The following is a 108,847-nucleotide window of genomic DNA, read 5'->3' on the forward strand; positions in this document are numbered from 1 at the left end:
TGGCGCCAAGGAAGTCATGATGTTCTCCGACGCTGGCAAGGTCATTCGCTTTGCCGAGAGCGTCGTGCGTGAAATGGGTCGCAACGCCCGTGGTGTACGCGGCATGAAACTGGGCAAAGGCCAGCGGATCATCTCGATGCTGATCCCGGAGTCCGGCTCGCAGATCCTCACCGCCTCCGAGCGTGGCTTTGGTAAGCGCACCCCGCTGTCCAAGTTCCCGCGTCGCGGCCGTGGTGGCCAGGGTGTGATCGCCATGGGTACCAAAGGGCGCAACGGCTTGCTGATCGGCGCTATCCAGGTGCAGGAAGGCGAGGAGATCATGCTGATTTCCGACCAGGGCACGCTGGTTCGCACCCGGGTTGGCGAGGTGTCCAGCCTGAGCCGCAACACCCAGGGTGTTACGCTGATCAAGCTGGCGGCCGATGAGACACTGGTGGGCCTGGAGCGTATCCAGGAGCCATCCGAGGACGAGCTCGATGAAGTGATCGAGGCGGACGAGGAGAGTGTCGAAGCCGAAGCACCAGACGAAGCTGCAGGCGCCGAAGAGGCCCCGCAAGAGTAATCAAGCGTGAAACCCGAACGGGGCGACCAAGGTCGCCCCGTTTGACTGATAACAGCTGGCAAAGCCCGGCCTTGTGGGAGCGGGCATGCCCGCGAAGCAGACACTGCGGTAGATGGCACCGGCTTTGCCGGTGTTCGCGGGCTCGCCCGCTCCCACAGGGTCGTTGCTAACCCATGTGATAGTTTTTGTTCTATTTGGCAGAGCGAGAGTGGATGTGAGCAAACGAGCCTTTAACTTCTGCGCAGGCCCTGCCGCGCTTCCTGACGCTGTCCTGCAGCGCGCACAGGCCGAGATGCTGGACTGGCGTGGCAAGGGGTTGTCGGTGATGGAAATGAGCCATCGCAGCGACGATTACGTGGCCATCGCCGAAAAGGCCGAGCAGGACCTGCGTGACCTGCTGTCCGTCCCCTCCAACTACAAGGTGCTGTTCCTGCAAGGGGGCGCCAGCCAGCAGTTCGCTGAAATCCCGCTGAACCTGCTGCCGGAAAACGGCACGGCCGACTACGTCGAAACCGGTATCTGGTCGAAAAAGGCCATCGAGGAAGCGCGCCGTTTCGGCAACGTCAACGTCGCCGCCACTGCCAAGCCTTACGACTACCTGGCCATCCCCGGCCAGAACGAGTGGAACCTGACCAAAAACGCAGCCTACGTGCACTATGCGTCCAACGAGACCATTGGTGGCCTGCAGTTTGACTGGGTGCCGCAAACCGGTGACGTACCGCTGGTGGTCGATATGTCGTCCGACATCCTCTCGCGCCCGATCGATGTGTCGCAGTTCGGCCTGATCTACGCCGGCGCGCAGAAGAATATCGGCCCTAGCGGCCTGGTGGTGGTGATCGTGCGCGAAGACCTGCTGGGTCATGCCCGCAGCAGCTGCCCGACCATGCTCGACTACAAGGTTTCGGCTGACAACGGGTCGATGTACAACACCCCGGCCACCTACTCCTGGTACCTCTCGGGCCTGGTCTTCGAGTGGCTGAAAGAGCAGGGCGGTGTTGAGGCCATGGAGCAGCGCAACCGTGCCAAGAAAGACCGCCTTTACGGGTTCATCGACCGCAGCGAGTTCTATACCAACCCGATCAGCGTCAACGCCCGTTCGTGGATGAACGTGCCGTTCCGCCTGGCTGACGAGCGCCTGGACAAGGCCTTCCTCGCTGGCGCCGACGCGCGTGGCCTGCTCAACCTCAAGGGTCACCGTTCGGTTGGCGGCATGCGCGCCTCCATCTACAACGCCTTGGGCCTGGAAGCGGTAGAAGCGCTGGTAGGCTACATGGCTGAATTCGAGAAGGAGCATGGCTGACATGTCCGAACAGGAGCTCAAGGCGCTGCGCGTGCGCATCGACAGCCTCGACGAGAAAATCCTCGAGCTGATCAGTGACCGCGCCCGCTGCGCCGAAGAAGTAGCCCGGGTCAAGACGGCCTCGCTGAAAGAGGGCGAGAAGCCGGTGTTCTACCGTCCCGAGCGTGAAGCTGCGGTGCTCAAGCGCGTGATGGAACGCAACAAGGGGCCGCTGGGCAACGAAGAGATGGCGCGGCTGTTCCGCGAAATCATGTCGTCGTGCCTGGCCCTGGAAGAGCCGCTGAAAATCGCCTACCTCGGCCCTGAAGGCACCTTCACCCAGGCGGCGGCCATGAAGCACTTCGGCCACGCGGTGATCAGTCGGCCGATGGCGGCCATCGACGAAGTGTTCCGTGAAGTGGCGGCCGGTGCCGTCAACTTCGGTGTGGTGCCGGTGGAAAACTCCACTGAAGGTGCGGTCAGCCACACCCTGGACAGTTTCCTCGAGCATGACATGGTGATTTGCGGTGAAGTCGAGCTGCGTATCCACCACCACCTGCTGGTGGGCGAGAACACCAAGACCGACAGCATCACCCGCATCTACTCCCACGCCCAGTCGCTGGCCCAGTGCCGAAAGTGGCTGGACGCGCACTACCCGAACGTGGAGCGCGTGGCCGTATCGAGCAATGCTGAAGCGGCCAAGCGGGTCAAGGGTGAGTGGAATTCGGCGGCGATCGCCGGCGATATGGCGGCCAACCTGTACGGCCTGACCCGTCTGGCCGAGAAGATCGAAGACCGCCCGGACAACTCCACGCGCTTCCTGATGATCGGTAATCAGGAAGTACCGCCGACCGGCGACGACAAGACCTCGATCATCGTTTCGATGAGCAACAAGCCAGGTGCGTTGCATGAGTTGCTGGTGCCGTTCTATCAGAACGGCATCGACCTGACCCGCATCGAGACCCGCCCGTCGCGCAGCGGCAAGTGGACCTACGTGTTCTTCATCGACTTCGTCGGTCACCACCGCGACCCGCTGATCAAGGCGGTGCTCGAGCAGATCAGCCAGGAGGCTGTGGCGCTGAAGGTGCTGGGCTCTTATCCGAAGGCGGTGCTTTGATCTGAGGTTGTTGGGGCCGCTTCGCACCCCATCGCGACACAAGGCCGCTCCCACACAGGTGTAGCGCATTGTGGGAGCGGCCTTGTGTCGCGATGGGCTGCAAAGCAGCCCCAATGGCTCTTACCGGCTGTCCAGATTTCAGAACAGGGTTCGCACCAGTGGTAAATGCAGCAAAAACCAAACCCGCGCCAATCATCAACCGCCTGGTCGTGGTCGGTCTCGGCCTGATCGGCAGCTCGTTCGCCAAAGGCCTGCGTGAAAGCGGCCTGTGCCGCGAAGTGGTCGGTGTCGACCTGGATGCCCCCTCGCGCAAGCAGGCCGTGGCCCTGGGCGTGGTCGACCGCTGCGAAGAAGACCTCGCCGCCGCTTGCGTGGGCGCCGATGTCATTCAGCTGGCCGTACCGATCCTGGCCATGGAGAAAGTCCTGGCCCGCCTGGCCCAGCTCGACCTGGGTGATGCAATCATCACCGACGTCGGCAGCGCCAAGGGCAACGTTGTGCGGGAAGCGCGTGCCGTCTTCGGTGATCGCCTGCCGCGCTTCGTCCCGGGCCACCCCATTGCCGGTTCCGAGCAGAGCGGGGTAGAAGCCTCCAATGCCACCTTGTTCCGCCGGCACAAGGTCATCCTCACGCCGCTTGCCGAAACCGACCCCGCCGCGCTGGCCCTGGTTGACCGCCTGTGGCGTGCGCTGGATGCCGATGTGGAGCACATGTCGGTCGAGCGCCATGACGAAGTACTGGCCGCCACCAGCCATCTGCCACATCTGCTGGCCTTTGGCCTGGTCGACTCACTGGCCAAACGCAATGAAAACCTCGAGATCTTCCGGTACGCTGCGGGTGGATTCCGCGATTTCACAAGAATCGCCGGCAGCGATCCGACCATGTGGCATGACATCTTCCTCGCCAACCGCGACGCTGTCCTGCGCACGCTTGATACATATCGCAGCGATCTCGACGCCCTGCGCGACGCGATCGCTGAAGGGGATGGGCACCAACTGCTGGGTGTATTCACCCGCGCACGGGTTGCCCGCGAGCATTTCAGTAAAATCCTGGCCCGCCGGGCCTATGTGGACGCTATGAACGCCAACGATCTGATTTTCCAGGCCCAACCGGGTGGCCGCCTGAACGGGCGGATCCGTGTACCGGGCGACAAGTCGATTTCCCATCGCTCGATCATGCTCGGCTCGCTGGCCGAAGGTACTACCGAGGTCGAAGGCTTCCTCGAAGGCGAAGATGCGCTGGCGACCCTGCAGGCATTCCGTGACATGGGTGTGGTCATCGAAGGCCCCAACCACGGTCGTGTGACCATTCACGGCGTGGGCCTGCATGGCCTGAAGCCGCCACCAGGGCCGCTGTACGTAGGTAACTCCGGTACTTCGATGCGCCTGCTGTCGGGCCTGTTGGCCGGTCAGCCGTTCGATGTCACCATGACCGGCGACGCCTCGCTGTCCAAGCGCCCGATGAACCGTGTGGCCAACCCGCTGCGCGAAATGGGTGCTGTGGTCGAGACCGGCCCAGACGGCCGCCCGCCGCTGACCATCCGCGGTGGCCACAAGCTCAAAGGCTTGACCTACACGCTGCCGATGGCTAGCGCGCAGGTCAAATCCTGCCTGCTGCTGGCCGGCCTGTACGCCGAAGGCAAGACCACTGTCACCGAGCCTGCGCCTACCCGTGACCACACCGAGCGCATGCTGCGCGGTTTTGGCTATTCGGTCGACAGCAATGGCCCGGTGGCCTCGCTGCAGTCCGGTGGCAAGCTGACCGCTACCCGGATCGAAGTGCCGGCTGACATTTCCTCGGCCGCGTTCTTCCTGGTCGCAGCCTCTATCGCTGAAGGCTCCGAGCTGGTGCTGGAGCATGTCGGCATCAACCCGACCCGTACCGGCGTGATCGACATCCTGCGCCTGATGGGCGGCGACATCACCCTGGAAAACCAGCGTGAAGTGGGCGGCGAACCCGTGGCCGACCTGCGTGTGCGCGGTGCCAAGTTGAAGGGTATCGACATTCCTGAGGCATTGGTGCCGCTGGCCATCGACGAATTCCCGGTCTTGTTCGTGGCCGCTGCCTGCGCTGAAGGGCGTACCGTGCTGCGTGGCGCCGAAGAGCTGCGGGTGAAGGAGTCCGATCGCATCCAGGTGATGGCTGATGGCCTCACCACCTTGGGCATCAAGTGCGAGCCGACCCCGGACGGCATCATCATCGACGGCGGCCAGTTGGGCGGCGGCGAAGTGCATGGGCATGGTGACCACCGCATCGCCATGGCCTTCAGCGTGGCTTCGCTGCGCGCCAGTGCGCCAATTCGCATTCACGACTGCGCCAACGTCGCCACCTCGTTCCCCAACTTCCTGGCGCTGTGCGCCGAAGTGGGGATTCGCGTGGCAGAAGAGGGCAAGTCGTGAATTCAATGGCACCGGTTATCACCATCGACGGGCCAAGCGGCTCGGGCAAGGGCACAGTCGCCGGGCTGATTGCCCGCGAGCTGGGCTGGAAGCTGCTGGACTCCGGCGCGCTGTATCGCTTGCTGGCATTCAATGCCAGCAACCACGGCGTCGACCTGACCAACGAAGAGCTGCTGACCAAACTTGCCGCCCATCTGGATGTGCAGTTCATTGCTGCCGAGCCCGGTAAGCTGCAACAGATCATCCTTGAGGGTGAGGACGTCAGCAACGTCATCCGTACCGAAACCGTCGGTGCTGGTGCATCGATGGTGGCCTCGTTGCCGGCAGTGCGTGATGCGCTGCTGGTGCGTCAGCGTGAGTTCCGCGAAGTGCCGGGGTTGATTGCTGACGGTCGCGACATGGGTACCGTGGTGTTCCCGGATGCGCCCTTGAAGGTCTTCCTCACCGCCAGCGCGGAGGAGCGCGCACGTCGCCGCTACCTGCAGTTGAAGGGCAAGGGTGAAGATGTTAGTCTGTCGAGTCTGCTGGATGAGATTCGTGCGCGTGATGAGCGCGACACCCAACGTGCAGTGGCCCCGCTGAAGCCAGCGGCCGATGCCATTCAGTTGGACTCTACCGAGTTGTCCATCGAGCAGGTGTTGCAACGTATCAGAAGCGAGATCGCCCAGCGCGACCTTATCTGATAGCCAGGAAAGCAGGCAGGGGCACCAGTCAACGTCCTGCCGGCTTTCCTTTACTTAAAACGAACCCACATTGTCTGGAATGTGGTTATGGGCGTTTGTTTCGCCCGAATCTACAGGAATTAAAATGAGCGAAAGCTTTGCAGAACTCTTTGAAGAAAGCCTGAAAACCCTCAATCTTCAGCCGGGTGCGATCATCACCGGTATCGTTGTCGACATCGACGGCGACTGGGTTACCGTACACGCTGGCCTGAAGTCCGAGGGCGTCATCCCGCTCGAGCAGTTCTACAACGAAGCTGGCGAGCTGACCATCAAGGTCGGTGACGAAGTTCACGTTGCGCTGGACGCGGTCGAAGACGGCTTTGGCGAAACCAAGCTGTCCCGTGAAAAAGCCAAGCGCGCCGAGTGCTGGATTGTTCTGGAAGCAGCTTTCGCCGCCGAAGAAGTGGTCAAGGGCGTTATCAACGGTAAGGTTAAGGGCGGCTTCACTGTCGACGTTAACGGCATCCGTGCGTTCCTGCCGGGCTCCCTGGTTGATGTCCGCCCAGTGCGTGACACCACCCACCTGGAAGGCAAAGAGCTGGAATTCAAGGTCATCAAGCTGGACCAGAAGCGCAACAACGTTGTCGTTTCCCGTCGCAGCGTGCTGGAAGCCGAGAACAGCGCCGAGCGCGAAGCCCTGCTGGAAACCCTGCAGGAAGGCCAGCAAGTCAAAGGTATCGTCAAGAACCTCACCGACTACGGCGCATTCGTGGACCTGGGCGGTATCGACGGCCTGCTGCACATCACCGACATGGCCTGGAAGCGCATCAAGCACCCGTCGGAAATCGTTAACGTTGGCGACGAAGTCGACGTACGCGTTCTGAAGTTCGACCGTGAGCGCAACCGCGTTTCGCTGGGTCTGAAGCAGATGGGCGAAGATCCGTGGGTAGCTATCACTGCCCGTTACCCAGAAGGTACTCGCGTACAGGCTCGCGTTACCAACCTGACCGACTACGGCTGCTTCGCTGAGCTGGAAGAAGGCGTTGAAGGTCTGGTACACGTTTCCGAAATGGACTGGACCAACAAGAACATCCACCCGTCGAAAGTCGTTCAGGTTGGCGACGAAGTGGAAGTCATGGTTCTGGACATCGACGAAGAGCGTCGTCGTATCTCCCTGGGCATCAAGCAGTGCAAGTCCAACCCATGGGAAGACTTCTCCGGCCAGTTCAACAAGGGTGACAAGATCACCGGTACCATCAAGTCGATCACCGACTTCGGTATCTTCATTGGTCTGGACGGCGGCATCGACGGCCTGGTTCACCTGTCCGACATCTCCTGGAACGAAACCGGCGAAGAAGCCGTGCGTCGTTTCAAGAAGGGCGACGAGCTGGAAACTGTCATCCTGTCGGTTGACCCAGAGCGCGAGCGCATCTCCCTGGGCATCAAGCAGCTGGAAGACGATCCGTTCTCCAACTTCGTTGCTGTCAATGACAAGGGCGCTATCGTCAAGGGCATCGTGAAAGAAGTTGACGCCAAAGGCGCCATCGTCACCCTGGCCGACGACATCGAAGCCACTCTGAAAGCTTCCGAAATCAGCCGTGACCGCGTTGAAGACGCGCGTAACGTTCTGAAGGAAGGCGAAGAGATCGAAGCCAAGATCATCAGCGTTGACCGCAAGTCCCGCGTTATCAGCCTGTCGATCAAATCGAAAGACGACGCTGAAGAGCGCGAAGCTATCCAGAGCCTGAAAAACGCTCCGGAAGCTGCTGCCGACACCACCATGGCTGCGCTGCTGCGCGAAGCAATGGCCAAGCAGAACTGAGTTCTGTTTGATCGGTAAAAAGGGCGACCCTCGGGTCGCCCTTTTTTTATGCTCGGCAATCAGGCGGCGCGGCGGATGGCACCGGCTTCGCCGGTGTTCGCGGGTAAACCCGCTCCTACACCGATGGCGCTGGATCACACTCGCCTCAGGCCGACGCCCCCCCCCCCATTGTAGGAGCGGGCTTGCCCGCGAATCACGCGGCGCGGTGGATGGCACCGGCTTCGCCGGTGTTCGCGGGTAAACCCGCTCCTACGCCGATGGCGCTGGATCACACTCGCCTCAGGCCGACGCCCCCCCCCATTGTCGGAGCGGGCTTGCCCGCGAATCAGGCGGCGCGGTGGATGGCACCGGCTTCGCCGGTGTTCGCGGATAAACCCGCTCCTACACCGATGGCGCTGGATCACACTCGCCTCAGGCCGACGCCCCCCGTTGTAGGAGCGGGCTTGCCCGCGAATCAGGCAGCGCTGGCCTGCCTGAGTGGTAGACCATTCTTGAATTACTTCAATCTTGAATTTTTTTATTAAGTCAAGATCCACCCTGTTCAAATCCTTCCCAGCGTGCTACAAACTGGTTAAGCAATGATCTAGCTGCTTGATAACGAAGGGAAAAATATGACGAAGTCGGAGCTGATCGAACGTATTGTCACCCATCAGGGGCTGCTCTCCTCCAAGGATGTGGAGCTGGCCATCAAGACCATGCTTGAGCAGATGTCGCAATGCCTGGCTACCGGCGATCGCATCGAGATCCGCGGTTTTGGCAGCTTCTCGCTGCACTATCGCGCCCCCCGCGTGGGCCGTAACCCGAAGACCGGCCAGTCGGTCAGCCTCGAAGGCAAGTTCGTGCCGCACTTCAAGCCCGGCAAAGAGCTGCGTGATCGGGTCAATGAAGAAGACGAGGCTGAAGCCTGAACCACCAAGGAGAGAATTCTGATGCGTAACCTCAAGCGCGCCCTGGCGGCAGTGTTCGTGCTGCTGTTGGCGGCTGTGGTGCTGTTCTTCGTGCTGGAGAACCAGCAAGCCGTGTCATTGGTCCTGTTCGGTTGGGCTACGCCAGCCATGCCGGTTGCTGTTCTGGTATTGGCTGCCTTGGTCATTGGCCTGGCGGTCGGGCCGTTGCTGGGGGCTTACGGCGTGCAGCGCAGCAAGCGCAAGATCAGGGCTTCTGCCCGTCAGGCGGCACTGAACGGCAACTAAGGAAGTTTCCTACACCTACTAAAGAAAGGTTCACCTATGCATGCGTCGGCCGTCATGGAGTAATAGTCCACTTCATTTTCGGTCCAGGCGAGTGTGCGCAGCATGGAATATCCCAGCCTTTCCCATCACGGTGGTACCCGGGGTGTTACCGGGTCCTGTCACCAGCTGCACCTCGGCCCATCCACCAGTTTGCTGGTCGACTGCGGGCTGGAACAGGGAAGTGATGCGCCGCCCGGTGCAGCATCCGCCCCCCTCGGTTTTGATATCCAGGGTATTCAGGCCCTGGTCATCACCCATGTCCATCTCGACCATGTTGGGCGCATCCCTGCGCTGCTGGCAGCGGGTTACCGTGGCCCTATCCTGTGCAGCGAGCCCTCGGCCCGGTTGCTGCCGCTGGTACTGGAAGACGCCTACAAGCTGAGCATCAGCAGCGAGCCTGCGCAGGTGGCGCGCTATCTCGACTTCATCCGTGACCTTATCGTGCCGCTGCCCTTTGAGCAGTGGCACACGGTGGTTGAGTACGCTGGTCTTGCCTGCCGTATTCGCCTGCAGCGGGCAGGGCATTTGCTGGGTTCCGCTTATGTCGAGTGTGATATGCAGCATGAGCATACCAACACCCGGTATGTGTTTTCTGGTGACCTGGGCGCTTGTGGCAACCCGCTGCTGCGCCCGGTGCAACCTCCGGAGCGTGCCGATGTGCTGGTGCTGGAAAGCACCTACGGCGACCGCCTGCACCCACAGGCAGGCGACCGCCGTCAGCGGCTGGAAGACGCCATCGACCGAGCCCTCGCCGACAAGGGCACCCTCCTGATTCCCGCATTCAGTCTTGGTCGTACGCAGGAGCTGCTGTACGAGCTGGAAGACATTCTGCACCGCAAAGCCCTACTGAACACTTCCGGTCCGGCTCCGGACGGTGAGCCGATCGACTGGTCACAGTTGCCCATCATCCTCGATTCGCCCTTGGCTCAGCGCATCACCCGCGTGTACCGGGAGCTGCACGAATACTGGAATGCAGAAGCCAGGGCGCGTGTTGCAGCAGGGCGTGATCCACTCGGCTTCAGCCAACTGATCAGTGTGGACACCCATGCCCGCCACCAGCAGGTGGTGAACTACCTCAAGAGCACTGGGCGACCGGCGATCGTGATTGCCGGCAATGGCATGTGTTCGGGTGGGCGCATCGTCAATTACCTCAAGGCCATGCTGGGTGATCCGCGGCATGAGGTGATGTTTGTGGGGTATCAGGTTAAGGGGACGCCGGGGGCAGTGATACAGGCGAGTGAGGGGGCGGAGGGTTTTGTGCAGATTGATCTCGATGGGCATATGTACGAGGTGCGGGCGAAGGTCATGACATTGTCGGGCTATTCCGCCCATGCCGACCAACAGGGCCTGCTGCGCTTTGCGCTGGGTGAGTGTCATCAGGCTGGCAGGGTGGTGCTAGTGCACGGCGAACCGGCTGCCAAGCAAGCGCTTAAAGGAGCTCTGCGCCAGCGTGCTGAAAGGCTGGGGAGGGATCTGCAAATCTCTATTGCTTGAACCCTTGGTCTGACGGCGGCGGTTTCGGCGACGTAAGGTGGGAACTAATCGAGGTGCGGTTCATCTACTGCGGCTAACCCCAGGTTTTGGACAGGTTAAATGTTGGCATAATGCCGCTACAATGGGTGGGGCATGTGCCTAACCGGTCCAATGCAGTAGCTCGCGTAGTTTGGTATGCCAGAAACCGTGTACACGGTCAGACCCAAGGAAAAAGACAAGAAATGCGCAATGATTTTGGGCGCTCGAATCATGCTAGTGATGAAATTGACCTCATCGAGTTTATTGAAGGGGTGTGGCGACAGAAGCTCCTTGTTGCGGTGATTGTTCTTGTGGTCACTGGTTTGGCGGGTATCTATCTCTTTTTAACGAGACCAGTCTATGAAGCGCAGGTTGGAGTGATACCGCCGATGGAAAGTGACATAGCCGACTTGAATTACGGTCGGACGCGTGCGTCGGAGCTTGAGCCCTACTCAGCCAAACAAGTGTACGAGATTTTTTTGCGGGATTTGAGCGGCGAGGAGCTTCGGCGTTCATTTTTTGAGCATGTGGTACGGCCTACGCTGCCGTCCGAGGTCAGTTCCGCTCAGTTGCGGCAGATGTATCGGGATTTTGACGGCTCACTCAACATCCAGCAGAGCTCGGAGGGTGGGCAGCAGCGTGTGACTGTCGCGCTGAGGCACATCGACGTAACCGTTGCCGTAGACTGGGTTGGTCGATATGTCGCCATGGCTCGCGATGTTGCTCGCAAAGAAGTGGTGGAGAGTGCTTCCAAGGAGGCATTGGTCCGGGCAGATAACCTTCTAAGACAAATTCAGACGCTTCGAGACAATAGCGTTCAAATCCGCGAGGACAAACTTGTCCGGCTTCGCGAAGCGCTGCGCATTGCAGAAGCCGTGGGGCTTGAGAATCCGCCGCTTATAACCGGCGCTCTGTCGAGCGAGCTTGCTTCGCGCATGGATGGCGAGCTCACCTACATGCGGGGTACCAAAGCGCTGAGGGCTGAAATCGCTGGGCTGGAGGCAAGGACCACGGAGGATCCCTACATTGACAACCTGCGTAGCCTACAGGTCAGTCAGGCGTTCTATGCGGATGTGGGGGGGCGCAAGGCTGATATCATCGTTTGCAGAAATGATGGGGTGATAGATCAGTCTCTAGTCAAGCCTCGCAAGACTGTGGTGATGGCAACGGCGGTGGTTGGTGGGCTGGTTGTGGGCGTGATCGTTGCTATGTTCCGCTTTCTATTGGCGCGGAGCAGGCGAGGGGTTTGACGTCAGGCTTGCTGCAGGGATTGATTGCGGGCGCGATTTCCTGATTAATGTGGTGCGAGCGGCGAGTTGGTTCAGCTACTCCGAAATTTGCTTCAGGAGTGCGGTTATCCAGTCACATTTGCCGCGAGGGTGCGTGGTGCTTTGGGTAGCGCTCTAATGTCAAGTCGGACGGCGTGCCAGCATGCTTTCCACCCGATGAAGGCTGGCAAAGGTTTATCTTGTTCTGCGGTGTGAGTCGCCGCAGAAATTTCATTTGCATTTAAAGGATCCCCATGAAATTAACCAAAACGGCCATTCCGGAAGTGGTGATCGTAGAGCCTGCGGTGTTCAAGGACGATCGCGGGTGGTTCATGGAGAGTTTCAATGAACCTCGTTTTCATGCCGAGCTTGGTGCTTTGGGCTTGGAAGTGCCTCGGGCATTTGTGCAGGACAACCATTCTTGCTCCCGTAAGGGCGTGCTTCGCGGTTTGCACTTCCAGTCTGCGCCCTATGCGCAAGGTAAATTGGTCAGGGTGGTAAAAGGCGCTGCCTTTGACGTGGCCGTCGATATTCGCCCGGGCTCGCCGACGGTTGGCAAGTGGGTAGGGGTAGAGTTGACTGAGCAGAACAATCGAATGCTCTGGATCCCCGAGGGTTTTGCTCATGGTTTTGTGGCGTTAGAAGATGATACGCATTTCCTTTATAAAACCACGGATGTTTACAATAAAGCGTCAGAGGGCAGTATTCGCTGGGATGATCCGGATCTCGCAATTGAGTGGCCGCTGTCGGTTGGGCTGAACGTAAGTGAAAAAGATCAAGAGGCACAAACCTATGCCGCTTTGATGGCGCGTCATGTAACTCCGCTTTCCCGGCCTGTCGATGAACTTGTTCAGTTCGCGGTTAGGGGGGATGAGCGTGGGGCGCTAGTGGCATTGCAGGGTAACGATAATGTTCCGTTTCCAATCCAGCGCGTTTACTACTTAACCAATACCAGGCCTGGCGTTTCGCGGGGCTTTCACGCCCACAGAAAGCTCAATCAGATGGCGATCTGTGTTTCAGGGCGTTGTAAGATGGTAATGGATGACGGCCGCGCCCGAGTTGATTATTCGCTTGACTCTTTTAGTAAAGGTATTTTTATACCACCGATGGTATGGCATGAGATGCACGATTTCAGCGAAGATTGCGTATTGCTGGTCCTGGCTGATGCAAATTATGATGAAAGTGATTATGTGCGCGATTACACAGCGTTCAAAGAGATGACAGACCATGCCTAAAATACACCCGTTGGCGGATGTCTCGAGTGAGTTGATTGGTCAAGGAACCAAGGTCTGGCAGTTTGTGGTTGTCTTGCCGGGCGCTCAAATTGGGCGTGATTGTAATATCTGCGCCCATGCATTGATTGAGGGCGATGTCATTATCGGTGATCGAGTGACCGTCAAGTCCGGCGTTTACTTGTGGGACGGCACTCGCATTGCGGATGATGTGTTTATCGGCCCGAACGCGACCTTTACCAACGATCCGCTACCTAGATCTAAAGCTTATCCCAACGTGTTTCAGGGGATCACAATTTCAAAAGGCGCTAGTGTGGGTGCAAATGCCACCATTCTACCCGGCGTGCTCATAGGTGAGTATGCAATGGTGGGGGCTGGTGCGGTCGTTACGCGGGATGTTCCACCCTACGCTGTGGTTGTTGGAAATCCGGCTCGCGTTATCAGGATGATAGACAAACATGATTAAGTTTCTGGATCTAAAGGCTGTAAATGACCAGTACCGTGATGCCTTGGTTCAGGCATGTGCCGAGGTGGTGGATTCTGGTTGGTATATCATGGGTGAACAACTGCAAAAGTTCGAGCAGGCCTTTGCTGATTATTGCGGGGTTGCTCATTGTGTCGGTGTCGCCAATGGCCTCGATGCCCTCATCCTGACCTTACGGGCCTGGAAGTTGCTCGGACGTCTAACGGAGGGTGATGAGGTGCTGGTGCCGGCCAACACCTATATTGCAAGTATTCTGGCAATTACCGAAAACGGTTTGGTGCCTGTTCTCATCGAACCGCAGGCAGATAGTTATAATCTGGATGTGGCGAACCTTCGGGAGGCGGTAACGCAAAAAACCCGTGCAATTCTACCGGTGCATCTCTATGGCCGGATGGTGGATATGCGCTCGATCATGGCATTTGCCAAAGAGTTTAAACTGCTTGTCCTGGAGGATTCTGCGCAGTCTCATGGTGCCGTTCTTGAAGGGCGGCGCTCGGGTGCATGGGGTGATGCCTCGGGTTTTAGTTTCTATCCAGGCAAGAACCTGGGTGCGTTGGGCGATGCTGGGGCGATCACGACCAATGATGAAAAGTTGGCAGAAGTACTGCGGGCGTTAAGAAATTACGGATCTGAAGCAAAGTACAAGAATATGTTCCAGGGGGTAAATAGCCGTCTGGATGAAATGCAGGCGGCCCTGCTACGCGTGAAGCTGGCGTTCCTGGACCAGGAAACTGCTCGCCGGCAAATGGTCGCGCAACGTTATCTTCAGGGCATCACCAATCCGGATATCACTCTGCCGGATGCAGGGGCGCCCGGCCAGCATGTGTGGCATCTGTTCGTAGTGCGCACGGCTAATCGGCAAGCCTTTCAGGAGCACTTGACCGGGCTGGGTATCCAGACACTAATTCATTACCCGATTCCGCCACATCGCCAGAGGGCTTATCCCGAGCTCAACCACCTGTCATTGGAGTTTACCGAGCTTTTACATGAGCAGGTAATCAGCCTGCCCATGGGGCCGACGCTCACTGATGAAGAGGTCGAGGAAGTGATCAACGCTTGCAACCTTTACCGGGCCCCGGTGCCTCGCTGATGTCGCTCGTCAGGACCAGTGTACTCAATGGTATTGCCGTGTTGGTCAAGATGGTTACTTTGTTCGGTCTGAACAAGGTCTTGGCAGTGTATGTCGGCCCCGCTGGTTACGCAGCCATAGGCCAGCTTCAGAATGCGCTGACAATGATTACCACTTTGTCCAGTGGTGCTGTCAACACCGGCGTAACTAAGTATACGGCAGAGTACGCAGATGATATCGGTCGGCAACGCAAGGTCTGGCAATCTGCTAGCTCCTTAGCGTTGTTGGGATCTTTGATAGTGGCTGTCATGGTCGCGCTTTTTAGCGGCCAGTTGGCGGATTACTTCCTTCATGATCGTGACTTGCGCGGGGTTTTTTTGTGGGTGGCGGTTTCGCTCATTTTTTTTACATTTAATGCGCTATTTCTCGCGATTCTCAATGGGCGCAAGGAGATCGTCCGGTTTGTCGCGTCCAACATCGTAGGTAGCTTGGTTTCGTTGTTGATTACGGCTTCGCTCGCCTATCTATATGGCTTGTACGGCGCCTTGATTTCTATTGGCATCTGCCAGGCCGTAATCTTCTTCGCGACGTTGTTCGTGTGCCGCAAGGCGCAATGGCTGAGATGGGACTATCTGTTTGGTCGGTGGGATACCGTCGTGCTCCGTGACCTTGGCAAGTTCGCCGCCATGGCGGTGACCACCGCCGTTTGCCTGCCTGTTGCCCAGGTATTGATCAGGAATCATCTGATCTACGCATTCGGTATAGATGCAGCGGGTTATTGGGAGGCGATCTGGCGGCTCAGCAGCGCTTACCTGATGATGGCCACGATGACCTTGAGCGTCTATTACTTGCCGAGGTTGTCGGAGTTGAAAGGCGCGAAAGCAATTTTCAAGGAGATCAGGCATGGCTACCTGCTGATTTTGCCTTTGGCGATCATGTGCGCTGTGATGGTTTATGTATTGCGCGACTTCGTCATCCAGTTGCTGTTCACGCAGTCATTCTTGCCGATGCGGGATTTGTTTGCTTGGCAACTGGTCGGCGATGTTATCAAAATAGGTAGCTGGGTGTTGGCGTATGTCATGCTCGGGAAGGCGATGTATAAGCTCTATATTGTGAGTGAGATTTTCTTTGCGGCTTTATTCTATGCATTAACCCTTTGGTTTACAAAAGTTGCTGGTTTGGAAGGGGTTGTGAAGGCTTACGCCGTAAACTATCTAATTTACTGGGTCATCATGGCGGTGGGGATTTCGTTCGCGCTGATGCGGCCTTCGGAAAAGCGACAGATCGGGTCTGGTCATTGAAAAATGGAAGGTAAGGTGAAAATAGCGATTCCCATGCTGGCTTTTTCGTCAGCTGGTGGTATGAGGGTGCTTTCCCGGTTGGCAGACCAATTCATTGCTCAAGGCCACGAGGTTGTTTTTTTCTCTTCACACCTTATTAACGAACCTTACTACCCCACATGCGCAAAAATTGAAACATACCGCAATCCGTTTCCGTTCGTTCCGGGGCTGCGTGGTATCTTTAACGTGTTTGGCATGCTGTTGTTTGTACTGCGAAACCGCAAAAGATTCGATGTGTTTCTCGCTAACTTCTACCTGACCGCGTTCCCGGTCTGGTTTGGAGCGCTGGGTACGTCGAAGGCTTGGTATTACATTCAGGCCTATGAGCCGGAGTTTTATTCAGGCCGTTCCCCCGCCGCGCTGCTTTCACGTGGCCTAGCCGGGCTGTCTTACCTGTTACCCATCCGTAAAATTGTCAATGGGGACATTTATCGAAACTACAAATTGCTGAAGTGCGATGCAGTCGTAGAGCCGGGCATCGACCTGAACGTCTTTGTCCACCAGCCTGTGGCACAGGGTGAGCAGCAGATTGTAGTGGGTTGCATCGGTCGAACGCTGGCCTGGAAGGGGACGCGGGAAATTATTGAGGCCGTGGCGGAAGTAAGGGAGATGACCGGCCGAAATCTTGTACTCAATATTGCATTCCAGTTACCCGACGATACCGACCTTGCTCAGTATCCTTTCGCTAGGCTCTCACAGCCCCATGGTGACGAAGCGTTAGCGGCATTCTACAGGCAGGCCGAGGTATTCGTAGCAACAGGGCTGTTGCAGGACGGTGCTTTTCATTACCCCTGTCTGGAGGCCATGGCAAGTGGTTGCGTGGTGCTCTCCAACTATGGGCCTGCTACCGAAACGTCCGCACTTTGCCTCGAAAAGGTGAATAAGGATGTTATCGTCCAAGGGTTGCTACGCTATCTGCGCTTGAGCAGTTCCGAGCGACAGACGTTGGTTCGACATGCGTCGGTGGTCGTCGTTAATCATTCATGGCCAATTATCGCAGCGCGGATGCTGGCCTATTTCAAGGAGCGCGCCTGATATGTTCCAACCACAAGACATCGCCAACGTTGCAGCTGACTCGGCCGTATGCCGTGTAGGGGCGGTCGTCGTGCTCTATCAACCTGATCTGGGGCTGCTCAAGCGGCTGATTGCCTGTGTAGTGAATCAGGTAGAGAGGGTTTACGTGGTCGACAACACGCCTGGTGCATGTCAGGCCCAATATGGGCAACTGCTCGCGGGAGAATCCATTTTCTACCACTCCTTGTTGGATAACCTCGGCATAGCCACTGCACATAACTGTGGAATAAAACTCGCCAAGGCCCATGGGTTGACGCATGTCCTGCTGATGGACCAGGACAGCGAGCTTGAGCCTCGTACCGTCGAGAAGCTACTGGAAAACGAACGCATTCTTCTCGCAGAAGGTGTGAAGGTGGCCGCAATCGGACCGGTATTCGTGGATGAAAAAACCGGCGACGCTGCGCCTGCTATTGAGCGCTCGAACTTAGGCTCCAGAAGGGTGAAGATCGACCTCTCGGGCCGTTTGCCGGTCAGGTCCACCTACATCATCGCCTCGGGCTCGCTGGTTCGCATCACCGTACTGGACCACGTAGGAGGTATGCTTGACGACCTGTTCATCGATTGGGTGGATATAGAATGGGGCGAGCGTGCTTCACAGAGCGGTTATTACTGTTATTTGGTGCCTCAGGTCAAGATGAAGCACAGTATCGGCGATGAATTTGTCAGTATTTTCGGGCGACGCATTACTCTGCACTCAGATTTTCGAAATTACTTTATCGTGAGGAACGCTGCCTTCCTCGCAATGTGGAGTAATTTGTCGGCAGTTACGCGATTCCAGATGCTGAGAAAAATACCCTATTACATTGTCTGCTATTCGTGGTACTCCAAGCGGCGTGTCTATGCATTGCGGCTGCTGCTGACTGCCGTGAAAGATGGTTTTATTAAGAAGATGGGCAAAGGGTATTTCAAGTGATCATTTATGTCATTGCCTTTGCTGCAAGTGCCGTGATGGCAATGACGGACTTTTTTTCAAAGGGACGTTCGGTCAAGGCAATCCTGTTGCTGCTTTTGGCCGTGGTTTGCATTGCCTACGCATTATTGGCCGGTTTAAGGGGGGGTGGAGTTGACCCTGATTATGTCAATTATGTAAGTTGGCTGGCGCGGCTCGATCGACAACCGTCATTGGTATTTGGCGAGTTCAAGGATCCCGGCTTCCAGTTACTGTACTTGGCTGTCAGTGAATTGGGCTTAGGGCACGCTTTCTTTTTCGTGCTGGTTGCATTTATTTCACTGGCGTTCAAAGCCTATTACGCACGGCATGTCTTTGCCGGGCGTTTTGCCATGCTCGTCTTTTTCATGATTTTCGCACGTTTCTACATCGTTCACGATTTCATTCAGATTCGAGTGGGCCTGGCGATTGCAATAGCGTCGTGCGCGATGATCCTATGTTACGAGCAGCGACGTGTCGCCGCGATGATGTTGTATTTACTGGCGGCCAGCTTTCACGCAGCTGTACTTGCGATGTTTCCCTTGTTTCTTATATTTCTGATTAGGCAGTTTTCCATCCCTCGAATCCTTCAATTGGGTATTCTAGCGGGTGCGTTCCTGATGCTTTTGGTATTACCCCTCGCGGTCAGTCACTTAGCGGCATTCAGTCGAATTGCGCCGTATCTCTCAGGTGAGTATCACACCACAAAAATATCCTTGTTCTCCATCTATTTCATCGTGCGTTTTTGCTTCGCGATGTTCCTGATTGTGGTCGTGTACCCGTCACTTGAGGGGGGGCAACGCTTTCTATTGTTGATGTCGGTCATAGGGTTAGCCTACCAGATTGCGTTTTCCTGGAATGATGCGCTTGGACTGCGTTTTGCCGAAGTCTTCGGTTTTTTTGACATGGCAATGTTATGTTTGTTGATAAAGTACTTAGACTTCAATAGTCGGCTTTTATTCTTTCTGGGGTTAGTGATGCTCGGTGGTGTTTTCTATGCATCTTCGTTGAAATTGGTGAACCCTTATGTATTTTGAGGAAGGCTCAATGTCGCTGCGGTTGCCGCGTGTAGGTGTGGCCAAGGGGGCGGGTGGCGATGCCTAAGTGCTTGGTATTGCTAGCTGCTTATAATGGCGTGGCCTACCTCGGGGAGCAGATGCAGTCAATACTCGGGCAGACTGCTGTCGACGTAGACGTACTCGTTAGCGTTGACCGCTCGAATGATGGTACCGAGACTTGGGTTGAGGCGTTGACGCGTGCGGAACCGCGCGTGCGCATGCTCGATAGCGGAAGGCAATTTGGCGGTGCCGCGCGGAACTTCTTCAGGTTGCTGGATGAGGCCTGCTTTGACGGTTACGACTACGTTGCGTTCGCTGATCAAGACGATCTGTGGTACCCAGACAAGCTCCAACGAGCCTGTCAGGTACTCGAGACCCGCGGGGTGGACGGCTATTCATCCGACGTGTTGGCCTACTGGCCGGATGGCCGTGAGGCCTTGGTCAGGAAGTCACAACCGCAGGTAGCGCATGATCACCTGTTCGAAGCGGCCGGCCCCGGGTGTACCTATGTGATGACCCGGGCGTTGGCGGACGCGGTGAAAGATAGTGTCCAGGGGCACGGTGAGGCAATGTTGGATGTTGCTTTGCATGACTGGTATGTCTATGCCTTCGCGCGTGCTCAGGGCTTCAAATGGTTCATCGATGACCGGCCGTGCATGCGCTACCGCCAGCACGCCAATAACCAGGTTGGTGTAAACAGCGGTTTTGCTGCGTTCAAGGCCAGGGTCGCTAAGGTATTTAATGGGTGGTGGCTGGGGCAGTCCAAATTGATTGCGGGTCTGGTTGGGCTACAAAACGATCCTTTCTTCATTGCCTGGGCTGATTTGAGCCGGATTGGTCTGATACGCCTGGCGTTAGAGTGCCGCGCTTGCAGGCGACGACCACGCGACAAGTTCGTGTTTGCCGTGCTGTGTCTCGGTCTTGCGATTCGAGGTGGCAGACGATGACGCTGTGCGCTGCTCTACACCCGATGGGAGAGGAATAGTCATGCCGAGATCCTTGCGTGTTTTTGTTACCGGGGCATCGGGGTTCGTCGGTCGTCGACTGTGTCAGCAACTGGTGGTTGATGGGCATTCGGTCAAGGCCGCTATTCGCAAGCATCCTGCCGAGACTGTTGCGGGAGAGCTAATAGTGGTTGACCTGCTTGATAGCGAGTCGCTTGCCCGAGCCATGCAGGATGTCGATGCAGTCGTGCATCTCGCCGGTCGGGCTCATGTGCTCGACGACCGCGCTGCGGACCCCCTGACAGAATTTCGTCAGGCCAATGTTGACACTACGTTGGCCGTGGCGCGTGCGGCAATTACCGCCGGGGTCAAGCGCTTCGTGTTCATCAGTTCAATTGGTGTGAATGGCGCAGAAACCAGTGGTCAGCCGTTCAACGAGACAATGGTTCCGCGCCCCAATGCAGCTTATGCGCTCTCAAAGCTGGAAGCAGAACAAAAACTTGGCGAATTGTTTGCCTGTGTGACCTGTGAACTTGTGATAATTCGGCCACCGTTGGTCTACGATGCATGTGCGCCGGGGAACTTTGCACGCCTGTTGCGCTTGGTGGAGAAGGGTTTGCCGTTGCCTTTCGCTGGCGTTGGTAATCGACGCTGTATGGTCTCGTTATTTAATCTGGTAGATTTCATCACACTGGCGCTGATCCATGAGCGCGCCGCCGGCGAAGTGTTTGTTATTGCTGACGGCGAAAGCGTGTCCACTCAGCAGATTGTTGAGCTGCTTGCGTCTGGCATGGGCCACAGGGCACGGTTATTTTTTGTTCCATCGCCCCTCATGGGAGCGCTGCTACGACTACTTGGTCGTAGTTCTATGCATACGCAATTGTATGGCTCGCTTGAAGTTGATACGAGTAAGGCAAAGCGTTTGTTGGGTTGGGTGCCACGGCAGAGTGCTTCGCAGGGGCTGATCAATGCTGGTCAGCGCTTTAAAACGCGTTCGTCACAGAATGAATAATAAATGGTACACGGACTTCAAGAACAAATGAGTGAGATGTTTATAGCCCTGTTGACCCTGCTGGTTTCCTTCGCATTGACCGCAGTGGTGAGAAAACTGGCCATATCTAAAAGCGTCATGGATATCCCCAACGCTCGCAGTTCCCACAGTATTCCAACCCCTCGTGGGGGAGGCGTAGCTATAGTTGTGGCATTCCTGCTGGCAGCCATCGCTGCCTATGGATACGGGGTGGTGGAACCTTCAATTGCCTTGGGTATCGTTTTCGCAGGCTCAGTGATCGCGCTCATCGGCTTTTTTGATGACCTTGGCCACATTGCTGCGCGTTGGCGCTTGCTGGGGCACTTCTCTGCAGCAATCTGGCTTGTCTGGGCGATTGGGGGCTTGCCTCCGATAGCACTTTTCGGTCAAACCATATCGCTGGGGGTGGTTGGCAATGTGTTAGCTGTGGTTTACCTGGTTTGGATGCTCAACCTCTACAACTTCATGGATGGTATCGATGGACTTGCCAGTTTGGAGGCCATCACGGTGTGCTTGAGCGGCGCGCTTCTGGCATCTCTGGCGGGGGAGGGGCAAATCGTGTTGCTACCGCTGCTACTGGCAGCGGCCGCAGCAGGTTTCTTAGTCTGGAATTTCCCCCCCGCGCGGATATTCATGGGCGATGCTGGCAGTGGTTTTCTCGGCATCGTACTCGGCGGGTTGGCTTTGCAGGCAGCGCTGCATGAGCCCCAACTGTTCTGGTGCTGGCTCATTCTGCTTGGTGTGTTCATAGTCGATGCGACCTACACCCTCATGCGACGGCTGGTACGAGGCGACAAAGTGTATGAAGCCCATCGCAGCCATGGCTATCAGTTTGCTTCCCGCCACTACGGGCGGCATTTGCCAGTGACGCTTGGCGTAGTGGGCTTGAATCTGATCTGGCTGCTGCCAATTGCGCTGTGCGTTCTGTTGCTAGGCCTTGACGGCGTGCTGGGCCTGCTGATCGCTTATGCTCCTCTGTTGTGGCTGGCGGTACGATTCAGGGCCGGCTCACACGAATAGTAGCGCTGAAGTTGCAGATGTATGCTGCACTGAAAGGTGCCACGATTGACAGTCAACAGAGGTCTCATGGACAAGATTCGCGCAAGGTTGCTTGCACTGCCGCGTCGCCAAAAGCGTCTGATTCAAGTCATAGCTGATGTCTTCCTGGTTTGGATGGCGCTGTGGCTGGCGTTTCTGGTGCGCCTGGGTATCGACGACCTGGCAAACCCCATACTGGATCACACATGGCTCTTCATTTGTGCGCCAGTTGTGTCCATACCCATGTTCATCCGCTTCGGTCTCTATCGAGCCGTTATGCGTTATTTTGGAAACGATGCGCTCATCGCGATTGTCAAGGCGGTGACATTATCGGCGTTAATCACAGGTTTCATCATCTACTGGGCTGGCAATCACCAGAACGTGGTCCCAAGGTCGATCACCTTCAACTATTGGTGGCTGAGCCTGATACTCGTCGGAGGGCTGCGTCTTGCCATGCGCCAGTATTTCTTGGGCGACTGGTTTTCCACGGCGGCCCAACACGTACCTTTCGCCAATCGGGATGACGGGTTACCCAGGGTGGCCATTTATGGTGCAGGTGCTGCCGGCAACCAGTTGGTGACTGCGCTGCGGATGGGTAAGGTTATGCGGCCGGTCGCATTTATCGATGACGACGCCAGCATCACTGACCGGGTTATTGCCGGGTTGCAGGTATACAAGCCCGAGCAATTGCAGCAGATGGTTGATGCAACCGGCGCTCAAGAAATCCTCCTCGCGCTACCCTCGGTCAGCAGAAGTCGTCGACGCGAAATTCTCAGCGTGCTCGAAGGCTATCCGTTGCATGTCCGCAGCGTCCCAGGGTTCATGGACCTGGCCAGTGGCCGGGTCAAGGTGGATGACATACAGGAAGTGGACATTGCCGATTTGCTGGGGCGAGATACTGTACCTGCTCAGCACGACCTGTTGGAGCGGTGTATTGTCTCGCAGACTGTATTGGTAACCGGGGCCGGCGGTTCAATTGGCTCGGAACTGTGCCGACAGATTTTGGGGCAGGCGCCCAAGACGTTACTGTTATTCGACCACAGTGAGTTCAACCTATATTCCATTGCTGGTGAGCTTGAACAGCGAATCAACCGTGAGAGCTTGGGTGTACAGCTGATTCCCGTGCTGGGGTCTGTGCGCGATCAGGCCAAGCTGCTTGATATCATGAGTGCATGGCAGGTGGAGACCGTCTACCACGCCGCGGCCTATAAACATGTACCAATGGTTGAGCACAATATCGCCGAAGGCATTCTGAATAATGCTATCGGCACCTTGCACACCGCCCAGGCGGCACTGCAGGCAGGCGTTGCCAACTTTGTGCTTATTTCGACTGACAAGGCTGTACGCCCAACGAATGTCATGGGCAGCACCAAACGGCTGGCTGAGTTAGTACTGCAAGCTTTGAGCGCTGAGCTGGCGCCGGTGTTGATGGGGGACTCGGGGAATGTCTCGCGGGTTAACAAAACCCGTTTCACTATGGTGCGCTTTGGCAATGTGCTGGGTTCCTCAGGGTCGGTCATTCCGCTGTTCCACAAACAGATCAAGGCCGGTGGCCCGCTCACCGTAACCCATCCCAAGATCACCCGCTATTTCATGACCATTCCCGAAGCTGCGCAACTGGTGATACAGGCCGGTTCCATGGGGCAAGGCGGAGATGTTTTCGTGCTGGACATGGGGGAGCCTGTGAGGATCGTGGAGCTGGCTGAGAAAATGATCCACCTCTCGGGCTTCAGCATCCGCTCCGAGCATAATCCTCACGGGGATATTGCCATCGAGTTTACGGGCCTGCGCCCGGGAGAGAAACTCTACGAGGAGTTGCTGATTGGCGAAAACGTTCTGGCTACGCGCCACCCCATGATCATGAGTGCCAATGAGGATTATCTGACATGGGACATGCTTAAGCAGCGCCTCGAAGCACTGCTTGCCGCAATTGCGCGTGACGACTTCAAGACTGTCAGGCAACTGCTTAGGGACACTGTCAGCGGTTACACACCTAGCGGAGAAATTGTCGACTGGTTATATCAACGTCGGCGGCAAGAACCCTGACGGCTAGGGCAAGCATCTACGTGCTGCCCCTCAGGTGCGGTCATGAATGATTGAGTTCAACCTTTCAAGATTGAATGAATAATATGGGAAGAGCGAATTAATGACTATTTTAGTAACAGGCGGCGCAGGTTTCATCGGCGCCAACTTCGTCCTGGACTGGCTGGCCGGCTCTGACGAGCCCGTGGTCAACCTCGACAAACTCACCTACGCAGGCAACCTGCAAACCCTGAGCAGCCTGCAAGGCGACCAGCGCCACATCTTCGTGCACGGCGACATCGGCGACGCTGAGCTGGTCGCACGTCTGCTCAAGGAGCACCAACCACGCGCCATCGTCAACTTCGCCGCCGAGTCCCACGTCGATCGCTCGATCCACGGCCCGGAAGACTTCATCGAAACCAACATCGTCGGCACCTTCCGCCTGCTGGAAGCCGTACGCGCCTACTGGGGTGGCCTGGCTGAGCCGGCACGCCAGGCGTTCCGTTTCCTGCACGTATCCACCGACGAAGTGTACGGTTCGCTGGCCGCCGACGAGCCTGCGTTCACCGAAACCCACCAGTACCAGCCCAACAGCCCATACTCGGCCAGCAAGGCTGCCAGCGACCACCTGGTGCGCTCCTACCACCACACCTACGGGCTGCCGGTGCTGACCACCAACTGCTCGAACAACTACGGCCCTTACCACTTCCCGGAAAAGCTCATCCCGCTGATGATCGTCAACGCTCTGGCCGGCAAGCCGCTGCCGGTGTACGGCGATGGCCAGCAGATCCGCGACTGGCTGTATGTGAAAGATCACTGCAGCGCCATCCGGCGGGTGCTGGAAGCCGGCAAAACCGGTGAGGTTTACAACGTGGGCGGCTGGAACGAGAAGCCCAACCTGGAAATCGTCAACCGCGTGTGCGCGTTGCTGGACGAATTGCGTCCGCGTGACGATGGCAAACCCTACGCCGAGCAGATCACCTACGTCACTGACCGCCCCGGCCACGATCGCCGCTACGCGATTGACGCGCGTAAACTGGAGCGCGAGTTGGGCTGGAAGCCAGCCGAAACCTTTGAAACCGGCATTCGCAAGACCGTGGCCTGGTATCTCGACAACCAGGAATGGGTGCAGAACGTACAATCTGGCAGCTACCGCGATTGGGTAGAGAAGAACTACGCAGGGCGCTCGGCATGAGGGTTCTGCTACTGGGCAAAGATGGTCAGGTAGGCTGGGAGCTGCAGCGTAGCCTGGCGCCGCTTGGTCAGGTGCTGGCGCTGAGCTCGCGCAGCCAGGCCCATTGTGGTGACCTGACGAACCTTTCTGGTCTGGCCGAAACCGTGCGCAGCTTCGCCCCTGATGTAATCGTCAATGCTGCCGCCTACACCGCCGTGGACAAGGCTGAAAGCGAACGCGAACAAGCGTTCAAGGTGAACGCCGAAGCCGTTGGTGTGCTGGCTCGCGCTGCTGCCGAGTGCGGCGCGTTGCTGGTGCATTACTCCACCGACTACGTGTTCCCTGGTGGGGGTAACCGTCCGTGGCGGGAAGACGATGAGACCGGCCCGCTGAACACCTATGGCGAAAGCAAGCTGGCCGGTGAGCAAGCCATCCAGGCAGCCGGCTGCCAGTACCTGGTCTTCCGTACCTGCTGGGTCTATGCGGCACGTGGCAATAATTTCGCCAAGACCATGCTGCGGCTGGCTGCGGAGCGTGACAGCCTGGGGGTGATCGACGATCAGTACGGTGCGCCTACCGGTGCTGAGCTGATCGCCGACATCACCGCGCATGCTATTGCCGCCACCCGCGCCAACCCGGCCCTGGTTGGCTTGTACCACCTGGCGGCAGGCGGCGAAACCACTTGGTGCGGCTATGCACGTTATGTACTCGAGCAGGCCGCCGCCCAAGGTGTGCAGTTGAAAGCCCATGCCGAGCAGGTCAAGCCGTTGACCACCGATGCCTATCCGACCCCGGCCAAGCGGCCGGCCAACTCGCGTCTGGATACCCATAAACTGCAGGAAGCCTTTTCCCTTAACTTGCCAGACTGGCGTGTAGGGGTGGCTCGCATGCTCACGGAAATACACGAGAAATGACCATCATGAAGCGTAAAGGCATCATCCTGGCAGGCGGGTCGGGTACCCGACTGCACCCCGCGACACTGGCAATCTCCAAGCAGCTATTGCCGGTGTACGACAAACCGATGATCTACTACCCGCTGACCACGCTGATGCTGGCGGGCATCCAGGACATCCTGATCATTTCCACACCGCAAGACACCCCGCGCTTCGAGCAACTGCTGGGTGATGGTCATCAGTGGGGCATCAACCTCACCTACGCCGTGCAAGCCTCGCCAGACGGCCTGGCGCAGGCGTTTCTGATCGGTGAGAGCTTCATCGGCAATGATTTGTCCGCATTGGTGCTGGGCGACAATATCTATTACGGCCATGATTTCCAGGCGCTGCTGGGCAATGCCATGGAGCGTAGCGAAGGGGCGAGTGTATTCGCCTATCATGTTCAAGACCCCGAGCGTTATGGCGTTGTGGAGTTCGATGTACAGGGCAAAGCGATTAGCCTGGAAGAGAAACCGGCCAAGCCCAAGTCCAATTACGCGGTCACCGGGTTGTATTTCTACGACAAGGACGTGGTTGAGATTGCCAAGGGCATCAAGCCGTCGCCACGTGGTGAACTGGAAATTACCGACCTGAACCGCTTCTATCTGGAGCAGGGGCGTTTGTCGGTGGAGATCATGGGGCGTGGTTACGCCTGGCTGGACACCGGCACCCATGATTCGCTGCTGGAGGCCAGTGGCTATATCGCGACCATTGAACGCCGTCAGGGTTTGAAAGTAGCGTGCCCTGAGGAAGTGGCGTACCGCCAGGGCTGGGTTGACGCCCAGCAATTGGAAAAGCTGGCTGCACCGTTGGCCAAGAATGGTTATGGCCAGTATTTGCTGCGCTTGATTCAAGACAAGGTTTATTGAGGGAGCGACCTCGGGGGCGGAACCGCCCTGCTCGGGCGGTTCAACTCGCGAAAGGGGCGGGCCTGTTGGCCAATCTCCCTGGTCATTCGCGGTCGCGGCCACCACCGTATTCGCGGGTAAACCCGCTCCTACACAGATTGGTGGTGGGCACACGTTGGTGATTGGGCGCAGGCCGTCGTGTAGGAGCGGGTTCACCCGCGAAAGGGCCGGGCCTGCTGGCCAATTCCCCCCCGTCGTTCACCGTCGCCGCCGCTACCGTATTCGCGGGTAAACCCGCTCCTACACAGATTGGGGGTGGACACACATTGATGATTGGGCGCAGGCCGTCGTGTAGGAGCGGGTTCACCCGCGAAAGGGCCGGGCCTGCTGGCCAATCTCCACCCGCCATTCACCGTCGCCGCCGCCATCGTATTCGCGGGTAAACCCGCTCCTACACAGATTGGGGGTGAACACACATTGATGATTGGGCGCAGGCCGTCGTGTAGGAGCGGGTTTACCCGCGAAAGGGCCCCCTGCTGGCCAATTCCCATCAGCCGTTCACCGTCGCAGCCGCCACCGTATTCGCGGGTAAACCCGTTCCCACGCCGTGAACCATCCCTCACCCCAGGGTTTTCCCACCCCGGCAACCCGCGTATCATCCGCATACACAAATCTGAACATTCCCACGCGAGTCCCAGACCATGAGTCTTGCGCCCCGTGCGTGCATGGCAGTTTCAGGTACCCAGACAATCATCAGTGACATATAACGACTGGCCAGTTTCGTGGCCGGGCCAGGCATGCCGGCTGTCCGACGGATGGGACGGTGCCCGATGAGATTTGAAGGAATAGGTTTTGATCAAGCGTAGAAAGGTTGCAATCGTCGGTTGTGCGTACCGTTTTCCTGGCTCTTCCAATGCGGGCTTCTGGCAAAACCTGATGGAGGGCCGCGACCTGGTGACCCAGGTTGACCCGTCGCGTTGGAACAAACGCGAGTTCCTGCACCCGGACAAGGCCAGCCCTGCAACCAGCTACACCTTCGCCTCAGGCACCCTGGGTGATATCAGCGCTTTCGACGCTGGCTTCTTCAGCATCTCGCCGCGTGAAGCCGCGATGATGGACCCGCAGCAGCGCATGCTGCTGGAAATGTGCTGGGAAACCTTCGAGAACGCCGGGGTCAAGCCGTCCAGCCTGCGTGGCAGCAACTGTGGCGTGTACCTGGGCATCGCCGGTGTCGAGCAGTCCTACCGCCTGCTCGAGGACCTGTCGGCCATCGATGGCGCCACGGCGACCGGCAACACCATGAGTATCGCGGCCAACCGCCTGTCGTTCTTCTACGACCTGCGTGGCCCGAGCATGGCCATCGACACCGCCTGCTCGTCGTCGCTGGTGGCCTTCCACCAGGCGTGCCAGGCCATCCTCAGCGGTGATGTCGACCAAGCCGTGACGGGCGGTATCAGCCTGCACATGCACCCGTTCGGTTTCATGATCTTCGCCAAGGCGACCATGCTGTCGCGCACCGGGCGCTGCCAGTCGTTCGACGAAAACGGCGACGGTTACGCCCGCTCCGAAGGCGGCGGGTTGTTCCTGCTCAAGGACTATGACCAGGCAGTGGCCGACGGAAACACCATTTTGGCGGTGGTGGCGGCCAGTGCGGTGAACACCGACGGGCGCAAGTCCAGCCTGACCCTGCCCAATGCCGAGGCCCAGGCGGCGTTGCTCAAGCGCGCCTACACCCAGGCCGGCATCGCCCCCGAGCAGTTGGACTACCTGGAGGCCCACGGCACCGGTACCGCTGTGGGGGACCCAATCGAAACCCGCGCCATCGGCGAGGCGCTGGGCCAGGCGCGCGGCGCCGGTAACCCGCTGCCAATCGGCTCGGTGAAAAGCAACCTCGGGCACCTTGAAGCCGCCTCTGGCGTGGCTGGCCTGATGAAGGCACTGAACTGCCTGGCTGAGCGTACCGTGCCCGCTACCATTGGCGTGCAGGCGCTCAACCCGAACATCGCGTTCGCCGACCTCAACCTGCAGGTGGTCACCGAGCCCCTGCCGCTGAAAGCCGATGGCCAGTTGACCGTGGGGGTGAACTCGTTCGGCTTTGGCGGCGCCAACGCCCATGTCATCCTGCAAAGCCCCGAGCTACAGGCGCAGGTAACGCAAGCGGCCAGCGCCCGGCGCGTGCCGTTACTGCTCAGTGCCAAGAGCGAAGAAGGCCTGCGCGCAACCGCAGAGCGCTTTGCCGCCTACCTGGCCGGGCAGCCGCAGGCCGACTATTACGATGTGGCCTACCAGGCGATGTTCCGCCGGGATGCGCACAGCCATCGCCTGCTGCTGGTTTGCGACACTGCAGCCGAAGCTGCCCAGGCGCTGGACGACTATGCCCAGGACCCGACCCTCAGCGAACTGAGCGCAGTGCTGGAGGCCGGCCAGGCCCTGGACGGCGCCTCGGCACCGGTATTTGTCTATTCCGGCAACGGCTCGCAATGGCAGGGCATGGGCCGGGCGATGCTCGACCAGCCGCTGTTCGCCGCCGCCGTGGATGAAGTGGACGCGTTGTTCCAGCCCTTGGCGGGCTACTCGCTGCGCGCCGAGCTGCTGGGTGATAACGGCGAAGGCCGCTATGCACGTACCGAAATCGCCCAGCCTGCGCTGTTTGCCCTGCAAGTGGCGGTTACCAAAGTGCTGGCTGCCGAAGGCATCCACCCGGTGGCGGTGATTGGCCACAGTGTGGGTGAAGTGGCCGCGGCCTGGGCCAGCGGCGCGTTGAGCCTGGAGGACGCCACCCAGGTCATCTACCACCGCAGCCGCCTGCAGGGCCTGACCCGTGGTACCGGTAAGATGACGGCGGTCGGCCTCTCGGGTGAAGCCACGGCGCAGCTGATTGCCGAGCTGAAACTGGACGGCCGCCTGGTGGTGGCGGGCGAGAACAGCGCCCGCGGCGCCACTGTGGCCGGTGAGGTCGACGCCCTGGCACTGCTGGAGGCGGCCCTGGAAGAGCGCCAGGTATTCGCCCGTCGCCTGGACCTGGACTACGCCTTCCACTCGCCGGCCATGGACCCGATCAAGCAAGCGGTTATCGACGACCTCGCGCATATCCGCCCGCAGGCTACGAAGATTCCGTTCTACTCCACTGTTGTTGGTGGCCAGTTGAACGGCGAACGCCTGGACAGCCAGTACTGGTGGCAGAACATTCGCTTCCCGGTGCTGTTCCAGGGCGCGCTGGCTGCCTTGGTGCGCAATGGCCTTAACCTGTTCGTCGAAGTGGGCCCGCATGCGATTCTGCGCAGCTACGTCAGCGATGTGCTGGTCGAGTGCGAACAACCGGGGCAGGTGATTGGCACCCTCAAGCGCAACGACCACAGTCCGCTGCTGCTGGAACGTACCGTAGCTCGCCTGCAGATTGCCGCCGTGGAGCCAAAGTGGCAGGCACGCTTCCCGGTGACGGGGCGCCCGCTGCGCCTGCCTAACTACGCCTGGCAGCGCGATCACTTCAGCTTGCCGGTCACTGCCGAGGCCTATGGCCCGCTGCGCCACGAGCGCGTGCACCCGTTGCTGGGTTACCCGGTAACAGACCAGGCGCTGACCTGGGAAAACCGCCTGGATACCCAGCAGTACCCGACCCTGGCCGACCACAAGGTGGGTGAGTCGGTACTGTTCCCGGGTGCAGGCTTTACCGAGCTGGCCCTGGCGGTGGCGCAACTGCACCAGCCGGGCGAGTTCGTCGATATCGAAGAGCTGGAAATCCACAACCCTCTGCTGCTGAGCAGCGAGGTCAGCAAGAAAGTGCGCGTGCAGGTGGAAGAGGCCGATGGCACATTGCGCATCAGCTCGCGCACGTTGATGCAACGCGAAGACTGGGTACAGCACGTGGTCGCACGCTTGCCGGGCGAAGCGCGCGGTGTGCTGCTGGACACCCGGGCACCGGCGTTGCCAGCCCGCCCGGCAGACTTCACCGGCGAGCAGCACCTGGCAATGACCAGCGCGGTTGGCCTGAACTACGGCCCCGCTTACCAGACCGTGGCCGCAGCCTGGGTGGAAGGGGAGCGCGTGCTGGCTCAGTTGGTCGTGCCTGCTGCCATCGAACACGAACTGGCAAGCCTGCACCTGCACCCGGCGCTGCTGGATGGTGCCTTCCAGCTGATTACCGAGCTGCTGGCCAGCCGCCAGGGGCATGACGATGGCCTGGCGTTCATCCCCGTCAAGCTTGGGCGCATTGCCTTTACCAATGCTGGTGGTGTGCCGGTGCTGGCCGAGGTGCGCCAGCGCAAGCGCACCGCGCATTCGCTGCTGGTCGACTTCACCCTGTTCGATGCCAGCGGCGCTGCCGTGCTGGCAATCAAGGATGCGCGCATGCGTGCCGTGCGCCTGCAGTACGACCGCAGTGGCGACATCAAGCGTATGGGCCATGTGGGGCAGGCCGCGCCAGGCGCGGTTGTGCCTGTGCAGCGTAACGCCGTGGCCTGCTCGCCGCTGGCTGAGGCCTTGCAGTGCCTGGCCGACGAGCCGGCACAGGTGCGTTACCTGAATGAAGTGGAGCCACTGCTGGATGTGCTGTGCAGCAGCTTTGTCCTCGATGCGGTGGAACAGGCCGGCGGCCGCATCAGTGCCGAGCAGGTCGCGCAGTGGTCGCAGGGCCAGGGCGACTTCCTGGCGATGCTGTTGCGCCATGCCGAGCACGACGGCAGCCTGCAGCGTAGCGCGGACGGCAGCTGGCAATTGGTCGACCAGGGCGAGCGCCCGACCTCGCAGGCTATCTGGCAAGAGCTGTTCAGTAGCTACCCCGAGTACTTCCAGATTATCCATTCCGTGGGCCGTATCGGCCGTCATCTGTCGGCGTTGCTGGATGGCAGCCAGGCCTTCGACACCCTGCAACCGCGCGAAACCAGCGGTGCCAGCCTGGCGCGCCTGGTGCTGGGTGCGGCAGGGCAGCAGCACCTGCTCAGCGGCATTGGCCAGACCTTGGCCGCGCGCCTGGCGCAACTGCCGCCCGGCCAGCGCCTGCGGGTGCTGGAATTCGGCTTCGGTGGCGCTTCGTTTGCCGAGCTGTTGTACGCCGGTCTGGATTTCGATCGCCTCGATTATGCCTACTGCGTCGCCGAGCCCGAGCTTGAGCAGCGCCTGCGTGACGATTGCCCGGCGTTGGAGGTACTTGGCCTGGAGCAACTGGCCGAAGCCGGTACGTTCGACTGGGTGCTGGTGCCTACCGACTTCGGCCCCCTTGGTACGGTGGGTGACGCCCTGCGCCTGGCCAGTGGCCGGCTCAACCCGCACGGCCAGTTGGCGCTGCTTGGGCAGTACCCGGCGCGCTGGGCCGATTTCGTCTTCGGTGCCCAGCCAGATTGGTGGCTGGCCGGCCCGCAGCAGGCGTTGTCGCGCCAGCAAGGCCCGGCGTTCTGGAGCCATGAGCTGCAGCGACATGGCCTGACCGCGCTGCGCACGCTGGAGGCGTTGCCGGGTAACGCCTGTGGTAGCTACCTGTTGCTGGCGGACAAGCCCGCCGGTGCTGACACTGCTGCACCCGTGGCCGTGCAGCGCTGGGCCGTACTCGCCGAAGCCGGGCAGGGCGCAGCCCTGCGCCTGGCACAGCAACTGCGCGCCCAGGGCCAGCAGGTTGACCTGTTGCAGCCGGGTGACGCCCAGGCGCTGGCGGCCCAGCTTGGCGCCTTTGCCCAGCCCCCTGAGCATGTGCTGCACCTGGCTGGTTTCGACAGCGGCACAGGCCTCGATGGCCAGGCCGAGCGCTGCATGCAAGCGGCCGCGCTGGTGCAGGCCTGTGAGTCGCTGACGATCGCCCCGCAGTGCTGGCTGTTCAGCCGTGGCGCTGCCGAGCACCTGTACAGCGTCGACACCGCCGCTGAGGTTGCGGCCATCGGCGACGCCGCCTTGTGGGGCTTTGGCCGTACCCTGGCCAACGAATCCCCGCACTGTCGTATTCGCCTGCTCGATCTGGCCCACGCGGCAGCGGTCGAGCTGGCGGTACCTGCGTTGCTGCACGCCGACAGCGAAACCGAGCTGGCCCTGGACGCCGAAGGCCGTCGCTACGTGCCGCGCCTGCGCGTGCTGGCCGACCAGCCGCGCCGCGCAGTGGGCGATGCACAGTGGGTGTGCCTGGGCTTCGACCTGCCGGGCCAGCTGCGCAACCTGCGCTGGGAAGTGCGTGAGCCGCGTCAACCGGCGGCGGATGAGCTGGACATTCAGGTGCGTGCGACGGGCCTTAACTTCCGTGACGTGATGTTCGCCCTCGGCCTGCTGTCGGATGAAGCCATCGAAAACGGCTTCTCCGGCCCTACCCTGGGCTTCGAATTTGCCGGTGTGGTGCAGGGCAAAGGCGCCGAGGCAGTGGGCGACTTCGCCCCGGGTGACCGTGTGGTGGGCTTTGGCCCCTGCAGCTTCGCCAACCGCCTGGTCACCAACGCCAACGCCGTTGCACGCATCCCCGAAGGGATGTCGTTCGAAGCAGCGGCGACCATTCCGAGTACCTTCTTCACCGTGTACTACGCGCTGCATCACCTGGCGCGCCTGGAGCCGGGCGAGAAGGTGCTGATCCACGGCGCTGCCGGTGGCGTGGGCATCGCGGCCATCCAGATCGCCAAATGGCTGGGTGCAGAAATTCACGCCACCGCAGGCAGCGACGAGAAGCGCGACTTCCTGCGCCTGCTGGGCGTCAGCCACATCTACGACTCCCGTTCGCTGGCGTATGCCGACCAGGTGCTGGCAGCCACCGGTGGGCGTGGCGTGGACGTGGTGCTCAATTCGCTGGCCGGTGAGGCCATCAACCGCAACCTGCAGGTGCTGAAGCCGTTTGGTCGCTTCCTGGAGTTGGGCAAGCGCGACTTCTACCAGAACACCCGTATTGGCTTGCGCCCGTTCCGCAACAACATCAGCTATTTCGGTATCGACGCTGACCAACTGATGAGCGAGCGCCCCGCGCTCACCCGCCGCCTGTTCGCCGAAATGATGGAGCTGTTCGAGCAGGGCATCCTGCATCCGTTGCCGTTCCGCGAGTTCGACGCCAACCAGGTGGTCGAAGCCTACCGTTACATGCAGCAGGCGCGGCAGATTGGCAAGGTCGTGGTGACGTACGCCAACCCGATCCAGCAAACCGTCGACACCCGCGTGCAGCCGGTACGGGCACTGCAGCTTGCCGCCGATGCCAGCTACCTGGTCACCGGCGGCCTGGGTGGCTTTGGCTTGCGTACTGCGCAGTGGCTGATCGACAAAGGTGCCCGTCACCTGGTGTTGCTGGGCCGTCGTGGCCCGGCCAGTGAAGAGGCCCAGCCGCAGCTGGCGTTGTGGCACGCCCAAGGTATCGATGTGCAGGCCGTGGCGTGCGATATCACCGACCGTGAGCAACTGCGCGGGGTGTTTGATCGCATTGCCGCCAGCCCATGGCCACTGCGTGGCCTGGTGCACGCCGCGACGGTGATTGACGACAGCCTGATCCGCAACCTTGACGGCGACCAGTTGCGTCGCGTGCTGGAGCCCAAGGCCAAGGGCGCGCAGTACCTGCATGAGCTGGCCCAAGGCCTGGCGCTGGACTTCTTCGTGATGTTCTCCTCGGCCACCACCTTGTTCGGCAACCCCGGCCAGGCCAACTACGTGGCGGCCAACCACTGGCTCGAAGCCCTTGCGCGGCACCGTCGTGCTCAGGGCCAGGCAGCCACCGCCGTGCTGTGGGGCGCCATCGACGATGTCGGTTTCCTGGCGCGCAACAGCCAGATCAAGGACGCCCTGCAGAGCCGCATGGGGGGCTCGGCGCTGCGGGCTGAGGCAGCCTTGGCACAGCTCGAGGCCATGCTGTTGCAGGGTGATAACGGCCATGGCGTGCTGGAGCTGGACTTCAAGGCCCTGGCGCGCTTCCTGCCGAGCGCCACTACACCGCGCTTCAGCGAACTGGCCCGTGCCTATGGCGGCGACCATGAGGATGAAGGGGGCGGTGAGGACATCCAGCGCATGCTGGAGGAGCTTGACGATGGCGAACTGCTCGAACGCTTCGTAGACATGCTCAAGCACGAGGTGTGCGAGATTTTGCGCCTGCCGCCAGCACGTCTGGATGCCCAGCGCCCGCTGCAGGAAATGGGGCTCGATTCGTTGATGAGCGTTGAGTTGGTGGTGGCGCTGGAGGAGCGTTTCGGTATTCGCCTGCCGGTGATGGAACTGAGCGACAGTTCCAGCATCGACAAGCTTGCCGCACGCTTGCTGGAGCTGCTGCGCGGTGAAGCGAGCAGCGGGGAAGAGCAACTGGCGCAGAATGTGCTTGCCCGCCATGGCAGCGAGCACAGTGCCGAAGAGTTGGCGCAGTTGAACGCAGCCTTGGCCGACAGCAACGCGGCACCCAACCGATTGATTGATTAAGAGTGCCAGATGACAGCCAGAACCCCGACCGGCCTTGGTGGTGATGCCAAGCAACGCCTGATCCAGCAAGCCCTCGCCCGGCGCCGCCATGTGGCTGCCGAGGGCGAGCAGGGCGCCACCCTGGAGCAGGTACAGCAGGCTGCCCTGAAGGTGCCCGAAGCGCACTATCGCTTTGATCAGCACCCGGGGTACCAGCAACTGCGGGTAATCCAGCAAAGCGCCATGCAGCTTGGCGTGAGCAACCCGTTCTTCCGTATGCACCAGGGCACCGCCGGCGCCCAGACGCAGATTGGCGAGCGCGAGTTTCTCAACTTTGCCAGTTACAACTACCTGGGCTACTCCGGCCACCCAACCGTGGCCGAAGCGGCCAAGGCGGCGATCGACCGCTACGGCACCTCGGTGTCGGCCAGCCGCCCGGTTTCTGGCGACCGCCCGCTGCACCGCGAGCTCGAGCGCGAACTGGCCCGCCTGTACGAGGTGGACGATGCGGTGGTGATGGTCAGCGGCCACGCCACCAACGTCACCACCATCGGCTACCTGTTCGGGCCACGCGACCTGGTGGTGCATGACGAGCTGATTCACAACAGCGTGTTGCAGGGTATCCAGCTGTCGGGTGCCCGCCGTCTGAGCTTTGCCCATAACGACTGGCAGGCGCTGGACCGCTTGCTGGGCGAGCAACGCCAGCACTTCGAGCGGGTGCTGGTGGTGGTGGAAGGCATCTACAGCATGGACGGCGACTACCCCGAGCTACCCCGGTTCGTCGAGCTCAAGCATAAGCACAAGGTTTTCCTGATGGTGGATGAAGCCCATTCGCTGGGGGTGATGGGGGCGACGGGCAAAGGTATTCGTGAGCATTTTGGGTTGGCTGGCGATGACGTCGACATCTGGATGGGGACCTTGAGCAAGACCCTGGCCAGTTGCGGCGGGTACATTGCGGGCCGCACGGCACTGATCGAGCACCTGAAGTTTCTGGCGCCGGGCTTCTTGTACAGTGTTGGCATGCCGCCGGCGGTCACGGCCTCTGCGTTGGCAGCGTTGAAGCTGCTGGCTGCAGACAGCGAGCGGGTAGCGCAAGTGCAGGCGCGGGGGGAGCTGTTCCTGCGCCTGGCGCGTGAAGCAGGGTTGGACACGGCGACCAGTACCGGGTTGGCGGTGATCCCGGTGATTACCGGCAGTTCGTTCAAGGCCGGCCGTTTGTCCAGCGCCCTGTTCGAGCGTGGCATCAATGCCCAGCCGATTTTGTACCCGGCGGTGCCGGAGCATTCGGCGCGGGTGCGGTTTTTTGTGTCTTGCGAGCATACGGAAGAGCAGATCAGGCATACCGTTGCGGTGGTGGCGCAGGAGATGGCGCGGCTGGGGTGAGGGCCACGCTTACAGCCAGATGGCATCCCAGTGTGGGTATTCGCCGACATTGGGTGCCAGGCCGGCCCTGACCGGGTTGGCAATGATGTACCGAGCGGTGTTGAGCAGGTCATCATCCTTGCGCATGGCGCGATCGCGGTAGCCCGCCTGCCAGATGGGGGTGGCTGTTACACCAGCCTTGTGCAAGGCATGGCTGGACCTTGATTTGAAGCGGCGCATCAACGTGGCCAGCGTCACCTGTTTCAGTTCTATCAGCCAATGCACATGGTCGGGCATGACCACCCAGGCCAGCGTGGCGCAGCTGTTTTCCCGGTCTGCCTGGCGCAGGTGATTGACCACCAGCCTGGCCAGGTTGAAGTTGTGAAACAGGGGGCGGCGCTGGTGGGTGACTGTGGTCAGCATATACAGCCTGCCGGGGTGTGAAACCCGATGGCGGCGCAGATGGTGGGCGTGGGCGTAGTGCATGGGGTCATCCTTGAAGGCTTCGATAGTTCGAGCCAGCGTAGACGCCCTCCTGGCGCCAGCAGCGATTCAACCATTGCAGAATGTGCCCACCGACCAGGGGGGCGGTGATTGGCCAGGGATATTGGCCAGCAGGCCCGGCCCTTTCGCGGGTGAACCCGCTCCTACACGACGGCCTGCGTCCAGCCACCTGGCCGGGGACTGGGCGTGGGTCAGATATGCGGTGCCTCATACGCATTCAACTGTTCCACAAACCGCCAATGGCTCTTCTTGCCAAATCCCATCAACCGCTTCAACCGGATATCCCAACGCATGTGGTGGTTGGCAATCCATGGCAATGCAAACAGGTGCGCCCCGCGCCAGGGGATGAACGGGTTACGCCGCAGGCTGGCATAAATCTCGACGCGGTGGCTGGCCTGATGGCTTGCACAACGGGCATGGAAACCAGACGTGTCCGCCACCACCAGGGTGTTGGCTGGCACCGCAAAGCGACGGGGCGGCGGCAAGCCGAGGGCCGCCAGCTCGGGCTCGTCGATGCGGAACGAACCCTCACGGTGCATCTGCTCGCCGGAGCGCGCCGCCCCCAGGCTTTGACGGTACTCCCAGGCCAAACGCTCCGGCGTCAGGCGGTGCGACCCCGGCACATAACTGAACGGCCCTTGGTCATCCGCCACATCGTCCAGGAACAACCACGCCTTCGCCGTGGGGTGGAAGGTGTCGGCATGCAGGCGGGTCTGCGGGTCCTGGTCGGCATTGGCGGCGTCGATCACGATCGACTGCAACTGGTAGGTAATACCACCGGTATTGGACGACGCATAGGCAATCAGGTCGCGCACCCCACGGTCCGCCACAAACGCCGCACTGGCCGGGTTTTGCGCCAGCACGTCCTGGTCAAGGCTGACCCGGCGGGTAACCGCGCGGCCCTGGCGCATTTCCCAGCCGGTGCTGCGCAATGCACCCAGCTCGGCGCGCAAGGCCGCAAACTGCTCGGCAGGCAGGGCGTTTTCACGAATGAAAAAGCCGTTCTGCTCAAAATGCGCGCGCTCACCGGCATCCAGCCGCGAGGCCAGCGCATTGCGACGGTAACCAGCCATGGCCATCGCCAGCTGACGACGCTGCACATGCAGGCCCAAGGCATTGAGCCGGGCACTGCCCAGCACCGGGTTGTTCTCGAACGACTTGGCATGGGTAGCCAACTGCAGGCAATGCCAGGGGAGTGCCGCGTAACGGCCGATGTCCTTGATCGAAACAGGCATGATCTAGTCCTTTGATGGGGCCAATGGCCGGCCACAGCCGAGCATGGTCCGGGTATAGTTGAGCAACGGCGCCACTCGTCGATAGGCCACCGGCGCCGGGTGGGGCGCGCTGAGGCAGGCGAGGGCGTGCCAGGCATCGCAGGGCAGGTCTTGCTGGACGTCGGCATAGCGCGCATAGCGCAACAAGGCGCCGGCTACCAACTGGTCCAGGGTTAAACGCCGGGTGCGGCGGGGCAAGGGCTGATGGTCCTCGGTCAGGCCCCAGCCGGCATAGAACGGCGTGCCATAGGTGACCACCGGCAGCCCGCGCAGCAAGGCCTCGAAACCGGCGGTGGAACTGAGCGTATGCAGCGCATCGACCTGGCCATACAGGCTGGCGATGTCCACACCCGCCAGTACCTGATCGGCCAGCCCCACCAGCTGTGCCGGGGCGATGTGCCCGCGGCGCTTGCCGGCTTCCACGTCGGGGTGCGGCTTGTACAGAATCCAGGCATCCGGCAACCGCGCGCGCACCTGTTGCAGCAGCCGCAGGTTGCACCCGGCACCGCCACCGCTGCACAGCGCCGAGGCATCATCCTCGACCTGGCCCACCACCAGTACCCGCAGCTGGCCCGGCTGCCCCAGCAAGGCCGGGCGCACATTGCTGCGCAGGTTGAACTTGCTGGTGCCGCTGGCAACGATCTGCGCCCGCAAACGCGCCGCTTCGGCCAGGCATGGGGCGTCAAATTCGCCATGCTGCAACAGCTGCTCCAGGTCGCTGGCAGACTGCGCATCGTAATGAATGCCACCCCGGTCCAGCACCAGTGACAGCGCCGGGCTGTTGGTCGCCCCCAACCCCGTGGAGCGCAAGAAACCATCCTCGACCCGCCACACTGGCACCCCCGCCTGGCGCGCACGTTCGGCCAGGCCGGCCGGCTCGCGCGCAGCCCATACCAGCAGCCGACCCTGTTCGGCCGCTACCTGGCTTATCAGGTGCGGGCTGTCCACGCTGAAGCGCAGCTGCCCCCAACGGCTTGCGAAAAAACGCCGGATGTTGTGCTGCTTGTGCCGCTTCACGCCCAGCACCGTGGTGGGGCCGGCAAACGCAGCATCGCGGGCTTTCTTGCTGGCCAATTGGCGGGCAACGGTCAAGGCATCGGTCAACTGGCCGCTCAATGGGTCGACATAACGGCAGTAACGCACATAGGCCGCCGCCACCAGTTGCACAAGGTCTGGCCGTGCCTGCCGGCGAGCAATGGCCATGCGGTCATCGGTCAGCCCCCAGCCCGCGTAGAACGGCAGCCCGAAGCAGGTGACCGGCACGCCCTGGATCAACGCCTCCAGCCCGGCCTGGCTGGTACCCACGTACACGCGCCGGGCACGCCGGGCCAGTGACGCCCAGGCTACCGGCCGCGCCTCCAGCGTTACCCCGCGGGCCCGCGCGGCATCCAGCAGGCAACTGGGCTTTTGCCCGCCCAGGCAGTCCGGGTGAATGCGCACGCGCACGTCGGCATCCGGGTTTTCTGCCAGGGCCTCATCCAGCATTCGCACATAGTCGGCTTCGCATAGCCCGCCGCCCGGGATCGAATAATCCCCGGCAGTCTGGTCCACCACCAGCACCAGCGGTCGTTCACGGCCCAGCGGGTCGTCGTCGGGCAGGTCCTGGGCGTTGTTGTACTTGCCGATGCCGCTGCTGCGCATCAAGGCAATCAGTTCGCGGGCGCAATTGAGCTCGTATGCGCTGAGCGCCTCGGGCTGCTGCAGGATGTTTTCCAGCAGCGAAGGGCGGTCGGCCAGGTAGTGGATGCCCACCGGGTCGACCACCATGGACATTGGCGTATCGCCCTCGATGCCCAGCGAAGAAGAACGCAAAAAGCCGTCTTCCAGCGCAATGTAGGGCAGCCCCCAGCGCTGGCACAGCACCCGGGCATGGGCCGACGACTGCTTGTAGCCGATACCGGCAATGGCCTTGAGCCCCTTGGGCGCCTTGCGGCCACGGCGCCACAGCCAGAAGGGCGGGCCTTCCGGGCCGAGGAACTGCGGCAGGTGCAGGACCTTCCAGGCCACCCATTGCGACATGATGCCGACCCAGCCGGTGCCGTCTACCAGGGCATCGGGTGGCGAGTAACCTTCGGGCGGGTGGGGTACAAAGGGAGGCGTGTTGTGCATTACACGGCCCGCCACATGTTGCGCACCGGCGGGAACGGCACCCAGCGCTTGCGGCGCAGGGCAAAGCCATTATGCAGGTACAGGTGCTGCGCCCGATGATTGCTCAGCGGCACCTCCAGCTCTACCTGGGTAAAGCCCTGGCCGGCGGCGTGCGCGCAGCACGCCTGCACCAGCGCCGAGCCTACGCCGTGCTGGCGTGCGGCCTTGCTGACCCGCAGCCCGTACAGCAAGAACGGGTAGCGCCATTCGCGCAGTTCGCTCAGGCAGAACCCAATAAACCGCACCCAGCCGCTCAACAGGCCAAACTCACGCACGAACGGCCGCCAGTGCCAGGCAAACGGCCCGCGCCGGCCATGCTTGAATGCGGCAAAGCCCAGTGCCTGCTCGCCGTCGAAGGCCAGCAGCACACGGTCCCAGTGGATAGCCGACCCCAGCAAGCGATAGCGGCAGGCCGTATTGCCAATCAGGAACGCCAGCGACCCCCGCCCCTCGGTCAGCAAGCGGGCCAAGGCAGGGTCTGCGGCGCGCTCCGGCGACAGGTCCGATCCCAAAACGATACGCACCACGTTGTCAGGCTACCCCGGCACTGGCCACAGGCGTGTCCTGGCAGGTTGCCGGCGCCAGGGCATGGGCCAGCAATGTGCTGGAAAGCTGCTGCACCGGCATTGGCCTGGCCCTGCAGCCAGGCTGGCGGCGGTTGGACCACACCAGGTAGTCGGTATCACCTGCGGGCGCACCAACAGCCTGGTACACCTCGGGCAAGATCGGCACATGGTCGCCAAAGAAGCACAGCAGCGCCTCGTTCGGCTGGGCCAGCAAGGTGTCGCGCAGCATGCCCAGCATGCGGTCGGCGTTGCCGATGTGCCGCAGGTAGGGCGCCAGGTCTTGCATGCCCGGTTGCAGCGGGCGGTCGAACCAGGCCGGCAGCTCGTGCGCGGCTACGCTTTCCAGGTGCAACGGGCCATGGTTTTCCATGGTGACCGCATGGATGAACAGCGGCTGTGTGCGGCCTGGTGCCTGCAGCAGCGCGCGGATTTTGTCTGCCACGGCGCAATCACCAATGAACGGCCCGGCCTTTTGCGAAGCGTTGAACGCCTTCACATCGATGAATTCATCAAAGCCCAATGCCGGCAACACCTTGTTGCGGCCATAGAAACCACCGTCGTACGGGTGGATGCAAATGGTCCGGTACCCCTGCGCCTTGAGCCTGGAGGCGATACTGGGCAGGCCTTGGCGGGCCAGCACCCGGTACGGGTTGAAGCGGTGCACGCCCAACCGGTCGGCAGGGATGCCGGTAAGGTAGGCGAACTCGGTACGCACCGTATTAGCGCCCCAGGCTGCCACTTGCAGTTTGCCCCGGGCCAGCGCCTGGCTGGCCAACAGGTCGTACTGGTCGAGCACTTGCGGGCGCACGCCAGGCCACAGCCCACGCACATCGAAGAACGACTCGCTCTGCACCGAGACCAAGTCCGGCAGCGCCCCGGCCTGGGCCGCTGTCGGCTGCGAAGAGGCCGGCACAGCCCCAACAGCAAACGGCGAGCCCAGCCCGTCCCGGTCAACCGGCGCCCGCGCCGCCCAGAAGTACCGCCACAAGCTGGCCGCCAAGCCCCAGCCACGTACATCCTGCTCGGCATCAAAGCTCGGCTTCACAGGCCGATGCCCCAGGCGCAGCAAGCCCAGGCCCAGCGCCAACGGCAGCAACGCCTCAAGCCGCGCGCCCGCCACCTCGAAGCTCAACCCCGCCCACAGGTAAACCAGAAAGCCCACCGCCAGCAGCGCGGCCTTGCCAAAGCCAAAGAACGGCAAGTACAACCGCGGGAACTTCACTGCATCGCTGAAATACTCGAAATCTGCACACACAAACGGCTCGCGCAGCGAGTGATACTTGGCGTTGCTGACCAGCACGATCAGCAGCCACAGCAGCAACACATTCACGCCACTGAACAACGGCCGCGCCGTCAGTGCATACAATAGCCCGAAGGCCACACACCACAGCCCCGCGTGCAGCAGCCAGCAATCGGCCGGGCGACGCAGGGCAGGGCGGGGAACCAGCAGGCGCTCGACCGCGACGGTCAAGCCCAGGCCGATCAAAGCGACCGGCAACATGGAAACATCAATCACTGTACTTCAACCCACGCAGGATCATCGAAGAAAGCCACTGCGGGATAAGCCCCAGCAGCCAGGTGCCCAGGTTGAGCGGGAACGGAAAGCTGATACGCGCCTGGTTCGCCGCCAGCCCGCGCTTGATACGCCTGGCCGCTTTGTCGGCGGTCCACAGAAAAGGTTTAGGCCCGGGCATTTCGAAGCACATCTTCGACTCCACATACCCCGGCACAATCACATTCACTTTTACCCCTTCCGGCGCCAGCCAGTCGCGGATGGCCTCGCCATACACCCGGATAGCGGCCTTGCTGGCGCTGTAGGTCGGTGTGACCGGCAAGCCACGCCAGCCCGCCAGCGAGCTGAACAGGGCGATCTGCCCGTCGCCACGGCTGCGCATGGCGGGCAGGGCGGCCTCGACGGTGGCCAGGGCGGCCATCACGTTCACTTCCATCAGGGCGCGGCTGTCGTCCCAGTCTTCCGCTTCGCCATTGGCGCCCACGGCGGTGTTAAGCCCTGCGCCGACCAGCACCAGGTCGGGCTGATGCTGCTCGCTAACCCGGCGCACCATGGCCCGCAGGGCGTCCAGGTCGCGCACGTCGAGGGCTTCCAGCAGCACCTGGGCACCCAGGGCGCGGCATTGTTCGGCCATTTCGGCCAGGCGGTCCTGGCGCCGGCCTTGCAGGATCAGCGTCACCCCCGGGGCGGCGTAGGCAGGCGCCAGCGCGCCACCGATACCGCCTGTGGCGCCGGTGATGAGGATGCAGCGGGGTGAGGCATGCGAACTCATAGGTATTTTTCGATTCTTGAGGTTTTCGCCATCAGCACTTCCAGGCAGTTGGCCACGGCCATGTCCATGCCGCAGGCGGTGTAGAAGCCGCCGTTGACCTGGGTGGTGTGGATGACCGTGTTGCGGAAGCGTTGAAACAGCGTGTTGTCGGGCGCTTCGGGCTGCTGCCAGAAATCATCCAGGCCGCCCTGATGGGTTAGCCCCGGCATCGCGTAGATCGGCTCGGCCAGCGTGCAGGTAGGGCGGTGGTGCAGCAATGCAGAAGCCCCCGCGGTACTGTTGACGGTGATCATGCCGGTGATGTGCGAGAGCAGCGTAGGCATGTGCCCGCTTTCCATGAAGTCGACACGCTCGGCCACGTCGTACTTGCGCGCCAACTGCTCGGTGACCTTGCGGTAGTTGACCAGCCCAGGCGTCAACGGGTGGTTTTTCACCAGCAGGCGCGCATCGAAGGGCGCGTTGAGCGAGAACGAGTCGATCACATGCTCGATCACCTGGGTCATGTTCTGGAACGGCGAGTGGTCGCGGATTTGCGCATCGCTGTCCAGCTGCAAGGGCAGCAAAAACGTGGGGTGCCGCTCGCGGGCCACTTCGGCCACCAGCGCGTCGTCATGCACACGGGCGCGCAGCAGGCGCATGCCCTGGCGGATGAACCCGGCGTACTCCATGGCGGCGTTGAACGGGGCATGGGTGCGGTAGCGCGGGAAGCACAGCCGGTTCAGCGCGCCGCCGGCATGGTACAGCACATCGTGCGTGGCACGTGCGGCGAACGACAGCTTGAACGGGTTGCCATTCTGATAGCGCGGAATGTACTTGCCCACATCGCGGTACCACTGCGGGTCACGTGGCAAACGCGAGTTGTTGTTGACCCCGTCGCGCTCCAGCGTCACCCAATAGGGCCGAAAGTAGCCTTCCTCGAACACGTGCACGCGAATACCCGACAGCCGCGCCAGGGTCACGGCTGGGCGGTGTACCGGGCGGCAGTCGCCGAACAGCACCAGGTCGGTGATACCCAGTTGGCGGAACACCTGTGAATACCAGGCCTCCATGTCTTCCGGGGCGTGCGGGCAGGTCAGCTGCGCGCCGCCGGGGCCGTACAGGGCGTCACCGACGTTGAAGCGCACACTGTGCACCCGCTGGCCGATATCCCGCAGCCCCTTGGCAAGGCGGCTGAAGAAGGGCGAACTGACACCCTGAAGCAGCAGAAAATTGTGTGACGGGATACGCAGCAGCGGACCACGCGTCGCCCTTGCATTCAGTTGGTCGGGCGCTTCATGCCCAACAAACTGCTCAAGCGTCGTTTCAAGTCCTGCCATCGGGAGGGAGCTCCAGGCTGCGGTAAGGCGTGCCAATTTTGTAGTTCGTATAAGGTTCGTTCGGCGGTGGTGAAGCGGTTGGTCACCAGGCTTACGTAAGTGGGGTAGAGCAGCAGCGTGCCCGCTACCAACTGGTCCAGCGTCAGTTGTCGGCTGCGCCGTGCCTGCACCGGTGCTTGAAGGTCCATGTCGCGGGTCAGCCCCCAGCCGGCGTAGAACGGCTGGCCATAGGTCGTCACCGGCACACCGCGTAGCAGGGCCTCGAAGCCCGACTGCGAGGTCAGCACATGCAATTCGTCGACCACTTCCAGCAATTGCTGCAGTGGCGTATCGCCGATCACTTCATCGCACCAGTGCACGGTTTGCGCTTCGTCGTCACCGCGGGCGCGCGTGCCGGCCAATACCTCTGGGTGGGGTTTGTACAACACCCACGCATCAGGGTTTTGCTCACGCACGGCGCGCAGCAGTTGCAGGTTGCTGCGGATACGGTTGCCGCCAAAGCGGATGGACGCATCGCCCTCCACTTGGCCAGGCACCAGGATCACCCGTTGCGCATGCGAGGGGCGCTGCCAGCTGGCGCCGGGCAAGTTGTACTTGGTCAGCCCCGCCGCGCAGATGGCCAGGCGCAAAGCATGCGCGCGGGCCAACAACTGCGGGTCGAAGGGCTCTTCAGCCAGGATGCGCTCCAGGCGCGAAGGCCGGGTGGCGTCGTAGTAAATACCCAGGTCATCGACCACCCATGACAACGGTCGCGCCTTGCCGGCGCCCAGGCCGACCGAGCGCAGGAAGCCGTCTTCCACCCGGTTGACGGGCAGTGGGTGGGCGCTAAGGTGGGTGTCGTGCTTGCAGCCCCAGGACACCACGGGCAAGTCTTGCGCCAGCGGTTGCTCGGGCTTGACGAAGCGAATGGCCGCGCCATTGAAAAACAGGTTTGCCAGCGGTTCTTTCCAGCGGCTGAATCCCAGCATCTGTACGGTGTTTGGCAACACGCTGCGGTGCCGCCGTTGCAGGCCCAGCCAGTTGATCAGCACCTCTGGCGTACACGGCTGACCACGTTCTGGGCAGACATAGCGTGGGTAGGCCACCAGGCTGGCATGAATCAGTTGCGCCAACGGCACAGGCTTGCGGCGTGAAGGTGCCGGCAAGCGGTCGTCGGTCAGCCCCCAGCCGGCATAGAACGGCATGCCCCAGGTGTGCACCGGTACGTCCCAAAGCAGGGCATCGAAGCCCAGTTGCGACGTCATCACGAACACTGCACGCATGCGTGGCAGCAAATCGGCCGGGTGAACATTGTGGGCCAGTACCTGCACCCGCGGGTTGCCGGCCAGCGCTGCCAGGTCGAAGTGCCCGGCCTTGCGCCCGGCCACCACGTCGGGGTGCACCTTGAGCACGATGGTGCTATGCGGATAGCGGGCCAATGCCGCCTCCAGCATGGCCCGGAAGTCGCTGGCCCCTGCACCTTGCAACGAGGCATCGCCACAGGTCTGGTCGGCCACCAGCACGCAGTCGGCCGGCAGCGCTGGCAGTTCGATGCGTGCGTCGTTGTACTTCGACACCCGTTGCTGCTGCCACAGGCTACGTAGTGCCAGGGCGCGTTGGGTTTGCTCGGCGTCGAGGGGCGTGGCGATCAACTGTTCGAGGCGGGACGGCTGGGAAGCGTCGTAGTAGACGCCCACGTCATCGACGATCAGCGACAGGGGCGGCTCGTCGGCGCCCAGGCCCACGGAACGGATGAAGCCGTCTTCCAGCGTGAGAACGGGCTTGCCAGCCCTGTGCGCCTCGGCCATTGCCTTGATGGCGCTTGGCTTGCGGCCCCAGGCCATTACCCAATCAGCGAGCTCGATATCGCGCACAGCACCGCTTTGCAGCGCGAATTCGGGCAGCAAGGCAGGCAACGTACTGATGCGCTGGGCTCCTTTTGACAGGATCAGCAGGCGAGGGCGGGGCGAAGCGTCGTCCATATACGTGGAGCGGCATCCATTCAGCAAAGGGGCGGCATGGGCTTATAGCCCTGCGGGTCCGGTGGAAACAAACGAGGGCGAATCTTAATACAAATTCACATTTGTAGGCGTGCCGCTGAGCAAAAAACGCGAAAAGAAATTAGACGATATGTGCAGATGATGACCTATGGCATCAAAATGACATCTGATCCCGGCAAACTCCCCGCAACCGCGGCGTACCACCCCGCAGGGGGAACGTAACGTACGCCTGTAGGAGCGGGTTTACCCGCGAAGCTTTTTCCCCCATGGGTACAAAAGCTCATCTACCCCTGCTCCAGCATCCCCAGCAAATAGTGGTATTTCTCCAGCAATAACCCCATCCGGTCGCGCTCCTTGTACTCAGCGACCGTTTCTGGGCGCAAGCAATGGAACAGCGCCGTGAGGAGAAACACGTAGCGCAAGTTCCCTAGCGCCTGTTCCACATCGAAGCGCTCCGGCAGGGCTGCTCGGTACGCTTCGATGAACTCGGCCTGTGCTGCCAGGAATACCTTCATGTCCTTGCGCCGGAACAGGCTGCCCAGGTAGGCGCCGCCGTCAAAGCCTATGCGCCCAACCTTTACCTCGCTCCAGTCGATCAGGTGCAATTGGCCATTGTCGACGAACAGGTTTTTGCGCAGGTAATCCATATGGCTGATGCAGCGTGGGCTGCGTCGAGCCTTGGCTGCCATGCCACTGGTCACTGGTAAAAAGGCCTTGAAGCGCTCAGCCAGCCCGGCAAAGCGTTCGTCTGCAAGGCCGAGTTGCGCCAGCGCAGGAAGGCAGCGTGCAAAATTGAAGCGTGGGCGCAGCAGGAACCAAGGCCTGAAGAAGTCCATGCTCCAATACAGGGCGGCCTTGGCGAGAGGCTGCGACACTAAATAGACGTGGCTTAAGTGTTCAAGCTCGGCAATGCCTTGCGCCAGTTGCCTAGCGATCACATGCATATGGGGAGGCTTGCCGCGCACGAACTCGGTAAAGATCAAGCTTTCCCAAGGAGTCTCGATTACGCCTAGGCATTCGGGATACTGAAAATTCGTGCTTTCCGCCAACATCCCCTCGGCACGATGGAAGCGTGCCTCTTGGCTACTGATCAGCGCCACCTTGCGAATCGACTTCTCCACAATCTCGACGTGCTGTCCGGTGCAAGGGTCCAGCAAGCGATGGTGCCGCACATAATTCACGAATGACGCATTCGCACCCAAGGTCTCGGTCGTGATCTCCAGCGCCCTTCCGCGCCATTGAGGGGCAAGAGCACGAAGATGGCTTTCGAGTGAGGCACTTCGCCAGCGGTAAAGTGTTTTGCTGGCTCTGTGCTTGAGTGTGGGAGGATTCATAACATCCATGTTGGCATTGCCATAGGTTCAGATTGAAGCTGTGGAGGGGGGTATGCTGCTGCATGAGAGCCCCGCGCACAACGAAAAGTTACAACAAGATATTGATTTGGAAGGGAGGTTGGGTCGAGCACCCTGTGGACCTATCTAATTCGACACGGGAATGCGGCAGTTGTACGAGGAGTGAAAAGCTAGGTTACGAGTGAAGCCGATAGGTATCGGGGCCTTCCTTATTCAACTGTCATTGCGCCAATCGCATCGAAAAAATGTGGGATTTCACATCCGATCACTAGGTCCTCAGCGACAAAATGAGGCCAGAAATCGAGGGCTAGGCGTAATCTCAGGCGTGTCTACCTAATGCATAGGGTAATTCCTACGGTTGCAATGTCGTGGGCGCTGAGCGTAAGGAATTGCTAGGAGCGAGTAGGGGGAGGAGGGGTTTTGGTCTGATATCAATTTGCCGCTCTGAGGGCAAAACAGCGTGTGTAACCGGTATCTAGGAGACGCGCCCGCCAGTCTGATTGCCCAGAGAGTTAGGTCTTCGCGCTTTGCTTCGCGTTACAAAAACCTTAACATTCGCGCCTTCGCACATATTCAGCTGTCGTCAGGGACGAAAATGAATCACCTCAGCATCGCCAAAGAAGCCCTTATCGCCCAAGCTCAAGCCGTTACTCAGCTGGCTGATCGCCTGGACGGCGAGTTCCAGAGTGCCGTTGAATTGATCCTCGGGTGCAAAGGCCGCACCGTGGTCTGTGGTATGGGGAAGTCAGGGCTCATCGGCCAGAAAATGGTTGCCACTTTCGCGTCCACGGGTACCCCGAGTTTCTTCCTCCACCCAGCCGAAGCCTTCCACGGCGACCTGGGCATGCTCAAGCCGATTGATGTGCTGATCCTCATCAGCTACAGCGGCGAAACCGAAGAGCTGATCAAGCTGATTCCAAGCCTCAGATCGTTCGGTAACAAGATCATTGCCATGACCGGGAATGGGAAGTCTACCTTGGCCAAGCATGCTGACATCTGGCTCGACATCTCTGTTGAGCGTGAGGTCTGCCCAAACAATCTGGCACCGACCACCTCTACTCTGGCAACCATGGCCATGGGGGATGCATTGGCGGTAGCGTTGATCGAAGCTATCCAGTTCAAGCCAATGGATTTTGCTCGCTATCATCCCGGTGGCAGCCTTGGCCGCAAATTGCTGACTCGAGTGCGTGATGTCATGCATTCTCCCGCGCCTGTCGTTTCGCCGAGCACAAGTTTTCATGACTGTTTGCTTGTGATGACACGAAGCCGTTTGGGGATGACGGTGGTCATGGATGAAGATAAGTTGGTTGGGATAGTGACAGATGGTGACTTGCGTCGTGCTCTGGTTGAGGATGAAAAAATCATTCAAGCCAATGTTGAGCAGTTCATGACAGCGGACCCACATACCATTAAAGAAGATGCACAGCTTTCAGAGGCTGAAGCGTACATGCTGGATAATAAAATTCGAGCGCTGGCAGTGGTGGATGAAAGTGGTGCAGTGGTCGGAGTGGTAGAGATTTTCGACTAGTCAATAGTCAGGCGCCCGTATTCATCAAGTTAATTGGGGAACTAGGGCGCCTGGGATCACTCGGCGATGTCGGTAATAATTAAACTTGGGTTGTTGGTTTGAATGCTTTTGAGGGTCGCGTATGAGTACTTACCAATGCTTATATGTTTGGTGCTGTAGTTAGTTTTCTGCCATACACTTGTTGTTTCGTTAAGATTTTGCTTCTTAGCGTTATCTCTAATCCAAGGTTCGCCAAATGCAATGTTTGGCCTTTCCCATGCCGTGTGCTGCTTGATTACCTTGCATGGTATTCCAACGGCTGTACAGTTGTTGGGGATCGTTGCCTTTACTACTGACCTCATGCCGATAACTGAACCGGATCCAATTCTGGATCCGGATAGTATTACCGAATCCTCGGCTAGCCAAACATGTCGTCCTATAATAACATCTCTTGAGGGGTTCAGCCTGCTACCGCTCTCGACATCATATATTGCATGTGAATCTTCGGTTCTGATAATTACATGTGCGGCTATCATGCAGTCGTCCCCGATGAGGGCGCAGGTGGCTTCTGCGGTGTATATAGCACACGCAGTCGTGCACGTTACCTCGGAGCCAATTATAACTGTGCAGTTCCAGCCAATACGTATTTTTCCGCAATAGTTCCCATTGGCTCCAATTGTGCAAGAGCCTGAGTCTGATGGGAATGATATGAGCGTATTCTTTATACCGCTCGAGTTCTCAATGAATAGGGTATTGTTCTTTCCTTTAAATTCAACGTAAACCTTATGCAATCCTGGCGGGGAAAATATTCGATTACCCATGTCATCTTCATAGTTCCCGCTAACAAGTATTTCTGTCATTAAGGCGGTTTCCTGGGGCTATTGATGAATTAGTAAGCGCAGTTCGGCTCGGTGCGATGTTTGAACTAAATTTTTCCTCCTGTCTGATTGTTTTTGCTGGGGTGAATGGGTATGCGAGCCCTGGCATGACGTTACAGGGCCCTTGTGTCGATCAATTCGTAACTCTCTGCCACTATTTATAATCAGTGTCAATTGGCTGTTAGGGTGAGCACAAAGGGCCTTAGTTAGGGCTTTGTGTTGCCGCTAATTTTAGCTTAAGCGTCTCAATCTCGTTTTTTAGTTCATCGATATGAGTTTGCGTATAGAGATATCGGTTTTCGATTAGTGAATGGCAGGCCTTGATGTAGGGTCTTATATCGGGAGCGACTTCAGATGAGATATCAATTTGAGTTTTTTCGTACTCTGCGGCAGGTAGCTGGATTGGTGTTCCATCTCTAACTAATAGACCAGAAAATCCAAATGGTACGCAATTGGCTGCTGCGTTATATTTGCTCATGCGCGATAGGTCGGTGGGAGGACGATTATCAAAGGCGGTTTCTATTTTTGTCGTCGCGGATATTTTGATTGGAGCGGCGAACTCCCAAACTGAATATAGTTTGGAGAAGCACTTCGTAGTGATGACGCTATCAGTAGTGATTCTAAATTGGGAGTAGCTGTCGCACCAGGCAGAAAGTGCGACTATCTCCTTTCCGATCGACCACTCCGGTAGGTTATATGATTTGTTGAGTGGTAGTATCTGCTCGTTGAAAGCTGAGTTCTTTTTTTCTATGCAGAATTCTTTGTCTAGTGCAGGTGCCGAGATAACCGAGTAATTTGGGCCCGGATTATTAATTGGTGTCAAGGAGCACGGGTGCGCCGATGCATGCCTTGCAATATTTTGGCCGAGGATGTGAAGATAACCTTCGTTTAAATGCCTTGGGTGAGGGATGAGGTTGTAGATGTCGGCCTCTGGTAAATCACGCGCAATCCACGATAAATCGATAACCTTGTAACCGTAGACAAGACAGTTTGAGTAATGGATATTGTTGATTGCCTCCATTACTGACTGAGACTCAATGTGACGTGCTCTAAAATTGGCGGGAAGTATAATAACGTAAACGTTTCTGTTGAGTTCGCTGAGCGTGCGATAGTACTCGTTAATCTCACTTTCAAGGGTGCTTATAGATAAGGGCTGCATACAAGCAAAGTGAGAGTCATTGACGTTAGACTCAGTCACGACAAAATCAGAGTTTTTAATCGCATCCCTATTTCTCACGGTCTCGTAAAGATTTTGAATGCATGTGGTGGCGCCAAGTGCAAGTCTCTTTACTTTGCAAATGCTCTCCAGTCCAGAGCCTAATCCAAACCTTAGAACCGAGTTGCTTCCTCCAAGGAGGGTGCAATTAATATTGTTATTCATTGTTGGTTATGACTACCTTAAGCTCTTAATCCAAAAATCTTTGCCGCTTGGCTCCAGACTCTAGCTTGGCTCAGTATCCTAAGCAAGGTTTCTCAGTGTCAACCATTGCAGTGGATGCCAGAAGCACAAGCTGCCCGGTCTTGCCAGCGTTGGCACTAATGCCGCGATTTGCCTTGATCTACAGAGGAGCTCGGGACTGAGATCGCGCTCGGTAGAGGGTTGAGGTCCACGTTGACAAAGTATGAATTCCGCTGCGTGGGAGGGGCTCAATGTGAGCTTGAAGCTCAGCGGTCAGTCGGGTTTCGGCCTTGAAATTGATAGTGACCAGAATAATTAGAACTAGTTAAATTTGAGGCGGGGTTGAGCATTGGGTTCGCTGCGTCATGGTATTGGGCATTGGCCTTATGCTTCGATCGGTCCCCCATTATTTCCAACTATCACAAGATGGAGGCTCAGTTTGCCGTGGTATCTCCGGCGAGTAATTCCACAGCAGCAATATTTCGTAGTCTATTATCAACTACGCATGTGACAGTCACTCCAGTAGGCTACGCAGTTCGGTATAGGACTTTTGTCCATTGAACCCGTCGGTCTTTACCAGGCAGTATGCCTGCGCGCCGGGGTTAGCGACCTCGGAGGTTTCGCTGAACAGCCAAGCCTTGCGTCGGTTGACGAGCGGCTTTATCGCTTGTTTCGCAGGCTTATTGTCGATTGGCAAAATTAGGTCGCTTTCCGGTTCGTTGAATAGCATCAGTGCGGAGTGTTGGGGTCGAATATTTGCTCGGATATAAGCCCGAGCAAGCGGACTTGCAGCAGGTTGATTTGATATTTCAGGTAGAAGATATGAACTTCATAGACTTCCAGTATTTCGTCTTTTCTCGCCTGATGAGGTGATGTTTCCAGCAAAAGCTTCTTGATTAGAGCGGGGGCGTAGGAGCGGTTCTACGTCAAGAAAGTCATTGCCCGTATCCTTCGCTCAAACGCCTAAAGTCGGAGCGTTTCAATAAATATTCAGAACTTTCCAGCGAAGCCAGCGTACTGAGTCCTTAGGAAAAAATGATATCTCCAAACTCTATTTATCTGCGTATGAAAAAGTACTTTGGGTGCGGATTAAGTTTTTTGGAGGCGTCGCGTGACATTCTGTTGATGAGTTGCATTGATGCGAGCTAGATTGTTTTTATTGGGTTGTAGTTGATATTTTATAAAGAGTTAATTTTGGTTGGGGATGATTTTGTATACTCAGAGGGATCAGTAGAAAGTGTCGACACATAATGGCTGGGCTAGAGTCGCCATTATGTGTCGAAATGGCTATATTGGAAGCATCGACGCTTTCGTAAACCTATTGCGCCATTTTAGCCATAACTCGGGAATATCCGGTGGATGTGCTCAGGACATCTTCCTTCCCTTGAGCATAGAGAATGGCATCGGCGACCTCTCGAAATGCGCCAGTGCCACCAGCTGAATTTAGTGTGAAAGTGGCTGCATTGCTAACATAGCTAGGGGCATCGGCTACAGCAAAAGAAATACCACACGCTGCAAAAGCCGGAAGATCAATGCTGTCATCACCAATGCAGGCCGTATGTATTTTTTCTACATTTGCATCTGCCATGAGTTGTTCGCAAGCAATGAGTTTGTCCTTTACTCCAAACTGAAAAAGGCTGATGCCAAGGTCAGAAACTCGTTTGCGCAAAGTGGCGGAGTCACGTCCGGAAAGCACTGCGACCCGTACGCCATTTTCTTCCAGTAAGCGCATGCCCATACCGTCACGAACATGGAATCGCTTAAGGCATTCACCATTGGCGTCATAATAAATACCGCCATCAGTAAGTACGCCATCGACGTCGGTGATTACCAATTTAATATCTGCTAATGTAGGCTTAGCGGGGGCCGGTTTACCGCTGATAATGGCTCTGACTTGTTCTAGGCATTCCGGGGTATCTACGCCCGGCCCCGTGGCTTCAACCTGGAATGCGCGAATGCAATATCCGGCGGCAAGCAGTCGTAATTGCTCAAGCTTCTCAGCACTCTCAATCACAGGTTGCGGAAGGCTTTTGTACTCAGCCAGAACTTTCCGGCGATAGGCGTAGACCCCAACATGTTTGAGATAGGTTGCTGCCTCGCTTTCCCGCGGGAACGGAATGGGCGAACGGCTAAAGTAAAGAGCGTTGCCATTGGTAGCCAGAACTACCTTCACCGTATTCGGATTACTGGCTTCTGCAGAGTCAATTGTATGGCACAGTGTGCCAATACTCACGCTTTTGTCCGCTAGCATACCCTCTGCTAGCTTTTCAATATCCGTGGGGCGAACCAGCGGTTCGTCACCTTGTAGATTGATATATATATCAGCATCAATCTCGGCCATTACTTCCGACAAGCGATCTGTGCCAGATGGATGGTTAGGTGAGGTCATTACACAGTTACCACCAAAACTGCGTACGGCCTGTGCAATACGCTCGTCATCAGTGGCGACGACTACGATTTGTGCATTAGGCACTAACAAAGCACGTTCATATACGTGCTGTATCATAGGTTTGCCAGCGATCTCTGCTAATGGCTTACCCGGAAGGCGAGTAGATCCATAGCGAGCCGGGATCACGATTGCGATCCGTTGTTCAGAGTTTGCCATGTTCACAATCCTTGCTTCGATTGGCTTGGCCTCAGGCGATGGTTAGTGGTGCGAACGACTTCACCAAATCATCCAGCGATTTGATTTGTTCCAAGAATGGCTCCAGTTTATCCAGTGGCAGTGCACTTGGGCCGTCGCACTTGGCGAGGTCTGGATTTGGGTGCGCCTCAAGGAACAGCCCGGCTAGACCCACTGCCATGCCTGCTCGAGCCAGATCAACAACTTGTTCACGACGGCCGCCGGACGCTGCACCGGATGGGTCGCGGTTTTGAAGTGCATGGGTCACATCAAAGATAATAGGTAGATCCTCACATGTGCGCTTCATTACTCCAAAGCCAAGCATGTCTACAACTAGGTTGTCGTAGCCCATGCAGGATCCGCGATCACAGAGAATTAGCTGATCATTACCAGCTTCCTTAAATTTGTGAACGATATTTTGCATCTGAGATGGGCTCAGGAACTGAGGTTTTTTGATGTTTACTGGTTTGCCAGTCTTTGCCAAGGCTACAACAAGATCAGTTTGGCGTGCGAGAAAGGCCGGAAGTTGTAAAACATCGACAACTTCTGCTACTGGCGCGGCCTGGTAGATTTCATGGACGTCAGTAATAACTGGAACGCCAAACTCAGCTTTCACTTTTTCAAAGATTCGAAGGCCTTCTTCCATGCCTGGGCCTCGGTACGAGTGAATTGAAGATCGATTTGCTTTGTCAAAGCTTGCTTTGAAAACATAAGGAATGCCCAGCTTCTCGGTGACCCGAACATACTCGGCACAGGCGGTCAAAGCGAGGTCTTCGGACTCAAGGACATTGATACCGCCGAAAAGTACGAAGGGGCTAGAATTGGAGCATTGAATGTTTTGGGTGATTTTCAATTTGAGTTCTCTCGTGGTGTTTTTACTAGTTGATTGCGTGTGGTGAAAGGGCGAAAACTCTATCGCCAGTGCTCGCAAGTGATTTAATTTTCTTGTCGGCTAATGGCCTTGGGCTCGATTATATGCGCTATGATAATGTATCAACATATTTTGCCGGCCTTGTTTCTCGGGCGATAATGCACATATTGGCTGATTAAGTTTTCGTTCCAGACAAGATCGGCCCATGGTGTGACGTTGCGAAATAAGGTTTCGTCACGATACCTCTTCGGCCGCTAAAACATCGTCGCGAATGCTCTCGATCAGTGATTTGTACGAGTGCTGATTGGCAAATGTCAAAGCTGCGGCTTTTTCAGCGGATCGGCGAGACTCTTCGTTCCTGAGCAGATCGATGACACTCTCCGCAAACGCGTTAGCATCATCGTGACAGACTAAGCCTTCAGAGATATCAATACCTTCAAAAGCAATGCTCGTACCAACAATTGCTTTTCCGTACGCCATGGCTTCGACAACTTTGATTTTCATGCCGGTGCCATATCGGATAGGACAAATCATAACCTTCGATTCTGCATATACTGAGGCCAGAGATTCTACAAAACCTTGTTGTTTGATCATTTGCCTATGCGGAGAATTTGCGATGGCACCTTTAACAATCTTTCCTCGAGTCACGTTGCCCTGGATGAGGAATCGAGTCCTTGGTAAGGACGCTGCAATGATCGGTAAAACTTGCTCGATAAACCATACTAGTCCATCAACATTCGGTGCAGAGTTGGAACCAATGAAACTAATATCATACTTGCGATTTCTGCTGTAACCGAATCGTGGATCGTCGGTTGCTTTCAGCGTTACGACCTTGGCTTTGGGTTTATAAATGTCCTCAATCGCTTTTGTTTCAATAGGCGATATCGAAATTGCCAGGTCGCACTTGTTTAGAGACTTTATTTCGCTATTGGTAAATACCTTTAGGAATTTTGCTCGTCTCAGTTTTGGCAGAGTAGGTAGCACGTCTGCTTTAATCCGAGCAGACTGCATGTCGTGCATGTCAACGATAACCCGGGTGCGACCTTTAGGTAGGCTGCTTGGCATCATTTTCATGTAGTTGAACCAGACAAGGTCGTAGTTCCCGGTGCCGAGTTGATCTTTAACAAGCTTTTCAAAGTTTTCTGGAAGCGCTTGTTTGTTGTTGATCAGGGCATCTTCATAGCGAAGCTTATCCAGTCGGTCTTGGATTTTAGCCAAGAGTTTTTGGATGCGGGTTTTCTTCTTGCCTTTTTCGGAGTAATTCGGGTGGCGGCGAACCTCGACCGTTAGATTGATAGAGTTGTAGTGGGCCTCTAGGCGCTCTTTCAATTCAACGGACGAGGTTTTTTCTTCGCTTTGATTGAGCAGAAGAAGTTTTACGCGGACATTAAGGTCCAAGAGCGCTCGGATCATTTGATCTGTGCGATGAGCGCTCCCCCGATTAATCGGGATTGGGATGACTGGACTTACAAAGAGAAGGTTCTTTTTTTTTTAAATTCGTCTGGCAAGTTTACTTTGTCGAAATGAATTTTTCGAGTGATGTTTCGGTAAGAGCCGTCCTTTTGTGCGACAAGTTCTGTTTCGAATGTTCCGAAAGAGTAAACGGAATTAACGAGATGGTGGATGAACCTGTTGCGAGTTTCTTTGTTGAATTGGAATCCGTTCTGCAGCAAGTAAACAACGTCGTGTGGCTTCTGAACGTGGCGGTTGAAGTTAGGGTGGGCGTAAAATGCGTCGCCTGCGTAGAGTACTGGTTTGTCAAATAGAGCGGCAATTACACCAACGCCACTATTCACAAGAAGTACAGCCTCGGACATCTCGATCAGATCGTGAACATGGGTGTCGTCATCAACAAAGATAACATCTGCGACTGGACGTGTTTGTTCAAGAGGGTGCTTCTTCGCTACTACAACCCAGTCGCTAGAAAGCTGCTGGAGTTGAGTCTTAGTATCTGCTACCAGCTTGACAAAGTTCTGATAGTTTGCGATTGGGCCGCTAAAGAACTTGATTGTGGTGTCGGAGGGGCGCTGGAATGGTACGAAGAGGACTTTTTTACCCTCAAGGCCCAGTTCCTTTTTCAGAGCTTCACCACCGATAGCTGGGCTTTGAGCTTCCAATGGTGCATGGGTTTTTGCATCAGCGATGTAAGCCTCAACTGCAGCAGTCTCATCGTCAGTGAGCGGTTTGTCCCATCGAATAGGATGGTAGGTCGCGCTATCTGCGTTAAAACCAATGTCGAAGAACCAAGAGCCAGGAAGAGCGCCGCGGTCAAACACTAGGACTGGGAAGCCGAAGTTTTTCAGATGAGTATAAACCCAGCGGCGACGTTCGTTGCCATATGGGTTCGGCATGATGACCATGTCGAAGGAAGAGTTTCGGAGGAAGGAGATTACGTCGTCGGCTTTTTCGAAAGACCCTTCTTCCCTGAAAGTAAGTTGACCAAAATAGCGAATGGTTTCTTCAATGCTTCTGTAGGCCGCCGAGAAACGATCGCCCAAGGCCAATATTTCAAATACACCGTTCTTCATCTTCGCAAACTCGAGTGTTAAAAGTTAATTAAATGGTTTCAGCTGGCGCAACTGGGGCGCGGCCGTATCTGTCTTCAAAGCGTACAATGTCATCTTCGCCAAGGTAGGTCCCAGATTGCACCTCAATCATTTCAAGAGGAATCTTTCCTGGGTTTTCCAGTGCATGAACTACACCAACTGGGATATATGTCGATTGGTTTTCGGTCAGCAAAATTTGCTTATCATCGATCGTCACCTTGGCGGTGCCTGTTACTACAATCCAGTGCTCGGCACGATGGTAGTGCATCTGTACTGACAGCTTCTGGCCAGGCGCTACAGTGATGCGTTTGACCTGATAGCGTGAACCGTTGTCGATAGAGTCGTAAGCCCCCCAAGGGCGATAGACTTTACGATGATTCGATGCTTCAGTGCGTTTGCTTTGTTTGATGCGATCTACCAGTACTTTAACATCCTGCGCTTTAGCCTTGGATGCGACCATTACGGCGTCGGCAGTTTCCACTACTACAACGTCATCAAGACCAAGAACGGATACCAGGCGGTGCTCTGCATGGACGTAGGTGTTGGAAGTCGTTTCTAATAGCACATCGCCACGAGTCGCATTGCCGTGTGCATCTTTGGCCGAGATTTCCCACACCGCGGACCAAGAACCTACATCATTCCAGCCTGCGTCCAAAGGTACGACCATTACTTGATCGGAGCGCTCCATGACTGCGTAATCTATGGAGATGTCTTCTGCTAGGCTAAAGGCTTCGGGGTCCAGGCGGGTGAAGTCCAAATCCGAAGTAGAAAGTGTAATAGCAGCTTCAACCGTCAGAACAAGTTTTGGTGCAAATTTACGAAGCTCTTCAAGCATCGTGGAGGCTTTGAACAGGAACATACCGCTGTTCCAGTAGTAGCGACCGTCTGCAAGATAGTTTTCCGCAGTAGGAAGATCGGGCTTCTCAACAAACGATTCTACTGGCTGTGCACCACAACCTTTCTCTGGAACGCGAATGTAGCCGTAACCAGTTTCCGGTTTGGTGGGTACAATGCCGAATGTAACAATTTTACCGTCCCGGGCGGCTTCTGCGCCCACGGCAAAAGCGGCGCTCAGACTCTCCAAGTCGTCGATTGCGTGGTCTGCTGGCAGAACCAGGAGCAGCTCGTCTTGCCCGGAGCGCATCGATTGAATCACTGCAGCAGCGATCGCTGGAGCAGTGTTGCGCCCAATAGGCTCAAGCAGGATGCCGTTCGGTACAATTCCAAGAGCGCGGCATTGCTCCGCTACCAAAAAGCGATGATTCTCGTTACTGACGATGATCGGCTTCAAAGGTCCATTCTGAATAGCCGCCAGGCGCATCAGCGTATTCTGAAATAGTGTCTGCTCACCGCTGATGGCGAGGAACTGCTTAGGGTGCATAGCTCGGGATAAAGGCCATAGCCTCGATCCAGAGCCTCCGGAAAGTATGACGGGGATCATTTAATTTCCTTATCCTTGATCAGATAATTAATTGTAAGCGCCAGTGGCGCGGCCGAGCAGCATCGTCTGGACAACTGGTGCGATAATTTTTTGCCACTCGTAAACCGCAGCATTGGTGACATAAATAGTGTCGTCAGGTTTGATTGCAATCTGGCGAGCGTAGAAAATGGCTGCTGGGTCGCGCATATTCAGTCGCAAAACGGTTGGCTTTGCTTGTTTTCCATTGCCCATACGGAAAACAAAAACCCCTTCCGGGTTGGCATTTGCTTCGCGCAAGCCGCCAACACTACCCAATGCGTCTAGCAAGCTTGTGTTTTGGCTCGGAAGATCTTTCAAACCCGGTTCGGCTACTGCACCCATCGCGACGAAGCGCTGACGTGCACGGTCCAAGACTACCTCTGAGTTCGGGCGAAGCACCATGTTGTTGCCAGCGAGAACATCTTCATAGTTGAACTGTTGTACTTGGCTACCATTGCGTACGGTTACGTTGACCAGATGTGGCTCCAGAACAGGACCACCCGCCTGGTTGACTGCATCGAGCAAAGTGAGTGGACCTTGCAAGGTGCTGAAGCGGCCTGGGGTCTTGACGGCGCCAGCAACAAGTACTGAGCCAGACAGATCGCCGACGAGTTCGACATGAGTCTGTACGTCGGTTGTGATGCCCTTCAATTGACGGCGAATCATGGTCTCAACCTGATTCAGCGTCATGCCCGCTACAAATTGGCGCCCAACATAAGGCAATGACAGCATGCCTTGAGCATCGATACGCGATTTCAGTTGAGTGCCGCCGGTTGCAAGTGGGGCGAACACTGCAGACCCTTCAGGCGCGGTGTCAGCGATCAATACGTTCAGCACATCACCTGAAGCCAAGCGCACTTCGGGTGACTGAGGCTTGGTGACGTTAGCTTGGGCTGGGCGAGGTGCACCTGCCATGTATGGAGCAATGGTGCTCGCATTGATATCGACGAGGTTATATGCCTCGGTTTTGCTCTCAATCGTGCCCTTGTAGGGTCCAGCGCCTGATAGGGTGCCACCGCAGCCGGATAGCCCAATGGTTGCCAGCGCGAGAGCTGCCAGCTTCAGATTGATTGACTTGGAGGCAGCCAGGGATTTAATCACGATGATCCTCGATCGAAGCCAGAATGAAGCGAGTAATGCCGTAGAGCATCAGGAGACCAAGCAAGATAGTTGCCAGGTTGTACCAGCGCTCAGGGTACAGGGCGAGTTGTGGAGTGTTGGGGCTGACTACAGTAACCAGCGTGCGAATCTTCTTGCTTGCTTCGATCCGCGCATTGTCGAGTGCAGCAACAGCGGTCTTGTAGGTTTCTTCAGCGATACCGGCGTCGAGGGTCAGCTGCTGGAAGCGCGAAGCGACTACGTTGAGCTGTGAGCCCTGCGGGGACGAAACCAGCAAGCGTTTCTCTTTGGTCAATTGCCGAGTGATGGCTTCAACCTTCTGCTTCTGCTGGCGAACTTGCGGCGCATCAGCGCGCAGCTTGAATGACATCTCGGTCAGAACGGCCTGTTCCTTGGTGTACTGACCTTCCAGGTCGGCAATGATGGTGGCGCGGCTTTGTGCGGTGTTGCCACCGTCCAGTACCTTGTTCTCATTCTGGAAGTTCAGCAGCTGGGTCTTGCGCTTGGCGTAGTTGACGCGCGCAGTTTCCAGCTCGCCTTGAGCAAACTTCATCTGCTCACGGGCAATGTTGTGGCTGACTTCGTTGACGAAGTGTTCGCTGGCCTGAAGGATGACACGCAGCATTTTCTCGGACAGTTCAGGGGTAAATGCCTGAACCTCAACACGTAGCAGGCCGGTGGTTTCGTCGTAGTGGGCCGAAACCATGCGCTGGTAGTACTTCAGCAGGTCTTCGCGCGGTGCGTCCTTGTCCAGCCAGAAGAATACGTCGCTGCGCTGAGCTGCGAATTGCTCGATCCAGTGCACTTTGTCTTCGAGCAGCAGCATCATGTCCATCGACGTGATGTATTCGCGCAGGTAAAGGGTCTCTTCCCGCGAGGCCGGGTTGGTGCCTGTCAGCAAGGTAGCAAGGCCTGGCATCTGTGCACCTTGATTGTTGCCATCCTGGCGTACCACCACTTGGGCGGAGCTGACAAAGCGGTCAGCGGCAAATAGGCCGTAGTAAACCCCTGCCAGGATCATTGGCAAAACCACCATGGCGATCGCCAGGCGCCAGCCCTTCTTTTTACCCGTACTGCTCATAATTGGATGCATCCTTGAAGTCGAACGGTGCTGCTTAAAATTAGGAATGTGGTTTATTTAGCTGCTGTAGGCCTTGATGCCTTCGGATACGTCGTCGTACACCTGGATTTCGCCATTGCGCACCAGCAGGACCACGTCGCAGAGTTTTTCGACTTCGGACATGGTATGGGTCACCAGCACAACGTTGGACTTCTGCAGTTTTTCCTGGAAAACCTCGTTGCACTTGCGCTTGAACTGCGCATCGCCAACCGACATCACTTCGTCGATCAGGTAGTAATCGAAGTCGAATGCCATGCTTAGGCCGAAAGCCACGCGTGAACGCATGCCGGAGGAGTAGGTCTTGATTGGCTCGTCGATCCAGTCGCCGATCTCGGCAAATTCCTGGACGTAGCGAATCTTTTCGCGCATGGCGTCGCCAGTTGCACCATAAACGCGGCAGACAAACTTTATGTTGTCGCGCCCTGTCATGCTGCCCTGGAAGCCGCCCGTCAAACCAACCGGCCAGGAAATACTGCGGTCGGTAACGATGGTGCCGGAGTCGGGCACGTCAGCACCGCCAAGCAGGCGCATAAGCGTGGACTTGCCGGCGCCGTTGCGGCCGATAAGCCCAATGTTCTTGCCCGGCGGGATGGCAAGCGACAGGTTGCGGAAGACATACCGCCGACCATTGGGCGTGAGGTACGACTTGGTTACGTTTCTGAGCTCGAACACGTTTGGCCTGTACTTAACCGTTCTTGGTGGAAATCAGGTGCATCCTGCGGGCGCGATAGGCACCCAGAGATAGGAACAGCAATACCAAGGTGAAGCTGATTACGTAGGTCTCGGACACGCCATCGACCGGGGTGTAATGCGGCAGAACCTCGGCGCGAATCAGTTCGAGGATATGCAGGAACGGGTTGAGCAGTAGCACTGGCATCATGGCCTGGGGCAAATAGGATGCTGGAATTAGGACACCAGATATGAAATACAGCGGGAAGAAGGCCATGCGGATTATGATCTTCAGGCTGGGTAAAGCGTGAGTGATCATGGCTAGGAACATTCCTAAGCCGAAAGCGAACAGTAGTCCGATTAGAAGGGTAGCGACCCACTGCAGTGGGCTATGGATAGACATGTCAAAACCGCACCATGCAAAGCCAAACACCAGAATGGCGTAAACGGTGGCTGCGATGCAGGTTTCTACAATGACGCGAGCGACATAGGTGTCTAGTGGCTTAATTTGCTTGTAGCCAAAGAGCGAGCGGTTTTCCCGCAAGCTGTCCATCATTCGTAATGCGGTATTGCGGTAAAGCAGGAAAGGCGCCATACCAACCAAAATGAATACCGGATATTCAACCCCGGCTACAGTGCGGCCGCGCAGCATCGCAAACAGTAGTGTGAAGAGAAGGAGGTGAACCAGCGGCTCCAGCAGCATCCACAAGGCACCCATGCGTGTGCCACCTACGCGTGCACGCGCTTCGCGCAGGACTAAGGCGAAGATGACCGATTTCTGGATCTGTAAAGACGAACGAGCTTTCAAGATGGCTACCGCAAAGCAATGCAGCGCGCCTGGGCACGCCGAAATTCATCTTCAGGAAAGGCTCGCCCGGAGGCGAATTCAGACGGTTATTCCGGAAACTTCCCTGTTCTAAGGGGCGGAAGGGTAAGCGCCGGGGGGCATAAGCGTCAAGCGAGATGCTGCGAATCCCGTCAAAAGTTCTAATCCATTGGACATATTCGAGACGAATGGCAGCTCACTGGATGATGGCACAATGATTTCATCTTGAGAAGTGGTGGGCCAGCAGGTTTTCACAGTTTGGGTGCTTTGCAGCTTACGCTGGAGGCGTAATTGTGTAGGTGATCGGGTTCACATTGTGTAACAGAAAATGCAGGTACTTGATGGTCAGCCGCTGACTAGACGGTCTGCCCCTAAAGCAGTGGTTAGACCGTTGGGCGTGGGAAGGGGGCGAGACAAGGGGCTGCGAGGCAGCCCCAAATTGCCGAGTCGTTTATGGCACGTGCTTGCGCACGCCCAGATGCACCAGCAATTCCGTTGGCCAGGTTATTCCCGGATCAGGCGGGCGATTTCGGCGACGCGCTGAGCGACCAGCGCTTCGTCGCCCCGGCTCTCGACGTTCAGGCGCAGCAGGGGTTCGGTATTCGAACCACGCAGACTGAAGCGCCAGTCGGCAAACTCGACGCTGATCCCATCGGTGCGGTCGACGCTTGGGTTGTGTGGCAAGTAGAACGCCAGAATCTTCTCGATGGTGCCCTTCACATCGGCCACTTCGTAGTTGATCTCGCCACTGCACGGGAATGCCGCAATACGCTCGTCTACCAGTTGGGCCAGGCTCTTGCCGGTGTGGCTCATCAGCGCGGCGACCAGCAGCCACGGAATGTTGCCGCTGTCGCAGTAGGCAAAATCGCGGAAGTAGTGGTGCGCGCTCATTTCACCGCCGTACACCGCGTCTTCGGCGCGCATGCGCTCTTTGATGAAGGCGTGGCCGGTCTTGCTCTGAATGGCCTGGCCGCCGGCGGCACTGACTTGCTCGATGGTGTTCCAGGTCAGGCGTGGGTCATGGATGATCTTGCTGCCCGGGTGCTTGGCCAGAAGCATTTCGGCCAGCAGGCCGACCACGTAGTAGCCTTCGATGAAGCGCCCCTGATTGTCGAAGAAGAAGCAGCGGTCAAAGTCGCCGTCGAATGCGATACCCATGTCTGCGCCGGTTTCCAGCACTGCTTGGCGGGTAAGGTCACGGTTTTCTGGCAGCAGCGGGTTGGGGATGCCGTTGGGGAAGTTGCCATCTGGCTCGCCGTTGATGATGGTGATATCCAGCGGCAGGCGGGCCTTGAGCAGCTCCAGTACCGGGCCAACCGCGCCATTACCAGGATCGGCCAGTACTTTCAGGGGCTTGAGTGCGCCCAGGTCGATGTAGGTCAGCAGGTGCTCGATGTAGGCAGATTTGTCGAACGCTTCGCGTACGCTACCCGGCGTGGCCGCTTGAGTGCCCAGTTCGCCTGTTTCGACGCGCTGGCGGATATCGTTCAGGCCCGTGTCACCGCTGATCGGGCGCGACTGCTCACGCACCAGCTTCATGCCGTTGTAACCCTTCGGGTTGTGGCTGGCGGTGACCATGATGCCACCATCTGCCTTGTAATGGCTGGTGGCGAAGTAGACTTCCTCGGTGCCGCACAGGCCGATGTCGATCACATCGGCACCGCCTTCGGTCAGGCCCTGCATCAAGGCACGCGACAGGCCCGGGCTTTCAAGGCGCATGTCACGGCCGACCACGTAACTGCGTCCGCCCAATTGGGCCACCAGGGCGCGACCGATGCGGTAGGCGATGTCGTCGTTGAGGTCGGTCGGCACTTGGCCGCGGATGTCATAGGCTTTGAAGCAACGAGTTTGGATAGGTGCGTACATACATCTCTCATATGCGGTGCCGACTGCAGGCACCGTTTAGAAGGGGATGGTGGGCAAAATGATTAGCCGCATGAATTTTGCTGCGCTACCTCGTTGAGGCAGGTATAGCCTGGCTGTAAAAGCCAAGGCTGGGGTGTTGCCACGAACGTTTAGGCCCGTGAAGCAGGTGACGGTATACCCACGCTGGAGGGGGCGTCGCTCTGCACATCGATCAGGGCCGAAGGCATCATAGCTGGACTTTCCAGAGGATGCTCGGGGCGCCGCGAGGTAAGCGCTGCAATTTCCGCCGCTTACACGTTCGGAAGGCGAGTGTAGGCGGCGGTCGGCCCGGCACTAGGGGCCACAGCGAGCGTCACGTTTTAGTGAGCGATGTCCATGGGGCCTGATGAGGTGGGTCGTATAACCGCGATGTCGACATGGTAATTGGCGTACTCGGTGGATCGGGCATCCGTACGCAGCGTGGCACTCAATACGACCTCTTGTTGACGGTTAATATCGGTCAAGTAGTTCTGGAACTGGTGCTCTTTCACAATGATCAGGACCACACAGTTTGCACCTTGTGAAAGATGGTCTTTCATTTCTGCCGCGCTGAACGCTACTGCCACGTTACGCTCGTAACTCTCTACCAGATCGCGAGTCGATGTGGTGTCCATAGTCAAAGCCCCAGTGAGTCCGCGGCGATTTGCCATCTTGGATTGGGTTAGAACATGACTACACATCTGCAAAAAAAGCGACTCGTACCACTCCACAGCCTTCTCCCTGGGTCGAAAGGGCGTCATAGATACAGCAGATCGCATCAGGTTGCCAGCCTTACGGGATAGCTGGCGTTGTGCCGCTACGCGCAGGGGGCTGCGGCTGGTTGAGGGCATGCTGAAGCAGTATTGGGAAGGCCGAGGGGCTATTTTTCTAGCTCATGATTCCTTGTTATGAGATTAAGCAGGGCGTGAATATTTAAGTGAGGCCACTCATACAGGTAACCGATGAGATCGAAAGGCGCGCTGCTGAGTGCAAAATTTAACTGTTGGATGAGTATTTGTTCACCCAGAGCGAGGCGTTCTACGGTGCTCTTTTGGCGCGCGCCGGAAGGCGGCAGTCTAAGAGGTTGTATGGCTTTCTCAGACCAAGTCTGTAACCCCACGCAATAGTTTTCACCCCACACCAGCCTTAAGTTTTCTGAGGCTATTAAGGCTGATTTTCTGATTAAACTGCGTCATGACTGATAGGGCTGCCAGGCAGGTCCGCTGCCGAAGGGCGCTGCGCGAATGCGAGAGGGCTACATCCGATATTGTCCTTGCGCGGCCGCTTGGTTATTCACTGGATGGCGCGTAGCGGGCGCAGTATGGGATGCAACATTGGTCGCGGAGACTTTGTGTTTTCCAGCAAAATCCGCAAAATTATGGCAATCTGCCAGGCCTCGCTAGCCTTCTGGCTCGACTTGTACCCGTTCCGTGGCCTCTGCCCGGCACGCCTGCCTGACCGTGAAACGATGAACATCCCTAACTTCAAGAAGTTGTTTATGCCTGATATTTCAGCAGACGCAGCCAGCCTTATCCATGCCATAGCCTCTGCCACTGCGGTAATCGCAGCGCTGATCGCCGCCAGTGCGATGATCATTGCCCATATGACCTCGGATGTAAAAAACCAGCAAGCCGAAGTGCCCGTTTCCCGGGGGGCGCAGGTGGTTACTGTGGTCCAGGAGTCGGACGTGCAGGCCAGGCTGGAGATCGAGCAGCTCATGGAGCAGAACGATGCGCTCAGGGCGGAACTTGAGCGCGAGAGGGCCGAGCGGTTGAAGCTGGAAGCCAGCCTGAAGCCCCGAGCGTTGACGCCGCAGGCGCATGATGCGTTCAAGGCATTGGCGGGCGAGCTGAAGGCTAAGACGCTGGCGCCGGTGGTGTTGCTGAATATCCACAAAGATGACAAGGAAGCTGTGCGCTTTGCCAAGGAAATTGCCGTTGCGCTGACCAAGGCGGGTGTGCAGGTTCAGATCAAGCAGTTGCCCCTGCAGAAGCACAATACCGGTACCCAGGTGGTCGTTTATGCCGGGGTGGGCGGTGACGAGCTTGAGCAGGCATTCAAGACCGCTGAGTTTGCGTCTGACATCAAGCGCTCGGGGCAGAGCCCGCGGGTGAAGGTGGATGATGGGGACGCGATTGCCATTTCGGCGTTTATCAGTGTTTATCCGCGCAGTGAGATTTGAGCGGCGGGTGGGGGCTGTGATCTTGTAGGCATTGGGGGGGATGGCACCGGCGGTGCCGGTGTTCGCGGGCGCGCCCGCTCCCACAGGGCGGGGGCTTGGCCACTGCAGTGGTTTGCCCTCGCCATGTCTGGACTGATGAAGCCCATTTCTTCTGACTGCAAGCGAGGCATAGCCTCGCCTGGTCTCGCGTCATTCCCTTCAGTGCTGCCTGTTTTTCGCAATCTCGATGTCGTTCATCAGGGCTTTTGCGGTGGCCAGCAGGTAGTCCGCTGCGCCCAGCATCTTGTGGTCGTCTTCCATGTCACCTTCGCGTACCAGGTGCTTGCAGTAGCCCAGCAGGACGGAGACGTGTTCATAGGCGTCATCGACGGGGATGCCGGGTTGGACGCGGAGCAGGTCCAGGGTGGGGTTGCCGGCTTCGAGGAAGGTTTCGATGCCTGCGGTGAGGAGGGGGGATTGGTTGTTGTTTTTCATGGTGAGGTTCCAGTGCGTTGTTAGAACTCACCACCTCGATCTTTCTCACGGACAAAGGTGGCAGCCATTGCGCGGGGTGAGAAACCGATGCACTGAAACCGGCCAAGCCGAAGCCTGCCCGCGAATGGCTGCCATTGAACAGTAGAGCAGCAGTGCACAACGAGTTCTCACACCCGGTCACCAACAGGGCGACCCGGTGAAGTTATCCCTGGGGCATTTCCCCGACAATTCAGCTGCTTCTGACTGGCGCGTAGGATAGTTCGCTTGGTTGTCGAGCTGAAGAGGTGGGGCAGGGTTTCAGGAAAGTCTGACGTGCTGGGTGTGCACCCCAAGGCAAGTAGCTTCGCCGTTATTGCCGACCGTTGTCGGCGGGGGTTTACCCGCGAACCGCCACCGCATTCGCGGGGGAAGCCCTGTACATCGATCGGGGGTGTTGAACGGGGTGTTGGTGTCGCCATGTTCCAGATGCGCTTGAAGCCGCCACGGCCGGCTGCTTTACGGGGTGAGCCTTGTTCGGCGTGCGTTGTAGGAGAATGGCCGGGCATTGGTGGGCAGTGGGTGTCGAACCAACCGGGATTTGGCTACAGGCACAGGGCCGGAGTCTTGTGCATCAAGGGCCGGCGCCGAGCGAGGAGGAAACGGCCACTGTTGGTGGGTGGGCGAAGTTGAGCGTTTTGCTGACCGATTCGGTAACCATTCGCCGGGGTGGTTGGGTATTGTGCGGCCGGGTTACCCGCTAGGGTTGGTTGCGCAGCCGAAGGAAAGCGGTTGCTGGAAAATGACCAACCCAAGGAGTGTTGACCATGCGCAATAACGTTCTGTCGTACCTGCTGCTGCCGCTGTTCACCAGTTTGTCGTTCTCCCTTAGCGCCGCCCCGGCCAGCACCATGGCAGTGGCCGAACCGGTGCCGGTGGTGGCCCAGGCCCAGGCACAGCAAGCGCCGAGGCTGGACTTGAACACGGCAGATGCCCTCACCCTGCAAAAGGAGCTGAACGGCATTGGTAAGGCCAAGGCGGAGGCTATCGTGGCCTACCGCGAGGCCAATGGGCCGTTTGCTTCAGTGGATGAGTTGCTGGAAATAAAGGGCATAGGCAATGCGTTGCTGGAGCGCAACCGGGACAAGGTGATGGTGGAGTAAGCGGGCAGGGGCCGGGGTGATGCCCTGGCCCGGCCTTTACGTGCCGGGAATGGCGCGCTCCCGCAGGCGCAGCGCCTGAAAGGCTGGGCGTTTTAGCGGTCTTGAGCGTCCTTGGCATCCGCCTCGGCATTGCGCTCATGTACCTTGCGCAGTTGCTCTTCGGTCAGCGGCAGTTTTTTGGCCGTGTCGCGTAGCATCATCAACCCGCCGACAATCGAGCCGAGGGCTATGATGAGTATCAGCCAGGCATACCAGGGCATTGTCGTTCTCCTTAGATCGGGCCATGGGCAACGGTTACATAAGTTTTGAGCAATTGCCCGTTCCGTTGGTTCAATTATAGGTGCCAGGCCGTGCAGGGCCAATTCCGTGACCTGCGGGCCCCAAAGCCTGCGTCACTTCGTTTACAATGCGCGCCGTTTTCGACTTGCCAAGAGACCCTGCCCATGTCCGCCTGCCAGACGCCCCTGATCGTCGCCCTGGATTTCCCTACCCGTGAGGCCGCCCTGAAGCTGGCTGACCAGCTTGACCCTGCGCTGTGCCGGGTGAAGGTTGGCAAGGAGCTGTTCACCAGCAGCGCTTCGGGCATTGTCGAAACCCTGTGTGACAAGGGCTTCGAAGTGTTCCTGGACCTCAAGTTCCACGACATTCCCAACACTACCGCCATGGCGGTAAAGGCCGCCGCCGAGATGGGCGTGTGGATGGTCAACGTACATTGCTCCGGTGGCCTGCGCATGATGGTGGCCTGCCGTGAAGAGCTGGCCAAGCGCAGCGGCCCGCAGCCGTTGCTGATTGGCGTGACCGTGCTGACCAGCATGGAGCGTGAAGACCTGGCCGGCATTGGCCTGGATGTTGACCCCCAGGAGCAAGTGCTGCGTTTGGCGGCGCTGGCGGAAAAAGCGGGTATGGACGGTTTGGTGTGCTCGGCGCTCGAGGCCCCGGCACTGAAGGCGGCGCACCCATCGTTGCAATTGGTGACCCCGGGCATTCGCCCGGCGGGCAGCGCGCAGGATGACCAGCGCCGCATCCTCACCCCGCGTCAGGCACTGGATGCCGGTTCGGACTACCTGGTGATTGGCCGGCCGATCAGCCAGGCTGCAGACCCTGCGCAAGCGTTGGCAGCGGTGGTGGCGGAGATTCGTGGGTAATTAACCTGCGGCTGTCCAGCAAGGGCCTGTGCCGAACCACCGATGCCTGTGTCGAACCCCTGATGTGGCTGCACCCCCGATCCGTGTAGGAGCGGGTTTACCCGCGAATACGGTGGCGGCGGCAACGGTGAACGGCCGGTGGAGATTGGCCCTCAGGCCCGGCCCTTTCGCGGGTGAACCCGCTCCTACACGACGGCCTGTGCCGGGCCGCCGCCGTGTGTCCACCCCCGATCTGTGTTGGGGCGGGTTTACCGCGAATACGGTGGCGGCGGCAACGGTGAAGGGCCTGTGGAAATTGGCCCGCAGGACCGGCCCTTTCGCGGGTAAACCCGCTCCTACGACGGCCTGTGTCGGGCCATCGGTGGCGTTTAAACCTTCAACACCAACTTGCCAAAATTCTCCCCGCTGAACAGCTTCAACAAGGTCTCCGGGAAGGTTTCCAGCCCTTCCACCACGTCCTCTTTGCTCTTCACCTGCCCGCTGGCCAGCCAGCCGGCAATCTCCAGCGCGGCTTTGCCGTAGTCTTTGCTGTAATCCATCACCACAAAGCCTTCCATGCGCGCGCGGTTCACCAGCAGCGACAGGTAGTTGGCCGGGCCTTTCACCGCTTCTTTGTTGTTGTACTGGCTGATCGCGCCGCAAATCACGATGCGTGCCTTGAAGTTGATGCGCGTCAGCACGGCATCGAGGATGTCGCCGCCCACGTTGTCGAAGTACACGTCCACGCCTTTGGGGCATTCGCGCTTCAGGCCGGCCAGCACGTCTTCGGCCTTGTAGTCGATCACGCCGTCAAAGCCCAGCTCGTCCTTCAGGTACTGGCACTTTTCGGCACCGCCGGCAATGCCGACCACGCGGCAGCCTTTGATCTTGGCAATCTGCCCGACAATGCTGCCCACCGCACCGGCCGCGCCGGAAATGACCACGGTGTCGCCAGCTTTGGGTTGGCCGACCTCCAGCAGGGCAAAGTAGGCGGTCATGCCGGTCATGCCCAAGGCTGACAGGTAACGGGGCAGGGGGGCCAGCTTGGGGTCGATCTTGTGCAGGCCCTGGGGCTCGCCGGTGAAGTAGTCCTGCACGCCGAGGGCGCCGCTCACGTGGTCGCCGGGCTGGTAGCCGGGGTGATTGGAGGCAACCACTTCACCGACGCCCAGCGCACGCATTACCTGGCCCAGGGCCACGGGCGGGATGTAGGACTTGCCTTCGTTCATCCAGCCGCGCATGGCCGGGTCCAGCGACAGGTACAGGTTACGCACCAGTACCTGGCCTTCGCCGGGTTGCTCGGCGGGTACGGTCTCGAAGCTGAAGTCGTCACGGCGCACGGCGCCGACCGGGCGTTTGGCAAGCAGGAAGCGGCGGTTGGTCTGGGTCATGGCGGGTCCTTGTGGGCTGTGGAGGGCGTAAGGCGTTCAATCTACCTTGTTGATGAAGGCGGTTCCTTAAAATCACTGACAAGCATGGTAGCCCAACCGTTGCTGTGATGATGCTGCCCGGCCGAGCGGTGGCTGACTATGCTCTGAACCCCACCCAACCCCTCACAGGAGCACGCGATGAGCATGACCTTTTCTGGCCAGGTAGCCCTGGTGACCGGCGCGGGTGCCGGCATCGGCCGGGCAACCGCCCTGGCGTTCGCCCACGAGGGCATGAAAGTGGTAGTGGCCGACCTCGACCCGGTCGGCGGCGAGGCCACCGTGGCGCAGATCCACGCGGCAGGCGGCGAAGCGCTGTTCATTGCCTGCGACGTGACCCGCGACGCCGAGGTGCGCCAGTTGCATGAGCGCCTGATGGCCGCCTACGGCCGGCTGGACTACGCCTTCAACAACGCCGGGATCGAGATCGAGCAACACCGCCTGGCCGAAGGCAGCGAAGCGGAGTTCGATGCCATCATGGGCGTGAACGTGAAGGGCGTGTGGTTGTGCATGAAGTATCAGTTGCCCTTGTTGCTGGCCCAAGGCGGTGGGGCCATCATCAATACCGCGTCGGTGGCGGGGCTTGGGGCGGCGCCAAAGATGAGCATCTACAGCGCCAGCAAGCATGCGGTCATCGGCCTGACCAAGTCGGCGGCCATCGAGTACGCCAAGAAGGGCATCCGCGTGAACGCCGTGTGCCCGGCTGTGATCGACACCGACATGTTCCGCCGCGCTTACCAGGCCGACCCGCGCAAGGCCGAGTTCGCCGCAGCCATGCACCCGGTGGGGCGCATTGGCAAGGTCGAGGAAATCGCCAGCGCTGTACTGTACCTGTGCAGTGACGGCGCAGCGTTTACCACCGGGCATTGCCTGACGGTGGATGGTGGGGCTACGGCGATCTGAGTGGGTACCGTGCGGGCTGCTTCGTGGGCAAGCCCGCCCCTGACAAATGCGATCACCAGGCCAAAGCCTACCATGTCGCGCATGGACAGGATGGGCGTGCCCAGTCCGTTCTGAGCAAGCCGGGCAGCCAGCCGGCCACCCGGCTAAAAGCTGACGCCTATTTTCAGGCCGTACTCGTCACGGGTTTGTTCGTCCGAGTCAGTCATCCGGAACTGCCCATCCAGTTCATAGTTGTAGCGGCTGAAGTAAAGCGAAGCGTATACCGGCACAGTACCGTGTTGGTTGAACAGCACACTAAGTTCGGCAAAGGGGTTGGTGGTATCTTTCAAATCAAGCTCTTCGTTGCTGATGCCATGTATTTTCAATTGCGAATCGCCATTGATAACCTGGCGTATGCCCGCCTCGAAACGCAAGGTGGCATTATTGAAGCGGTAATTGTACCCCGCCGCCAGTTTGGCGAACGGCGTGCGGTTGGTAAGGTCGACATCATGGCGACTGGTATTGGGTTCCAACCGGTTCCACTTGTAGCCGGCGCCCAGCAGCAGGTCGACTGAATGCCGTTCGGCCAGTGCCAAGCGCCAGCCCAGGTCCAGGTCGGCCTGGCCGTCCTTGAGCTTCTGGTCATGCTGTTTCGAGTACATGCCACTGGCCTCGGCCTGGTAGACAAGGCCTTGCGTGGCCGTCATCTTGTTGCCGTAGTTAATGAATAAGCCACCTTCGGGCATATCTTCGGTTTCATTATTACGGCCGTTGAGTTCCAGTTGGGTGTAGCTCCCTTGTAAGCCAAGGATGAACAACGGGGCGTTGGAAGTTTCGGCATAGCCAACGGTTGGCACAGTAAACAGCAGCAACGGGGTGACCACAGCAGTAAATATGGCTGTTTTCATTGCAAGCTCCAGGGTGCACTGCAGGTCCGGAGAGCGGGCCAGTTACCGATCACGATAGCGACGTTTTTATTGTGTGCAGGGCTCTTTAAAAAAATTTCAATGCCCCACTTTTGGCGCAAATTTAATGGCGTCAATAGTGGTTTATAAAGTGTGGGTTGGAATAAATGAATGTTTTACTTGCGCCGATTTAATATGGGTGGACGCCGTCGCAGGTTGAGGGACGGGCTATCATTGATGGCCTAGTGATATCGTTTACAGCTGGCACTGAAAGCGACCCTTTTGCAGCCAAAAACGACAAGACATAGCTATTTGACACTATTCTGACGCCAGCCCCTTGTTCATTGGCAGATAACGTTGCCACCCTTAGCCTTCGGGATAACCTCACTGGCTGAAAGGGGATCGGCGATGGGCGCGAGCAAGCACGGTGTGCTGGCCAACCTGGGCATGGCCCGCAAACTTGGCCTGGGCTTTGCCTTGGTGCTGCTGCTGACACTGGCGGTGGCGGCTATCGGCGTCGCGGCGTTGCACAGCGTTGGCCAGCGCTTCGACAGCTTGCGTCAGCTGGCCCAGTTCAATACCGACTTGCTGCGCTTGCGCGAGCATGAGCAGGCGTTTGCCCTGCGCTCCGACATGCAGCAGGCCGACGCCTTGCGTGGCGGCCTGCAGGGCTTGGTGGAACGCGCCCGAGGCCTGCCGGCGCTGGCGGCGGCGCAAACCGATCTTGCGGCCTATGGCCAGGCCTTCGAAGCCTTTGTCGAGGCCGTGCAAGCCAAGGAGCTGGCGCTGGACATGGCCAGCTGGTCGGTGTCCAACGTGTCCAACAACCTTGATGTGCTGCAGGCCGGCCTGGCCGATGACGGCGTGTACACCCTCAAGCAGTCCCAGGGCCAGCAGGGTGGCGAGTTTCTGGAGCAAGCCGCGCAGGTGGCCCAGGTGTCGCGGCTGATGCTGCAGGCCATGGACGAAGCACGGGTACGCCTGGAAAAAAGCCGCAAGGGCGAGGAGGGTGTGAGCCAGGAGCGTATTGCCCAGACGGTGGAGGCCGCTGGCCTGGTCAGCCAGTTGCAAGGCGCGGTTGGCGATGCCGGTTATCAGAGTGTGTTGGGCGAAGTGGCTGGGCACATTGGCAGTTTCTCGGAAAAGCTCAACGAATACACCGACCAGCTGGCCCGCGAGCAGGGGCTCAAGGCGCAGTTGCAAGCCAGCGCCGAGCGGGTTACCGGTCGTGTCGACCAGGCCTATCTTGGGCAGGAGCAGGCCCTACAGGGCGAGCTGCAGCGTAATGCCTTGGCCATCGGCCTGGCCACGGCGCTGGCGCTGCTTGTAGGCGTGTTGGCGGCCTGGCTGATTACCCGGGCTGTGGTCGGCCCGTTGAAGCATGTGATTGCCCGTGCCCAGCGCATTGCGGCGGGTGAGCTGGGCTTCGACGCCCAGGCGCCGCGCCGGGATGAGGTGGGGCAACTGATGCAGGCCATGCAGCAGATGGCGGCGGGGCTCTCGGGCATTGTCAGCGGCTTGCAGCAGGGCATCGAACAATTGGCCGGCAGTGCCCAGGCGTTGTCGACGGTGACTGAGCAGACCAACCGCGAGGTGGGCAGCCAGAAGGAGGAAACCGAGCAGGTGGCGACCGCCATGCAGCAGATGACTGCCACCGTGCACGATGTGGCGCGCAATGCCGAGGAGGCGGCGCAGGCGGCCCAGGCGGCGGACGAGAAGGTCGACACCGGCCAGCAGGTGGTACGCCAGAGCATGCAGCGCATCGAGCAGCTGGCGTCGGCGGCAGAAGCTGCCAGTGCCGGCATCGACAGCCTCAGTGCCGAAATCCACACCATTGGTGATGTGCTGGAAGTGATCAAGAGCGTGGCCGAGCAAACCAACCTGCTGGCGTTGAATGCCGCCATCGAGGCTGCCCGCGCCGGCGAGCAGGGGCGCGGCTTTGCCGTGGTGGCCGATGAAGTGCGCGCCCTGGCGCGGCGTACCCGGCAATCCACCGAGCAGATCGAGACCTTGGTGGCCAGCCTGCGCGGCAATGCCCAGCAGTCAGTGACGCAGATCCGCGGCAGTACCGAGCTGGTGCGGCTGGCCGTGGCCGATGCACTGCAAACCGAAAGTGCACTGGGCAGCATTGCCGCAGCGGTGTCATTGATTCAGCAGATGAACCAGCAGATTGCCGCAGCCGCCGAGCAGCAGAGTTCGGTGGCGGAAGAGATCAGCCGCAGTGTCACGCAGATTCGTGGCAGTGCGGACCAGGCGGCGTTGGCGATGCAGGACAATGCCCGGTCCAGTGTCGAGCTGGCGCAGCTGGGCACCGATTTGAAGGGCATGGTGGGGCATTTCAGGTTGTAATCTCGTTGCCTGTGCCGGCCCATTCGCGGGTTGTGTGATTTCCCGTCGTAGGAGCGGGTTTACCCGCGAAGAGGCCACCCCAGGCAACAACAACCCTCACCCCCTGCGCGGGTTAAGAATCACCAAGGCCAACACCCCCGCCACAATCCCCCAGAACGCCGAACCAATCGAGAACAAGGTCAGCCCCGAAGCGGTCACCATAAAGGTGATCACCGCGGCCTCCCGCTCACGCGCCTCGCTCATGGCCACGGTCAAACCGTTCATGATCGAACCAAACAGGGCCAGTGCCGCAATCGACAGCACCAGTTCTTTCGGCAATGCCGCGAACAGTGCCGCCAAGGTGGCGCCGAACACCCCGGCAATGCCGTAGAAAATCCCGCACCACACCGCCGCGGTGTAGCGTTTGGCCGGGTCTTCATGGGCATGCGGCCCGGTGCAGATCGCCGCGCTGATCGCCGCCAGGTTGACCCCATGCGAGCCAAACGGCGCCAGCAGCAGCGAGGCAAAGCCGGTGGCCGAAATCAGCGGCGAGGCCGGTACCTGGTAGCCGTCGGCACGCAGGACGGCCACGCCGGGCATGTTCTGCGAGGTCATGGCCACCACGAACAGCGGAATGCCGATGCTGATGGTCGCCGCCAGCGAGAAGCTTGGGGTGGTCCACACCGGCTTGGCCACTTCCAGGTGGAAGCCGCTGAAGTCCAGCAGGCCCAACGCGCCGGACAATGCCGTGCCCACCAACAGCGCGGCCAGCACGCAATAACGCGGCGACAGGCGCTTGACCAGCAGATAGCTGAAGAACATGCCCAGCACCAGCAGCGTGCGGTGCTGGGCGGCCACGAAGATTTCGCTGCCGATCTTGAACAGGATGCCCGCCAGCAGCGCCGAGGCCAGCGAGGCCGGGATGCGTTTGACCAGGCGCTCGAAGCTGCCGGTCAGGCCGCACACCAGCACCAGCAAGGCGCAGGTAATGTAGGCGCCAATGGCTTCGCCATAGCTGACCCCACCCAGGCTGGTGATCAGCAGCGCCGCGCCGGGGGTGGACCAGGCGACGGTGACCGGTGTGCGGTAGCGTAGCGACAGGCCGATGCTGCATACCGCCATGCCGATCGACAGCGCCCAGATCCATGACGAGATCTGCGCGGTGGTCAGCCCGGCCGCCTGGCCGGCCTGGAACATCAACACCAGCGAACTGGTATAGCCGGTGAGCATGGCAATGAAGCCGGCGACCACCGCCGAGGGGGCGGTGTCTGCCAGGGGCCGCAGGCGTGCGGAAGTGGCATCGGTCATGAATAAAATCCTTGTAAAGGTGTAAGCAGTTTTTTCAGACTACAGCGAGCAAGGTTGATCCTTGCCATACAGCGGCCATTGCTTTTAGCCGTACAGTCGCCAAATATTGGGCGCAATTGCGAAACTGCTTTGCAGGGAGGGTCGATGTACAAGGTCTATGGCGACTACCAGTCGGGTAACTGTTACAAGGTCAAGCTCATGTTGAGCCTGCTGGGCCGGCCCTATGAATGGCACCCGGTGGACATCCTCAAGGGCGAGACCGAAACGCCCGAGTTTCTGGCGATGAACCCTAACGGCAAGGTACCGGTGCTGGAACTGGAAGACGGTAGCTACCTGTGGGAGTCCAACGCCATTCTCAACTTCCTGGCCGATGGCAGCGAGTTCCTGCCCAGCGAGCCGCGCCTGCGTACCCAGGTGCTGCAGTGGCAGTTTTTCGAGCAGTACAGCCATGAGCCGTACATTGCCGTGGCGCGGTTCATCCAGTTCTACCTGGGGCTGCCGGACGAGCGCCTGGACGAGTACCGCAAATTGCACAAGGGCGGCTACAAGGCGCTGAAGGTGATGGAGCGACAGTTGCAGATGACGCCTTACCTGGTGGGTGAGCACTACTCGATTGCCGATGTGGCGTTGTATGCCTACACCCATGTGGCGCAGCAGGGCGGGTTCGACCTGGCAGAGTACCCGGCGGTAAGGGCCTGGCTGGAGCGGGTCAGCAGCCACCCGCGGCATGTGCCGATGGTGGGTTGAAAGCCGACCTGTTTTCCAGGCGCTTGCGCAACCCTTGTGGGAGCGGGCGTGCCCGCGAACACGGGCGCAGCCCGTGCCAACCACCGCGATGCCTGCTTCGCGGGCTCGCCCGCTCCCACAAGGGATCTGCAGCGTCAGTCAGATGGCGGCAAACCGCTCATCCAGGTAAGCGATGATCGCCTTGGACTCATACATCCAAGTCACCTTGCCGGCTTCTTCAATGCGCAGGCATGGCACTTTCACTCGGCCGCCACCTTCTTGCAGGGCCTGGCGGTGCACCGGGTCGTTCTTGGCGTCGCGCAGCGCCACCGGCACGTTCAAACGGTGCAGGGTGCGGCGGGTTTTGACGCAGAACGGGCAGGCGTGGAACTGGTACAGCGCCAGCCCCTTGGCCGCTTGCTCGATGCGGGCCTGGGCGGCCGCGTCGCGCTTGCGCTTGGCCGGGCGGCTGATCCAGTCACCGAACACAATGAGCTGGCCGAGGCCAACCCGCAGGGCTTTGACGATCATGGACAACTCCTGAAATGCAAAAGCCGACCCTGAAGGGTCGGCTTGGGGTCAGCAACCAATCACTTGATCAGGCTGAGGAACTCGCTACGGGTGGCGGCGTTATCGCGGAACTCACCCAGCATCACCGAGGTGATCATGGTCGAATTCTGCTTTTCGACACCGCGCATCATCATGCACATGTGCTTGGCTTCGACCACCACGGCCACGCCCGCGGCACCGGTTACCTGCTGCACGGCTTCGGCGATCTGGCGGCTGAGGTTTTCCTGGATCTGCAGGCGGCGGGCGTACATGTCGACGATACGTGCCACCTTGGACAGGCCCAGTACCTTGCCCTTCGGCAGGTAGGCAACGTGTGCCTTGCCAATGAACGGCAGCATGTGGTGCTCGCACATCGAATACAGCTCGATGTCCCGGACCAGCACCATTTCGCTGTTGTCAGAGCTGAACAAAGCGTTGTTGGTGACTTCTTCCAGTGTTTGCTCATAACCGCGGCAAAGGTACTTCATCGCCTTTGCAGCCCGCTTGGGCGTGTCGAGCAGGCCCTCACGGGAGACGTCCTCGCCAATCTGGCTGAGGATCTCGGTGTAGTTCTGTTCCAGGGACATGGATCTACCTGTGGGAAAAAATCGCAAAAACGAAGGGTACGGCGGTGAGGGCGGCGCTGCAAGCGCGGCGTTACTCGTCGCGGCCTTCGAGCATGGTTCGCTTCAGCATCACATACACCGCGCCAGTACCGCCGTGGCGGGCACTGCACGAGGCAAAACCGAGCACTTGCGGGTGCTGGCGCAGCCAGGTGTTGACGTGGCTCTTGATCATCGGGCGCTTGCCGTCCAGGCGCGCGGCCTTGCCGTGGGTCACTCGCACGCAGCGCACCTCCAGTTTGGTGGCTTCGGCGATGAAGTCCCACAAGGTTTCGCGGGCCTTTTCCACCGTCATGCCGTGCAGGTCGAGGCTGCCCTCGAATGGAATCTGCCCCAGCTTCAGCTTGCGCAGTTGGCCTTCCTGCACGCCATCGCGGCGCCACATCAGCTCGTCTTCGGCGCCTACGTCGATGACGAACTGGTCGGACATGCCATCGATGACCAAGGCCTTGTCACTGCGCACGGTCGCCGCCTGGCGCAGGCCGGCCAGCTTCTGGCGGTCGGCCTTGGGCTTGCCGACGTCGGCACGGTCGTGGCTGATCGGCTTTACGCCGCGCACTTCGGCCTTGAACAGGGAAAAATCGTCGTCTTGCATGATGCCTCCACGTAGGCGACGTAGTTTACGCGACTGTGGGGCCGTGTGCAGCCTGTGCGGGCCTCTTCGCGGGTAAACCCGCTCCTACAGGGATTGCGTATGGCTTGAGGCCGGTGCGATCGGGGGGGCAACTGCCTTGCGTCGAGAAAGGGGTGCGCAGCGCCCCCGAGGATTTCAGCTTCACTGCATGAATTGCCGGGGCCGCTTTGCGGCCCTTTCGCGACACAAGGCCGCTCCCACAAGGACCGCGTTAGCCGCGTCTCAATCGTGCTTCTTCATCAGGTGCGGCGACAGGTTAAGCTCCCGCCCGCGGCGCAAGCGGATACGGCTGCGCCGCCAGAAACGCACGCCCAGCCACAGCAGCAACAAGCCAGCCACGGTGAGGATGCTGGACAACGGTTTGTTGGCGTTGAGTTCCTGCAGGGCAGGGTAGTTGCCCAGCAGGCCGGCGACGCCGGCCATGGCCAGCAATACGCCCAGCGTCGCCAGCAGGGCCGACAGACCGGCCGCCAGGCGGGCGCCCCAGTTACGCGGCTCGCGCGGGCGCAGGCGCTTGGCGTCGAAACTGCCTTTAAGCTTCATTCCGCTCTCCTCGGTGGATATCCGGAATTCGACCTGCTGCTGCCCATCGGGTTCCGCCCGGCTGCCGGGCGGTCCTGCAAGCCGCTCAGATCAGGCTGGCGGTGGGGGCGACGCAAGCGAAGTTGTCAGCCATCACGGCCATTTCGCACTGGTGAATCTGAGCGGCCGGAATGACGCCGTCCTTGAATGCCAGGTCGCGGGTGGCCGACGCGTCTTCTACCAGGGTGCACCGATAACCATAGTCCTTGGCGCGGCGAACGGTGGTGCTGACGCTGGAATGGCTCATGAAACCACAGACGATCAGGTCCAGGTGGCCCAGCTCCTGCAAAGTTTCGTGCAGCTTGGTGTTCTTGAACGCGTTGGGCATGCGTTTTTCGATGACGATTTCACCTTCCAGCGGCTCCAGCCCCGGAATGAACTGGCCAGCCGGCCCCTGGGGGTCGAAGCGGCCACCAACAGTGCCCAGGTGGCGAACATGGATGATCGGACGGCCGCTTTTACGGGCGGCGTCGAGCAACCTGGCGATGTTGGCCACGGCCTCGTCCATGCCCGACAGCTTCAGGGGACCACTGAGGTACTCCTTTTGTGCATCGATGATGATCAGGCTGGCGTGGCTCAGCTTGGCCGGCGGATAGTCGCGGCCAGTGAGGCGAAACATCGTGGTTGGAACGGACATCAAGGGCTCCTTGGATAGGGCTTTTGTATACCTATTCTCCCCTGCCTTGGCGCCAATGGGAATGGTTGACAACGCAAGCGGCATGGTTACTGGCCTGTGGCTAGCCTTTGGGCAAGGCAAAGGAACAAATGTGCGGGTGGGGCTGTTAGACTTTTGTCCGGTCTGAAAATAGGAGTACCCCGTGATCACATCCCGTCTGCGCACGCTGCGCGACTACATCCGCTGGGCGGTCAGCCGCTTCCACGAGCATGACCTGTTCTTCGGTCACGGTGCCGACAACGCCTGGGACGAAGCCCGCCTGCTGGTGCTGGGTGCGGTGCACCTGCCATGGGAGGTGGCCGACAGCTACCTGGACTGCATGCTCGAGGACGACGAGCGAGTACGCCTTCAGCACCTGCTCAAGCGCCGTATCGAAGAGCGTGTACCGGCCGCCTACCTGCTGGGCGAGGCCTGGTTCTGCGGCATGTCGTTCATTGTCGACGAACGGGTGCTGGTGCCGCGTTCGCCCATTGGCCAGCTGATCGAAAAACGTTTCGAGCCGTGGCTGGCCAGCGAGCCGGCGCGCATTCTGGACCTGTGCACGGGGTCGGGTTGCATCGGCATCGTCGCCGCTGACGTGTTCCCCGAGGCCGAGGTGGTGTTGGCCGACCTGTCGTTCCAGGCCCTTGAAGTGGCCAACCAGAACATCGAGCGCCATGGCCTGGACGGGCGCGTGTACACCGTGCAGGGCGATGGCTTTGGCGGTTTGCCGGGGCAGCGTTTTGACCTGATCCTGTCCAACCCGCCGTATGTCGATGCCGAAGACTTCGACGACATGCCGGCCGAGTACCACCATGAGCCCGAGCTGGGCCTGGCCTGCGGCAGCGACGGCCTGGACCTGGTACGGCGGATGCTGGCCGAAGCGGCTGACCACCTGACCGAGAAGGGTTTGCTGATTGTCGAAGTGGGCAACAGCCAGGTGCATGTCGAGGCGTTGTACCCCGAGGTGGACTTTGCCTGGCTGGAATTCGAGCGTGGCGGGCACGGGGTGTTCATGCTCACCGCCGAGCAGTGCCGCCAGCATCAGGAATTGTTCAAGGCCCGCGTTTAGGCTATTTGGGGCTGCTTTGCAGCCCATCGCGACACAAGGCCTCACAAGGTGCGCGATCAATCTGTGGCCTTGTGTCGCGATGGGCCGCGAAGCGGCCCCAATCTCCACCGGCAGATGCGGTCTTAGCGGGTTGCAATCCAGATCAACAGCCCTGCCTGGAACACGGCAAACGCCACCAGGCAGGTAATGGTGAAACGCAATCCGCCGTCTTCGCGCTGGTATTTGGCCACGCGCTCATCCCGCTCGCGCAGTTGCCCTTCCTTTTCCTGCAGTTGCTGGTCCGCCTGCTGCAGCAGGTTGGCGGCATCCAGAATCTCCACCCGCTGCAGGCGCTCGCTGCTCCAGGCGGCCTTGAGCTGGCCCACCGTCATATCCGCGGTACGGCCCTTCAGGTGCTGGCTGTCCTCGTACTGCACCTCGATACCCACCCCGCGCAAGCAGTGGTCACGGCGCAGGCGTGAGTCCTCGTTCAGGGCATCCTTGCTCGGCAGCGCCATGCCTTCAACCCGGTAGTGCGACCACTTGCGCTGCAACCACTGCGCGGCCTGGGCCAGCATGAAACGGCCGATGCCACGGTTCACCGGTTCCAGTTGCAGGCCCTGTTCATTGCCAATACGCACCAGGCGCTCGGCATGGTCGACGCGGATGTCCAGGCGGTTCTGCTCTTTGTGCACTTTCTGCCCAGGCAACTGGATTTCCATGCGCAGCAGGCTGTGGGCCTTGTCATGGCGCTCGGCATAGCCGAACTGCACAAAACGCAGCGGCCGCGCGCCGGTGCTGCGGTCGGTAGGCAGTGCTGCCAGGCGCAGCAGCTGGAAATGTTCGGCGGTCAGCTCGGCCCAGGGCAGGGCGGGGATTTCCTGGGGTTCTTCGGCCGGCTCGACGGCGGTGGGGGAGGTGGTCATCAGGGCTTGTCCTCAGCTATGCCTGCTGTATCGGCAGGCATGGCTGAGACCTGAGCCTGTTTGACTTACGCCGAAGGCAAATGCTGGATGAACGTCACAATTCGCTCGCCCAGCTCACGCGCCAGCGGCAGCTCGGGGTTGAGGTAGCTGTCGCGCTGCTGGCTCATGCCCTTGGGGCTGATGCGCAGCATGTGGTTCATGCCATCAATCAGGACCAGTTGTGCATCTGGCTTGGCCGCTTTCAGCCGTTGGGCGTCGGCCACGTCCACCTGCACGTCGTTGCGCCCCTGCACGATCAGCGCGGGCATCGGCAGGCGGGCAAAGGCGGCTGCCGGGTTTTGCTGGAACAGCGAAATCAGGTACGGCTGCACGCTGGGGCGAAACACCTGGCGCAGCGGCGCTGGCACATCCAGGCTGGTCTGCCCGGCCTGCAGGCGGTCGAGCAGGGCGCTGCCACCGGCCAGTTGCGCGGGCGGCAGGCGCTGGGCCAGTTGTTCGTGCAGCACCTCGGCCAGCGGCCGGCCGCTGCCGGCCAGGGTGATGACTGCGCTGGCGCCCGCCTGCTCGGCGGCCAGGCTGGCAATCAGTGCGCCTTCGCTGTGGCCAATCAGGATCAGCGGGCCGAAGCGCGGGTCGGCTTTGAGCTTGCGGCTCCAGGCGACCACATCGGCCACGTAGCGCTCCACGCTGAGGTCACGCTCGTCAGGCGTGGCCGGCTGGCTGGCGGCCACCCCGCGTTTGTCGTAACGCACGCTGGCAATGTGTTCGTTGGCCAGCAGCAGGGCCAGGCGCTTCAGGTTGTCGACCCGGCCCGACGCCGGGTTGTTGCCGTCGCGGTCGGTGGGGCCGGAGCCGGCGATGATCAGCACCACTGGCGGCGGGGTGGCCTGTTGTGGCAGCAGCAGGCTGCCGTGCAGCACGCCCTGGCCGGTGTCCAGGTCGATCGGGCGTTGCAGTACAGTGGGGGCGGCGGCCTGGGCCAGGCCGGTGCACAGCAGGAAGAGCAAGGCGACGAGGCGCGACATCATGCGGTACTACATGGGGAGATGTGGGTTTGACCCACTGTTGGCGGGAAGGTTCTGGGAAGCGAATGGCAGGTTCGGCCCTTTCGCGGGCACGCCCGCTCCCACAGGTATTTCACAGCATTTGGATCTGTGGTGATCCTGTGGGAGCGGGCATGCCCGCGAAGAGGCCCGCACAGGCGATCAAAGCATCTGTATACTGCTGCTTTCGTCCATTTCAGGCAGAACTCGCGGAGCGTCCATGTCCGGCAATACCTACGGCAAGCTGTTCACTGTCACCACCGCTGGCGAGAGCCATGGCCCGGCGTTGGTCGCCATTGTCGATGGATGCCCTCCGGGCCTGGAAATTTCCCTCGCCGACCTGCAGCACGACCTTGACCGGCGCAAGCCCGGCACCAGCCGGCACACCACCCAGCGCCAGGAAGCCGACGAGGTAGAAATCCTTTCCGGCGTGTTCGAAGGCCGCACCACCGGCTGCTCGATCGGCCTGCTGATCCGCAACACCGACCAGAAGTCCAAGGACTACTCAGCCATCAAGGACTTGTTCCGCCCGGCCCACGCCGACTACACCTACCACCACAAGTACGGTATCCGCGACTACCGCGGCGGCGGCCGCAGCTCGGCCCGCGAAACCGCCATGCGCGTGGCCGCCGGCGCTATCGCCAAGAAGTTCCTGGCCACCCAGGGCATCACCGTGCGTGGCTACATGAGCCAGCTGGGCCCGATCGAAATCCCGTTCAAGACCTGGGAGTCGGTGGAGCAAAACGCCTTCTTCAGCCCTGATCCGGACAAAGTACCTGAGCTGGAGGCCTACATGGACCAGCTGCGCCGAGACCAGGATTCGGTGGGCGCCAAGATCACCGTGGTCGCAGAAGGCGTGATGCCCGGGCTGGGCGAACCGATCTTCGACCGCCTGGATGCAGAGCTGGCCCATGCGCTGATGAGCATCAACGCGGTCAAGGGCGTGGAAATCGGCGCCGGCTTTGCCAGTGTGGCCCAGCGCGGCACCGAGCACCGGGACGAGCTGACCCCGGAAGGCTTCCTCAGCAACAATGCAGGCGGCATTCTGGGCGGTATTTCCTCCGGTCAGCCGATCGTTGCGCACCTGGCGCTGAAGCCCACTTCCAGCATCACCACCCCGGGCCGCTCGATCGATGTCGATGGCAACCCGGTGGACGTCATCACCAAGGGCCGCCATGACCCGTGCGTGGGCATCCGTGCCACGCCGATTGCCGAGGCGATGATGGCCATTGCGCTGATGGACCACCTGCTGCGCCACCGTGCGCAGAATGCCGATGTGCAAGTGAATACCCCGGTGCTGGGCCAGCGCTGATCCACCTGCACCGGCCTCTTCGCGGGTAAACCCGCGCCTACATTGGGATATCACTGCCCTCAGGTGCAGTGACAGGGTGAAATCCGCGTAGGCGCGGGTTCACCCGCGAAGAGGCCGGCCCAGGTCCCCACAAGGCCACCCCATGCAACCCATCCCCTACTGGCGCCTGTCCAGCTTCTACCTGTTCTATTTCGCCCTGCTGGGCTCCACCGCACCGTTCCTGGCGCTGTACTTCGACCACCTGGGCTTCTCCCCGGCGCGCATCGGCGAGCTGGTGGCCATCCCCATGCTGATGCGCTGCGTGGCCCCCAACCTGTGGGGCTGGCTGGGCGATCGCACGGGGCAGCGGCTGTTGATCGTCCGCCTTGGCGCGCTGTGCACCCTGGCCACCTTCGCCCTGATCTTCTTCGGCAAAAGCTACGCCTGGCTGGCGCTGGTCATGGCCCTGCACGCGTTCTTCTGGCATGCGGTGCTGCCGCAGTTCGAGGTCATCACCTTGGCCCACCTGCACGGGCAAACGTCGCGCTACAGCCAGGTACGTCTGTGGGGTTCGATCGGTTTCATCCTCACCGTGGTTGGCCTGGGCCGCTTGTTCGAGTGGTTGAGCCTGGACATCTACCCGGTGGCGCTGGTCACGATCATGGCCGGCATCGTTGCCGCCAGCCTGTGGGTGCCCAATGCCCAGCCGGTGGAACAGGGCGGGCGCAGCGGCACGGGGGGCTTCCTGCAACAGTTGCGTGCCCCGGGGGTGATCGCGTTCTACGCGTGCGTGGCCCTGATGCAGCTCAGCCACGGGCCGTACTACACCTTCCTTACCCTGCACCTGGAGCACTTGGGCTACACGCGCGGTGCCATCGGCCTGTTATGGGCGCTTGGGGTGGTGGCCGAGGTGCTGATGTTCATGGTCATGAGCCGCCTGTTTGCCCGTTTCAGCGTACAGCGCGTGCTGTTGGTCAGCTTCCTGCTGGCGGCATTGCGCTGGCTGCTGCTGGGCAACCTGGCCCAGGAGCCGGCAGTACTGATCTTCGCCCAGCTGCTGCACGCGGCCACCTTCGGCTGCTTCCATGCCGCCAGCATCGCGTTCGTCCAGGCCAGCTTCGGTGCCCGCCAGCAGGGCCAGGGCCAGGCGCTTTACGCCGCGCTGTCGGGTACCGGCGGTGCGCTGGGGGCGCTGTACTCAGGCTACAGCTGGAAGCTGCTGGGCCCCACCTTCACCTTTGGTATGGCCAGTGCCGCAGCCTTGGCCGCAGCCGTTATCATTGCCCTTTGTTCGCAACCGACCAGGACCCGCCCCTGATGAGCATTCTCAGCGTTTTCCACCCCGCCAGCCCGGCACTGCCGAACAAGGTGCTGACTCACCACGACGACATCGCCGCTACGTTGGCCGAGCAGGGCGTGCGCTTTGTGCATGCCGAACCTGGCCTGCGGGTGCGCCCGGGCACGGCCCAGGACGAGGTGCTGGAGGTTTGCCGCGTGTATCTGGATGAGTTGATGACGGCGCATGGCAGCAAGGCCTTCGCGCTGCTCAACCGCGACGGTGAAGACCCGGCACAGGTCGATGTGCGTGATGAGCATGTGCATGATGCCGACGAGCTGTTCGCCGTGGTCAGCGGGCGGGCGCAGGTTGGCCTGCGGCTGGGGGGCTGGGTGTATTCGGTGCTGTGCGAGAAGGGTGACCAGCTGCTGGTGCCGGCCGGGACGCGGCGCTGGGTTGAGCTGGGTGATACACCGTTTTGCCTGGCGTTGCGCTTGTATGGCAGCGAGCAGGGCATGCAGGCGCGGTTTACCGGGGATGTGACGGCGCGGGCATTTCTTGGGATCGACGAGCTGTAATTGCATTACCGGCCTCTTCGCGGGTGAACCCGCTCCTACAGCGGTGGCATCACCCTTAGGCATCGCGCAGTCAATGTTGCGCCGCCTTTAGGCATGTAGGAGCGGGTTTACCCGCGAAGAGGCCAGTTCAGGCAATACACCCCTCAGCGGTAAGTCGGCAGGGCAAACCGCTGCTGGCTCTGCAGCATCGAGATGACCGGCAACTCACTGGCCTCTTCAGCCAGATCACGACGGATGGCACTGATCGCCCAGGAGAGCTGTTCGGCACTGTGCAATTGCCCATAGGTCAGCACCCGGCGGGTAACCTTGCCATCCGCTGCGCGCAGGGTAAGCAGTACACCGCCATCGGGCCGGGCTTTGGTATTCACTTGATAGGCCGAAAATACCGAGGCGAACTTTTGCTGGATGAGGTCCATATCAACTCCTGGCTGGTGTGTGGCAGACATGAGTTGATGGTTGCAGTGACCGTGCCAGAATCTTGTTTGGCAAAAAATATAGTAAAACCAGTAGCTTACGTGGAATTCTCAGAAGCGGCATCGTGCAGGCTGCACGGTCGTGCATTTTGCACAGTGCATTTTGCACGGGTCAGGGTTTGCCTATCGGCCTTATAGAATCTGAACCTTTGACCGCAATGGCATGCCTGACGAACACTTGGGCCATCAATTATGCCAGGAGGTTCCCCATGTCCAGCCAAGCCGCACCTGCCACCATGACCGACGACGAAACCGCTGCGTTCGCCGAGCAGGTGTTCGAACGTGCCCGTCAGGGCGACGCCGACATGCTCGGGCGCCTGCTTGCCAGCGGCCTGCCGGCCAACCTGCGTAACCACAAGGGCGATACCTTGCTGATGCTGGCCAGCTACCACGGTCACCACGAGGCGGTGCGCGTGCTGCTGGCGCAAGGTGCCGACCCGCTGATTGCCAACGACAATGGCCAGCTGCCGATTGCCGGTGCCGCATTCAAAGGGGACCTGGCGATGATTCGCCTGCTGGTGGAGCATGGCGTGCCGGTGGATGCCGCCGCACAGGACGGTCGCACCGCGCTGATGTTGGCGGCGATGTTCAACCGCAGCGAAATCCTCGACTATCTGCTGGCCCAGGGGGCCGACCCGGCGCACCAGGACGCCCGCGGCATCACCGCCCTGATGGCGGCGCAAACCATGGGCGCAGCAGACACTGCCGCGCGCCTGCAAGCACAGGCGGGCTAACCGCCTAGGGGCATTTGCGGCTATCCTTGGCGACTTTTCACCCGTCGCAGGCCCCCTTTCATGAAAACTCAGTTGCTCGAATTCATCAGCCTCATTGGCGCAGGCTGCATGCGTGAGGCAGACATCGAGCGTATCGCCGACGAGGCCGCCCAGGCCTACGCTGACCCTGTCGCCTTCCTGGCCGCCAACCCTGACATCAACTACGACGACACTTTCCCGATGCCTTTGGGCGAATGGGTGGTGCTGGGCAGCCTGCCGGATACCGTGGTGTTCCAGGCCGACAGCTACCAGGCGCTGTTCCAGCAGATCAGCGACTCGTTCGACAACAGCGTGCCGTTTACCCTCAAGCCCAAGCAATTGGCCCGTACCGAGCCACTGACCGCGCTCAACCGTATCCAGGTGCAGATGGGCGCGCTGAACAAGGAGGCCGGTGGTTATGTGCTGCTCAACTTCAGCCAGTTGCTCGATGATGAACTGCAGATGGTCATGGTGGGGCAGCAGGACCTGGCGCGGGTAATGGAGCTGGGGGCAGCGCTGGGCATCAAGGTCGAGCCGGCGCTGGAAGCCCTGAAGGTCGCCGTACACATCTAAAGCCTGGCATAGGCTTTGTGGGAGCGGCCTTGTGTCGCGAAAGGGCTGCACAGCAGCCCCGGGATTTCAGCGTCGATGCAAATAATGCCGGGGCCGCTTCGCGGCCCTTTCGCGACACAAGGCCCCTCCCACAGGCCGGTGTTCAGCTTCAGCCCAGCGCAGTGTCGAGAAACATCATCACCGCAAACCCACCCATCAACCCCAGGGTCGCCGCTGTCTGGTGCCCGTTGCGGTGGGTTTCGGGGATCACCTCGTGGCTGACCACAAAGATCATCGCCCCCGCCGCCAGCCCCATGCTGATCGGGTAGGCTAGGGCAAAGCCTGTAGAAATCCCTAGCCCGATCACCGCCCCTAGCGGCTCCATCAGGCCCGACCCTATCGCCACCAACGCGGCCTTCAGGTTGGAAAGCCCCGTGGCGCGCAAGGCCAGCGCCACGGCCAGCCCCTCGGGGATGTCCTGAATGGCGATGGCACTGGTCAGTGGCAGGCCGATGTTCATGTCGCCATTGGCAAAGCTCACGCCAATCGCCATGCCTTCAGGCAGGTTGTGCAGGGTAATCGCCAGCACAAACAGCCACACCCGGCTGATGCGCTCGGCTTCGGGGCCGCACGGGCCGGTGCTTTCGTGTTCATGCGGGGTGAAGCGGTCCAGGCCCAGCATCAGCAGCACACCCAGGCCCATGCCCAGCACCACGGTAAACGCAGCGGCCGGGCCGTTGCCCGTGATCTCGCGGGCAGCCTCCAGGCCCGGCAAAATCAGCGAAAACGAGCTGGCGGCCAGCATCATGCCGGCAGCAAAGCCCAGCATCACGTCCTGGGTGCGCGCGTTGACATCGCGCAGCACCACTGCCAGCACGGCGCCCAGTGCGGTGGCGCCAAAGCCGGACAACCCGCCCAGCATGGCCAAGTGCAGGTTGTCGGCATGGTCGCCGTTCACCGCGTTCCAGAGGCTGGCGGCCAGCAGCACGCACACCGCCAGCAGGCTCAGCCCCAGGCCGGCGCTGAGCCAGGGGGTATCGGTAACCTGCTGGCGCCAGGCCTGCAGCAGTGAAGAGGGGGCGGCGCTTTGGCTGTGGGTGGGTGGCATGCGAACCTCGAATCAGTGAATGCAGTCAGTCTACCGAGGGACCTGCGACATCCGCCAAGGATTCCCTTCTATTGCTGCGATAGCTGACTATGCTGTGCAGCAAAGCCTCTGGACAGGAATTCAGACATGGGATCTACCTTCAACAGCCTGGTCGGGCTGATCATTCTGGCGCTGGATATCTGGGCCATTCTCAACGTGATCAAGAGTGGCAGCGAGGTGGGCATCAAGGTGTTGTGGATCTTGTTGATCGCCTTGCTGCCGGTGGTGGGGCTGGTGATCTGGGCGATTGCCGGGCCGCGGGGGAATGTGCGGCTCTAGGCGCGTTACTGACATAGCCAGTAATAGGGCCGTGACAAAATTTTCACATTGGTTTAAACAGAATCCGCACCCGCATAATGCTGCGTTGGCCTAGCGCCATCGCCTCTTCGCAAACCGCAATCCTAGGACCTTCCCATTCATGGCTAACACGGACGCCTTGAAGCAACAGGGCGCGCGAACGTCATTTTCGCCGACCTTGAAATCCCACCTGGCCTATACGCTGCTCAGCGGCCTGGTGATCATGCTGATGCTCAGCCTCGTGCGCCTGGCGCTGCTGGCCTACAACAACGACATGGTCGGCGATACCCCTTATTCGACGGTCGCCGAAGGCTTCCTCAACGGCTTGCGCTTCGACCTGCGGGTGGTGGTTTACATCAGTATTCCGCTGCTGCTGGCCATCCTCAGCCCCTGGGCCATGGCCCGGCGTGGCGTGTTCCGTTTCTGGCTGACCCTCGCTTCGAGCGTGGTGATGTTCCTCGGCCTGATGGAAATGGACTTCTACCGCGAGTTCCACCAGCGCCTCAACGGCCTGGTTTTCCAATACATCAAGGAAGACCCGAAAACCGTCATGAGCATGCTCTGGTACGGTTTCCCGGTGGTCCGCTACCTGCTGGCCTGGGCCTTCGGGACCTGGCTGCTGAGCCTGCTGTTCAAAGGTATCGATCGCGCCACCCGTGCCGAAGGCCTGTACCGCGTTGCCCCGTGGTACAAGCGCCTGGCGGTATTCATGGTGATCTTGCTGGTGGCCGTGGTCGCTGCCCGTGGCACCCTGCGCCAGGGCCCGCCGATGCGCTGGGGTGATGCCTTTACCACGGACTCCAACTTCGTCAACCAGCTGGGCCTGAACGGCACCCTGACCCTGATTGACGCTGCCAAGAGCCGCTTTGGCGAGGACCGTGCCAACATCTGGAAGCCAGTCCTGCAGCAGGACGTGGCCACGCAAAGTGTGCGTGAGCAACTGCTGACCGCCCACGACACGCTGGTCGACGCCGACGAAGCCGCTATCCGCCGCGACTTTGTGCCGCCGGCTGACCGTACCCTGCCGATCAAGAACGTGGTGGTGATCCTGATGGAAAGCTTCGCCGGCCACTCGGTAGGCGCGCTTGGCAGCCCCAACAACATCACCCCGTACTTCGACAAGCTGGCCAAAGAAGGCCTGCTGTTCGACCGCTTCTTCTCCAACGGCACCCATACCCACCAGGGCATGTTCGCCACCATGGCCTGCTTCCCCAACCTGCCAGGTTTCGAATACCTGATGCAGACCCCGGAAGGCGGCCATAAGCTGTCGGGCCTGCCGGCCCTGCTCAGCGCCCGTGACTACGACGACGTGTACGTCTACAACGGCGACTTTGCCTGGGACAACCAGTCCGGGTTCTTCGGCAACCAGGGGATGACCACCTTCATCGGCCGTAATGACTTCGTCAACCCGGTGTTCTCCGACCCGACCTGGGGTGTGTCCGACCAGGACATGTTCGACCGCGGCAACGAAGAGCTGGCCAAGCACGATGGCAAGAAGCCGATCTACGCGCTGCTGCAGACGCTGTCCAACCACACGCCGTATGCCCTGCCGAAGGACTTGCCGGTAGAGAAAGTGACCGGCCAGGGCCGTCTGGACGAGCACCTGACCGCCATGCGTTATTCGGACTGGGCGCTGGGCCAGTTCTTCGAGAAGGCGCGTAAAGAGCCTTACTTCAAGGACACCCTGTTCGTCATCGTCGGTGACCATGGCTTTGGCAACCACCAGCAGGTTACCGAGCTGGACCTGGGCCGCTTCAACGTGCCGCTGCTGCTGATTGCCCCGGGCATTCAGGAGAAGTTCGGTGCGGTGAACCACACCGTGGGTACCCAGGTCGATATCGTGCCGACCATCATGGGCCGCCTGGGTGGCAAGGCTCGCCACCAGTGCTGGGGGCGTGACCTGCTCAACCTGCCCGAGGGTGACCAGGGCGTGGGCATGATCAAGCCGTCGGGCAGCGAGCAGATTGTCGGGCTGGTGCAGGGTGACCGTATCCTGATCGAGTCCAAGGACATGAGCCCGCGGATGTACCGCTACCAGTTGGGCAGCGAGTTCAAGGCCGAACTGATCGAAAGTCCGGACCAGCCGGAAATGCTCAAGAAGCTGGAAGCGTATATCCAGACGGCGACCAAGAGCCTGCTGGATAACACCGCTGGCGTGGTGCACGGCACACCGAAGTAAACCGGGGCCGCGTTGCGGCCCATTCGCGGGCTTGCCCGCTCCCACAGGCACGACAAGGGTTAGAACCTTGTGCTGGCCCTGTGCGAGCGGGCAAGCTCGCGAATGGGCCCCGCACAATTTCCCCGGACTGAACATTATCCCCGCCCCAAGGTCAGTTATTCAGGCATCACACACCTGGTGTTCGTTGACTGAGAGGGTCCGTTCAATGAAAGAGTGGGAAGTCATTTTTGCCGACCAGAAGGGCGAACCGTCCACATTGCTGTTGCATGCCGAGCATTGCCCCAGCGAGGAAGACGTTGCGCGGGCCATCCGCTCACACCTGTTTCCGGTGATGGACGAGCTGGACCTCAACGACTTCCAGGACCGTATCATCTCCCCGACCGCACGCTGGCTCAAAGAGCATAGCGGTGTGACCATCACCAGCATTCACGAAGTCGCCTGAACCACACGTTTGCGTGGTGCCTTGGCAGGCACTACGCTGGAGAAGGGCCTGCCTGTTCTGCGGGTTGGCGCCGCTACAATTCGCGTCTTGCATCAGCTCGAACTGCACGGCCTTTGCCGGCAGGTGCGTAGTGCACGGAAAGTCTATCCATTGCTTTATTCAGGAGGACGATTCATGAGCAGCCAGAACGACGATATCAGCAGCAACGTCCTGCGCCAGATGAAAGCAGGCGGTTTCGACTTCACCCAGATCCACCCCATCGAGTTCTATGCCGTATTCCCGGACGAAGCAGGGGCCCGTCGTGCAGCCGGGCAGTTTCGCGGGGAATCGCTCAATGCCCAGGTGAAGGAGCTGGGCGACGGTGCCTGGCACCTGGAACTGAGCAAGGTCATGTACGCCACCCATGGCGGGATTGGCGACTTTGAAGAGGCCTTCGAGCAGTTGGTGACACCGTATGGGGGTGAGGTGGAAGGGTGGGGCGTCAAGCACGAACGGCTCACGGCCTGACAGTTTTGTGTTGGCCCGTTCGCGGGTTAACCCGCGCCTACACATTGATGGAGGGTGGACACCACCTGCCGTTGTAGGAGCGGGTTAACCCGCGATTACGGTGGCGGCGGCAACGATGAACGGCCAGGGATATTGGCCAGCAGGCCCGGCCCTTTCGCGGGTAAACCCGCTCCTACGACGGTCTGTGTTCACCCCCCGGTGTGTGTCCACCACCGTGTAGGCGCGGGTTTACCCGCGAAGAGGCCCTCAAGGCTTACGCGCTGCCATGTGCCCCAAATAGGCCAGCAGCGCATCCAGTTCCTGTTCACTCAACACACTCTCCGCAAACCCCGGCATCTTCGCCTGCGGCCACCGCCGCAGGCTTTGCGGGTCGCGTATCAACTTGCGTAAATAAACCGGCTGAAAATACTCGGTCGGGTTATACGGCACATTCAAGTCCGGCCCCACCTGCCCATCCCCCGCACCGTTCAACCGGTGGCACACCAGGCAATTCTGCTGGAACAGGGCAAAGCCCTGGCGCACCGGGCTGTCGGCCGGCAGCGTCGGGTCGGGTAGCAGCGCAGGAAACCGCTGTTCCACCGGGGCCAGCTTGCGAAGGGTGGCGATCTGGAATGGCCACTGTTCAGGGCGGATGCCGCTGGCCTGCGGCGCAGTCCACACCAGGTAGAACGGCCCAGCACTTGGCTTGCCTGGACCCAGTGACGGCCACGGCGTGTCGGGGTCTTCCACGGCCAGCCAGGCCCGTGCCGGCCCTTGCTGCAGCAAGGGCGCAGCGGGCATTTCGGCGGCAAAGCCATCCAGCGCCACGGCCTGCAGGTGATCGCTGGCAGTCACGCCTTTCAGCAGCGTGACCAGTGGCACCGCCCGATAGTGCATGGGGCGTTTGTAGGATACGTCCTGTTCGATGCTGATGTCCTGGGCCTCAGGGTGGCCAAGCAGTTCGGCGCTGCTCCACTGGCGCGGTGTCGCGCCCAGTTCAAGGTGCAGTTGCGCCGCCGACAATGGCAGGCTCAGGAGCAACGCTAGCAGGGCAAGGCAGTGGCGCATAGGCGATCTCCGACCATCAAGGCCAGCAGGTTACCTGTGCGTTGCCCGTTGGCGCCACCGCCGCAGTCAGCCAAACAAACGTGTCAGGTTCGGCAAGATCAACAGCAACGTGGTGGCAAATAAAATGAGCCCAGCTTGGCGAATTTTCGATTGTCTGAACATGGCGGACCGCCTTCTTGTTGTTATTCCTGAATACCCGTTGGCTTCCTTGTCGCGCTTCGGGTCGATCGCAGTGGCGTTGAATGGCGCCGGACTGCTTGCCGCTTGAAAGTGGATATACCTTCAACAGTAGGGTGTGCGTTATCCATATTTGAGAACCCTTTGTTCTAACCGTGCACTAAAACCATTCCTCTGGCTATGAGGCTAAGTGCTATCTAGCTGACACGCTCTATCTAGACAGTGGCGCAAGCACTCGGCAGGCGCCGACGAAATGTGACCGTTCGTCAGTGCAGCCTACTTGCTTGTACGTGCCTTTCGCGGCAGTCTCTACAGCAGATTCCCACCCATGTCGTTCAGGACTACCCCTATGTCGTTACGCATCTGCATCCTTGAAACCGATGTCCTGCGACCGGAGTTGACGGCGCAATATCAGGGCTACGGCAGGATGTTCGAGCAGCTCTTCTCGCGTCAGCCGATTGCCGCCGAATTTTGTGTGTACAACGTGATGCACGGCGACTATCCCGCCGACAGTGAAAAGTTCGATGCCTACCTTGTGACGGGCAGCAAGGCCGATTCGTTCGGTACCGACCCGTGGATCCAGACGCTAAAGGCCTACCTGCTCAAGTTGTACGAGCGCGGTGAAAAGCTGCTGGGCGTGTGTTTTGGCCACCAGTTGCTGGCCTTGACCCTGGGTGGCAAGGCCGAGCGGGCTGAGCAAGGCTGGGGCGTGGGTATTCATCGCTACTCGTTGGCGGCGCATGCGCCCTGGATGGACCCGGAGGTGTCGGAGCTGACCTTGCTGATCAGTCATCAGGACCAGGTGACCGAACTGCCGGAAGGCGCTACGGTGATCGCCTCCAGCGATTTCTGCCCGAACGCGGCGTACCACATTCGCGACCAGGTGCTGTGCTTCCAGGGTCACCCGGAATTCGTGCATGACTACTCCCGCGCACTGCTCGATGCGCGCCAGGAATACCTGGGTGACGAGGTGTACCACAAGGCCGTTGCCAGCCTGGCCACCGAGCACCAGGGTGATTTGGTAGGGGAGTGGATGTTGCGGTTCATCCAGCAGCCATCAAAGGCCAGCGACAGCGCCGCTTAATCGGTGGCAACCCTTCGCGGGCACGCCCGCTCCCACAGGTTGCGCACAATGCTGAAAATTGTGAGCCACCTGAGGGAGCGGGCGCGCCCGCGAAGAGGCCATCAAAGCCAACCCGATTTCTTGAAGCTGGCATACAACCCGGCACACCCCGTCGCAATCACCCCCAGTACCGCGAAGTAACCGTAGTGCCAGCTCAGCTCCGGCATGTTCTGGAAGTTCATCCCGTAAACCCCGGCAATGGCCGTAGGGAATGCCAGAATCGCCGCCCAGGCCGCGAATTTGCGCTGCACGATGCTTTGCCGTGACGATTCCAGCAGCATGCCGATCTCGATCGTCTGGCTGGCAATGTCGCGTATGCCGGCCAAGTCTTCCATCTGCCGTGTCACGTGAATTTGCACATCACGAAAGTACGGGCGCATGTTCTTGTCGATGAACGGGAAGCTCAGGCGCTGCAGTTCTTCGCTCACTTCAACCAGGGGTGCCACGTAGCGGCGCAGGCGCAGGATGTCACGGCGCAGGCTGTGCAGGCGGCGGATGTCGTCTTCCCGCAGCGAGCCGCCCAGTACGCTTTCCTCCAGCGCTTCGATCTCGCCATGAATGGCCTCGCTGACCGGTTGGTAGTTCTCGGTGACGAAGTCGAGCAGGGCGTACAGCACGAAGTCTTCGCCATGTTCCAGCAGCAGGGGCCGAGCCTCGCAGCGCTGGCGAACCATGGCGTAGGATTTGGAGTGGCCGTTGCGGCAGGTGATGATGTAGCCGTTGCCCGCGAAGATATGGGTCTCGATGAATTCCAGTTTGCCTTCGTGGCGCACTGGCGAATAAGTGACGATGAACAACGCGTCACCGAAGGTTTCCAGCTTGGGCCGGCTGTGTTTTTCCAGGGCATCTTCGATGGCCAGTTCGTGCAGGTTGAACTGCGACTGCAGGTTGGCCAGCTCCTCGGCATTGGGCTCTTCCAGGCCGATCCACACAAAATGCCCCGGCTTGCGCGCCCACTCGCTGCCTTCGTCGATGCTGATGTTGGTGACCTTTCTGCCGGCGCTGTACACCGCCGATGCCACGACTCGACCCATGGTTGTCCGCTTATTCGATTGAACACGGATACAGCTTGGGCTGTACCCGGCTCCAGAGCAACCCCGGATCAGGCCAGTTCTTTTTCCATGCGGTCAATGCACTGCTGCATTTGCACCCGGCATTGCTCGATCAGTGTTGGCAGGTCCTGCAGTGTCATGCCCGTCGTGGCAATGGGCGGCAGCGAGCGCACAATCACCGTGCGCTGGCGCCAGCTGTTCAGGCTCAGGCGCCTGGCATAGCGGCTGACGCAGACCGGCACGATCGGCACACCGGCCTCGATGGCCATGTGAAACGCGCCTTTCTTGAACGCCAGCAAATGCTCGCCGGGATTGCGGGTGCCTTCGGGGAAAATCCAGATCGAGGTGTCGTCCTGCAGAACCCGGGTGGTCTTCTGTATGGCCCTGCGTGCCTGATAGGCATTCTTGCGGTCGACCAGCACGTTGCCGCCCAGCCAGAACAATTGGCCGAACAGCGGGATCCAGCCCAGGCTCTTCTTGCCGATGGCGACGGTGCGTTGCGGCACCACTTGGCCCAGCACGAACAGGTCGAAGTTGGACTGGTGGTTGGCCACGATCACACACCCGGGTGGGTGGTCCCACAATGGGCCGACTTCGGCCTTGACCTTGATGCGCATCAGCCAGGTGGCCGGCAAGCTGTAGAGCCGGGCGAAAACGCGGCTGTTGTCAGGGTTGAAGGGGCGGCACAGACCAATGATCAGGCCCACGGCGCCAACGGCAAGAAAATGCAGCCCCAGCAGGAACATACGCAATGAATAAAGCATGGTACGGCTCACACCAGACGGTCGCGGGGCAGTGTACGGGTGTGCACTGGTTGGGGCAAACCTTGGTGCAGGCCTGTTCCGCCCCTTTCGCGGGCAAACCCGCGAAAAGGGCCCGTGCGGTTAGCCCATATGCTGCTGATCCAGCTCGATCGCCTTGTCCAGCGCCTCCAGCAGCCCTTTGCGCACTTTCAGCTTGGTGTTCTTGTGCGCCAGCATGTTCAGCTTCTTCAGCTCTCGTGCTGCAGTCATTGCCGCTTCCTGCAATTGCTCGGCCGGTACCACCTTGTCGAGGAAGCCGGCATCCACGGCACCCTGCGGGTCAAATACTTCGGCATTGATCACCGAGCGGTGGAAGGCCGAGCGGCGCAGGCGGTCGCGGGCCAGTTCAATGCCGGCGTGGTGCATGGTCATGCCGATTTGCACTTCGTTCAGGCATACCTTGTACGGCCCTTCGACGCCAATGCGGTAGTCAGCCGACAGCAGCAGGAAGGCGCCCTTGGCCACGGCATTGCCGGGGCAGGCGACCACCACCGGGAACGGGTGCGACAGCAGCCGGCGGGCGAGGGTGGAACCGGCGGTGACCAGGCTGATGGCGTCCTTGGGGCCGCGGGTCATCACCTTGAGGTCGTAACCGCCTGACAGAATGCCCGGCTGCCCGGTGATGATCACTACTGCACGCTCCTCGGTAGCGCGGTCCAGCGCTGCATTGAAGGCAGTGATGACGTCCGGCGAGATGGCATTGACCTTGCCGTTGTTCAGGGTAAGGGTGGCGATGCCGTCTTCGGCGTGGTAGGTAATCAGCTCGCTCATGGCAGAGTCCTTTTGTTGGCGTGGCGACGACGTTACCCAGCGCCAGGGGCGAGGTAAAGCAGCAAGGCTGACTGGTCGGTCAGTGCTCATGGCAGCCCAAGTGCAAATACATGAAAAAATTGAAAAAAATGCTTGCCAAAGGGAAAGTCTTTCACTAAATTAGCGCACCTCGACAGGCCGCAAGGCTTGAAGAGAAACGGTGAAGTGTCCGAGTGGTCGAAGGAGCACGCCTGGAAAGTGTGTATACGAGAAATCGTATCAAGGGTTCAAATCCCTTCTTCACCGCCACATTCTACGAAAAGCCCCCGCGCTGAAAAGCACGGGGGCTTTTGTTTTCAAGGCCATTGGGGCTGCTGCGCAGCCCATCGCGACACAAGGCTCCCACAAAGCCTATGCCAGGCTTCAGATGTACGGCGACCTTCAGGGCTTCCAGCGCCGGCTCGACCTAGCTGCCCAGCGATGCTCCCAGCTCCATTACCCGGGGTTGATGGGTGGGTTTGCGGTGATGATGTTTCTCGACACTGCGCTGGGCTGAAGCTGAACACCGGCCTGTGCGGCCTTGTGTCGCGAAAGGGCCGCGAAGCGGCCCCAGCATTATTTGCACCGACGCTGAAATCCCGGGGCTGCTGTGCAGCCCTTTCGCGACACAAGGCCGCTCCCACACGGATCGCGCCAGCTTTTAGAAATTGAGCAAGACAGTTGCTCCCACAGGCAATTGGAGTGCTCCCAAGAAGTTGGACACCAATCCAACCCCTTGGGGGCAGTCCACACCTGTGGGAGCGGCCTTGTGTCGCGAAAGGGCCGCAGAGCGGCCCCGGCAATCTAGAAGCTGATCGAAGCCGAAAGCCGAGCGGTACGCGGTGCTCCCTGGAACAGGTAGTTATCCCCCAGGTAATCGCCCACATCGCGCCAGTATCGCTTGTCCAGCACGTTATCCATCGTCAGCCGCAGCACCGTGTCATACCCGCCAACACGGGTACTGTAGCGGCTGCCAAGGTCGAACACGGTATACCCGCCAACCTCCACATTGCCCGCCTGGCTCGCATACTTGCTGGCGCTATACCGCGCCCCGCCCAGCAGCGCCAGCCCCGGAACCGGCAGGGCATATTCCGCATGCAGCGCCGCCCGGAATTTAGGCACGTTGATCGCCTGGTGGCCTTCATAGGCTTCGGTGCCGCTGTTCTGCACCCGCGCCCGAATGGCTGCCGCACTGGCCTGTACCTGCAGGTTCGGGGTCACCCGACCGCTGGCGCCCAGTTCCAGGCCGGTATTTTTCTGCTGGCCTTGCTGCACGTAGGTGAAGTTGCCGGTGCCGTCTGGGCGCGCGTACTGGTACGCCTGGCGGATCTGGAACAGGGCGGCACTCAGGCTCAGGCCTTGCCAGTCGTGCTTGAGGCCCAGTTCCAGTTGGCGGGAGGTGGTGGGTGCAAGGATTTCAGCTGCATTGCTGGCGAACCAGGGTGCTGTGCCTCCGGCAGACAGGCCCTTGGCGTAGCTGGCGTATACCGTGGTGTTTGGCTGCGGTTTGTAGATAAGCGCAGCGTTGGGCAGCAGCTCGTATTGGCGGGTATGGCGCCCGGCTACGCCGTTCTCGTCCCAGGTCTTTTCATCCAGGCGCACTTCACGGGCGCCCAGCACAGTCTGCCATTGCTCGTTGAAGCTGATGCGGTCGCTGACGAACAAGCCGTACTGGCGGCTGTCCAGCCGGCGTTCGCTGGCGCCGACGGGTTTGTCGGACGGATCGAGGTCCGGGGCGCTGGTATGGATGTTGCCGGTACCAAGCCACTCGTTGTAGTACGGGCGCTGATCCAGTGTGCGTCGCTGCGCACTGGTACCCACGGTCAGCTCGTGCCCCACCCCCAGCGCATCGAAGTGCCCGTTGAGCATGGCCTGTGCCTCGTCGGTACGGCGGGTATCGTCGGGGCTGCGGAAGTCATAGATGTCGTAGTCGCCATTGCTGCCGAAAAACGCCCCCTCGCTCGAACCCCAGGCAAACGCGCTGTAATCGTCGATCACCACTTTGCTGCGGGAGGCGCTCACGGTGCCGGTCCAGGTATCGTTGAAGCGGTATTCGAAGCGGCCGCCCAGGTTCAGGGAGTCGTTCTGCACGGGCTTTGCCCAATGCTGGTAGGCCAGGCGGTCTTCTGGGTCGATGCCGTGTGGCACTTCAGTGCCACCGAGCAGCTGGTAACCCGGCACCGACGACTGTTCGCGGTGTTGATACTCGGCATCCAGCTGCAGGGTGGCATCCGGGTTGATCTGCCAGTCGAATGCCAGCGAGGCGAAGTCGCGCTTGCCGTCAGCGTGGTCGACGTAGGTGCGGATGTCTTCATGGGCCAGGTTGGCGCGCAGGCCGAACTGCTTTTCGCTGCCGAACCAGCCGCCAAGGTCGGTGGCCAGATAGCGTTCGCCCTGTTCGTTGGTCGATACCGTGACGCTGCGTATGTCTTGGGCCCGCTTGGTCATATAGTTGATCAAGCCGCCCGGCTCCGACACGCCGGTCTGCAGCCCGGACAGGCCCTTGAGCAATTCCACCTGCTGCTTGTTTTCCAGGGCTACGTTCTGTTCGCCGGCAATGGTCTGGCCATTGATGCGATAGCTACTGGCGGCGTTCAGCTCGAAGCCGCGCACATTGAAGTTTTCGTAGTAGCCGATGGGGGCATAGCTTTCGCCGACCGAGGCATCGCTTTGCAACACTTCGCTAAGCTTGCGTACCTGGCGGTCTTCCAGCAACTGCTGGCTGAACACGCTGACAGAGGCGGGGGTGTCGAGCAGTGGCGCGGGCTGGAAGCCGGCCACCGCGGCCTGGCGTGCCTGGTAGCCATCATTGGCGTAGGTGTCGGAGACCTGCAACGGGGCCAGCACCACGCTGTCTTCGGCAAGCACAGAGGGGCACTGCAGGGCCAGGCCCAGGCTGAGCAGGCTCAGGGGCAGGCGGGGGTGATGCGGGGGCATGCGGTGGGGCTCCTGGATGCGCGATACCTGGACTGGCCCTTTCGCGGGTAAACCCGCTCCTACACCGGTTGGTGATACCCCTGTAGGAGCGGGTTTACCCGCGAAGAGGCCGGTACAGGCCATGAAAAAGGCGGCATCTTACCAGCCGCCCTCTACATAAAACGATCCAGGCCCGGCGTATTCAGTCAGCCTGTCTTGATCGGCCGCTTGTGCTGCCGCCAGTTGTCATCGATCTTCGACCAGGTCTTGCCATCGGTAATGGCCATCAGCTTGCGTCCATCCTTGAAGGTGGCCAGAAAGGTTGCTTCTTCTTCCTTGCCACCCAACCACAGCCCGGCCAGCAGCCCTACTGGCCCTGCCACCAGGGCGCCGGCCACGCCCCAGCCCAAGGCGCTGCCAAGGCTGCGGTTGGTTTCCAGGCTGGCCAGCCGCAAGTCGCTGATGCGTGCCAGGGAAATCCGCTCACCGGGTGAGGGGCTGCGTGCGGTCTTGAGTGTGAGCGATCCATTGCGATACTCGCCTTCACCTTGCAAGAAATCGCCGGACTGTACCGTGAGTCTTGTCATAAATTCATCCTGTCAGGGAAAGGGCATTCCAGCGCTTAATGAGCGCTGCCCCGGCAGGCAAGTCAACGGCATTGCGACGGAGGGTAGTGCGGTACTTTGTCGCCGTGGCTGGCCTCTTGGCGGGCACGCCCGTACCCACAGGCGTATCACTGCCCTGAGGTTTGTGAAACACCTGTGGGAGCGGGCGTGCCCGCGAAGAATCCAGCGAGCGTTTTTCAGGCCACCTGCAAGGCATTCTTGCGCTTGCGTTCGGCCCATCCCCAGGCCAGCAACGCCAGCCCGCCAATCACCAGCCCGGCCACCACGATCCCCATCCAGCCCTGGCGCTGGAACAGCTGCGTGCCCAGTAACGACCCAAGCGCCCCGCCGATGAAGTAGCAGGTGATATAACCGGCATTCAGCCGCGTACGTGCCTCGGGCCGCAGGGCGATCACTGCGTTCTGGTTGCCCACATGCACCAGCTGTACCGCCAGGTCAAGCATCAGCACCCCCAGCAGCAAGGCGAGCAGGGACTGTTCGGCAAACCCCAGCGGCACCCACGACAACAGCAACACCACCAGGCCCACGGTGGTACCCAGCGCGCCTTTGCCGCGGTCTGCCAGGCGCCCGGCCCAGTTGGCCGACAACGCACCCGCCGCACCGGCCAGGCCGAAAAGGCCGATCACTGCATCCGAATAGTGGTAGGGGCCTTTCGCCAGCAGAAACGCCAGGGGGGTCCAGAACAGGGCGAACAGGCTGAATGCCAACAGACCGAGCAGCGAGCGCAGGCGCAGCACGGGCTCTTCGATGAACAGGCGGAACACGGAGCCGATCAGGGCCGGGTATTTCAGCCCGGCGTGGCTGTGGTGCTGTGGCAGGCTGCGGTACAGCGCCACGGCGGTAAATGCCATCAGCACGGCGGCCAGCACGTAGATACTGCGCCAGCCACCCAGCTCGGCCATGAAGCCGGCAGCAGTACGCGCCAGCAGGATGCCCAGCAGCAGGCCGCTCATCAGCGTGCCGACCGCGCGCCCACGCTGATGCGGCTCGCTAAGGGTCGCTGCCATCGGCACGAGGATCTGTGCCACCACCGAGAACAGCCCGGTCAGCGCCGTGCCGAGCAGCAGCCAGGGCAGGCTGGGTGCACAGGCGCTGATGACCAGGCCCAAGGTGGAGACAACGGTCATCACGGTAATCAGCCGGCGCTGCTCGAACAGGTCGCCCAGCGGTGCCAGCAGTAACAGGCCGGCGCCATAGCTGAGTTGCGCGGCAATCACGATGCTGCCGGCGCTGGCGGTGCTCAAGCCAAACTGCTGGGCGATGCTGTGCAGCAGCGGTTGGGCGTAGTAGTTGCTGGCCACGGCCAGGCCTGTGGCGGTGGCCATCAGCAGGATCAAGGCGCGGCTGAGAGTGGGGGTGTGCATGCAATTCTCGTGGGGGCAGTGGTGTGTAGTGATGATTATCAGCAAGTGTCAGGCATGACACCAATGTATAGTTTTCAACCTATTCATCTTGAAAGCAGATAGATCGATGAACCTCAAGCAGCTCGAATATGCCCTTGCCGTGGCCGACACCGGCAGTTTTACCCGCGCGGCGGAGCGCTGCCACGTGGTGCAGTCGGCCCTTAGCCATCAGGTGGCGCGGCTGGAGGCGCAGCTGGGGGTGAGCCTGTTCGAGCGTAGTTCGCGGCGGGTACGCCTGACACCTGCGGGGGAAGCCTTTGTACTCAGTGCACGGCCCGCGGTGGAGGCGGCCCGGCGCATTGCCGATGACGTGGCAGCGGCCTGCGGCCAGGTGCGCGGGCGGCTGGCGATTGGTGAAATCAGCTCGCTCACTGCGCTGGACCTGGTCGACCTGTTGGCGGTGTTTCACGGTCGTTTCCCGGATGTGGATGTACGCTGGCTCACGGCCAAGAGCGAATTGCTGATCGCTGATGTGCTCGAGCGGCGCCTGGACGTGGGCTTTATCGGGCTGTGGCAGGGCGAGGTGCTGCAGGGGGTGCAGCATCGGTTGCTGGCTCGGGAAGAACTGGTGGCGGTGTTGCCGTTGGGGCATCGCCTGGCGGGCAGGGCACAGCTGGCGCTGGCTGACCTGGCAGGTGAAGTGTTGGTGGACTTCCCCGAAGGCACCGGGGCGCGACGACAGACCGACGAGGCGTTTGAAGCGGTGGGGTTGCAGCGTCGGGTGCAGTTCGAGATCGGGCATGTTCGTCTAGTGGAGAAATTCGTGCAGCGGGGCATGGCCGTCGGCCTGGTGCCCGAGCGGGTGGCTCAAGGCATCGAAGGTGTAGCAGTGGCGCGGTTGGTGGATGCGCCGGTGCGGCACTTGTATGCGGTGTGGTCGTCCAGCCCCACACCGGCTGCCCGGGCTTTTCTGGACGTGATGGAACAGTGCCTGGGGGCACAGAAAGGCTAGCCTGTGCCGGCGTTGTCGCGGCACAGGCAACCGTTCAATCAGGCTGCAAACCCACCATCTACAGTCAGGCTGGCCCCGGTGATATACCCGGCTTCAGGGCCGGCCAGGTATGCCACAAAGCTGGCAATCTCCTCCGGCTCGCCATACCGCCCAATGGCCATCAGCGGAATCAGGCTCTCGGCAAACTCGCCACTGGCCGGGTTCATGTCGGTGTCCACTGGGCCGGGCTGCACATTGTTCACGGTAATGCCCTGCGGCCCGAGGTCGCGTGCCATGCCGCGGGTCAGGCCAACCAGTGCCGACTTGCTCATGGCGTACGGTGCGCCACCGGCAAACGGCATGCGTTCAGCGTTGGTACTGCCAATGTTGATGATACGACCCCCCTGGCCCATATAGCGTGCGGCGGCCTGGCTGGCGACGAACACGCTGCGTACGTTCACGGCCAGCATGCGATCGAAGTCGGCCAGGTCGAACTCTGTCACCGGGGCCACTGCCAGCACGCCGGCGTTGTTGACCAGGATATCCAGCCGGCCCAAGGCTTTTACGGTGTCATCCACCGCCAGTTGCACGGCCGCGGCATCAGCGCTGTCAGCCCGCAGGGCCAAGGCTTTGCCGCCGTTTTCGGTAATTTCTCGAGCCAGTTCTTCAGCCGGGCCGGCAGAGCTGACATAGGTGAAGGCCACTTGCGCGCCTTCGCGGGCCAGGCGCCGCACGATGGCTGCACCAATGCCTCGGGAACCGCCCTGAACCAGAGCCACTTTGCCTTCGAGTGTAAGTTGCTTGGACATGCTGTTCTCCTGCTGGAAGCCAGGCCGAAATGCCTTGGATGGGCACAGTATCGGCGCTCGATTGCCTACTGATAAGATGGTAATCACTATCAGCAGAGTAAACCTCTGGTTGCTAATCATGGCCATGGAATCATTCAGCGCGTTGGAATGCTTCATCCGCAGTGCCGAGGTCGGCAGTTTTGCCGAAGCCGCCAGGCGCCTGAGCCTAACCCCGGCTGCTGTGGGCAAGCACGTTGCGCAGCTGGAAGCGCGCCTGGGTGTGCGGTTGTTCCAGCGTAGTACCCGCAAGCTGACCTTGACCGAAGCGGGGCAGCGTTTTCTTGGCGAGGTCAGTGACAGCTTTCGTACCATTCAGTACGCCGTGGCCAACCTGGCCAGTGCAGAAGGCCAGCCGGCCGGGTCGTTACGGGTGAGTATGGGCACGGTGTTCGGGCGTTTGTACGTGCTGCCGTTGCTGGGGGAATTCTTGCGCCGTTACCCGGCGATTACCCCGGATTGGCATTTCGACAACCGCCAGGTCGACCTGATCGGCCAGGGTTTCGATGCAGCGATTGGCGGTGGTTTCGAACTGCCGCCAGGGGTGGTGGCGCGCAAGCTGACCCCCGCGCACCGGGTGTTGGTGGCGGCGCCGGCTTATCTGCAGCGGCACGCGCCGATAGAAGACCCGCAGGCGCTGCAACGCCATGACGGCATCCTGGTGCGGTCACCGCAGACCGGGCGGGTGCGCTCGTGGCCGTTGACCAGCCGTTGGCAGGCGCAGCAGCCGCTGCAATTGCGTCAGGCGATGACCATGAGCGATTCGGACGCGGCGTGCGCGGTTGCCGAGCAGGCGCTGGGCATTGCCCTGGTGAGCCTGCCGTTTGCCGTGCCCTATTTGCTGGCCGGGCGCCTGCTGCGGGTGTTGCCGGACTGGTATGTGGATGATGGGCATATCAGCCTGTATTTCGCCGAGCACAAGCTGTTGCCGGGTAAGACCCGGGCGTTCATCGATTTTGTGGTGGAGCAGTTTGCCGAGCAGGGGCTGGCGGTGCGGTTCGATGCCTTGCAGGCCCTTTAGAGAATTATTGCCTGTGCCGGCCCTTTCGCGGGCCCGCCCGCGCCCACAGGGATATCACAGCCCTGAAGGCAGTGGGACCCTTGTGGGAGCGGGCGGGCCCGCGAAGAGGCCGGTTCAGACAACATCGACAATGAACGATACCTGCGCCCCCAGGCTCACCTCGTCATCCACCCGCTTGCCCAGCAACAGCTGCCCCAGCGGCGAACGCGGGGTAATCACCGTCACCAACCCGTCGCCTTCGCCAATCTTCAACCCCGCTGCCTCAGGCCCGAGAAACAGCCGGCGCTGCCCGCCATCTTCATTTTCCAGGGTCACCAGGTTGCTTACCTGCACACCGCGCGCCGGGTTGTAATCACGCAGCATTAACTGCTGGTAGATCACCAGCGCCTGCCGGATCTCGGCACTGCGGCGGGCCTGGCCGGTAGCCAGGTACGAGGCCTCCAGGCCCAGCGTGTCATACTTGTTCTCGGCAATGTTCTCTTCGGCGGTGGCGGCCTCGTAGGCGGTTTGCGCCGCGCGGGTCAGCACGTCCAGGTCATGCGCGAGGGTGGCGACAATCAGCGCCAGCAGCTGGGGCTTGTCCATGGTCAGTAACAGAACTCCAGCACGTTGGCCTGGCTTTTTTCGGTGGGCGCGGTACGGTTTTGCTGTAGCCAGAACTGGCACTTGGGGCTGTTGAGGTTGCGCGGATTGCCCTGTGCGGCATCGGCGGCCTGTTGCAGCGCCTGTTTGTGCAGGATGTCCTTGTAGCGTTCGAACATCTCGGCCTGGGCATCCTGGGCAGTGGCCGGTGCAGGCGTTGCAACGGGGCGGCCTGCGTGCGGGGCTACAACCTGGGCCAGAGGTTGCACCTGCTGTGGCCACAACTGCTGGGCCAGCCACAGGCTCACGGCAATGGCCATGGCGCCCAGCCACAGGCCCAAGGCAACGCACATGATCAACGGCAACGGCTTGAGGGTGATCTTCAATTCACGGTGGCGCGGCATGGCAGCCTCCTGGCAGCGTGGTAGGGGGGCATTGTCGCATGCGCTTGGGCATTTTTCTGCGCAGGTGCTTTTGTCTGCGCCAATTTATGCGCAGAATTCGCGGTTTTTGCACCCGCACGGGAGGGGCGCATGAAAGCCACCTGGGACATCTTCTGCAGCGTCGTCGACAACTACGGCGATATTGGCGTGACCTGGCGCCTGGCCCGGCAGTTGGTGGCCGAGCACGGCCTGGCGGTGCGCCTGTGGGTGGATGACCTCAACGCTTTCACGCCCATGTGCCCTGGCGCCGACGCCACGGCGGCGCAACAGTGGCAGCACGGTGTGGATGTGCGCCACTGGCCGGCAGCGTGGTTGCCGGTGGCGCCGGCCGATGTGGTGATCGGCGCGTTCGCCTGCCAGTTGCCCGCGGCGTATGTCGAGGCCATGCGCGCCCGTCCGCAGCCGCCGCTCTGGCTCAACCTCGAGTACCTGAGTGCCGAGGACTGGGTGGAGGGTTGCCATGGTTTGCCTTCGCCGCAGCCCAACGGTTTGCGCAAGGTATTTTTCTTCCCGGGTTTTACTGACAAAACGGGTGGTTTGCTGCGCGAGGGTTCGCTGCTGGCCCGGCGTGACGCGTTCCAGCAGTCGGCGGAGGCGCGCCGTGCCTTTTTGCAGGGGCTTGGTGTAGACCTTGTGCCGGGTGCGCTGCTGATCTCGCTGTTTGCCTATGAAAACCCACAGCTGGGCAGCTGGCTTGATGCCCTGGCCACAGCTGACCAGGCCTGCCACCTGTTGGTCCCGCAGGGGCGCATCGTCGCGGGGCTCAGCCAGTGGCTGGGCGAGGGGCCGCTGCACGTGGGTGATGTGCGCACCCGTGGGGCGCTGACCGTTCAGGTGCTGCCTTTCGTCAGTCAGGACGACTTCGACCGGCTGTTATGGAGCTGTGACTTCAATGCCGTGCGCGGCGAAGACTCGTTCGTGCGTGCGCAGTGGGCGGGGCAGCCGATGCTGTGGCACATCTATGTGCAGGACGAGAATGCCCATTGGGAAAAACTCGAAGCGTTCCTCGCGCATTATCGCTGCGGCCTGTCAGACGATGCCGATGCAGCCCTACTGGGCCTGTGGCGTGCCTGGAACATGAATATCGACATGGGCCAGGCCTGGCGGGCGGCCCGCCAGCATTGGCCGGAACTGCAGCAGCATGCCCGCCTTTGGGGGGCGCGACAGGCCGCTCAGCCGGACCTTGCCACAGCGCTAGTACACTTTTACCGAAATTCGCTATGATACGCGGCCTCGATTTTTATAAATCCATCCAGATTCGGATACTTCGTAATGAAAACTGGTAAAGAACTGAAACCCGGTACCGTCCTGCGGATCGACAACGACCCGTGGCTGGTTCAAAAAGCTGAGTTCACCAAGTCGGGCCGTAACAGCGCGATCATGAAGACCAAGCTGAAGAACCTGCTGACCGGCTACAAGACCGAAACCGTATACGGTGCGGACGACAAGCTGGACGACGTGATCCTGGATCGCAAAGAAGCGACCCTGTCGTTCATCAATGGTGACGAGTACACCTTCATGGACACCACCGACTACACCATGTACGAGCTGAACGCCGAGGACATCGAAGCCGTTCTGCCGTACATCGAAGAAGGCATGGAAGACGTCTGCGAAGCCGTGTTCTTCGAAGGCCGTCTGGTGTCGGTTGAGCTGCCGACCACCATCAGCCGTAAAGTTGTCTACACCGAGAACGCTGCTCGCGGTGACACCTCCGGCAAAGTCATGAAGCCTGCCAAGCTAGCGAACGGTACCGAGATCTCGGTTGCTGACTTCATCCAGATCGACGAGTGGATCGACATCGACACTCGCGACAACAGCTTCAAAGGCCGCTCCAAGAAGTAATGCTTCTTGCGAGACGCAAAAAACCCGGCGCAAGCCGGGTTTTTTTATGGTGCGCCAGGCATGGCGCGTTGCGCGATAGCGCAACCAGCTTGGCTGTGGTGGCCTCGCTGGTGACTTGGGGGTGAAAGTCCTCTACACACCCGGCAAGGGG

94 protein-coding genes, 1 tRNA gene and 2 pseudogenes (1 of these 97 cut by a window edge) are annotated in these 108,847 nt (G+C 59.9%); 51 read left to right on the top strand and 46 right to left on the bottom strand.

Translation table 11 applies throughout. The features are described from left to right. From gyrA to I8746_RS17240, 27 genes and pseudogenes are all read left to right on the top strand, one after another. On the top strand, positions 1 to 562 hold the final stretch of the coding sequence (gene gyrA / locus I8746_RS17115; RefSeq protein ID WP_221100860.1) for a DNA gyrase subunit A. 2,198 nt of this gene lie to the left of the window's left edge; the window shows 562 of its 2,760 coding nt (coding positions 2,199-2,760); the start codon falls outside the window, past its left edge; its stop codon occupies positions 560 to 562. Positions 563 to 776: 214 nt separating this feature from the next. Beyond that, positions 777 to 1,862 carry a 3-phosphoserine/phosphohydroxythreonine transaminase gene (gene serC / locus I8746_RS17120; RefSeq protein ID WP_054888757.1) on the top strand — a complete coding sequence of 362 codons (1,086 nt, stop codon included), beginning with the start codon at positions 777 to 779 and terminating at the stop codon, positions 1,860 to 1,862. A 1-nt stretch (position 1,863) separates the two neighbouring features. Beyond that, positions 1,864 to 2,958 carry a prephenate dehydratase gene (gene pheA / locus I8746_RS17125; RefSeq protein WP_003252669.1) on the top strand — a complete coding sequence of 365 codons (1,095 nt, stop codon included), beginning with the start codon at positions 1,864 to 1,866 and terminating at the stop codon, positions 2,956 to 2,958. A 191-nt stretch (positions 2,959 to 3,149) separates the two neighbouring features. Beyond that, positions 3,150 to 5,357 carry a bifunctional prephenate dehydrogenase/3-phosphoshikimate 1-carboxyvinyltransferase gene (locus tag I8746_RS17130; RefSeq protein WP_311044814.1) on the top strand — a complete coding sequence of 736 codons (2,208 nt, stop codon included), beginning with the start codon at positions 3,150 to 3,152 and terminating at the stop codon, positions 5,355 to 5,357. 5 nt (positions 5,358 to 5,362) lie between these two features. Further along, on the top strand, positions 5,363 to 6,040 hold the full coding sequence (gene cmk / locus I8746_RS17135; protein ID WP_003252672.1) for a (d)CMP kinase: 678 nt from the start codon (positions 5,363 to 5,365) through the stop codon (positions 6,038 to 6,040). A gap of 124 nt (positions 6,041 to 6,164) precedes the next feature. Then, positions 6,165 to 7,841 (top strand): 30S ribosomal protein S1, encoded by a 1,677-nt coding sequence (rpsA, locus tag I8746_RS17140; protein ID WP_003252673.1) that lies wholly within the window; start codon positions 6,165 to 6,167, stop codon positions 7,839 to 7,841. A 611-nt stretch (positions 7,842 to 8,452) separates the two neighbouring features. Beyond that, a complete protein-coding gene (ihfB, locus tag I8746_RS17145; protein ID WP_003252675.1) occupies positions 8,453 to 8,749 on the top strand; it encodes an integration host factor subunit beta in 297 nt (98 codons plus the stop codon). A 21-nt stretch (positions 8,750 to 8,770) separates the two neighbouring features. Beyond that, positions 8,771 to 9,034, top strand: a complete 264-nt coding sequence (locus I8746_RS17150; protein WP_003252676.1) for a lipopolysaccharide assembly protein LapA domain-containing protein — start codon at positions 8,771 to 8,773, stop codon at positions 9,032 to 9,034. Between the two features lie 102 nt (positions 9,035 to 9,136). Further along, positions 9,137 to 10,567, top strand: a complete 1,431-nt coding sequence (locus I8746_RS17155) for an MBL fold metallo-hydrolase RNA specificity domain-containing protein (protein ID WP_221100862.1) — start codon at positions 9,137 to 9,139, stop codon at positions 10,565 to 10,567. Between the two features lie 221 nt (positions 10,568 to 10,788). After that, complete coding sequence (locus I8746_RS17160; protein ID WP_179052369.1) at positions 10,789 to 11,835, top strand: Wzz/FepE/Etk N-terminal domain-containing protein; 1,047 nt, start codon at positions 10,789 to 10,791, stop codon at positions 11,833 to 11,835. Positions 11,836 to 12,107: 272 nt separating this feature from the next. Next, positions 12,108 to 12,647, top strand: a pseudogene (gene rfbC, locus I8746_RS27230) (dTDP-4-dehydrorhamnose 3,5-epimerase); the annotation flags it as partial. A gap of 9 nt (positions 12,648 to 12,656) precedes the next feature. Further along, complete coding sequence (locus I8746_RS27235) at positions 12,657 to 13,088, top strand: FdtA/QdtA family cupin domain-containing protein (RefSeq protein WP_223817424.1); 432 nt, start codon at positions 12,657 to 12,659, stop codon at positions 13,086 to 13,088. After that, positions 13,081 to 13,551, top strand: a complete 471-nt coding sequence (locus I8746_RS17170) for an acyltransferase (protein ID WP_143999739.1) — start codon at positions 13,081 to 13,083, stop codon at positions 13,549 to 13,551. Before I8746_RS27235 ends, I8746_RS17170 begins: the two co-directional genes overlap by 8 nt. Further along, a complete protein-coding gene (locus tag I8746_RS17175) occupies positions 13,544 to 14,659 on the top strand; it encodes a DegT/DnrJ/EryC1/StrS aminotransferase family protein (RefSeq protein ID WP_221100863.1) in 1,116 nt (371 codons plus the stop codon). The genes I8746_RS17170 and I8746_RS17175 overlap by 8 nt, the downstream gene beginning before the upstream one ends. Beyond that, positions 14,659 to 15,939: an O-antigen translocase gene (locus tag I8746_RS17180; RefSeq protein ID WP_143999741.1), complete on the top strand. Its 1,281-nt coding sequence runs from the start codon at positions 14,659 to 14,661 to the stop codon at positions 15,937 to 15,939. Before I8746_RS17175 ends, I8746_RS17180 begins: the two co-directional genes overlap by 1 nt. 15 nt (positions 15,940 to 15,954) lie before the next feature. Next, positions 15,955 to 17,013 carry a glycosyltransferase family 4 protein gene (locus tag I8746_RS17185; protein ID WP_179052368.1) on the top strand — a complete coding sequence of 353 codons (1,059 nt, stop codon included), beginning with the start codon at positions 15,955 to 15,957 and terminating at the stop codon, positions 17,011 to 17,013. A gap of 1 nt (position 17,014) precedes the next feature. Then, positions 17,015 to 17,965 (top strand): glycosyltransferase family 2 protein, encoded by a 951-nt coding sequence (locus I8746_RS17190; RefSeq protein ID WP_179052367.1) that lies wholly within the window; start codon positions 17,015 to 17,017, stop codon positions 17,963 to 17,965. Further along, entirely contained in the window at positions 17,962 to 19,017 is a 1,056-nt protein-coding gene (locus I8746_RS17195) for an EpsG family protein (protein WP_221100864.1), read from the top strand. The genes I8746_RS17190 and I8746_RS17195 overlap by 4 nt, the downstream gene beginning before the upstream one ends. 59 nt (positions 19,018 to 19,076) lie before the next feature. Next, positions 19,077 to 19,985: a glycosyltransferase gene (locus I8746_RS17200; protein WP_143999745.1), complete on the top strand. Its 909-nt coding sequence runs from the start codon at positions 19,077 to 19,079 to the stop codon at positions 19,983 to 19,985. Positions 19,986 to 20,025: 40 nt separating this feature from the next. Next, positions 20,026 to 20,994, top strand: a complete 969-nt coding sequence (locus tag I8746_RS17205) for an NAD-dependent epimerase/dehydratase family protein (protein WP_143999746.1) — start codon at positions 20,026 to 20,028, stop codon at positions 20,992 to 20,994. Between the two features lie 27 nt (positions 20,995 to 21,021). Beyond that, entirely contained in the window at positions 21,022 to 22,032 is a 1,011-nt protein-coding gene (locus I8746_RS17210; protein WP_143999747.1) for a glycosyltransferase family 4 protein, read from the top strand. Positions 22,033 to 22,098: 66 nt separating this feature from the next. Beyond that, positions 22,099 to 24,096: a nucleoside-diphosphate sugar epimerase/dehydratase gene (locus I8746_RS17215; RefSeq protein ID WP_143999748.1), complete on the top strand. Its 1,998-nt coding sequence runs from the start codon at positions 22,099 to 22,101 to the stop codon at positions 24,094 to 24,096. 100 nt (positions 24,097 to 24,196) lie between these two features. Then, a complete protein-coding gene (gene rfbB / locus I8746_RS17220) occupies positions 24,197 to 25,267 on the top strand; it encodes a dTDP-glucose 4,6-dehydratase (RefSeq protein ID WP_047605269.1) in 1,071 nt (356 codons plus the stop codon). Then, positions 25,264 to 26,160, top strand: a complete 897-nt coding sequence (rfbD, locus tag I8746_RS17225) for a dTDP-4-dehydrorhamnose reductase (RefSeq protein ID WP_047605268.1) — start codon at positions 25,264 to 25,266, stop codon at positions 26,158 to 26,160. Before rfbB ends, rfbD begins: the two co-directional genes overlap by 4 nt. A gap of 5 nt (positions 26,161 to 26,165) precedes the next feature. After that, complete coding sequence (rfbA, locus tag I8746_RS17230) at positions 26,166 to 27,047, top strand: glucose-1-phosphate thymidylyltransferase RfbA (protein WP_047605313.1); 882 nt, start codon at positions 26,166 to 26,168, stop codon at positions 27,045 to 27,047. An 831-nt stretch (positions 27,048 to 27,878) separates the two neighbouring features. Continuing rightward, positions 27,879 to 35,378 (top strand): type I polyketide synthase, encoded by a 7,500-nt coding sequence (locus I8746_RS17235; RefSeq protein WP_221100865.1) that lies wholly within the window; start codon positions 27,879 to 27,881, stop codon positions 35,376 to 35,378. Positions 35,379 to 35,387: 9 nt separating this feature from the next. Further along, on the top strand, positions 35,388 to 36,740 hold the full coding sequence (locus I8746_RS17240) for an aminotransferase class I/II-fold pyridoxal phosphate-dependent enzyme (RefSeq protein WP_054888755.1): 1,353 nt from the start codon (positions 35,388 to 35,390) through the stop codon (positions 36,738 to 36,740). 9 nt (positions 36,741 to 36,749) lie between these two features. Here the strand turns inward: I8746_RS17240 and I8746_RS17245 are convergent, their stop codons facing one another. The 9 genes from I8746_RS17245 to I8746_RS17285 form a co-directional block, all read right to left on the bottom strand. Continuing rightward, positions 36,750 to 37,205, bottom strand: coding sequence for an REP-associated tyrosine transposase (locus I8746_RS17245; RefSeq protein WP_012053364.1), 456 nt, complete (start codon positions 37,203 to 37,205; stop codon positions 36,750 to 36,752). 209 nt (positions 37,206 to 37,414) lie between these two features. Continuing rightward, on the bottom strand, positions 37,415 to 38,458 hold the full coding sequence (locus I8746_RS17250) for a phytanoyl-CoA dioxygenase family protein (protein WP_004577660.1): 1,044 nt from the start codon (positions 38,456 to 38,458) through the stop codon (positions 37,415 to 37,417). 3 nt (positions 38,459 to 38,461) lie between these two features. After that, positions 38,462 to 40,606: a capsular polysaccharide biosynthesis protein gene (locus I8746_RS17255; protein ID WP_221100866.1), complete on the bottom strand. Its 2,145-nt coding sequence runs from the start codon at positions 40,604 to 40,606 to the stop codon at positions 38,462 to 38,464. Next, on the bottom strand, positions 40,606 to 41,172 hold the full coding sequence (locus I8746_RS17260; RefSeq protein ID WP_012053362.1) for an N-acetyltransferase: 567 nt from the start codon (positions 41,170 to 41,172) through the stop codon (positions 40,606 to 40,608). Before I8746_RS17260 ends, I8746_RS17255 begins: the two co-directional genes overlap by 1 nt. Positions 41,173 to 41,176: 4 nt before the next feature. Beyond that, positions 41,177 to 42,712: an LTA synthase family protein gene (locus I8746_RS17265; protein ID WP_221100867.1), complete on the bottom strand. Its 1,536-nt coding sequence runs from the start codon at positions 42,710 to 42,712 to the stop codon at positions 41,177 to 41,179. A 7-nt stretch (positions 42,713 to 42,719) separates the two neighbouring features. Then, the gene (locus tag I8746_RS17270; protein WP_003252728.1) at positions 42,720 to 43,496 is read right to left on the bottom strand and encodes an SDR family oxidoreductase; all 777 of its coding nucleotides are present in this window, start codon (positions 43,494 to 43,496) and stop codon (positions 42,720 to 42,722) included. Next, positions 43,493 to 44,812, bottom strand: a complete 1,320-nt coding sequence (locus I8746_RS17275) for a capsule biosynthesis protein (protein WP_121162015.1) — start codon at positions 44,810 to 44,812, stop codon at positions 43,493 to 43,495. The genes I8746_RS17270 and I8746_RS17275 overlap by 4 nt, the downstream gene beginning before the upstream one ends. Continuing rightward, on the bottom strand, positions 44,752 to 46,773 hold the full coding sequence (locus I8746_RS17280) for a capsular polysaccharide biosynthesis protein (protein WP_221100868.1): 2,022 nt from the start codon (positions 46,771 to 46,773) through the stop codon (positions 44,752 to 44,754). The genes I8746_RS17275 and I8746_RS17280 overlap by 61 nt, the downstream gene beginning before the upstream one ends. Before the next feature lie 302 nt (positions 46,774 to 47,075). Beyond that, entirely contained in the window at positions 47,076 to 48,134 is a 1,059-nt protein-coding gene (locus tag I8746_RS17285; RefSeq protein WP_221100869.1) for a phosphotransferase family protein, read from the bottom strand. Positions 48,135 to 48,738: 604 nt separating this feature from the next. On the opposite strand from I8746_RS17285, the gene I8746_RS17290 reads away from it, so the two are divergent. Then, complete coding sequence (locus tag I8746_RS17290; protein WP_134697983.1) at positions 48,739 to 49,671, top strand: SIS domain-containing protein; 933 nt, start codon at positions 48,739 to 48,741, stop codon at positions 49,669 to 49,671. Positions 49,672 to 49,727: 56 nt separating this feature from the next. Here the strand turns inward: I8746_RS17290 and I8746_RS17295 are convergent, their stop codons facing one another. From I8746_RS17295 to I8746_RS17355, 13 genes are all read right to left on the bottom strand, one after another. Next, positions 49,728 to 50,510, bottom strand: a complete 783-nt coding sequence (locus I8746_RS17295) for an acyltransferase (protein WP_221100870.1) — start codon at positions 50,508 to 50,510, stop codon at positions 49,728 to 49,730. A 220-nt stretch (positions 50,511 to 50,730) separates the two neighbouring features. Further along, entirely contained in the window at positions 50,731 to 51,909 is a 1,179-nt protein-coding gene (locus I8746_RS17300) for a hypothetical protein (RefSeq protein WP_134697985.1), read from the bottom strand. Between the two features lie 1,336 nt (positions 51,910 to 53,245). After that, positions 53,246 to 54,532: a 3-deoxy-manno-octulosonate cytidylyltransferase gene (gene kdsB, locus I8746_RS17305; protein ID WP_221100871.1), complete on the bottom strand. Its 1,287-nt coding sequence runs from the start codon at positions 54,530 to 54,532 to the stop codon at positions 53,246 to 53,248. Positions 54,533 to 54,563: 31 nt separating this feature from the next. Then, positions 54,564 to 55,403, bottom strand: a complete 840-nt coding sequence (gene kdsA, locus I8746_RS17310; RefSeq protein WP_134697988.1) for a 3-deoxy-8-phosphooctulonate synthase — start codon at positions 55,401 to 55,403, stop codon at positions 54,564 to 54,566. A 252-nt stretch (positions 55,404 to 55,655) separates the two neighbouring features. Further along, a complete protein-coding gene (locus I8746_RS17315; protein WP_221100872.1) occupies positions 55,656 to 56,819 on the bottom strand; it encodes a glycosyltransferase in 1,164 nt (387 codons plus the stop codon). Between the two features lie 68 nt (positions 56,820 to 56,887). Beyond that, positions 56,888 to 57,949, bottom strand: coding sequence for a CDP-glycerol glycerophosphotransferase family protein (locus I8746_RS17320; protein ID WP_221100873.1), 1,062 nt, complete (start codon positions 57,947 to 57,949; stop codon positions 56,888 to 56,890). 28 nt (positions 57,950 to 57,977) lie between these two features. Beyond that, a complete protein-coding gene (locus I8746_RS17325; RefSeq protein WP_221100874.1) occupies positions 57,978 to 59,408 on the bottom strand; it encodes a mannose-1-phosphate guanylyltransferase/mannose-6-phosphate isomerase in 1,431 nt (476 codons plus the stop codon). Positions 59,409 to 59,435: 27 nt separating this feature from the next. Further along, entirely contained in the window at positions 59,436 to 60,527 is a 1,092-nt protein-coding gene (locus I8746_RS17330) for a polysaccharide biosynthesis/export family protein (protein ID WP_221100875.1), read from the bottom strand. Then, the gene (locus I8746_RS17335; protein WP_221100876.1) at positions 60,520 to 61,626 is read right to left on the bottom strand and encodes an ABC transporter permease; all 1,107 of its coding nucleotides are present in this window, start codon (positions 61,624 to 61,626) and stop codon (positions 60,520 to 60,522) included. Before I8746_RS17335 ends, I8746_RS17330 begins: the two co-directional genes overlap by 8 nt. A gap of 57 nt (positions 61,627 to 61,683) precedes the next feature. Beyond that, positions 61,684 to 62,337 carry an ABC transporter ATP-binding protein gene (locus I8746_RS17340; RefSeq protein ID WP_134697994.1) on the bottom strand — a complete coding sequence of 218 codons (654 nt, stop codon included), beginning with the start codon at positions 62,335 to 62,337 and terminating at the stop codon, positions 61,684 to 61,686. A gap of 13 nt (positions 62,338 to 62,350) precedes the next feature. After that, positions 62,351 to 63,142, bottom strand: a complete 792-nt coding sequence (locus I8746_RS17345; RefSeq protein WP_221100877.1) for an ABC transporter permease — start codon at positions 63,140 to 63,142, stop codon at positions 62,351 to 62,353. Between the two features lie 522 nt (positions 63,143 to 63,664). Further along, positions 63,665 to 65,026 carry a phosphomannomutase gene (locus I8746_RS17350; RefSeq protein WP_098089204.1) on the bottom strand — a complete coding sequence of 454 codons (1,362 nt, stop codon included), beginning with the start codon at positions 65,024 to 65,026 and terminating at the stop codon, positions 63,665 to 63,667. Positions 65,027 to 65,385: 359 nt separating this feature from the next. Continuing rightward, positions 65,386 to 65,679, bottom strand: coding sequence for a hypothetical protein (locus tag I8746_RS17355; RefSeq protein WP_227743071.1), 294 nt, complete (start codon positions 65,677 to 65,679; stop codon positions 65,386 to 65,388). A 716-nt stretch (positions 65,680 to 66,395) separates the two neighbouring features. Here I8746_RS17355 and I8746_RS17360 point away from each other — a divergent pair. After that, complete coding sequence (locus tag I8746_RS17360) at positions 66,396 to 67,226, top strand: hypothetical protein (RefSeq protein WP_221100890.1); 831 nt, start codon at positions 66,396 to 66,398, stop codon at positions 67,224 to 67,226. Positions 67,227 to 67,424: 198 nt separating this feature from the next. Here I8746_RS17360 and I8746_RS17365 read toward each other — a convergent pair whose 3' ends face one another. Beyond that, a complete protein-coding gene (locus tag I8746_RS17365; RefSeq protein WP_003252758.1) occupies positions 67,425 to 67,700 on the bottom strand; it encodes a DUF3077 domain-containing protein in 276 nt (91 codons plus the stop codon). An 803-nt stretch (positions 67,701 to 68,503) separates the two neighbouring features. Here I8746_RS17365 and I8746_RS17370 point away from each other — a divergent pair. Continuing rightward, positions 68,504 to 68,839 carry a ComEA family DNA-binding protein gene (locus tag I8746_RS17370; protein WP_003252760.1) on the top strand — a complete coding sequence of 112 codons (336 nt, stop codon included), beginning with the start codon at positions 68,504 to 68,506 and terminating at the stop codon, positions 68,837 to 68,839. A 92-nt stretch (positions 68,840 to 68,931) separates the two neighbouring features. Here the strand turns inward: I8746_RS17370 and I8746_RS17375 are convergent, their stop codons facing one another. Next, positions 68,932 to 69,099: a DUF2897 family protein gene (locus tag I8746_RS17375; protein WP_003252762.1), complete on the bottom strand. Its 168-nt coding sequence runs from the start codon at positions 69,097 to 69,099 to the stop codon at positions 68,932 to 68,934. Positions 69,100 to 69,282: 183 nt separating this feature from the next. Here I8746_RS17375 and pyrF point away from each other — a divergent pair, with 183 nt between their 5' ends. After that, positions 69,283 to 69,984, top strand: a complete 702-nt coding sequence (gene pyrF / locus I8746_RS17380; protein ID WP_003252765.1) for an orotidine-5'-phosphate decarboxylase — start codon at positions 69,283 to 69,285, stop codon at positions 69,982 to 69,984. A 368-nt stretch (positions 69,985 to 70,352) separates the two neighbouring features. Here the strand turns inward: pyrF and I8746_RS17385 are convergent, their stop codons facing one another. Next, entirely contained in the window at positions 70,353 to 71,354 is a 1,002-nt protein-coding gene (locus tag I8746_RS17385) for an NADP-dependent oxidoreductase (RefSeq protein WP_003252767.1), read from the bottom strand. Between the two features lie 177 nt (positions 71,355 to 71,531). On the opposite strand from I8746_RS17385, the gene I8746_RS17390 reads away from it, so the two are divergent. Then, the gene (locus I8746_RS17390; RefSeq protein WP_221100878.1) at positions 71,532 to 72,293 is read left to right on the top strand and encodes an SDR family oxidoreductase; all 762 of its coding nucleotides are present in this window, start codon (positions 71,532 to 71,534) and stop codon (positions 72,291 to 72,293) included. 143 nt (positions 72,294 to 72,436) lie between these two features. Here I8746_RS17390 and I8746_RS17395 read toward each other — a convergent pair whose 3' ends face one another. Then, positions 72,437 to 73,180, bottom strand: coding sequence for a hypothetical protein (locus tag I8746_RS17395; RefSeq protein ID WP_221100879.1), 744 nt, complete (start codon positions 73,178 to 73,180; stop codon positions 72,437 to 72,439). A 957-nt stretch (positions 73,181 to 74,137) separates the two neighbouring features. On the opposite strand from I8746_RS17395, the pseudogene I8746_RS27625 reads away from it, so the two are divergent. Beyond that, positions 74,138 to 74,617: pseudogene (locus tag I8746_RS27625) on the top strand (methyl-accepting chemotaxis protein); the annotation flags it as partial. A 204-nt stretch (positions 74,618 to 74,821) separates the two neighbouring features. Further along, positions 74,822 to 75,526: a methyl-accepting chemotaxis protein gene (locus tag I8746_RS27630; RefSeq protein WP_370588378.1), complete on the top strand. Its 705-nt coding sequence runs from the start codon at positions 74,822 to 74,824 to the stop codon at positions 75,524 to 75,526. A gap of 96 nt (positions 75,527 to 75,622) precedes the next feature. On the opposite strand, the gene I8746_RS17405 is transcribed toward I8746_RS27630, so the two are convergent. Continuing rightward, on the bottom strand, positions 75,623 to 76,813 hold the full coding sequence (locus I8746_RS17405; RefSeq protein ID WP_221100880.1) for a benzoate/H(+) symporter BenE family transporter: 1,191 nt from the start codon (positions 76,811 to 76,813) through the stop codon (positions 75,623 to 75,625). A 144-nt stretch (positions 76,814 to 76,957) separates the two neighbouring features. On the opposite strand from I8746_RS17405, the gene I8746_RS17410 reads away from it, so the two are divergent. Continuing rightward, positions 76,958 to 77,560 carry a glutathione S-transferase family protein gene (locus tag I8746_RS17410; protein ID WP_003252786.1) on the top strand — a complete coding sequence of 201 codons (603 nt, stop codon included), beginning with the start codon at positions 76,958 to 76,960 and terminating at the stop codon, positions 77,558 to 77,560. A gap of 138 nt (positions 77,561 to 77,698) precedes the next feature. Here I8746_RS17410 and I8746_RS17415 read toward each other — a convergent pair whose 3' ends face one another. The 5 genes from I8746_RS17415 to I8746_RS17435 all read right to left on the bottom strand — a co-directional run bounded on the left by I8746_RS17415 (position 77,699) and on the right by I8746_RS17435 (position 80,564). Beyond that, positions 77,699 to 78,070, bottom strand: a complete 372-nt coding sequence (locus I8746_RS17415) for a glutaredoxin (RefSeq protein WP_010952857.1) — start codon at positions 78,068 to 78,070, stop codon at positions 77,699 to 77,701. A gap of 59 nt (positions 78,071 to 78,129) precedes the next feature. After that, positions 78,130 to 78,675 carry a GTP cyclohydrolase I FolE gene (gene folE / locus I8746_RS17420; protein WP_003252789.1) on the bottom strand — a complete coding sequence of 182 codons (546 nt, stop codon included), beginning with the start codon at positions 78,673 to 78,675 and terminating at the stop codon, positions 78,130 to 78,132. Positions 78,676 to 78,745: 70 nt separating this feature from the next. After that, entirely contained in the window at positions 78,746 to 79,306 is a 561-nt protein-coding gene (locus I8746_RS17425; RefSeq protein ID WP_003252791.1) for a Smr/MutS family protein, read from the bottom strand. Positions 79,307 to 79,567: 261 nt separating this feature from the next. Further along, a complete protein-coding gene (locus I8746_RS17430; RefSeq protein WP_004577080.1) occupies positions 79,568 to 79,888 on the bottom strand; it encodes a hypothetical protein in 321 nt (106 codons plus the stop codon). A gap of 85 nt (positions 79,889 to 79,973) precedes the next feature. Continuing rightward, positions 79,974 to 80,564, bottom strand: coding sequence for a cysteine hydrolase family protein (locus I8746_RS17435; protein ID WP_003252796.1), 591 nt, complete (start codon positions 80,562 to 80,564; stop codon positions 79,974 to 79,976). A gap of 181 nt (positions 80,565 to 80,745) precedes the next feature. Between I8746_RS17435 and prmB the strand changes: the two genes are divergently transcribed. Next, entirely contained in the window at positions 80,746 to 81,654 is a 909-nt protein-coding gene (prmB, locus tag I8746_RS17440) for a 50S ribosomal protein L3 N(5)-glutamine methyltransferase (RefSeq protein ID WP_003252797.1), read from the top strand. A gap of 122 nt (positions 81,655 to 81,776) precedes the next feature. Here the strand turns inward: prmB and I8746_RS17445 are convergent, their stop codons facing one another. Beyond that, positions 81,777 to 82,559: a hypothetical protein gene (locus I8746_RS17445; protein ID WP_221100881.1), complete on the bottom strand. Its 783-nt coding sequence runs from the start codon at positions 82,557 to 82,559 to the stop codon at positions 81,777 to 81,779. 65 nt (positions 82,560 to 82,624) lie between these two features. Beyond that, entirely contained in the window at positions 82,625 to 83,587 is a 963-nt protein-coding gene (locus I8746_RS17450; RefSeq protein ID WP_003252801.1) for an alpha/beta hydrolase, read from the bottom strand. Between the two features lie 235 nt (positions 83,588 to 83,822). On the opposite strand from I8746_RS17450, the gene aroC reads away from it, so the two are divergent. From aroC to I8746_RS17465, 3 genes are all read left to right on the top strand, one after another. Beyond that, the gene (gene aroC / locus I8746_RS17455) at positions 83,823 to 84,914 is read left to right on the top strand and encodes a chorismate synthase (protein ID WP_003252803.1); all 1,092 of its coding nucleotides are present in this window, start codon (positions 83,823 to 83,825) and stop codon (positions 84,912 to 84,914) included. Positions 84,915 to 85,056: 142 nt separating this feature from the next. Beyond that, positions 85,057 to 86,211: an MFS transporter gene (locus I8746_RS17460; protein ID WP_004577081.1), complete on the top strand. Its 1,155-nt coding sequence runs from the start codon at positions 85,057 to 85,059 to the stop codon at positions 86,209 to 86,211. Then, a complete protein-coding gene (locus I8746_RS17465; RefSeq protein ID WP_221100882.1) occupies positions 86,211 to 86,747 on the top strand; it encodes an oxidase in 537 nt (178 codons plus the stop codon). Before I8746_RS17460 ends, I8746_RS17465 begins: the two co-directional genes overlap by 1 nt. Positions 86,748 to 86,890: 143 nt before the next feature. On the opposite strand, the gene I8746_RS17470 is transcribed toward I8746_RS17465, so the two are convergent. Further along, positions 86,891 to 87,163, bottom strand: a complete 273-nt coding sequence (locus I8746_RS17470; RefSeq protein ID WP_003252809.1) for a DUF3509 domain-containing protein — start codon at positions 87,161 to 87,163, stop codon at positions 86,891 to 86,893. A gap of 266 nt (positions 87,164 to 87,429) precedes the next feature. Between I8746_RS17470 and I8746_RS17475 the strand changes: the two genes are divergently transcribed. Continuing rightward, positions 87,430 to 87,954, top strand: a complete 525-nt coding sequence (locus tag I8746_RS17475; RefSeq protein ID WP_108191506.1) for an ankyrin repeat domain-containing protein — start codon at positions 87,430 to 87,432, stop codon at positions 87,952 to 87,954. A gap of 60 nt (positions 87,955 to 88,014) precedes the next feature. Beyond that, positions 88,015 to 88,545, top strand: a complete 531-nt coding sequence (locus I8746_RS17480) for a hypothetical protein (RefSeq protein ID WP_004577082.1) — start codon at positions 88,015 to 88,017, stop codon at positions 88,543 to 88,545. A 148-nt stretch (positions 88,546 to 88,693) separates the two neighbouring features. Here I8746_RS17480 and I8746_RS17485 read toward each other — a convergent pair whose 3' ends face one another. Then, the gene (locus tag I8746_RS17485) at positions 88,694 to 89,632 is read right to left on the bottom strand and encodes a ZIP family metal transporter (protein WP_003252816.1); all 939 of its coding nucleotides are present in this window, start codon (positions 89,630 to 89,632) and stop codon (positions 88,694 to 88,696) included. 126 nt (positions 89,633 to 89,758) lie between these two features. On the opposite strand from I8746_RS17485, the gene I8746_RS17490 reads away from it, so the two are divergent. The 4 genes from I8746_RS17490 (at position 89,759) to I8746_RS17505 (ending at position 93,096) form a co-directional block, all read left to right on the top strand. Next, positions 89,759 to 89,950 carry a PLDc N-terminal domain-containing protein gene (locus I8746_RS17490; protein ID WP_003252818.1) on the top strand — a complete coding sequence of 64 codons (192 nt, stop codon included), beginning with the start codon at positions 89,759 to 89,761 and terminating at the stop codon, positions 89,948 to 89,950. A gap of 139 nt (positions 89,951 to 90,089) precedes the next feature. Beyond that, positions 90,090 to 92,147 carry an LTA synthase family protein gene (locus I8746_RS17495; RefSeq protein WP_014859922.1) on the top strand — a complete coding sequence of 686 codons (2,058 nt, stop codon included), beginning with the start codon at positions 90,090 to 90,092 and terminating at the stop codon, positions 92,145 to 92,147. A 205-nt stretch (positions 92,148 to 92,352) separates the two neighbouring features. Beyond that, on the top strand, positions 92,353 to 92,589 hold the full coding sequence (locus tag I8746_RS17500; RefSeq protein ID WP_221100883.1) for a hypothetical protein: 237 nt from the start codon (positions 92,353 to 92,355) through the stop codon (positions 92,587 to 92,589). Between the two features lie 174 nt (positions 92,590 to 92,763). Beyond that, complete coding sequence (locus I8746_RS17505) at positions 92,764 to 93,096, top strand: ribonuclease E inhibitor RraB (protein WP_003252824.1); 333 nt, start codon at positions 92,764 to 92,766, stop codon at positions 93,094 to 93,096. A gap of 246 nt (positions 93,097 to 93,342) precedes the next feature. Here I8746_RS17505 and I8746_RS17510 read toward each other — a convergent pair whose 3' ends face one another. Beyond that, positions 93,343 to 94,143 (bottom strand): cytochrome c, encoded by an 801-nt coding sequence (locus tag I8746_RS17510; RefSeq protein WP_221100884.1) that lies wholly within the window; start codon positions 94,141 to 94,143, stop codon positions 93,343 to 93,345. 526 nt (positions 94,144 to 94,669) lie between these two features. Between I8746_RS17510 and I8746_RS17515 the strand changes: the two genes are divergently transcribed. Beyond that, positions 94,670 to 95,404 (top strand): amidotransferase, encoded by a 735-nt coding sequence (locus tag I8746_RS17515; RefSeq protein WP_003252828.1) that lies wholly within the window; start codon positions 94,670 to 94,672, stop codon positions 95,402 to 95,404. 101 nt (positions 95,405 to 95,505) lie between these two features. Here the strand turns inward: I8746_RS17515 and I8746_RS17520 are convergent, their stop codons facing one another. The 3 genes from I8746_RS17520 to I8746_RS17530 all read right to left on the bottom strand — a co-directional run bounded on the left by I8746_RS17520 (position 95,506) and on the right by I8746_RS17530 (position 98,069). Continuing rightward, positions 95,506 to 96,477, bottom strand: coding sequence for a magnesium and cobalt transport protein CorA (locus I8746_RS17520; protein WP_010952874.1), 972 nt, complete (start codon positions 96,475 to 96,477; stop codon positions 95,506 to 95,508). A 68-nt stretch (positions 96,478 to 96,545) separates the two neighbouring features. After that, entirely contained in the window at positions 96,546 to 97,259 is a 714-nt protein-coding gene (locus tag I8746_RS17525) for a 1-acyl-sn-glycerol-3-phosphate acyltransferase (protein ID WP_014754121.1), read from the bottom strand. 120 nt (positions 97,260 to 97,379) lie between these two features. Further along, positions 97,380 to 98,069, bottom strand: coding sequence for a crotonase/enoyl-CoA hydratase family protein (locus I8746_RS17530; protein WP_103462862.1), 690 nt, complete (start codon positions 98,067 to 98,069; stop codon positions 97,380 to 97,382). 198 nt (positions 98,070 to 98,267) lie between these two features. On the opposite strand from I8746_RS17530, the gene I8746_RS17535 reads away from it, so the two are divergent. Next, positions 98,268 to 98,357 (top strand) — tRNA-Ser (locus tag I8746_RS17535). Positions 98,358 to 98,891: 534 nt separating this feature from the next. On the opposite strand, the gene I8746_RS17540 is transcribed toward I8746_RS17535, so the two are convergent. The 3 genes from I8746_RS17540 to I8746_RS17550 all read right to left on the bottom strand — a co-directional run bounded on the left by I8746_RS17540 (position 98,892) and on the right by I8746_RS17550 (position 102,993). Then, positions 98,892 to 101,024 (bottom strand): TonB-dependent siderophore receptor, encoded by a 2,133-nt coding sequence (locus I8746_RS17540; protein WP_221100885.1) that lies wholly within the window; start codon positions 101,022 to 101,024, stop codon positions 98,892 to 98,894. Between the two features lie 185 nt (positions 101,025 to 101,209). Beyond that, positions 101,210 to 101,590: a hypothetical protein gene (locus I8746_RS17545; protein ID WP_003252855.1), complete on the bottom strand. Its 381-nt coding sequence runs from the start codon at positions 101,588 to 101,590 to the stop codon at positions 101,210 to 101,212. Positions 101,591 to 101,805: 215 nt separating this feature from the next. Continuing rightward, complete coding sequence (locus tag I8746_RS17550) at positions 101,806 to 102,993, bottom strand: MFS transporter (protein WP_012053334.1); 1,188 nt, start codon at positions 102,991 to 102,993, stop codon at positions 101,806 to 101,808. Positions 102,994 to 103,099: 106 nt separating this feature from the next. On the opposite strand from I8746_RS17550, the gene I8746_RS17555 reads away from it, so the two are divergent. Continuing rightward, complete coding sequence (locus I8746_RS17555) at positions 103,100 to 103,984, top strand: LysR family transcriptional regulator (protein ID WP_143495809.1); 885 nt, start codon at positions 103,100 to 103,102, stop codon at positions 103,982 to 103,984. 38 nt (positions 103,985 to 104,022) lie between these two features. On the opposite strand, the gene I8746_RS17560 is transcribed toward I8746_RS17555, so the two are convergent. After that, positions 104,023 to 104,772 carry a 3-oxoacyl-ACP reductase family protein gene (locus I8746_RS17560; protein WP_003252861.1) on the bottom strand — a complete coding sequence of 250 codons (750 nt, stop codon included), beginning with the start codon at positions 104,770 to 104,772 and terminating at the stop codon, positions 104,023 to 104,025. A 118-nt stretch (positions 104,773 to 104,890) separates the two neighbouring features. Between I8746_RS17560 and I8746_RS17565 the strand changes: the two genes are divergently transcribed. After that, on the top strand, positions 104,891 to 105,829 hold the full coding sequence (locus I8746_RS17565; protein ID WP_012053332.1) for a LysR family transcriptional regulator: 939 nt from the start codon (positions 104,891 to 104,893) through the stop codon (positions 105,827 to 105,829). Positions 105,830 to 105,943: 114 nt separating this feature from the next. Here I8746_RS17565 and I8746_RS17570 read toward each other — a convergent pair whose 3' ends face one another. Both I8746_RS17570 and I8746_RS17575 read right to left on the bottom strand, forming a co-directional pair. Continuing rightward, positions 105,944 to 106,414: a transcription elongation factor GreAB gene (locus I8746_RS17570; RefSeq protein WP_221100886.1), complete on the bottom strand. Its 471-nt coding sequence runs from the start codon at positions 106,412 to 106,414 to the stop codon at positions 105,944 to 105,946. Positions 106,415 to 106,416: 2 nt separating this feature from the next. Continuing rightward, entirely contained in the window at positions 106,417 to 106,815 is a 399-nt protein-coding gene (locus tag I8746_RS17575; RefSeq protein ID WP_221100887.1) for a hypothetical protein, read from the bottom strand. A 129-nt stretch (positions 106,816 to 106,944) separates the two neighbouring features. Here I8746_RS17575 and earP point away from each other — a divergent pair, with 129 nt between their 5' ends. Then, complete coding sequence (earP, locus tag I8746_RS17580) at positions 106,945 to 108,078, top strand: elongation factor P maturation arginine rhamnosyltransferase EarP (protein WP_221100888.1); 1,134 nt, start codon at positions 106,945 to 106,947, stop codon at positions 108,076 to 108,078. A gap of 48 nt (positions 108,079 to 108,126) precedes the next feature. Next, a complete protein-coding gene (gene efp / locus I8746_RS17585) occupies positions 108,127 to 108,696 on the top strand; it encodes an elongation factor P (RefSeq protein WP_003252871.1) in 570 nt (189 codons plus the stop codon). The last annotated feature ends 151 nt before the right edge of the window (positions 108,697 to 108,847 follow it).

Source organism: Pseudomonas sp. USTB-Z, assembly GCF_019691255.1.
Taxonomy (GTDB): domain Bacteria; phylum Pseudomonadota; class Gammaproteobacteria; order Pseudomonadales; family Pseudomonadaceae; genus Aquipseudomonas; species Aquipseudomonas alloputida.

Bases quoted from the DNA above. Each gene is read 5' to 3' on its own strand.
- pheA (WP_003252669.1), top strand. From the start codon at position 1,864: ATGTCCGAACAGGAGCTCAAGGCGCTGCGCGTGCGCATCGACAGCCTC.
- cmk (WP_003252672.1), top strand. From the start codon at position 5,363: ATGGCACCGGTTATCACCATCGACGGGCCAAGCGGCTCGGGCAAGGGC.
- rpsA (WP_003252673.1), top strand. From the start codon at position 6,165: ATGAGCGAAAGCTTTGCAGAACTCTTTGAAGAAAGCCTGAAAACCCTC.
- ihfB (WP_003252675.1), top strand. From the start codon at position 8,453: ATGACGAAGTCGGAGCTGATCGAACGTATTGTCACCCATCAGGGGCTG.
- I8746_RS17150 (WP_003252676.1), top strand. From the start codon at position 8,771: ATGCGTAACCTCAAGCGCGCCCTGGCGGCAGTGTTCGTGCTGCTGTTG.
- I8746_RS17155 (WP_221100862.1), top strand. From the start codon at position 9,137: ATGGAATATCCCAGCCTTTCCCATCACGGTGGTACCCGGGGTGTTACC.
- I8746_RS17160 (WP_179052369.1), top strand. From the start codon at position 10,789: ATGCGCAATGATTTTGGGCGCTCGAATCATGCTAGTGATGAAATTGAC.
- I8746_RS27235 (WP_223817424.1), top strand. From the start codon at position 12,657: ATGGCGCGTCATGTAACTCCGCTTTCCCGGCCTGTCGATGAACTTGTT.
- I8746_RS17170 (WP_143999739.1), top strand. From the start codon at position 13,081: ATGCCTAAAATACACCCGTTGGCGGATGTCTCGAGTGAGTTGATTGGT.
- I8746_RS17175 (WP_221100863.1), top strand. From the start codon at position 13,544: ATGATTAAGTTTCTGGATCTAAAGGCTGTAAATGACCAGTACCGTGAT.
- I8746_RS17180 (WP_143999741.1), top strand. From the start codon at position 14,659: ATGTCGCTCGTCAGGACCAGTGTACTCAATGGTATTGCCGTGTTGGTC.
- I8746_RS17190 (WP_179052367.1), top strand. From the start codon at position 17,015: ATGTTCCAACCACAAGACATCGCCAACGTTGCAGCTGACTCGGCCGTA.
- I8746_RS17200 (WP_143999745.1), top strand. From the start codon at position 19,077: ATGCCTAAGTGCTTGGTATTGCTAGCTGCTTATAATGGCGTGGCCTAC.
- I8746_RS17205 (WP_143999746.1), top strand. From the start codon at position 20,026: ATGCCGAGATCCTTGCGTGTTTTTGTTACCGGGGCATCGGGGTTCGTC.
- I8746_RS17210 (WP_143999747.1), top strand. From the start codon at position 21,022: ATGAGTGAGATGTTTATAGCCCTGTTGACCCTGCTGGTTTCCTTCGCA.
- I8746_RS17215 (WP_143999748.1), top strand. From the start codon at position 22,099: ATGGACAAGATTCGCGCAAGGTTGCTTGCACTGCCGCGTCGCCAAAAG.
- rfbB (WP_047605269.1), top strand. From the start codon at position 24,197: ATGACTATTTTAGTAACAGGCGGCGCAGGTTTCATCGGCGCCAACTTC.
- rfbD (WP_047605268.1), top strand. From the start codon at position 25,264: ATGAGGGTTCTGCTACTGGGCAAAGATGGTCAGGTAGGCTGGGAGCTG.
- rfbA (WP_047605313.1), top strand. From the start codon at position 26,166: ATGAAGCGTAAAGGCATCATCCTGGCAGGCGGGTCGGGTACCCGACTG.
- I8746_RS17240 (WP_054888755.1), top strand. From the start codon at position 35,388: ATGACAGCCAGAACCCCGACCGGCCTTGGTGGTGATGCCAAGCAACGC.
- I8746_RS17245 (WP_012053364.1), bottom strand. From the start codon at position 37,205: ATGCACTACGCCCACGCCCACCATCTGCGCCGCCATCGGGTTTCACAC.
- I8746_RS17250 (WP_004577660.1), bottom strand. From the start codon at position 38,458: ATGCCTGTTTCGATCAAGGACATCGGCCGTTACGCGGCACTCCCCTGG.
- I8746_RS17255 (WP_221100866.1), bottom strand. From the start codon at position 40,606: ATGCACAACACGCCTCCCTTTGTACCCCACCCGCCCGAAGGTTACTCG.
- I8746_RS17265 (WP_221100867.1), bottom strand. From the start codon at position 42,712: ATGTTGCCGGTCGCTTTGATCGGCCTGGGCTTGACCGTCGCGGTCGAG.
- I8746_RS17270 (WP_003252728.1), bottom strand. From the start codon at position 43,496: ATGAGTTCGCATGCCTCACCCCGCTGCATCCTCATCACCGGCGCCACA.
- I8746_RS17275 (WP_121162015.1), bottom strand. From the start codon at position 44,812: ATGGCAGGACTTGAAACGACGCTTGAGCAGTTTGTTGGGCATGAAGCG.
- I8746_RS17280 (WP_221100868.1), bottom strand. From the start codon at position 46,773: ATGGACGACGCTTCGCCCCGCCCTCGCCTGCTGATCCTGTCAAAAGGA.
- I8746_RS17285 (WP_221100869.1), bottom strand. From the start codon at position 48,134: ATGGATGTTATGAATCCTCCCACACTCAAGCACAGAGCCAGCAAAACA.
- I8746_RS17290 (WP_134697983.1), top strand. From the start codon at position 48,739: ATGAATCACCTCAGCATCGCCAAAGAAGCCCTTATCGCCCAAGCTCAA.
- I8746_RS17295 (WP_221100870.1), bottom strand. From the start codon at position 50,510: ATGACAGAAATACTTGTTAGCGGGAACTATGAAGATGACATGGGTAAT.
- I8746_RS17300 (WP_134697985.1), bottom strand. From the start codon at position 51,909: ATGAATAACAATATTAATTGCACCCTCCTTGGAGGAAGCAACTCGGTT.
- kdsB (WP_221100871.1), bottom strand. From the start codon at position 54,532: ATGGCAAACTCTGAACAACGGATCGCAATCGTGATCCCGGCTCGCTAT.
- I8746_RS17320 (WP_221100873.1), bottom strand. From the start codon at position 57,949: ATGAAGAACGGTGTATTTGAAATATTGGCCTTGGGCGATCGTTTCTCG.
- I8746_RS17325 (WP_221100874.1), bottom strand. From the start codon at position 59,408: ATGATCCCCGTCATACTTTCCGGAGGCTCTGGATCGAGGCTATGGCCT.
- I8746_RS17335 (WP_221100876.1), bottom strand. From the start codon at position 61,626: ATGAGCAGTACGGGTAAAAAGAAGGGCTGGCGCCTGGCGATCGCCATG.
- I8746_RS17350 (WP_098089204.1), bottom strand. From the start codon at position 65,026: ATGTACGCACCTATCCAAACTCGTTGCTTCAAAGCCTATGACATCCGC.
- I8746_RS17355 (WP_227743071.1), bottom strand. From the start codon at position 65,679: ATGGACACCACATCGACTCGCGATCTGGTAGAGAGTTACGAGCGTAAC.
- I8746_RS17365 (WP_003252758.1), bottom strand. From the start codon at position 67,700: ATGAAAAACAACAACCAATCCCCCCTCCTCACCGCAGGCATCGAAACC.
- I8746_RS17370 (WP_003252760.1), top strand. From the start codon at position 68,504: ATGCGCAATAACGTTCTGTCGTACCTGCTGCTGCCGCTGTTCACCAGT.
- I8746_RS17375 (WP_003252762.1), bottom strand. From the start codon at position 69,099: ATGCCCTGGTATGCCTGGCTGATACTCATCATAGCCCTCGGCTCGATT.
- pyrF (WP_003252765.1), top strand. From the start codon at position 69,283: ATGTCCGCCTGCCAGACGCCCCTGATCGTCGCCCTGGATTTCCCTACC.
- I8746_RS17385 (WP_003252767.1), bottom strand. From the start codon at position 71,354: ATGACCCAGACCAACCGCCGCTTCCTGCTTGCCAAACGCCCGGTCGGC.
- I8746_RS17390 (WP_221100878.1), top strand. From the start codon at position 71,532: ATGAGCATGACCTTTTCTGGCCAGGTAGCCCTGGTGACCGGCGCGGGT.
- I8746_RS17395 (WP_221100879.1), bottom strand. From the start codon at position 73,180: ATGAAAACAGCCATATTTACTGCTGTGGTCACCCCGTTGCTGCTGTTT.
- I8746_RS27630 (WP_370588378.1), top strand. From the start codon at position 74,822: ATGACTGCCACCGTGCACGATGTGGCGCGCAATGCCGAGGAGGCGGCG.
- I8746_RS17405 (WP_221100880.1), bottom strand. From the start codon at position 76,813: ATGACCGATGCCACTTCCGCACGCCTGCGGCCCCTGGCAGACACCGCC.
- I8746_RS17410 (WP_003252786.1), top strand. From the start codon at position 76,958: ATGTACAAGGTCTATGGCGACTACCAGTCGGGTAACTGTTACAAGGTC.
- I8746_RS17415 (WP_010952857.1), bottom strand. From the start codon at position 78,070: ATGATCGTCAAAGCCCTGCGGGTTGGCCTCGGCCAGCTCATTGTGTTC.
- folE (WP_003252789.1), bottom strand. From the start codon at position 78,675: ATGTCCCTGGAACAGAACTACACCGAGATCCTCAGCCAGATTGGCGAG.
- I8746_RS17425 (WP_003252791.1), bottom strand. From the start codon at position 79,306: ATGCAAGACGACGATTTTTCCCTGTTCAAGGCCGAAGTGCGCGGCGTA.
- I8746_RS17430 (WP_004577080.1), bottom strand. From the start codon at position 79,888: ATGAAGCTTAAAGGCAGTTTCGACGCCAAGCGCCTGCGCCCGCGCGAG.
- I8746_RS17435 (WP_003252796.1), bottom strand. From the start codon at position 80,564: ATGTCCGTTCCAACCACGATGTTTCGCCTCACTGGCCGCGACTATCCG.
- I8746_RS17445 (WP_221100881.1), bottom strand. From the start codon at position 82,559: ATGACCACCTCCCCCACCGCCGTCGAGCCGGCCGAAGAACCCCAGGAA.
- I8746_RS17450 (WP_003252801.1), bottom strand. From the start codon at position 83,587: ATGATGTCGCGCCTCGTCGCCTTGCTCTTCCTGCTGTGCACCGGCCTG.
- aroC (WP_003252803.1), top strand. From the start codon at position 83,823: ATGTCCGGCAATACCTACGGCAAGCTGTTCACTGTCACCACCGCTGGC.
- I8746_RS17460 (WP_004577081.1), top strand. From the start codon at position 85,057: ATGCAACCCATCCCCTACTGGCGCCTGTCCAGCTTCTACCTGTTCTAT.
- I8746_RS17465 (WP_221100882.1), top strand. From the start codon at position 86,211: ATGAGCATTCTCAGCGTTTTCCACCCCGCCAGCCCGGCACTGCCGAAC.
- I8746_RS17470 (WP_003252809.1), bottom strand. From the start codon at position 87,163: ATGGACCTCATCCAGCAAAAGTTCGCCTCGGTATTTTCGGCCTATCAA.
- I8746_RS17475 (WP_108191506.1), top strand. From the start codon at position 87,430: ATGTCCAGCCAAGCCGCACCTGCCACCATGACCGACGACGAAACCGCT.
- I8746_RS17480 (WP_004577082.1), top strand. From the start codon at position 88,015: ATGAAAACTCAGTTGCTCGAATTCATCAGCCTCATTGGCGCAGGCTGC.
- I8746_RS17485 (WP_003252816.1), bottom strand. From the start codon at position 89,632: ATGCCACCCACCCACAGCCAAAGCGCCGCCCCCTCTTCACTGCTGCAG.
- I8746_RS17490 (WP_003252818.1), top strand. From the start codon at position 89,759: ATGGGATCTACCTTCAACAGCCTGGTCGGGCTGATCATTCTGGCGCTG.
- I8746_RS17495 (WP_014859922.1), top strand. From the start codon at position 90,090: ATGGCTAACACGGACGCCTTGAAGCAACAGGGCGCGCGAACGTCATTT.
- I8746_RS17500 (WP_221100883.1), top strand. From the start codon at position 92,353: ATGAAAGAGTGGGAAGTCATTTTTGCCGACCAGAAGGGCGAACCGTCC.
- I8746_RS17505 (WP_003252824.1), top strand. From the start codon at position 92,764: ATGAGCAGCCAGAACGACGATATCAGCAGCAACGTCCTGCGCCAGATG.
- I8746_RS17510 (WP_221100884.1), bottom strand. From the start codon at position 94,143: ATGCGCCACTGCCTTGCCCTGCTAGCGTTGCTCCTGAGCCTGCCATTG.
- I8746_RS17515 (WP_003252828.1), top strand. From the start codon at position 94,670: ATGTCGTTACGCATCTGCATCCTTGAAACCGATGTCCTGCGACCGGAG.
- I8746_RS17520 (WP_010952874.1), bottom strand. From the start codon at position 96,477: ATGGGTCGAGTCGTGGCATCGGCGGTGTACAGCGCCGGCAGAAAGGTC.
- I8746_RS17525 (WP_014754121.1), bottom strand. From the start codon at position 97,259: ATGCTTTATTCATTGCGTATGTTCCTGCTGGGGCTGCATTTTCTTGCC.
- I8746_RS17530 (WP_103462862.1), bottom strand. From the start codon at position 98,069: ATGAGCGAGCTGATTACCTACCACGCCGAAGACGGCATCGCCACCCTT.
- I8746_RS17540 (WP_221100885.1), bottom strand. From the start codon at position 101,024: ATGCCCCCGCATCACCCCCGCCTGCCCCTGAGCCTGCTCAGCCTGGGC.
- I8746_RS17545 (WP_003252855.1), bottom strand. From the start codon at position 101,590: ATGACAAGACTCACGGTACAGTCCGGCGATTTCTTGCAAGGTGAAGGC.
- I8746_RS17550 (WP_012053334.1), bottom strand. From the start codon at position 102,993: ATGCACACCCCCACTCTCAGCCGCGCCTTGATCCTGCTGATGGCCACC.
- I8746_RS17555 (WP_143495809.1), top strand. From the start codon at position 103,100: ATGAACCTCAAGCAGCTCGAATATGCCCTTGCCGTGGCCGACACCGGC.
- I8746_RS17560 (WP_003252861.1), bottom strand. From the start codon at position 104,772: ATGTCCAAGCAACTTACACTCGAAGGCAAAGTGGCTCTGGTTCAGGGC.
- I8746_RS17565 (WP_012053332.1), top strand. From the start codon at position 104,891: ATGGCCATGGAATCATTCAGCGCGTTGGAATGCTTCATCCGCAGTGCC.
- I8746_RS17570 (WP_221100886.1), bottom strand. From the start codon at position 106,414: ATGGACAAGCCCCAGCTGCTGGCGCTGATTGTCGCCACCCTCGCGCAT.
- I8746_RS17575 (WP_221100887.1), bottom strand. From the start codon at position 106,815: ATGCCGCGCCACCGTGAATTGAAGATCACCCTCAAGCCGTTGCCGTTG.
- earP (WP_221100888.1), top strand. From the start codon at position 106,945: ATGAAAGCCACCTGGGACATCTTCTGCAGCGTCGTCGACAACTACGGC.
- efp (WP_003252871.1), top strand. From the start codon at position 108,127: ATGAAAACTGGTAAAGAACTGAAACCCGGTACCGTCCTGCGGATCGAC.